The organism is Nesterenkonia sp. CL21 (genome assembly GCF_031705515.1).
Classification (GTDB): domain Bacteria; phylum Actinomycetota; class Actinomycetes; order Actinomycetales; family Micrococcaceae; genus Nesterenkonia; species Nesterenkonia aethiopica.
This window is the reverse complement of sequence record NZ_JAUTWR010000005.1, coordinates 57332-172674: the sequence shown is the minus strand read 5'-3', so window position 1 is coordinate 172674 and position 115343 is coordinate 57332. Positions and strand designations below refer to the sequence as shown.

At 69.8% G+C, this 115343-nt stretch carries 96 protein-coding genes and 1 riboswitch (2 of these 97 running past the window's edge); of the genes, 27 read left to right on the top strand and 69 right to left on the bottom strand.

The genetic code is table 11. From position 1 onward, the window contains the following. Positions 1-19: the 5' portion of a TetR family transcriptional regulator C-terminal domain-containing protein gene (locus tag Q7C18_RS09885; protein ID WP_311025255.1), read on the bottom strand. 920 nt of this gene lie to the left of the window's left edge; only the first 19 of its 939 coding nucleotides appear in the window; the start codon lies at positions 17-19; its stop codon lies beyond the left edge, outside the window. Between the two features lie 299 nt (positions 20-318). On the opposite strand from Q7C18_RS09885, the gene trmB reads away from it, so the two are divergent. The 4 genes from trmB to Q7C18_RS09865 all read left to right on the top strand — a co-directional run bounded on the left by trmB (position 319) and on the right by Q7C18_RS09865 (position 6471). After that, entirely contained in the window at positions 319-1140 is an 822-nt protein-coding gene (trmB, locus tag Q7C18_RS09880; RefSeq protein WP_396954357.1) for a tRNA (guanosine(46)-N7)-methyltransferase TrmB, read from the top strand. An 85-nt stretch (positions 1141-1225) separates the two neighbouring features. Beyond that, entirely contained in the window at positions 1226-3385 is a 2160-nt protein-coding gene (locus Q7C18_RS09875) for a BCCT family transporter (protein ID WP_311025253.1), read from the top strand. 151 nt (positions 3386-3536) lie between these two features. Continuing rightward, a complete protein-coding gene (locus tag Q7C18_RS09870) occupies positions 3537-5180 on the top strand; it encodes an AbgT family transporter (RefSeq protein WP_311025252.1) in 1644 nt (547 codons plus the stop codon). 49 nt (positions 5181-5229) lie between these two features. After that, the gene (locus tag Q7C18_RS09865; protein WP_311025251.1) at positions 5230-6471 is read left to right on the top strand and encodes a M20/M25/M40 family metallo-hydrolase; all 1242 of its coding nucleotides are present in this window, start codon (positions 5230-5232) and stop codon (positions 6469-6471) included. Positions 6472-6552: 81 nt separating this feature from the next. Here the strand turns inward: Q7C18_RS09865 and Q7C18_RS09860 are convergent, their stop codons facing one another. From Q7C18_RS09860 to Q7C18_RS09840, 5 genes are all read right to left on the bottom strand, one after another. Then, positions 6553-6981, bottom strand: coding sequence for a heat shock protein transcriptional repressor HspR (locus Q7C18_RS09860; protein WP_311025303.1), 429 nt, complete (start codon positions 6979-6981; stop codon positions 6553-6555). A 129-nt stretch (positions 6982-7110) separates the two neighbouring features. After that, on the bottom strand, positions 7111-8076 hold the full coding sequence (locus Q7C18_RS09855) for a DnaJ C-terminal domain-containing protein (protein ID WP_311025250.1): 966 nt from the start codon (positions 8074-8076) through the stop codon (positions 7111-7113). Positions 8077-8243: 167 nt separating this feature from the next. Beyond that, complete coding sequence (locus Q7C18_RS09850; protein WP_311025249.1) at positions 8244-9038, bottom strand: nucleotide exchange factor GrpE; 795 nt, start codon at positions 9036-9038, stop codon at positions 8244-8246. Positions 9039-9051: 13 nt separating this feature from the next. Further along, a complete protein-coding gene (dnaK, locus tag Q7C18_RS09845) occupies positions 9052-10911 on the bottom strand; it encodes a molecular chaperone DnaK (protein WP_311025248.1) in 1860 nt (619 codons plus the stop codon). Between the two features lie 339 nt (positions 10912-11250). Next, a complete protein-coding gene (locus Q7C18_RS09840) occupies positions 11251-12741 on the bottom strand; it encodes an NAD-dependent succinate-semialdehyde dehydrogenase (protein WP_311025247.1) in 1491 nt (496 codons plus the stop codon). A 216-nt stretch (positions 12742-12957) separates the two neighbouring features. Between Q7C18_RS09840 and Q7C18_RS09835 the strand changes: the two genes are divergently transcribed. Together Q7C18_RS09835 and Q7C18_RS09830 are read left to right on the top strand one after the other, a co-directional pair. Beyond that, positions 12958-14220 (top strand): aminotransferase class III-fold pyridoxal phosphate-dependent enzyme, encoded by a 1263-nt coding sequence (locus Q7C18_RS09835; protein WP_311025246.1) that lies wholly within the window; start codon positions 12958-12960, stop codon positions 14218-14220. Between the two features lie 213 nt (positions 14221-14433). Continuing rightward, entirely contained in the window at positions 14434-15906 is a 1473-nt protein-coding gene (locus tag Q7C18_RS09830) for a peptide MFS transporter (protein WP_311025245.1), read from the top strand. A gap of 105 nt (positions 15907-16011) precedes the next feature. On the opposite strand, the gene Q7C18_RS09825 is transcribed toward Q7C18_RS09830, so the two are convergent. The 13 genes from Q7C18_RS09825 to otnK form a co-directional block, all read right to left on the bottom strand. Then, positions 16012-16773 (bottom strand): ABC transporter permease, encoded by a 762-nt coding sequence (locus Q7C18_RS09825; RefSeq protein ID WP_311025244.1) that lies wholly within the window; start codon positions 16771-16773, stop codon positions 16012-16014. Continuing rightward, complete coding sequence (locus Q7C18_RS09820) at positions 16770-17594, bottom strand: ATP-binding cassette domain-containing protein (RefSeq protein WP_311025243.1); 825 nt, start codon at positions 17592-17594, stop codon at positions 16770-16772. Before Q7C18_RS09820 ends, Q7C18_RS09825 begins: the two co-directional genes overlap by 4 nt. Continuing rightward, complete coding sequence (locus Q7C18_RS09815) at positions 17591-17977, bottom strand: DUF1048 domain-containing protein (protein ID WP_311025242.1); 387 nt, start codon at positions 17975-17977, stop codon at positions 17591-17593. Before Q7C18_RS09815 ends, Q7C18_RS09820 begins: the two co-directional genes overlap by 4 nt. After that, positions 17977-18309 (bottom strand): PadR family transcriptional regulator, encoded by a 333-nt coding sequence (locus Q7C18_RS09810; protein WP_311025241.1) that lies wholly within the window; start codon positions 18307-18309, stop codon positions 17977-17979. Before Q7C18_RS09810 ends, Q7C18_RS09815 begins: the two co-directional genes overlap by 1 nt. Positions 18310-18470: 161 nt before the next feature. After that, positions 18471-20039, bottom strand: coding sequence for a multicopper oxidase domain-containing protein (locus Q7C18_RS09805; RefSeq protein ID WP_311025240.1), 1569 nt, complete (start codon positions 20037-20039; stop codon positions 18471-18473). After that, positions 20032-20535 carry a hypothetical protein gene (locus tag Q7C18_RS09800; RefSeq protein WP_311025239.1) on the bottom strand — a complete coding sequence of 168 codons (504 nt, stop codon included), beginning with the start codon at positions 20533-20535 and terminating at the stop codon, positions 20032-20034. Before Q7C18_RS09800 ends, Q7C18_RS09805 begins: the two co-directional genes overlap by 8 nt. A gap of 114 nt (positions 20536-20649) precedes the next feature. Continuing rightward, positions 20650-21441: an SGNH/GDSL hydrolase family protein gene (locus Q7C18_RS09795; RefSeq protein WP_311025238.1), complete on the bottom strand. Its 792-nt coding sequence runs from the start codon at positions 21439-21441 to the stop codon at positions 20650-20652. Positions 21442-21592: 151 nt separating this feature from the next. Further along, positions 21593-22210 carry an aldolase gene (locus tag Q7C18_RS09790; protein ID WP_311025237.1) on the bottom strand — a complete coding sequence of 206 codons (618 nt, stop codon included), beginning with the start codon at positions 22208-22210 and terminating at the stop codon, positions 21593-21595. A 34-nt stretch (positions 22211-22244) separates the two neighbouring features. Then, positions 22245-23645, bottom strand: a complete 1401-nt coding sequence (locus tag Q7C18_RS09785) for a GntP family permease (protein ID WP_070159192.1) — start codon at positions 23643-23645, stop codon at positions 22245-22247. A gap of 78 nt (positions 23646-23723) precedes the next feature. Then, positions 23724-24683 carry a D-erythronate dehydrogenase gene (gene denD, locus Q7C18_RS09780; protein ID WP_070159193.1) on the bottom strand — a complete coding sequence of 320 codons (960 nt, stop codon included), beginning with the start codon at positions 24681-24683 and terminating at the stop codon, positions 23724-23726. Positions 24684-24727: 44 nt separating this feature from the next. After that, complete coding sequence (locus Q7C18_RS09775; RefSeq protein WP_070159194.1) at positions 24728-25516, bottom strand: DeoR/GlpR family DNA-binding transcription regulator; 789 nt, start codon at positions 25514-25516, stop codon at positions 24728-24730. Continuing rightward, positions 25513-26304 (bottom strand): 2-oxo-tetronate isomerase, encoded by a 792-nt coding sequence (otnI, locus tag Q7C18_RS09770; RefSeq protein WP_311025235.1) that lies wholly within the window; start codon positions 26302-26304, stop codon positions 25513-25515. Before otnI ends, Q7C18_RS09775 begins: the two co-directional genes overlap by 4 nt. 1 nt (position 26305) lies before the next feature. Further along, a complete protein-coding gene (otnK, locus tag Q7C18_RS09765; protein ID WP_311025234.1) occupies positions 26306-27742 on the bottom strand; it encodes a 3-oxo-tetronate kinase in 1437 nt (478 codons plus the stop codon). Positions 27743-27911: 169 nt separating this feature from the next. Between otnK and Q7C18_RS09760 the strand changes: the two genes are divergently transcribed. After that, complete coding sequence (locus Q7C18_RS09760) at positions 27912-28826, top strand: NAD(P)-dependent oxidoreductase (protein ID WP_311025233.1); 915 nt, start codon at positions 27912-27914, stop codon at positions 28824-28826. An 18-nt stretch (positions 28827-28844) separates the two neighbouring features. On the opposite strand, the gene Q7C18_RS09755 is transcribed toward Q7C18_RS09760, so the two are convergent. Beyond that, positions 28845-30011, bottom strand: coding sequence for a glutathione S-transferase C-terminal domain-containing protein (locus tag Q7C18_RS09755; RefSeq protein WP_311025232.1), 1167 nt, complete (start codon positions 30009-30011; stop codon positions 28845-28847). Between the two features lie 96 nt (positions 30012-30107). On the opposite strand from Q7C18_RS09755, the gene Q7C18_RS09750 reads away from it, so the two are divergent. Together Q7C18_RS09750 and Q7C18_RS09745 are read left to right on the top strand one after the other, a co-directional pair. Next, positions 30108-31004, top strand: a complete 897-nt coding sequence (locus Q7C18_RS09750; RefSeq protein WP_311025231.1) for an MBL fold metallo-hydrolase — start codon at positions 30108-30110, stop codon at positions 31002-31004. Between the two features lie 54 nt (positions 31005-31058). Further along, positions 31059-32351: a cation:proton antiporter gene (locus Q7C18_RS09745; RefSeq protein ID WP_311025230.1), complete on the top strand. Its 1293-nt coding sequence runs from the start codon at positions 31059-31061 to the stop codon at positions 32349-32351. Here Q7C18_RS09745 and Q7C18_RS09740 read toward each other — a convergent pair. After that, positions 32330-32737 carry a hypothetical protein gene (locus Q7C18_RS09740; protein WP_311025228.1) on the bottom strand — a complete coding sequence of 136 codons (408 nt, stop codon included), beginning with the start codon at positions 32735-32737 and terminating at the stop codon, positions 32330-32332. The two genes, Q7C18_RS09745 and Q7C18_RS09740, sit on opposite strands and share 22 nt — an antisense overlap. A 182-nt stretch (positions 32738-32919) precedes the next feature. Here Q7C18_RS09740 and Q7C18_RS09735 point away from each other — a divergent pair, with 182 nt between their 5' ends. Beyond that, entirely contained in the window at positions 32920-34074 is a 1155-nt protein-coding gene (locus Q7C18_RS09735; RefSeq protein ID WP_311025227.1) for an SDR family oxidoreductase, read from the top strand. Between the two features lie 29 nt (positions 34075-34103). On the opposite strand, the gene Q7C18_RS09730 is transcribed toward Q7C18_RS09735, so the two are convergent. Together Q7C18_RS09730 and Q7C18_RS09725 are read right to left on the bottom strand one after the other, a co-directional pair. Then, positions 34104-34895, bottom strand: a complete 792-nt coding sequence (locus tag Q7C18_RS09730) for a hypothetical protein (protein WP_311025226.1) — start codon at positions 34893-34895, stop codon at positions 34104-34106. Positions 34896-35070: 175 nt separating this feature from the next. Next, positions 35071-36711, bottom strand: coding sequence for a mechanosensitive ion channel family protein (locus tag Q7C18_RS09725; protein ID WP_311025225.1), 1641 nt, complete (start codon positions 36709-36711; stop codon positions 35071-35073). A 213-nt stretch (positions 36712-36924) separates the two neighbouring features. Here Q7C18_RS09725 and hisD point away from each other — a divergent pair, with 213 nt between their 5' ends. Together hisD and Q7C18_RS09715 are read left to right on the top strand one after the other, a co-directional pair. After that, positions 36925-38232, top strand: coding sequence for a histidinol dehydrogenase (hisD, locus tag Q7C18_RS09720; RefSeq protein ID WP_311025224.1), 1308 nt, complete (start codon positions 36925-36927; stop codon positions 38230-38232). A 119-nt stretch (positions 38233-38351) separates the two neighbouring features. Then, entirely contained in the window at positions 38352-39104 is a 753-nt protein-coding gene (locus Q7C18_RS09715; protein ID WP_311025223.1) for a phosphotransferase, read from the top strand. 114 nt (positions 39105-39218) lie between these two features. Here the strand turns inward: Q7C18_RS09715 and Q7C18_RS09710 are convergent, their stop codons facing one another. The 5 genes from Q7C18_RS09710 to Q7C18_RS09690 form a co-directional block, all read right to left on the bottom strand. Further along, positions 39219-39554: a MazG nucleotide pyrophosphohydrolase domain-containing protein gene (locus Q7C18_RS09710; RefSeq protein WP_311025222.1), complete on the bottom strand. Its 336-nt coding sequence runs from the start codon at positions 39552-39554 to the stop codon at positions 39219-39221. 145 nt (positions 39555-39699) lie between these two features. Then, positions 39700-41226, bottom strand: a complete 1527-nt coding sequence (locus tag Q7C18_RS09705; protein WP_311025221.1) for a tripartite tricarboxylate transporter permease — start codon at positions 41224-41226, stop codon at positions 39700-39702. A 34-nt stretch (positions 41227-41260) separates the two neighbouring features. Next, positions 41261-41728, bottom strand: a complete 468-nt coding sequence (locus Q7C18_RS09700) for a tripartite tricarboxylate transporter TctB family protein (protein ID WP_311025220.1) — start codon at positions 41726-41728, stop codon at positions 41261-41263. 38 nt (positions 41729-41766) lie between these two features. Continuing rightward, positions 41767-42744 carry a tripartite tricarboxylate transporter substrate binding protein gene (locus Q7C18_RS09695; protein ID WP_311025219.1) on the bottom strand — a complete coding sequence of 326 codons (978 nt, stop codon included), beginning with the start codon at positions 42742-42744 and terminating at the stop codon, positions 41767-41769. A 36-nt stretch (positions 42745-42780) separates the two neighbouring features. Further along, positions 42781-44124: an NAD(P)-binding domain-containing protein gene (locus Q7C18_RS09690; RefSeq protein ID WP_311025218.1), complete on the bottom strand. Its 1344-nt coding sequence runs from the start codon at positions 44122-44124 to the stop codon at positions 42781-42783. Positions 44125-44271: 147 nt separating this feature from the next. Between Q7C18_RS09690 and Q7C18_RS09685 the strand changes: the two genes are divergently transcribed. Next, positions 44272-45021: an IclR family transcriptional regulator gene (locus tag Q7C18_RS09685; protein WP_311025217.1), complete on the top strand. Its 750-nt coding sequence runs from the start codon at positions 44272-44274 to the stop codon at positions 45019-45021. Positions 45022-45113: 92 nt separating this feature from the next. Here Q7C18_RS09685 and Q7C18_RS09680 read toward each other — a convergent pair whose 3' ends face one another. Genes Q7C18_RS09680 through Q7C18_RS09665 form a run of 4 tightly spaced genes read right to left on the bottom strand, consistent with a single transcriptional unit; the run spans position 45114 to position 50308 of the window. Next, a complete protein-coding gene (locus Q7C18_RS09680; RefSeq protein WP_311025216.1) occupies positions 45114-47072 on the bottom strand; it encodes a glycogen debranching N-terminal domain-containing protein in 1959 nt (652 codons plus the stop codon). After that, a complete protein-coding gene (locus Q7C18_RS09675; protein WP_311025215.1) occupies positions 47069-47923 on the bottom strand; it encodes a carbohydrate ABC transporter permease in 855 nt (284 codons plus the stop codon). Before Q7C18_RS09675 ends, Q7C18_RS09680 begins: the two co-directional genes overlap by 4 nt. Then, positions 47920-49017: a sugar ABC transporter permease gene (locus tag Q7C18_RS09670; RefSeq protein WP_311025214.1), complete on the bottom strand. Its 1098-nt coding sequence runs from the start codon at positions 49015-49017 to the stop codon at positions 47920-47922. Before Q7C18_RS09670 ends, Q7C18_RS09675 begins: the two co-directional genes overlap by 4 nt. Before the next feature lie 7 nt (positions 49018-49024). Next, entirely contained in the window at positions 49025-50308 is a 1284-nt protein-coding gene (locus tag Q7C18_RS09665; protein WP_311025213.1) for an extracellular solute-binding protein, read from the bottom strand. Positions 50309-50499: 191 nt separating this feature from the next. Here Q7C18_RS09665 and Q7C18_RS09660 point away from each other — a divergent pair, with 191 nt between their 5' ends. Continuing rightward, a complete protein-coding gene (locus tag Q7C18_RS09660) occupies positions 50500-51525 on the top strand; it encodes a LacI family DNA-binding transcriptional regulator (protein ID WP_311025212.1) in 1026 nt (341 codons plus the stop codon). Between the two features lie 208 nt (positions 51526-51733). Here the strand turns inward: Q7C18_RS09660 and Q7C18_RS09655 are convergent, their stop codons facing one another. Then, on the bottom strand, positions 51734-54592 hold the full coding sequence (locus tag Q7C18_RS09655; protein ID WP_311025211.1) for an SH3 domain-containing protein: 2859 nt from the start codon (positions 54590-54592) through the stop codon (positions 51734-51736). Between the two features lie 960 nt (positions 54593-55552). Between Q7C18_RS09655 and Q7C18_RS09650 the strand changes: the two genes are divergently transcribed. Then, positions 55553-55930 (top strand): RNA-binding S4 domain-containing protein, encoded by a 378-nt coding sequence (locus tag Q7C18_RS09650; protein ID WP_070158606.1) that lies wholly within the window; start codon positions 55553-55555, stop codon positions 55928-55930. A 164-nt stretch (positions 55931-56094) separates the two neighbouring features. Continuing rightward, positions 56095-56475 carry a bifunctional 3-phenylpropionate/cinnamic acid dioxygenase ferredoxin subunit gene (locus tag Q7C18_RS09645; protein WP_083277238.1) on the top strand — a complete coding sequence of 127 codons (381 nt, stop codon included), beginning with the start codon at positions 56095-56097 and terminating at the stop codon, positions 56473-56475. A 328-nt stretch (positions 56476-56803) separates the two neighbouring features. Here the strand turns inward: Q7C18_RS09645 and Q7C18_RS09640 are convergent, their stop codons facing one another. Genes Q7C18_RS09640 through Q7C18_RS09630 form a run of 3 tightly spaced genes read right to left on the bottom strand, consistent with a single transcriptional unit; the run spans position 56804 to position 58929 of the window. Further along, the gene (locus Q7C18_RS09640) at positions 56804-57661 is read right to left on the bottom strand and encodes a hypothetical protein (RefSeq protein WP_311025210.1); all 858 of its coding nucleotides are present in this window, start codon (positions 57659-57661) and stop codon (positions 56804-56806) included. Then, positions 57658-58545: an ABC transporter ATP-binding protein gene (locus Q7C18_RS09635; protein WP_311025209.1), complete on the bottom strand. Its 888-nt coding sequence runs from the start codon at positions 58543-58545 to the stop codon at positions 57658-57660. The genes Q7C18_RS09640 and Q7C18_RS09635 overlap by 4 nt, the downstream gene beginning before the upstream one ends. 27 nt (positions 58546-58572) lie before the next feature. Then, a complete protein-coding gene (locus tag Q7C18_RS09630; protein ID WP_311025208.1) occupies positions 58573-58929 on the bottom strand; it encodes a GntR family transcriptional regulator in 357 nt (118 codons plus the stop codon). 206 nt (positions 58930-59135) lie between these two features. On the opposite strand from Q7C18_RS09630, the gene Q7C18_RS09625 reads away from it, so the two are divergent. Beyond that, on the top strand, positions 59136-59966 hold the full coding sequence (locus Q7C18_RS09625; RefSeq protein WP_070158603.1) for an HAD-IIA family hydrolase: 831 nt from the start codon (positions 59136-59138) through the stop codon (positions 59964-59966). A gap of 116 nt (positions 59967-60082) precedes the next feature. Here the strand turns inward: Q7C18_RS09625 and Q7C18_RS09620 are convergent, their stop codons facing one another. Together Q7C18_RS09620 and Q7C18_RS09615 are read right to left on the bottom strand one after the other, a co-directional pair. Continuing rightward, on the bottom strand, positions 60083-62707 hold the full coding sequence (locus tag Q7C18_RS09620) for an MMPL family transporter (protein ID WP_070158602.1): 2625 nt from the start codon (positions 62705-62707) through the stop codon (positions 60083-60085). A 185-nt stretch (positions 62708-62892) separates the two neighbouring features. Continuing rightward, the gene (locus Q7C18_RS09615; RefSeq protein ID WP_311025206.1) at positions 62893-63504 is read right to left on the bottom strand and encodes a TetR/AcrR family transcriptional regulator; all 612 of its coding nucleotides are present in this window, start codon (positions 63502-63504) and stop codon (positions 62893-62895) included. Positions 63505-63542: 38 nt separating this feature from the next. Between Q7C18_RS09615 and Q7C18_RS09610 the strand changes: the two genes are divergently transcribed. Beyond that, complete coding sequence (locus tag Q7C18_RS09610) at positions 63543-63788, top strand: hypothetical protein (RefSeq protein ID WP_311025204.1); 246 nt, start codon at positions 63543-63545, stop codon at positions 63786-63788. Positions 63789-63797: 9 nt separating this feature from the next. Further along, positions 63798-65417: an anthranilate synthase component I family protein gene (locus Q7C18_RS09605; protein WP_311025203.1), complete on the top strand. Its 1620-nt coding sequence runs from the start codon at positions 63798-63800 to the stop codon at positions 65415-65417. A 106-nt stretch (positions 65418-65523) separates the two neighbouring features. Here Q7C18_RS09605 and Q7C18_RS09600 read toward each other — a convergent pair whose 3' ends face one another. After that, complete coding sequence (locus Q7C18_RS09600) at positions 65524-66369, bottom strand: hypothetical protein (RefSeq protein ID WP_311025202.1); 846 nt, start codon at positions 66367-66369, stop codon at positions 65524-65526. Between the two features lie 132 nt (positions 66370-66501). Next, on the bottom strand, positions 66502-67995 hold the full coding sequence (cls, locus tag Q7C18_RS09595) for a cardiolipin synthase (RefSeq protein WP_311025201.1): 1494 nt from the start codon (positions 67993-67995) through the stop codon (positions 66502-66504). A gap of 115 nt (positions 67996-68110) precedes the next feature. Here cls and Q7C18_RS09590 point away from each other — a divergent pair, with 115 nt between their 5' ends. Further along, positions 68111-69064: an aminodeoxychorismate lyase gene (locus tag Q7C18_RS09590; RefSeq protein WP_311025200.1), complete on the top strand. Its 954-nt coding sequence runs from the start codon at positions 68111-68113 to the stop codon at positions 69062-69064. Here Q7C18_RS09590 and Q7C18_RS09585 read toward each other — a convergent pair. Together Q7C18_RS09585 and Q7C18_RS09580 are read right to left on the bottom strand one after the other, a co-directional pair. Further along, positions 69045-70400, bottom strand: coding sequence for an LLM class flavin-dependent oxidoreductase (locus tag Q7C18_RS09585; protein WP_311025199.1), 1356 nt, complete (start codon positions 70398-70400; stop codon positions 69045-69047). The two genes, Q7C18_RS09590 and Q7C18_RS09585, sit on opposite strands and share 20 nt — an antisense overlap. Before the next feature lie 2 nt (positions 70401-70402). Next, on the bottom strand, positions 70403-71251 hold the full coding sequence (locus tag Q7C18_RS09580) for a 3-oxoacyl-ACP reductase (RefSeq protein ID WP_311025198.1): 849 nt from the start codon (positions 71249-71251) through the stop codon (positions 70403-70405). 92 nt (positions 71252-71343) lie between these two features. Continuing rightward, positions 71344-71439: riboswitch (TPP riboswitch) on the bottom strand. 92 nt (positions 71440-71531) lie between these two features. On the opposite strand from Q7C18_RS09580, the gene Q7C18_RS09575 reads away from it, so the two are divergent. After that, positions 71532-72056, top strand: a complete 525-nt coding sequence (locus Q7C18_RS09575; RefSeq protein WP_311025197.1) for a hypothetical protein — start codon at positions 71532-71534, stop codon at positions 72054-72056. Positions 72057-72192: 136 nt separating this feature from the next. On the opposite strand, the gene Q7C18_RS09570 is transcribed toward Q7C18_RS09575, so the two are convergent. The 8 genes from Q7C18_RS09570 to Q7C18_RS09535 all read right to left on the bottom strand — a co-directional run bounded on the left by Q7C18_RS09570 (position 72193) and on the right by Q7C18_RS09535 (position 83871). After that, positions 72193-73014 carry a carbon-nitrogen hydrolase family protein gene (locus tag Q7C18_RS09570; protein WP_311025196.1) on the bottom strand — a complete coding sequence of 274 codons (822 nt, stop codon included), beginning with the start codon at positions 73012-73014 and terminating at the stop codon, positions 72193-72195. Positions 73015-73052: 38 nt separating this feature from the next. Beyond that, a complete protein-coding gene (locus Q7C18_RS09565; protein ID WP_311025194.1) occupies positions 73053-73637 on the bottom strand; it encodes a DinB family protein in 585 nt (194 codons plus the stop codon). A 210-nt stretch (positions 73638-73847) separates the two neighbouring features. Then, on the bottom strand, positions 73848-75728 hold the full coding sequence (locus tag Q7C18_RS09560) for an ABC transporter family substrate-binding protein (RefSeq protein ID WP_311025192.1): 1881 nt from the start codon (positions 75726-75728) through the stop codon (positions 73848-73850). 136 nt (positions 75729-75864) lie between these two features. Continuing rightward, positions 75865-78057 (bottom strand): dipeptide ABC transporter ATP-binding protein, encoded by a 2193-nt coding sequence (locus Q7C18_RS09555; protein ID WP_311025191.1) that lies wholly within the window; start codon positions 78055-78057, stop codon positions 75865-75867. Further along, positions 78054-78998 carry an ABC transporter permease gene (locus tag Q7C18_RS09550; protein WP_070160229.1) on the bottom strand — a complete coding sequence of 315 codons (945 nt, stop codon included), beginning with the start codon at positions 78996-78998 and terminating at the stop codon, positions 78054-78056. Before Q7C18_RS09550 ends, Q7C18_RS09555 begins: the two co-directional genes overlap by 4 nt. Positions 78999-79001: 3 nt before the next feature. After that, the gene (locus Q7C18_RS09545) at positions 79002-79997 is read right to left on the bottom strand and encodes an ABC transporter permease (RefSeq protein ID WP_311025190.1); all 996 of its coding nucleotides are present in this window, start codon (positions 79995-79997) and stop codon (positions 79002-79004) included. 753 nt (positions 79998-80750) lie between these two features. Beyond that, positions 80751-83189, bottom strand: a complete 2439-nt coding sequence (locus Q7C18_RS09540; protein ID WP_311025189.1) for an ATP-binding cassette domain-containing protein — start codon at positions 83187-83189, stop codon at positions 80751-80753. 4 nt (positions 83190-83193) lie between these two features. Continuing rightward, entirely contained in the window at positions 83194-83871 is a 678-nt protein-coding gene (locus Q7C18_RS09535; RefSeq protein ID WP_083277504.1) for an ECF transporter S component, read from the bottom strand. Positions 83872-84351: 480 nt separating this feature from the next. Between Q7C18_RS09535 and Q7C18_RS09530 the strand changes: the two genes are divergently transcribed. Continuing rightward, on the top strand, positions 84352-84624 hold the full coding sequence (locus tag Q7C18_RS09530; RefSeq protein ID WP_083277505.1) for a DUF4235 domain-containing protein: 273 nt from the start codon (positions 84352-84354) through the stop codon (positions 84622-84624). 194 nt (positions 84625-84818) lie between these two features. On the opposite strand, the gene mnhG is transcribed toward Q7C18_RS09530, so the two are convergent. The 6 genes from mnhG to Q7C18_RS09500 are packed head-to-tail and all read right to left on the bottom strand — an operon-like array spanning position 84819 to position 91822. After that, positions 84819-85232 carry a monovalent cation/H(+) antiporter subunit G gene (gene mnhG / locus Q7C18_RS09525; protein ID WP_311025188.1) on the bottom strand — a complete coding sequence of 138 codons (414 nt, stop codon included), beginning with the start codon at positions 85230-85232 and terminating at the stop codon, positions 84819-84821. Further along, positions 85229-85819, bottom strand: coding sequence for a monovalent cation/H+ antiporter complex subunit F (locus tag Q7C18_RS09520; RefSeq protein WP_311025187.1), 591 nt, complete (start codon positions 85817-85819; stop codon positions 85229-85231). Before Q7C18_RS09520 ends, mnhG begins: the two co-directional genes overlap by 4 nt. Further along, complete coding sequence (locus tag Q7C18_RS09515; RefSeq protein ID WP_311025185.1) at positions 85819-86472, bottom strand: Na+/H+ antiporter subunit E; 654 nt, start codon at positions 86470-86472, stop codon at positions 85819-85821. The genes Q7C18_RS09520 and Q7C18_RS09515 overlap by 1 nt, the downstream gene beginning before the upstream one ends. Then, complete coding sequence (locus Q7C18_RS09510; protein WP_311025184.1) at positions 86469-88244, bottom strand: Na+/H+ antiporter subunit D; 1776 nt, start codon at positions 88242-88244, stop codon at positions 86469-86471. Before Q7C18_RS09510 ends, Q7C18_RS09515 begins: the two co-directional genes overlap by 4 nt. Positions 88245-88247: 3 nt before the next feature. Then, complete coding sequence (locus Q7C18_RS09505; RefSeq protein ID WP_311025183.1) at positions 88248-88787, bottom strand: Na(+)/H(+) antiporter subunit C; 540 nt, start codon at positions 88785-88787, stop codon at positions 88248-88250. Beyond that, on the bottom strand, positions 88784-91822 hold the full coding sequence (locus tag Q7C18_RS09500; RefSeq protein ID WP_311025182.1) for a Na+/H+ antiporter subunit A: 3039 nt from the start codon (positions 91820-91822) through the stop codon (positions 88784-88786). The genes Q7C18_RS09505 and Q7C18_RS09500 overlap by 4 nt, the downstream gene beginning before the upstream one ends. 224 nt (positions 91823-92046) lie before the next feature. Between Q7C18_RS09500 and Q7C18_RS09495 the strand changes: the two genes are divergently transcribed. Next, positions 92047-93438, top strand: coding sequence for an MFS transporter (locus tag Q7C18_RS09495; protein ID WP_311025181.1), 1392 nt, complete (start codon positions 92047-92049; stop codon positions 93436-93438). A gap of 39 nt (positions 93439-93477) precedes the next feature. Here Q7C18_RS09495 and dcd read toward each other — a convergent pair whose 3' ends face one another. After that, complete coding sequence (dcd, locus tag Q7C18_RS09490) at positions 93478-94056, bottom strand: dCTP deaminase (RefSeq protein WP_311025180.1); 579 nt, start codon at positions 94054-94056, stop codon at positions 93478-93480. A 130-nt stretch (positions 94057-94186) separates the two neighbouring features. Here dcd and Q7C18_RS09485 point away from each other — a divergent pair, with 130 nt between their 5' ends. From Q7C18_RS09485 to Q7C18_RS09475, 3 genes are all read left to right on the top strand, one after another. Further along, positions 94187-94633 carry an SseB family protein gene (locus Q7C18_RS09485; RefSeq protein ID WP_311025179.1) on the top strand — a complete coding sequence of 149 codons (447 nt, stop codon included), beginning with the start codon at positions 94187-94189 and terminating at the stop codon, positions 94631-94633. Positions 94634-94812: 179 nt separating this feature from the next. Next, the gene (locus tag Q7C18_RS09480; protein WP_085437756.1) at positions 94813-95772 is read left to right on the top strand and encodes an AEC family transporter; all 960 of its coding nucleotides are present in this window, start codon (positions 94813-94815) and stop codon (positions 95770-95772) included. Positions 95773-96733: 961 nt separating this feature from the next. Next, positions 96734-97894 (top strand): hypothetical protein, encoded by a 1161-nt coding sequence (locus Q7C18_RS09475; RefSeq protein WP_311025178.1) that lies wholly within the window; start codon positions 96734-96736, stop codon positions 97892-97894. 55 nt (positions 97895-97949) lie between these two features. On the opposite strand, the gene Q7C18_RS09470 is transcribed toward Q7C18_RS09475, so the two are convergent. The 8 genes from Q7C18_RS09470 to Q7C18_RS09435 all read right to left on the bottom strand — a co-directional run bounded on the left by Q7C18_RS09470 (position 97950) and on the right by Q7C18_RS09435 (position 108339). Beyond that, on the bottom strand, positions 97950-100538 hold the full coding sequence (locus Q7C18_RS09470) for an HAD-IC family P-type ATPase (protein WP_311025177.1): 2589 nt from the start codon (positions 100536-100538) through the stop codon (positions 97950-97952). A gap of 132 nt (positions 100539-100670) precedes the next feature. Beyond that, on the bottom strand, positions 100671-101144 hold the full coding sequence (locus tag Q7C18_RS09465) for an Lrp/AsnC family transcriptional regulator (protein WP_070160681.1): 474 nt from the start codon (positions 101142-101144) through the stop codon (positions 100671-100673). A 13-nt stretch (positions 101145-101157) separates the two neighbouring features. Then, positions 101158-102000 (bottom strand): ABC transporter permease, encoded by an 843-nt coding sequence (locus Q7C18_RS09460; RefSeq protein ID WP_070160692.1) that lies wholly within the window; start codon positions 101998-102000, stop codon positions 101158-101160. Between the two features lie 11 nt (positions 102001-102011). Beyond that, positions 102012-102980, bottom strand: a complete 969-nt coding sequence (locus tag Q7C18_RS09455) for an ABC transporter permease (protein WP_311025176.1) — start codon at positions 102978-102980, stop codon at positions 102012-102014. Beyond that, positions 102980-104110 (bottom strand): ABC transporter ATP-binding protein, encoded by a 1131-nt coding sequence (locus tag Q7C18_RS09450; protein WP_070160679.1) that lies wholly within the window; start codon positions 104108-104110, stop codon positions 102980-102982. The genes Q7C18_RS09455 and Q7C18_RS09450 overlap by 1 nt, the downstream gene beginning before the upstream one ends. Continuing rightward, complete coding sequence (locus tag Q7C18_RS09445; RefSeq protein ID WP_311025174.1) at positions 104110-105336, bottom strand: spermidine/putrescine ABC transporter substrate-binding protein; 1227 nt, start codon at positions 105334-105336, stop codon at positions 104110-104112. Before Q7C18_RS09445 ends, Q7C18_RS09450 begins: the two co-directional genes overlap by 1 nt. Positions 105337-105469: 133 nt before the next feature. Further along, on the bottom strand, positions 105470-106891 hold the full coding sequence (locus Q7C18_RS09440; protein WP_311025172.1) for an FAD-dependent oxidoreductase: 1422 nt from the start codon (positions 106889-106891) through the stop codon (positions 105470-105472). Between the two features lie 11 nt (positions 106892-106902). After that, the gene (locus Q7C18_RS09435) at positions 106903-108339 is read right to left on the bottom strand and encodes a gamma-aminobutyraldehyde dehydrogenase (protein ID WP_070160676.1); all 1437 of its coding nucleotides are present in this window, start codon (positions 108337-108339) and stop codon (positions 106903-106905) included. Positions 108340-108533: 194 nt separating this feature from the next. Between Q7C18_RS09435 and Q7C18_RS09430 the strand changes: the two genes are divergently transcribed. After that, positions 108534-109949, top strand: coding sequence for an aspartate aminotransferase family protein (locus Q7C18_RS09430; protein ID WP_311025170.1), 1416 nt, complete (start codon positions 108534-108536; stop codon positions 109947-109949). A 138-nt stretch (positions 109950-110087) separates the two neighbouring features. Here Q7C18_RS09430 and Q7C18_RS09425 read toward each other — a convergent pair whose 3' ends face one another. The 4 genes from Q7C18_RS09425 to Q7C18_RS09410 all read right to left on the bottom strand — a co-directional run. Further along, positions 110088-111734: an amidohydrolase gene (locus Q7C18_RS09425; RefSeq protein WP_311025169.1), complete on the bottom strand. Its 1647-nt coding sequence runs from the start codon at positions 111732-111734 to the stop codon at positions 110088-110090. Positions 111735-111811: 77 nt separating this feature from the next. Continuing rightward, complete coding sequence (locus Q7C18_RS09420; protein ID WP_311025168.1) at positions 111812-113326, bottom strand: amidase; 1515 nt, start codon at positions 113324-113326, stop codon at positions 111812-111814. After that, positions 113323-114660 carry a M20 family metallo-hydrolase gene (locus tag Q7C18_RS09415; protein ID WP_311025167.1) on the bottom strand — a complete coding sequence of 446 codons (1338 nt, stop codon included), beginning with the start codon at positions 114658-114660 and terminating at the stop codon, positions 113323-113325. Before Q7C18_RS09415 ends, Q7C18_RS09420 begins: the two co-directional genes overlap by 4 nt. A gap of 32 nt (positions 114661-114692) precedes the next feature. After that, positions 114693-115343: the 3' end of a sodium:solute symporter family protein gene (locus Q7C18_RS09410; protein WP_311025166.1), read on the bottom strand. The gene runs 951 nt beyond the window's last position; 651 of the gene's 1602 nt are visible here — the last part of the coding sequence; its start codon lies off the right edge, out of view; the stop codon is at positions 114693-114695.

The following is a 115343-nucleotide window of genomic DNA, read 5'->3' as shown; positions in this document are numbered from 1 at the left end:
CCGTCGTCGTGGAGGACATGCGGCTCAGCGTACTGAGCCCCCTCCCAGAATCGCAAGCACCCTGACTTTCAGTCAGATTTTGCGATATGCTCAGCGTAGGCGCCTCGTGGCGACCACTGCCTCGACCACGGACCGCGGCCCGCTGACCCCTGAGTCGGCGGGGACCGGTCCGTTACGATGGCGTGTCGTCGTCATGCCGCGGAACGCCGGGAGTGCCAGCACTCCGGCTGCCCGCGGCAGCACCTGCACCCGAAGAGAGAGCCAGAGACCGTGTCCCCTGAGAGCCAGCAGCCTGAGCAGACCGTCGCTCGGAGCCACATGCGCCACCCGCTGTCCTTCGTGCGCCGCAGCAACCGCCTGACCCCGCGCCGCCAGCGCGCCTGGGACGCCGCCCTGGGCCAGGAGCTGCTCGACATCCCGCACGGCGAGCGGGACACCGCCGTCGCCGATGACTTCCGCATCGACTGGAAGGCCGAGTTCGGCCGTGACGCAGAGCTCATCGTGGAGATCGGCACCGGATCAGGAGAGGCCGTCGCCCACGCCGCGGCCCAGGCCCCGGAGAAGAACTTCCTGGCCGTGGAGGTCTACCGCCCCGGGGTCGCCCAGCTGGTCAGCCGACTGCGCCGCGAGGGCCTGCGCAATGTGCGGGTCGCCAACGTGGACGCCACCGAAGTGCTGGACAAGCTCCTCCCCGAGGACTCGGTGTCCGAGGTGTGGGTGTTCTTCCCGGACCCGTGGCACAAGAAGAAGCACACCAAGCGCCGCCTCGTCCAGGACTCCTTCGTGGAGAAGATCGCCCGCGTGCTGCCCGACGGCGGCCTGTGGCGCCTGGCCACCGACTGGTCCGGCTACGCAGTGCAGATGCGCGACACCATCTCCGCCTCCCCCGCGTTCACCAACGTCCACGCGGGTCAGCGCGCCGGTGAGGAGTCCCCGCTGACCGCCGTCCGCCTGGAGGACCTCGACGCCCGCAGCATGGGCAAGACCCCCGAACCGCTCCCCCTGGAGGAGGCGATCGACGACGTCGGCGGCTGGGCGCCGCGCTTCGAGGGCCGCATCCAGACCGATTTCGAGACCAAGGCGCTGAAGGTCGGACGGAGGATCTTCGACCTGACCTTCGTCCGTACGCCGAGGAGCTGAGCACCCCACGCCCATGCTCCGCCCCCAGATGCAGCGCCCTGCCTGACGAGACAACCGACCCCGACCCACACAAGGTGTGATCAGCATGGCTGACTCTCAGCCACCCCACTCCCGCCGAGACGGCGGATCCCAGCCCGACGACGACACCCGCCGCTCGCCGGCGCCCAAGGCGACCGCCGAGAAGACGGCCGCGGCCGCCGGAGCGGCGACGCGGAGGGCCGGGGCCGCGCTGCACCGGCTGAACGTGTACTCCCAGGGCGAGTATCCGCACAACATCCACCCGGCGCTGGTGCCCGGCATCGGCATCGACGAGCAGCGGCGCCGGTACTCGGTGGACCGAGTGGTGTTCCTGATCGCCGGCCTGCTGACGGTGGCCTTCGTGATCTGGGGCGTGAGCAGCCCGTCCCATGTGGCCGAGGTCGCCGGGTCCACCTTCGGCTGGACCATGGAGAACCTGGGCTGGCTGTTCAACGTGGTCGCCATCGTGGTGCTGATCTTCCTGCTGTGCCTGGCGTTCTCCAAGTACGGGCGGATCCCGCTGGGCAAGGACGGGGAGAAGCCCGAGTTCTCCACGTTCTCCTGGACCGCGATGCTCTTCGCGGCCGGCATCGGCATCGGGGTGCTGTTCTTCGGCCCCTCGGAGCCGCTGACCTACTTCCACTCCCCCGCCCCGCTGACACACGCGGCGGAGACCACCGAGGCTCTGCACGCCGCGATGGCGCAGACCTACTTCCACTGGGGAGTCCACGCCTGGGCCATGTACGCCCTGGTGGGCGGCGCCGTCGCCTATGCCGCCTACCGCCGGGGCCGCGTACCCCTGATGTCCTCGATCTTCCGCAACCTCTTCGGGCAGAGCCAGACCGAGGGTCTGGCCGGGAAGCTGATCGACATCTTCGCGATCATCGCCACCCTGTTCGGCACCGCCGCTTCGCTGGGCATCGCGGCCATGCAGATCGGTCAGGGCTGGACCATCGTCTCCGGCGCCGAGGTCACCAATACGCTGCTGATCATCATCATCGCGCTGCTGACGGTGGGCTTCGTGCTCTCCGCGGTCTCCGGCGTCGCCCGAGGTATCCGCTACCTGTCCAACATCAACATCGTGCTGACCATCGGCATCATCTCGCTGGTGTTCTTCCTCGGGCCCACGCTGTTCCTGCTGAACCTGGTCCCGTCCTCCTTCGTGGAGTACTTCGGCTCCCTGTTCGAGATGATGGGCCGCTCGGCCTCCTGGGGTCAGGAGACCATGGACTTCCAGTCCGCCTGGACGGTGTTCTACTGGGCCTGGTGGATCTCCTGGTCGCCCTTCGTCGGGGTCTTCATCGCCCGCATCTCCCGGGGTCGCACCATCCGCCAGTTCATCCTGGGCGTCATCCTGATCCCCAGCTCCCTGCTGTTCGTGGCCTACGGGATCATGGGCGGAACCTCCATCTGGATGTACCGGGAGGGCCTGGAGGGCTTCAACGACGAGATGCCCGCCGCCGAGGTGCTGTTCACGATCATCGACCACCTGCCGTATGTGGAGTGGCTGCCGGCGGTCATCATGGTGGTGCTGGCGATCTTCTTCATCACCTCCGCCGACTCCGCCTCCGTGGTGATGGGCATCTTCTCCACCCGCGGCGACCTGAACCCGCGGAAGTCCGTGGTGGTCTTCTGGGGACTGGTGATGACCGGCGTCGCCGTCGTCATGCTGCTCACCGGCGGGGACACCGCCCTGCAGGGGCTGCAGTCCCTGGTGACGGTCACGGCGGTGCCCTTCGCCGTGATCATGCTGCTGATCATGATCGCGTGGCTGCGCGACGTGCGCACCGACCCGCGGGCCCTGCGCACCAAGTACGCGGAGAAGGCGCTGCGGGATGCGGTGATCGACGGCGTCGACCGCTACGGCGACGACTTCACCCTGCAAGTGGCACCCACCGAGCCGGGGCTGGGCGCCGGCGCCGGGGTGGACTCGGAGGACGACATGTACACCGAGTGGTACCAGCGCACCGACGAGAACGGCGACCCGATCGGCTACGACTTCACCACCGGGACGTGGGAGGACGGCTGGACGCCGGAGGAGGACGAGGACTGGCACGGGGACATGGAGAACTACTCCCCGGCGACGTCGTTGGCGACCTCCTCGATCCCGGTGGTCTCAGCCGAGGCAGCGAGCGAAGGTCAGGGCCCGGACGGCTCCGAGGGCGACGGCGGGCCGGCCGGCTCCGAGGCCGTCGAGCCCGAGGAGGACCCGGCGCCGCAGCGCTGAGCTCGCGGGGCTCGCTGAGCTCAGGGACTCCTGGCATCCGCAGGGGATAGTTCGTTTACCGAATCACCACCTTCTGACTAGACTGGCGCGATCTGCAAGGTCGTCACGCCGGAAGGCCCCTGGACCCCGGGGCCGGCGGAAGGGAATCGCCATGTCAGAGCCCAGCACCGTCACCCCGACCCGCCGCTCCCGCAGATCGCGCAGCGCCGGCGATCGCCCCGGATTCCTGGTCCGGGCGCTGCGGGTCGTGGAACGCATCGGCAACCTGCTGCCTCACCCGTTCTGGCTGTTCATCATCCTCGCGGTGGTCGTGGTGGTCCTCTCCGCCGTCCTGGAGGCCCTGGGAGTGGGTGCGGAGAACCCGGCCGACGGCGAGCAGATCGCCGTGCAGAGCCTGCTCACACCGGAGGGCTTCCAGCGCATGGTCACCGATGCGGTGGAGAACTTCGTGACGTTCCCGCCGCTGGGTCTGATCATCACCGTGATGCTGGGCGTCGCGGTGGCTGAGGGATCGGGTCTGATCAGCGCGGCCATCCGGGTGGTGGTCTCCCGGGTCTCGCGCCGTTGGTTGACCTTCACGGTCGCCCTCGCCGGAGTGACCGGATCCGTGGCCTCAGACGCCATCTACGTCATCCTGATCCCGTTGGCGGCCGCGGCGTTCAAGGCCAGCGGCCGCTCCGCGGTACTGGGCGCCGTCGTCGCCTTCGGCTCGGCCTCCGCGGGGTACAACGCGTCCCTGCTGATCACCGCCAGCGATCCCCTGCTGGCCGGGATCTCCACCTCGGCGGCCCAGCTGATCGACCCGGACCATGTGGTCTCCCCGGTGGCCAACTACTTCTTCTCCGCGGCCTCCGCCGTGGTGCTCGCCCTGGTGGTCACGCTGGTCACCGAGCTGCTGCTGGTCCGGATGACCGAGCGCATGAAGCACGAGGAGGACGCCACCGGCGGAGCGGCCACCGCCGTGCTGGCGGCCGGCAGGGACCTTGACGAGGGCGGCCGCGGCGAGGCGATCACCGATGAAGTCTCCCTGCTGACCTACACCCGCCGAGAGGTCGCGGCGCTGCGCGCGTCCCTGCTGACGCTGGCAGGATTCCTGGCGGTGTACTTCTCCCTGCTCCTGCTGCCCGGCTCGCCGTTCCAGGCCGAGAGCGGGGACGTGCTCGACTCCCCGCTGCTGACCGACATCGCCGTGCCGATCGCGTTGGCCTTCCTGGCGGTGGGCGTCACCTACGGGGTCGCCGCTGGCACCATCACCCGCCCGCGGGACATCCCGGAGCTGATGGGACGCTCCATCAAGGAGCTCTCCGGCGTGGTGGTGCTGTTCTTCGCGGCCGCCCAGTTCATCGCCTACTTCAGCTGGTCGAACATCGGGATGGTGCTGGCCATCGAGGGCGCTCACCTGCTGGAGCGGCTGGACCTGCCCGTGGTGGTGATGTTCGCCGGCGTCGTGCTGCTGGTCGCGCTGTTCAACCTGACCATCACCTCGGGGTCCGCGCAGTACACCCTCATGGCCCCGGTGCTGGTGCCCATGCTCATGCTGGTGGGCACCTCCCCGGAGGTCACCCAGATGCTGTTCCGCATCGGGGACTCCCCCACCAACATCATCTCCCCGATGAGCCCCTACTTCGCCCTGGTGCTGGGGTATCTGCAGCGGTACTACCCGAAGGCCGGCATCGGCACCCTGGTGTCCCTGACGCTGCCGGTCTCCGTGGCGCTGCTGTGCGCCTGGTTCCTGTTCTTCGTGCTGTGGTGGGCCCTCGGGATCCCGCTCGGGCCCGGGGTGCCGGTGCGCTGAGGAGACGACCATGACCAGGAGAGACAGGACCCCGATGGAAAGGACCCCGATGGAGAGCACCCCGACGACGTCTGCCCGACCCGACGCCTTGGCCAGCATCCCGATGCCGGCGCTGCGGAACCACGCCGCCGCCCACCAGGAGCAGCTCCTGGAGGACCTGCGGCGCATCGTGCACGCGGAGACGCCCAGCCATGACAAGGCGCTGCTCGACGCCGGGCTGGAGGAGATCCGCACCCTGGCGGTGGAACGACTCGGCGAGCCGCTGGCCGAGGCCCGCACCGACGGCGGCGTCCACGGCGACGTGCTGGATCTGCGGTGGCCGGGACGCGACGTCGACGGCGGCGAGATCACGGAGCTGGAGAGCTCCGTGCTCTCGGTGTGCCACTACGACACAGTCTGGCCAGCCGGCACGATCACCGGCTGGCCCCTGACCGCCGAGGGCGACCGCCTCACCGGCCCGGGCGTGCTGGACATGAAGTTCGGCATCGTCCAGACCCTCTGGGCGGTGCGTGCGCTGCGCGAGCTCGGAGTGCCGCATGCCCCGCTGCGGCTGCTGCTCACCGGCGATGAGGAGATCGGTTCGACCGCGGGGCGCCCGGCGATCGAGGCCGCCGCGGCGCAGTCCGCGCTGACACTGGTGCCGGAGCCCAGTGCGGCCGGTCAGCCCAAGGACCGCCGCAAGGGCATGGTCTTCGCGGACCTGACCGTGCACGGCGTGCAGGCCCATGCCGGGTTGGAGCCGGAGAAGGGGGCCAGTGCGGTGCACGCGCTGGCCGCCGTCGTGCCCGACATCGTCGCCCTGGCTTCCCCGGATCACGGCACCACCGTCACCGTGGGCACCTTCCACGGGGGCACCAGCCGCAATGTGGTGGCCGGTCAGGCCACCTGCCAGGTGGATGTGCGCGTGACCGAAGCGGCCGAGCAGGACCGGGTGGCCGAGGGTCTGCGCGCCCTGCGGCTGCCGGAGCCCCATGCCGCCGACCCTCGGCTGCGACTGGAGATCGCGGTGGATGCCAATCGGCCCCCGATGAATCCGACCCCGGCCTCCCGGGCCGCCATGGCCCGGGTGGAGCGCCTGGCCGCAGGTCTGGGGCGGAGGATCACCCCGGCCGCGGTGGGCGGAGCCTCCGACGCGAACTTCGTCTCCGCCCTGGGGCTGCCGGTCCTCGACGGCCTCGGTGCCGTCGGCGAAGGGCCGCATGCGGTCCATGAGCACATCCTGGTCTCGGAGATCGCGCCGCAGACGGCGCTGCTGGCGGGGATGATCGCCGACGTCGCCGCCCGCCCCTGACCCCTCCTGACGCACAGATCACCGCTCGACGGGGTGTGCGGGACAGGGTGTGCGGGGCGGGTACTCGGGCAACACACCCGGTCAGCGGCGGCGCGGGTCCCAGAGCACCAGCGCCTGGGTGCTGGTGCGGGCCCGGCGGCCTCGGGCCACCGTGACCACGTCGCCGTGCGGGCCGACGGCGAAGACCCGTGGCTTGGTGGAGTGCCGTTCAGCCTCGCGGAGTTCGTAGCGCAGCTCCTCCACGGTCTCCTCGAGCTCCTCCACCCGGTTCTGCAGCTCGATGATCCGCCGGATGCCCTCCAGGGAGACACCCTCCTGGGAGAGCTGCTGGATCTGCCGGAGCTGTTCGATGTCATAGGGCGAGTACCGACGGTGCCGGCCGCCCTGGCGCCGCGGGGTGACCAGGCCGATGCGGTCGTACTGGCGCAGCGTCTGCGGGTGCATGTCCGCCAGCTCGGCGGCCACGGAGATGACGAACAGCGGAGCATGCCGGTGCTCCGCCTCGATCAGCCGCGGGTCCTCCCCGCCGATCTCGGAGCGACGTCTCCTGGCCACTGCTGCTCACCTCTTCCGTTCCCGCCCGGCCGCGCCGGGGCGGGTCGGTCTCGTCTCTCCATCATCCCGCAGCGGCGGGCCCGGTCACAGGGCGGCCCGGGCCTCCAGGTCGCCGCGGGGGTCGACGTCGCGAGTCGCCTCCGCGTAGGCCTTCACGGCCTCCACCGCCTCCTCGGAGAGGTCCTGGGGCACCTGCACGTCCACGACGACGAGCATGTCCCCCTGGTGGGACTTCCGGCGGACCCCGTGGCCCTTCAGCCGCAGGGTGCGGCCCGAGGTGGTGCCGGCGGGGACCTTGATCCGCACCTTCTCGCCGTGCACGGTGGGCACTTGGACGGTGGTGCCCAGCACGGCCTCGTCGAAGGAGACGGGAAGGTGGATGCGGATGTCGTCACCGTCGCGCTCGTAGAACCGGTGCGGGGTGATCGCCACCTCCACCAGCAGGTCGCCGGCGCCGCCGGGTCCCTGCTGGCCCTTGCCCTTGACGCGGACCTTCTGGCCCTCCTTCACCCCGGCGGGGATCCGGACGTCGATGACGTTGCCGTCCGGTTCGCGCAGCCCCACCGTGGTGCCGCGGACGGCCCCGGCGAAGGAGATGGTGGTCTTCGCGGTGCGGTCGGCGCCCTTGGCCGGCGCGCCCCCGCCGAAACCGCCGCCGAACCGGCCGCCCATGCCACCGAAGATGTCGGAGAAGTCGGGGCCGCCTCGACCCCCGCGGCCGAAGCCGCCGGCGTCGCCGAAGAGCCCGCCGAAGATGTCCTCGAATCCGGAGGCGCCGCCGGCGCCGCCCGGGGCTCCGGAGAAGCGGGCGCCCGAGCCCATGGCCCGGATGGCGTCGTACTGCTCCCTCTGCTGCTTGTCGGAGAGCACGGTGTGGGCCTCGGAGACGTCCTTGAACTTCTGCTCAGCGGCCTCGTCCCCCGGGTTCTTGTCCGGGTGGTACGTCCGGGCGAGCTTCCGGTAGGCCTTCTTGATCTCGTCTTCGGACGCGTCCTTGGAGACGCCCAGGATGGCGTAGAAGTCCTTGTTGATCCAATCCTGCGAGGCCACGGCGCCTCCCTCCCTGCTTCTCTTCTGCGACCCCGTCGGGCGGGGCCTGCGCGTGGTGCGCTGTCTGTGTGCCGACGTCGTGGGCTGCGACGCTCCGCGACGATGGCGTCGGCCGATCCGTGCCGACGGCCCGGTGCGGGCCGTCGGCACGGAGAGTCAGGCTCGGCTCACTCGGCCGGGCCGGTGGAGACCATCACCTGTGCCGCGCGCAGCACACGGTCGCCGTGGCGGTAGCCCGCCCGCAGCACCGCGGCCACGTGGTCGGCGGGGATCTCCGGGTGCGGCTGCTGCATGAGCGCCTCGTGGACCGACGGGTCGAAGAGCACGCCTTCTTCGTCGATGCGCTCGAGGCCCTGGTGCTGCAGCAGCGACTCCAACTTCGCGGCGATGGCCGCGAAGGGCCCGTCGTCCAGGTCGCCGGCCTGCCGGGCGGCGTGGATGTCGTCCAGCACCGGCATCAGGCCGGTGATGACGTGACCGACGGTGCGGTCCCGCTCCACGGCCCGGTCCCGCTCCACGCGGCGCCGGTAGTTGACGTACTCCGCCTGGAGCCGCTGCAGGTCGGCCTGCAGCTCGGCCTCGCGGTCACCGGCGCTCGACTGGTCCGCGGGGACCTCCTCGAGCTCCGGCTCCTCAGCCACCAGGGGATCCGCTCCGGGGTCCGGACTTCCGGCGGCGTCGGCGACGCTCACCGGATCCCCGGCCTCGGAGTCCTCGGCATCCTCGGCCGGCAGGTCGCGCAGGATCTGCTCGGCCTGGGCCAGCGGGTCCTGCACCGGGTCTGCCGGTTCTGTGCCGGAGCCCGCAGCGGCTTCCTTCTCCTCGGCGCCGGTCTCTCCCTCCACGTGGCGCGGCCGGCCCGTCTCCGGGTCGATCCGGCGCTTGTCGGTGAAGCGGATCGGCTCCTCGGACTCAGGACGGTCCGCGCCGTCCCGCTCCGGGTTCTGGTCCTGCTCTGCCATCAGGGACGACCTCTCACTTCTTCTCGTCGGCGTCCTCGTCGACCACCTCGGCGTCGACGATGTCCTCGTCCTCGCCGGAGGCGTCGCCGGCGGGCGCGCCGTCGGTGGCGGCGTCAGCACCGGCCTGCGAGTACAGCGCCTCGCCCAGCTTGGTCTGGGAGGCCTGCAGCTTCTCGAAGGCGGACTTGATCTCGTCGTCGTTGTCCTCGCCCTCAAGCGCCTTCTTCAGGGCGTCGACGTCGGCCTGGACCTCGTCCTTGACCTCGGCGGGGAGCTTGTCCTCGTTGTCCTTGATCAGCTTGTCCACCGAGTACGCGGTGGTCTCGGCGGCGTTGCGCTGCTCGGCGGCCTCGCGACGCTTCTTGTCCTCCTCAGCGTGGGCCTCGGCGTCGGCCACCATGCGGTCGATGTCCTCCTTGTCCAGGGAGGTGCCGCCCGTGATGGTCATGGACTGCTCGGTGCCGGTGCCCTTGTCCTTGGCGGAGACATGGACGATGCCGTTGGCGTCGATGTCGAAGGTGACCTCGATCTGCGGCACGCCGCGCGGAGCCGGGGCGATGCCGGTCAGCTCGAAGGTGCCCAGGGCCTTGTTGTCCCGGGTGAACTCGCGCTCGCCCTGGAAGACCTGGACGGCCACCGAGGGCTGGTTGTCCTCGGCGGTGGAGAACACCTCGGAGCGCTTGGTCGGGATCGCGGTGTTGCGCTCGATGAGCTTGGTCATCACACCGCCCTTGGTCTCGATGCCCAGGGACAGCGGGGTGACGTCGATGAGCAGGACGTCCTTGCGCTCACCGGCGAGCACACCGGCCTGCAGGGCCGCACCCACGGCGACGACCTCGTCCGGGTTGACGCCCTTGTTGGCGTCCTTGCCGGAGAGCTCCTTGACCAGGTCCGCCACGGCGGGCATACGGGTGGAGCCGCCGACCAGGATGACGTGGTCGATCTCGGAGACCTTCACGCCGGCCTCGGTGATGACGTCCTGGAACGGCTTCTTGGTCCGGTCCAGCAGGTCCGAGGTCATGTCCTGGAACTTCGCGCGGGACAGCGTCTCGTTGACGTGCACCGGGCCGTTCTCGGTCATGGCGGCGTACTGCAGGTTGATGTCGGTGGAGGTGGCCGAGGACAGTTCCTTCTTCGCCTGCTCGGCGGCGTCCTTCAGACGCGGCACGGCGATCTTGTCCTTGGAGAGGTCCACGCCCTCCTTGCTCTTGACCTGCTGGACCAGCCAGTCGATGATCCGCTGGTCCCAGTCGTCGCCGCCCAGGCGGTTGTCACCGGCGGTGGCGCGCACCTGGATGGTGGAGAAGTCGTCCTCATCCTTGCCGACCTCGAGCAGCGAGACGTCGAAGGTTCCGCCTCCGAGGTCGAAGACGAGGATGAGCTCGTCCTCCTTGCCCTTGTCCAGACCGTACGCCAGCGCCGCGGCGGTGGGCTCGTTGACGATGCGGGAGACCTTCAGGCCCGCGATCTCGCCGGCCTCCTTGGTGGCCTGGCGCTCGGCGTCGTTGAAGTAGGCGGGCACGGTGATGACGGCTTCGCTGACGTCCTCGCCCAGGTAGGACTCGGCGTCGTGCTTGAGCTTCATCAGCGTGCGGGCGGAGATCTCCTGCGGAGTGTAGGTCTTCTCTCCGACCTCCTTCTTCCAGTCGGTGCCCATGTGGCGCTTGACGGAAGCGATGGTGCGGTCCGGGTTGTTGACGGCCTGGCGGCGAGCGATCTCGCCGACGAGGACCTCGTCGTCCTTGGAGAAGGCGACGACGGACGGGGTGGTGCGTGCGCCCTCGGCGTTGGCGATGACGGTGGGCTCGCCACCTTCGAGGACGGCGACGACGGAGTTGGTGGTTCCGAGGTCGATGCCGACTGCACGGGACATGAGGGGACTCCCTTCGATGGACGGTCTCGCTCCGGTGCGGAGCGCAGGTCTGCTTGAGTGAACCGGACTCAAGTCTCCACCTCGGTGCAGGCGGTGTCAAACTGACTTGAGTCGACCCGACTCAACTTTTCGTGTCCTGTCCAACGGAGGAAGCACGGCGTTCATTCCCGACGACGGCGAGCCCCTCTCGACGCGGCTCCACACCCTCGGCCCCGCTCCACACCCCGGCCCCGCTCCACACCCCCGTCACACGTCGAGTGGCGGATCCCCTGCTGCTGGATCGCCGATCGCGCCCGACAGCCGCAGTGAATCCGCCACTCGAGGCGGTGATGAGTCCGATCAGTCCATCGCGATGCCGATGAGCTTGGTCTCCAGGAACTCATCGATGCCGGTGGGCCCGCCCTCGCGGCCCAGCCCGGACTCCTTGACCCCGCCGAAGGGTGCCGCCGGGTTGGACACCACGCCCTGGTTGAGCCCGACCATGCCGGACTCCACCGACTCCGCCACGCGCAGCCCGCGCCGCAGGGACTCGGTGTAGACGTAGTTGACCAGGCCGTACTCGGTGGAGTTGACCGCGGCGACGACCTCCTCCTCGCTGTCGAAGGGAGTCAGCGCCGCCACGGGCCCGAAGATCTCCTCGTCGCGCATCCGGGCGGACTCCGGGACGTCGGTGAGCACAGTGGGCCGGTAGAAGAATCCGCCGCCGTCGAGCGCCTCGGCACCGGTGAGCACACGTGCGCCGCCGGAGATCGCGTCCTGGACCAGCTCGTCGACCTTGTCCCGCTGGTTCGCATCGATCATCGGACCGACCTTCACACCGTCGTCGACGCCGCGGCCGACCGTCAGCTCGGACATCCGGTCGGTGAGCCGGCGACCGAACTCCTCGATCACGCTGCGGTGGACGAAGATCCGGTTGGCCGCCGTGCAGGCCTCCCCTGAGTTCCGCATCTTGGCCAGCATGGCGCCATCGACGGCCTTATCCAGGTCCGCGTCCTCGAAGACCACGAACGCGGCGTTTCCGCCGAGCTCCATGGAGGTCCGCAGGACCCGGCCCGCGCACTGCTCCAGCAGCTTCCGCCCCACCGAGGTGGAGCCCGTGAAGGAGAGCTTGCGGGCGATCCCGGAGCGGATCAGCGGCTCCATGACCTTCCCGGAGGTGGAGGTGACCACGATGTTCACCGACCCTGCCGGCGCGCCGGCCTCGGAGAGGATCTCCCCCAGCGCCAGCATGGACAGCGGCGTCTGGGCGGCGGGCTTGGTCACTGACGTGCAGCCGGCCGCGATCGCGGGCCCGATCTTCCGTGCACCCATCGCCAGAGGGAAGTTCCACGGGGTAATGAGGATCGAGGGCCCCACCGGCTGGCGGGTCACCAGGAAGCGAGAGCCTCCGGCGGGGGCGGTCTGGTAGCCGCCGTCGATGCGGGTGGCCTCCTCGGCGAAGTGCCGGAAGAACTCGGCGGCGTAGGCGACCTCCCCCTTGGCCTCGGCCAGCGGCTTGCCCATCTCCAGGGTCATCAGCAGGGCCAGGTCGTCGATGCGCTCATGCATCAGCTCGAAGGCGCGCATGAGGATGTCGGCCCTCTTGCGCGGGGGCAGCGCGGCCAGCTCGGCCTGCGCCCGCTCGGCGGCCTTCAGCGCGTCCCAGCCGTCCTCCTCACTGGCGTCCGCGACGGCGCACAGCACCTCCCCGGTGGAGGGGTCGACGACGTCGAGCGTGCGCCCTCCCCGGGCGTCGACCCACTGGCCGTCGATGAACAGCTGCTTCGGCGCCTGGGCGACCACGTCGGCCTCCCGGTGCGGCGTCACGGTCTCAGCGGTGGTGCCTGTCATCTGGACTCCTTCTCACGCTAGATCTGCAGCCAGGCCTCTCGCCTGGCCTCACACGCGGTCTCTCGACGTGGTGCTCACGATACGCCCGCCCCGCGGGGCCGGTCACGGGTGCGACGACGCCGACCATGGCCATCCCGGCCACGGGCTGACATCCGCACCCCCACCGAGTAGCCTAGGCCACGGACGGATTGTCAACAATCAGAATGAGGTGCACCGGTGACGGCTCTCTCCCCCCTCCTGAAGCAGGCGACCCCCGTGGTGGCGACCCACGGCGAAGGCGTGAACCTCTACGACGCCGAGGGCAGGCGCCATCTGGACTTCACCGCCGGCATCGGGGTGACCAGCACGGGCCACTGCCACCCGAAGGTGGTGGAGGCCGCGCAGGCCCAGGTCGGGAAGCTCATCCACGGCCAGTACACAACGATCATGCACGAGCCGCTGCAGCGTCTCACCGAACGCCTCGGCGAGGTGCTGCCGGCGGGGCTGAACTCCCTGTTCTTCGCCAACTCCGGCTCCGAGGCCGCGGAGGCGGCTCTGCGCCTGGCCCGCCAGGCCACGGGACGGCCGAACATGGTGGTGTTCCAGGGCGGCTTCCACGGGCGCACCGTCGCCGCGGCCTCGCTGACCACCTCCGGCACCAAGTTCAAGGCCGGCTTCTCGCCGCTGATGCCCGGCGTGGTGGTCTCCCCCTTCCCCAACCCGACGCACTACCGCGCCTACGGCTTCGACGAGGAGCAGGCCACGGACTTCGCGCTGCGGGAGCTGGACCTGGTGCTGCAGACCCAGTCGGCACCGGCGGACACCGCGGCATTCCTGGTGGAGCCGGTGCTCGGCGAGGGCGGCTACGTCCCGGGGAACCGCCGGTTCTTCGAGGGCCTGCGCCAGCGGGCCGACGAACACGGCATCCTGCTGATCCTCGACGAGGTGCAGACCGGCTTCGGCCGCACCGGCGAATTCTGGGGGCAGGACCACTTCGGCGTCTCCCCGGACATCATGATGTTCGCCAAGGGCATCGCCTCCGGCTTCCCGATCTCCGGCATCGCCGCCTCCGAAGAGCTCATGGCCAAGGCCCGCCCGGGCTCCCAGGGCGGAACCTACGGGGCGAACGCGGTCGCCTGCGCCGCGGCCGCCGCCACCCTGGAGGTCATCCAGGAGGAGGGGCTGGTGGACAACGCCGCCGCCCGCGGCGCCCAGCTGCGCGCCGGACTGGAGCGGATCGGTGAGCAGCACCCCCAGGTGGCCGGAGTGACGGGACTCGGCCTGATGCTGGCCGTGGAGTTCGTCGACGCCGACGGCGAGCCGGACGGGGCGACGTCGGCCGCGGTCCAGCAGGAGGCCGCCCGGCGCGGCCTGCTGCTGCTGAACAACGGCATGTACGGGCAGAACGTGCGCCTCATCCCCGCGCTGGTGGTCACCGAGGCCGAGGTGGACGAGGCCCTGGGCCTCTGGGAGGAGACCCTGGCCGCCGTGCTCGGCTGAGCGCATCCCCCCTGCCTCTCCCCCACGCAGCAGCTGTGGCCGGCCTCGGGTGACGAGGCCGGCCACAGCTGTCTCGCACGTCACGCCGTCGCGCCGTCCACCCCCTCCTGATCGCCTCTGACCTGCGATCGTGCCGACATCACCCCTGGCGAGCGAGCATCCAGGAAACGTCCGGATTAGCGCTTTAGCTCAGCATGCGATTCCATGGGAAAAATGACCACCATTCATCAGAACCCGTCGCCGGTCCCTGCGGCGGATGAGGGGAAGTCGTTCTTCGGGCATCCGCGGATGCTGTTCAACCTGTTCTCGGTCGAGCTGTGGGAGCGCTTCTCCTTCTACGGGATGCAGGGCATCCTCGCCTATTACATGTACTTCTCGGTCGCCGACGGCGGCCTGGGGATCGACCAGGGCCTGGCCCTGAGTCTCGTGGGCGCCTACGGCGGCTCCGTCTACCTCTCCACCATCCTCACCGCGTGGATCGCGGATCGACTGATCGGTGCCGAGCGCACACTGTTCCATTCGGCGGTGCTGGTGATGATCGGCCACATCGCCCTGGCCGTGCTGCCCGGCGCTGCCGGGCTCGCCGTCGGACTCGTCTGCGTCGCCGTGGGCTCGGGCGGGGTGAAGGCCGCCGCCGGCTCCCTGGTGGGCACCCTCTACACCCGCGAGGACCCGCGCCGCGACGCCGGGTTCTCGATCTTCTACATGGGGGTGAACATCGGCGGGCTCATCGGCCCGCTGCTCTCCGGGCTGCTGCAGGACCGCATCGGCTTCCACTGGGGCTTCGGCGCCGCCGCGGTCGGCATGGTCATCGGTCTGGTGGTCTACACGCGGGGCCGCCGCCGGCTCCCGGACTCCGCCCATGCGGTGGTCAATCCGCTGCCCGCCGGGCTGCGCCGCCGGTACGGCTTCGGCGCGCTGGCCGCCGTCGTGCTGATCGCCGGGCTCTTCGCCACCGGCGTGCTCACCGCGGCCAACCTGGCCACGGTGATCGCCGGGGTGGTGATCGTGGCCGCGGTGGTCTATTTCGTGGTGCTGCTGACCTCTCCGAAGGTCGACCGCGACGAGCGCAGCCGCGTGGTCGCCTTCATCCCGCTGTTCATCGCCTCCACCGCATTCTTCGCCCTGTTCCAGCAGCAGTTCACGTTCATCGCCGTGTACTCGGAGCAGCGCCTGGACCGCAGCATCTTCGGCTGGGAGATGCCCGCCAGCTGGGTGCAGTCCATCAACCCGCTGTTCATCATCCTCTTCGCCGCCGTCTTCGCCGCCCTATGGACGACGATGGGCGACCGGCAGCCCTCCACGCCGCTGAAGTTCGGCGGCGCGCTGGTGGTGATCGGCATCGCCTACCTGCTGTTCATCCCGCTGGAGTCCCTGGAACGGACCCCGCTGCTGGCACTGGTCGGCATCCTGCTGCTGGTCACCTGGGCGGAGCTGCTGCTCAGCCCCATCGGCCTCTCCGTGGCCACCAAGCTGGCTCCGGTGGCGTTCACCACCCAGATGCTGGCGCTGTTCTACCTGTCCATCGCCCTGGGCACCACGCTGGCGGGCATCCTGGCCGGCTTCTACACCGCAGGCCAGGAGGTCGCCTACTTCATCACCCTGGGCGGGGTGTGCGTCGCGCTGGGCGTCGCTCTGGCCGTGGCCTCGCCGAAGCTGGTGCGACTCATGCGCGGGGTACGCTGACCACTCCCCTGACACCCGCGGCACACGCACGACGACGGCGCCACCTGACCTCCACAGAGGTCGGCCGGCGCCGTCGTCGTCCCTGCCTGCGGGGCGCCTCTGATCTCAGGTGACCCGTCGGCGGTAGATGCTCACGGCGACGACATAGCCGAGGAGCAGCAGACCCACACACCAGGCGAGCGCGATCCACACCTCGCTGCCCACCGGCTGCCCGCCCAGCAGGTTCCGGAGCGTGTCCACGATGGAGGTCACCGGCTGATGCTCGGCGAAGATCCGCACCGGGGTGGGCATCGAGTCCGTGGGGACGAAGGCGGAGCTGAGGAACGGCAGGAAGATCAGCGGGTAGGAGAATGCGCTGGCGCCGTCCACCGTGCTCGCCGACAGACCGGCGATGACGGCCAACCAGGTCAGCGCCAGGGTGATGAGCATCAGGATCCCCGCCGCGGCCAGCCAGTCCAGCGGGGATGCACTGGAGCGGAAGCCCATGATCAGCGCGACCGCCACCACGATGATCAGCGAGACCGCCGTGGAGACCGCAGAGGTCAGCACGTGGGCCCACAGCACCGCGGATCGGGAGATCGGCAGGGAGGAGAACCGTTCGACGATGCCTCCCTGGAGGTCCAGGAACAGCCGATAAGCGGTGTAGGCGATGCCGGAGGCGATCGTGATCAGCAGGATCCCCGGCAGCAGGTAGTTCACATAGTTGTCCGTACCGGCGTCGATCGCCCCGCCGAAGACGTAGACGAAGAGCAGCAGAAATGCGATGGGCATGATCGCGGTGGTGATGATCGTGTCCGGGCTGCGCGTGATGTGTCGCAGGGAGCGGCCCAGCAGCGTGCGGGTCTCCTCCAGGGCCTGGACGCTCATGATGCCTCCTTCTCGACACGCTGGGTGCTCTGGTCGCTCCCGGTGCTCCCGGTGCTCCCGGTGCTCCCGGTGAGAGCCAGGAAGATGTCCTCCAGGCTGGGCTGGACCTCCACGTGCTTCACCTCGGCCGGCGGCATCAGCGCCTTGAGCTCGGCGAGCGTGCCGTCGGCGATGATCCGACCCCCATGCAGGACCGCGATACGGTCGGCGAGCTGCTCGGCCTCCTCCAGGTACTGGGTGGTGAGCAGAATCGTGGTGCCGCCCCGGGCCAGGGCGCGGATGGAGTCCCAGACCTCGAGCCGCGCCTGAGGATCGAGACCCGTGGTGGGCTCGTCGAGGAAGATCACCGCGGGCTCGCCGATCAGACTCATGGCGATGTCCAGACGCCGCCGCATGCCGCCCGAGTAGGTCGAGGCCCGGCGATTCCCCGCCTCCGTCAGGGAGAACCGGGCCAGCAGCTCGTCGGCGACGCCTCCCGGGTCCGCCAGGTACCGCAGGCGAGCGATCAGCATGAGGTTCTCCCGCCCGGTGAGGATCTCGTCGACGGCGGCGAACTGTCCGGTCAGGCTGATCAGCTCCCGCACACCGCCGGGGTCCTCCGCGACGTCGACCCCGAGCACACGCACCGTGCCGCCGTCGCCCGTCAGCAGGGTGGACAGGATCCGCACGGCGGTCGTCTTGCCGGCGCCGTTGGACCCCAGAAGGGCGAAGATGCTGCCCGGAGCCACGGCCATGTCCATCCCGGTGAGCACCTCGGTGTCGCCGAAAGACTTCACCAGGCCGGTGACCTCGATGGCCGGGGCGGTCAGCGTGGCGCTCATGACTCCGCCCCCTCCGCCTGCGATGTCGTCGCCTCGGCGACGGCCTTGCGCAGCCTGTCCTGCTCCTTGGTGATCCATTGGCTGTCCGTGTAGTTGGCCAGGAACTCCTCGGCGAACTCGGCCGGGTCCTCACCGATCACCTCGGCGATGGCCGTGCCGTCGGCGGCCGCCCCTTCGATCAGGTCGGCCAGATCGGTCATCATGCGGAGCAGCTCCTGGCCGCTGCCGTGCCCGCCCCGGTACAGCAGGTACCGTTCCAGGGCCTTCTGGGTCTCGCGGTAGCCCGCCGGGAGCTGCTTGACGCGCTCCTGGTGCTCCCGGTACTGCTTCTTCTCCTCGAGCGAACCGGTGACCCACTCGAACCACTTCTTCTTCTCCGTCATCACTGCGTCCTCTCCTCGCGCAGCGTCTCGATCCGCTCTGCCAGGAACGTCCAGTTCCTCCAGAACTCGTCGAGCTGCCGCCGTCCCTGATCGTTGAGCGTGTAGACCTTGCGGGGCGGGCCCTTCTCCGAGGGCACCTTCTCCACATCCACCAGCTGGCGCTTCTCGAGCCGGACCAGCAGCGCGTAGATGGTGCCTTCGGCGATGTCGGTGAAGCCCTGCTCGCGCAGCCAGGCGGTGATCTCGTACCCGTAGGCGGGTCGACCCGCCAGGATCGCGAGCACCAGCCCTTCCAAGGTGCCCTTGAGCATCTCCGTGACCTGCTTGCCCATCACACCTCCTCACTACTCTGTATCACTGATTACCAGTACATAGTAACACCGAGTACCGAGAGGGCAAGAGGGTGGACGAACCGGTCTCCGCGATCACTCCGAGGGCCCCACAGGCCCCGAATTCGCCCCGGGACAAACCCGAGCCGGACGCCGGTGAGGGGTCAGTGGCCGTGCCCGCCCGGCTCCGGCGGCCCAGCATCAGGACCGCCCCGCGGCGCGACGTCGACGTCGTCCTCGCCCCCGGGGTCCACCACCACGAACTGGCCCATCATGCCCTGGTCCTCATGCCAGAGGAGATGGCAGTGGTACATGTACGGGACCTCGGTGCTGGTGTGCTCACCGAAACGCATGATCAGCCGCACCGGCTCGTGCGGCGGCAGGTAGACCGTGTCCTTCCAGCCGGCCAGCTCGGGCGGCGGGGCCTGCCCGCCCACGGTGAGCACCTGGAACTGGACGTCGTGGACGTGGAAGTTGTGCGGCTGGCCGTGGCTGTTCCACACCTCCCAGATCTCGATGGTCCCGGCCGTGACGACCTCGTCGATCCGGTCCATGTCCATCAGCCGCCCGTTGATCCGATTGGTGCGCAGCTCGAAGCCGCGCACGGTGCCCGCCTCGCGCTCCTCCAACGACTCCAGCGGGACCAGACGCTCCGGCATCGGCGGTGCCGGGCGCAGCGTCGTCGCGGCGCGCAGCAGGAGCAGGTCCAGCTCATCCCGGGACCCCGTGGTGTCGGCCATGCCCCGGGTGATGCCCAGCTCCTGCGGGAAGGAGCGCAGCACCGCCTCCTCCCCGGGCTCCATGTCCACCAGGATCTCCGCGCGCTCCCCCGGAGTGAGGATGATCTTCTCCAGCTCCACCGGAGCCGGAAGCAGGCCGCCGTCGGAGGCGATCATCGTCATGGGCCTTCCGTCGGCGAACCCGACGGCGTAGCTGCGCGCCCCCGAGCCGTTGAGGACCCGCAGCCGGGTGCGTGCAGCCGTGACGTCCAGGACGGGCTCCGCCGTCCCGTTGACCAGCACGGTGTCTCCGAGCATGCCGTTGTTCCGGCGCCCGCTCTCCACCAGTCGGCCCCGGGAGTCGAAGCTGCGGTCCTGGAGGATCAGCGGCACGTCATCGACCCCGTACTCCCGCGGCAGGTCCAGCGCCTGCTCCTCGTCGTCGTCGAGGATGAACATCCCGGCGATCCCCCGGTGCACGTGAGCCTCCGTCTGCCCATGCGGATGCGGGTGGTACCAGAGGGTGGCCGCCGGCTGGTCGATGCGCCAGGACGGCTCCCAGGTCTGACCGGGCTCCACCATCTGGTGTGGGCCGCCGTCGGCCTCTGCCGGCAGGCGCATACCGTGCCAGTGCAGACTGGTGGCCTCCGGCAGCGCGTTGGCGAACCGGATCTCCACGGTGTCGCCGCGGCTCGCCCGCAGGGTCGGACCCAGGTGGTCGCCGTCGATCCCCCATGTCTCGGTGGGCCCGGCATCCACGATCTGCGAGCTTCCGGTCTGCGCGGTGAGCTCGAAGATCCGGTGAGCGCCGTCGTCGCTCTGCTCATCGATCACAGGCTCCGCCAACGGTGGGATGTGCAGCGGGTTCCGGAAGTCCACCTGGCCGGCGGTGCTGCGCGGGGTGCGGATCTCCGCGAACCCGCAGCCGGAGAGGCTCGCGACGACGGCCAGCGCCACGGTGCCCCCGCCGGCGGCTCCCCACCGCAGCAGGTGGCGACGGTCCATCTCAACCATGGGGACCTCCCGTCGGGACCGGGCGGGCCAGGGGGTGGCTCACCGGGTCGACGTCGCGCCGAGCGGGAAGGGTGGTCCGGGTGCGCCGGGAGTGGGGACGCGGCCTCCGCAGCGCCACCAGGCACAGCCCAGCGGCCAGCAGCGTGATGACCACGCCCAACGGCACGTGGATGCTCAGCAGGTGCAGGTGCCCGAGCGCGACCTGTGCGATCTCCAGGGTCACCAGCCCCAGGGCCATCACGGGCGCCCAGGCGCTGCCTCCGCCCGGCATCCAGGCCAGGACGCCCAGCACCACCAGCACCATGGAGACCAGGATCAGGGTGCCGCCGACGGCGGCGTGGGCCAGCAGCGGCACGGCGTGGCCGTCCAGGGATCCGCCGGCCAGGAACGGCTGGGCCAGCACCATCAGCGCGTGCAGGATCACGACGGCGGAGAACAGCCACCGCAGGGTCAGGGCGAGGCCGCCGCGCGGCCCGCCCGAGTCATGTCTTTCCATACCTCCGACGCTAGGCGCCGGCGCAGGCGGGAGGACATCGCCTCCGGGCGACAGGGAACCCGGAGACGACCCTGAGGAGACCCGGACACGATGCCCGGACTCCTCGGCAGGGGGTCACCACACGCGGGACGTCAGCTCCGGGTACTTCGGGGACATGTCATCGCCGGAGGAGCGGCCGGTCACCCGACGCTTCACCCACGGGAGCAGGTGCTCCCGGCCCCAGCTGACGTGGTCCACCGTCCGCTCCACCAGCGTCTGGGGCGGCAGCTCGTCGATCTCGGGGTCCTCGATCTCATCGGTCTCGCCGAGGACCTCCAGGACCTGCTTGGCCATCTCCGTGTGCCCGGCGATGCCCAGGTGCATGCGGTCCACGTCCCAGTAGCGCCAGTCCTGGAACTGCTTCATGTGCCAGAAGTCCACCAGGTCGGTGCCGAGGTCGTCGGCGATCTTGCGGACGTGCTCGTTGTAGATGGCCGTGCGCCCGCGCGTCATGTTGAACAGGGGCGCCTTGGCGGAGTCGAATCCGGTGAACAGCACCACCCGGGCCCCGGTGTCGACCAGCTTCTGCGCCGCGAGGCGGTACCTGGCCATGAGCCCGTCGATGTTGACCGCGGGCCGCAGGATGTCGTTCCCCCCGGCGTAGAGGGTCACCAGGGTCGGCTCCATGACCAGGGCTGCCTCGAGCTGCTCCTCGATGACCTGCGTGAGCTTCTTGCCACGGATCGCCAGGTTGGCGTACCCCCAGGAGGAGTCGTTGGCGATCAGCTGGGCGGCGACCCGGTCAGCCCATCCCCGGCAGTCATTGGGGCTGGAGGGGTCGATGTCCCCGACACCCTCGGTGAACGAATCGCCCAGGGCCACGAACCGCTTCTCGAACGGGCCGTCGAGTTCATCTGACGCTGACATGCACGAGCTCCTCGGAAGACGATGGGACACCACCCATCACACTATCGCGCGCCGCGCTCTGCAGCATCCATCGGGGGATTCCTCGTGGTCCCAGGGCTGGTCCGGGCCTGGGACCACGAGGAATCCCCCGATCGATGAGCCGCAGCCGAGCTCAGTCCAGCAGCTCTCGGATCTGCTCCTCGGTCAGCGGCCGGACCTGCCGGTCCTTGACCAGGAAGGCCAGCTGGGCGGAGACCTCCAGCTCCTCGGCCGCGTTCGACGCCGACTCCAGCGTCTCCCCCGCCACGATGGACCCGTGGTTGGCCAGGATCACGGCGGGCCCCTGGGACGCCGCGGCGCGCAGCTCCGCGTCCACCTCGGCCGATCCGGGACGGTAGTACGGCACCATGGGCACCTCGCGCCCGACCCGCATCACGAAGTACGGCGTCAGTGCCGGGATCGCCGGGCCGTCCTCGGCCAGGCAGCTGACCGCCGTCACATAGGTGGAGTGCAGATGCACCACGGCCTGCGCCTCGGGGCGGGTCTCATAGATCGCCCGGTGCATGACCACCTCCTTGGAGGGCCGCGGCCCTCCCACATGCCGCCACTGGTGGTCCAGCTCCGCCAGCTCATCCACGCTCAGCCGCCCCAGGGAGGAGTTGGTGGGCGTCATGAGGAACCCATCGGCCGTGCGCACGCTCAGATTCCCCGCGCTGCCCACGGAGAACCCCCTGTCGAACAGGCTGGCTCCGATCTCCACCAGCTGTCGACGCAGCTCAGAGTCACTCACGCACTGGTCCTTCCTTCTCGATGCGGTTCAGTCATCATGCGAAGACGCTCACCGTCAGCAGGGTGACCAGGCTGACGCCCCAGGCGATCGTCGTCGGGACCGACCAGGTGAGCATCTGGTGCTTGGCATTCGTGACGCCGAGCATACGGTTGACCACCCAGAACATGCTGTCATTGAAGTAGCTGAAGAACATGGACCCCAGGCAGGCGGCCTGCGCGGCCAGCACCATGTTCACATCCATGGGGGCCATGATCGGCGCCGAGATGGAGGCGGCGGTGATGATCGCGACCGTCCCGGATCCCTGGATGGCGCGCACCAGCGTGGCGATGACGAAGGGGATCAGCACCGCCGGCAGCGCCAGCCCGGCCGCCCACTGGCCGATCGCGTCGCCCGTCCCGGACTCGCGCAGCACCGCCCCGAGGGCACCACCGGCACCGGTGACCAGCAGGATGATGCCGGCCGACTCCACGCCCTTCTCCAGGTCCGCGATGGTGCCCTGTCGGTCCTGGCCGCGGGTCAGACCATAGATGGCGATGAGCACACCGATCAGCAGCGCGATCACCGGGTTGCCGAAGAAGGCCGCCGTCTGCACGAACCAGTCCGGCAGCGAGATGACCTCGGCCTCGGTGAGGTTGGTGGAGAACGTGTTGAGGAAGATCAGGATGATCGGCGCGAAGATCGGCATCACCGAGATGGCCAGCGAGGGCAGCTCCTTCTCCCGCTCGGCGGCACGCTCCTCGAACTCCGCGAACGCCTCCTTCGGGGAGAGCCTGTCCCCCGTGTCGGCCTCGATCATCGCCTCGATGCGCGGACCCATGACCTTCGCGTAGATCACCACGCACAGCAGCGAGGGGATGGTCAGGATCGCACCCCAGAGGATCATCTCCCCGACGCCGACGCCGAAGATCCCGGCCGCGCCCAGGGGCCCCGGCGTGGGCGGCACCGCGTGGTGGGTGACGGTCAGGCCGCCGGCGAGCGCGATGCCCAGGGTCAGCAGAGACCGCCCGGACGTGCGGCTCAACGACTTCACCAGCGGGGTGAGGATCACGAAGGCGCTGTCCACGAAGATCGGGATCGAGATGATGAACCCGGCCCCGGCGAGCGCCCATTCCTCTCGCTTGCGCCCCAGCCAGCGGATCAGCGTCACGGCGAGCTTCTCGGCCGCGCCGGAGGCCTCCAGCACCCGGCCCATCATCACGCCCAGTCCGATCACCAGACCGATGGTCGACAGGGTCGCACCGAATCCGGTGGTGATCGCCTCCACGACGGCGGCCGGGGCCATCCCCGCGGCCAGCCCGGCGATCGAGGCCGCGATGACCAGGGCCAGCACCGCGTGCACCTTGGTCCGCAGCACCAGGAAGATCAGCAGCGCGACGGCGGCGGCGAGGCCGACGACGGCGGTGATCTCCGTGAGACCTGCAGCTTCTTCTGTCATGGTGTCCTCCTTGACACACGACCGTCCCGGGACCGGGACGGAGTCCTGTTCTCAGCCGATGGACTCGGCTGCCTCGATCTAGTCGACGAACTCGGCGTGATACTGCCGCACGGCGTCCTCGAAGCTGGCGTCGGGGCGGAAGCCCAGCGCCAGGACCCGGTCCACGTCGAAGGCTCCGGGCCAGGAGCGCACGATGCGGCTGATCCGCTCGTCGTGCTCATGGGAGACCCGGGCCAGGGCCTCGGCCCCGCCGACCGCTTCGAGGGCGTCCAGCATCTCGGCGACCGTGACGGTCACCCCGGGCAGGTTCAGCACCCGCCAGGCAGGTAGGTGCTCGGGGTTCAGCCGGGCGGCGTGCACCAGGTTCGCCACCACCGTGTCCGGGGAGGACAGCCACAGCCGGGTGTCCCGCGGCACCGGGCACACCGCCTCCTCTCCCTGGAGCGGCTCGCGGATGATGCCGCTGGCGAAGGAGGAGACGGCGGTGTTCGGCCGACCGGGTCGCACCGAGATGGTGGGCAGACGGCAGATGCGGGCATCCACGAAGCCGCGGCGGGAGTACTCGTTGACCAGCAGCTCCCCGATCCCCTTGGTGGCCCCGTAGGTGGACTCGGGCTGCACCCCCTGAGTCTCGGGGACGACGTCGGGCATCTCCCCGCCGAAGACGGCGATGGAGCTGGTGAACACGAACCGCGGGGCGGTGCCGACAGCGCGGGCGGCCTCCAGCAGGTTCCGGGTGGCGTCGACGTTGACCTCCAGGGCGAGGTCGACGTCGTCCTCCGAGCCGCCGGAGAGCACTGCGGCCAGGTGGTAGATCACCGAGGTCTCGGCGTCGACCAGCTGGGCCAAGGTCTCGGGATCCCCGACGTCGCCCACCACGGAGCGCACGCGGGGATCGTCGACGGGGCATTCGGCGAGGTCCAGGGAGACGACCTCGTCCACCTCGACGGCGAGGTGGCCGGCGTCGTGAGCTTCCAGCAGGGCGGTGATGACACGGCTTCCGAGGAAGCCGGCCCCTCCGGTGACGAGGGCTTTCATGGGTAGTCCTTTCAAAGGCGGGTCGATCAGTGGGGGCGGGTCGGTCAGTGGGGCGGGTCGGTCAGCAGCAGGTCCACGCCGAGATCGCGGGCACGCTCCCGGGCGGCCTCGGGAAGCTCAGGGTCGGAGACGAGGCCGTCGAAGGCGCCGAGGGGCACGGCTTTGAAGGCGGCGACCCGGCCGTACTTGCTGCTGTCGGTGACCAGGTAGCTGTGGGCGGCGTTCTCCACCAGCGCGCGCTTGACCACGGTCTTCGCATCCGAGGGGACCGAGAGTCCCCGCAGGTCGAAGGAGGAGGCGGAGACGAAGGCGATGTCGATGTTGTAGTCGTCGATCTCCGCGGCCGTCACAGGGCCCTGCGTGGAGAGGTTGGCGCTGTCGAGCTGGCCGCCCAGCACATGGACCCGGGCCTGCGGGTGCTCCCCCGCGGCGGCGGCCACGGCCAGGTCATTGGTGATGATGTCGCCCGGACCGGCGGCGCCGTCGGCGGCCATCCGGACCAGTCGGCGCGCCAGGGCGAGCATGGTGGTCCCGGCATCGAGGTAGACGACGTCGCCAGCGCCGACCAAGGCGGCGGCTCGCGCCGCGATGGCCTCCTTCTCCGCGGGCCGGAGTCCGAGCTTGGTCTGGTGGGTCGCGTCCAGGGCGATGCGCGAGGGCAGGGCGACCCCGCCGTCCACGGAGACGAGCCGCCCGGCCTCCTCCAGGCGCCGGATGTCCCGGCGGACCGTCATATGGGAGACCCCGAGCGTCTGGGTCAGCGCGGCGATGCTGGCCGAGCCCTCCTCCTCGACCAGGTGCAGGAGGCGACGGCGGCGTTCGTCGGGAATCATCGGGCCTCCCCCTGGAACCGGTGGAGCCAGCCGAGCCCGGCTGTGGTCTCTCCGGCGGGCCGGTACTCCGCTCCGATCCACCCGGTATAGCCGACCTCGTCCAGCACGCCCAGCAGGTGCTGCAGGTCCAGCTCCCCTCCGTCGGGCTCGTGGCGGTCCGGCACCGAGGCGATCTGCACGTGCGCGGTGATGTCCGCCGTGGCCCGGATGAGCTCGGACAGGTCACCCTGGATGATCTGCGCGTGGTAGAGATCCAGCTGGAGGGCCACCGCGGGGTGGTCGATCTCGGCGATCATCTCCCGGGCCAGCTCCACCGAATCCAGGTGATAGCCGGGCATGTCACGGGTGTTGATGGGCTCGACGAGCACGGTGACCCCGTGGGCGGCGGCCTGCTCCGCGGCGTACCGCAGACGGGCCACGTACCGCTCACGGATCTGCTGTGCAGACCCCGCATCCGTTCCGGGAACCCCGGCCATGACGTGCAGCCGGCCGCAGCCGAGGGCCTGTGCGTACTGCAGGGCGGTCTCCACGCCGGCGCGGAACTCCTCCTCCCGTCCGGGCAGGGTCGCCAGGCCGCGCTCTCCGGCGGACCAGTCGCCCGGAGGCATGTTGAACAGCACCTGCTCCACGCCCGCGGCGCGGCGGGCCGCGGCGACGACGGCGGCGTCGTGGTCGTAGGGGAACAAGTACTCCACGCCGGTGAAGCCGGCGTCGGCGGCCGCCTGGAAACGGTCCAGGAAGGGCAGCTCGGTGAACAGCATGCTCAGATTGGCGGCGAAGCGGGTCATGTCATCTCCCGGAGGCAGTGTCAGGGGTGGGGTCAGCGGCGGTCGCGGGAACCATCCGCTGAGCTGCGGCGAAGAAGTCCTCGTCCCCGAAGTTTCCGGATTTCAGCGCGAGGTCGAGACGGTCCGGGCCGTCCGCGAGCGTCCGTGTCCAGGGCACGCCCGGGGCGATCTGCGGGCCGACCTCGAAGCCGTCCACGCCCAGCGCCTGGGTGACGGCCCCCGAGGTCTCCCCACCGGCGGCGATGAACCGGGTGGTGCCGGCCTCGCGCGCGGCGGCGGCGACACGGCCGAAGAACTCTTCGACGGCGGCGGAGACCCGGGCGGCTCCGTGGCGGTCCTGCCAGGCGCGCACCTCCTCCGGAGGGGCGGTGGCGTAGACCAGCGGGGCAGTCTCGGCGTCGTGCTGGGTCTGCTGCACCCAGGCGGCGGTCTCCGCGGCGTAGGCCGCGCCGCGGGCGATGACCTGGTCGACGTCGACGCCTCGACTCGGCGCCTGCGCGCGGTAGGCCTCGACCTGCCGGTTGGTCATCTCCGAGCAGGACCCGGAGAGCACCACGGCGGCGCCGCCGGTGAAGCCCCAGGCCTCCATGCCACCGGAGCCGGCACCAGGCACTCCGGACGCCGCGCCAGTGAGGCTGCGGGCCACGCCTGAGCCGATCCCGGACCCGCCGGTCACGAATCGGAGATCCTGGACGGCCGCCCCGATGATGTCCAGCTGGTCCATGTCGATCGTGTCGATCACCGCGTACCGGGCCCCGTCGACCCGGGCCTCCTGCAGCGCCTCACGGACCGCCTCGGGGCCGCGGGCGACGACGGCATGCGGCACCTTCACCGCACGCCCGGCGCTCTGCGCCTCCATCAGCCGCAGGAGGTCAGAGTCCCGCATCGGCGTCACGGGGTGGTCACGCATGCCGGACTCGTGCAGCGGCTGGTGGTGGACGAAGAGATTCCCCTGGTAGACGGTGCGTCCGTTGACGGGCAGGGCCGGCACCACCACGGTGAGGTCCTCCCCCAGGTGATCGAGCAGCGCGTCCGTGACCGGACCGATGTTGCCCTCCGCGGTGGAGTCGAAGGTGGAACAGTACTTGAACTGGATCCGCTCTGCTCCCAGAGCCTCCAGCAGACGGCACGCGTCCAGGCTCTGCGCGACGGCCTCGGACGCCGGGATGGACCGCGACTTCAGACTGATGACCACCGCATCGACGTCGGCCGGCAGCCCGAGAGCGGCGGCGAGATCCGCCGCCGAGCCGTGCGCGTCCTGCGGGGTCTGGGCCCGGGGCGACCCGTCGGGCTGGACGGGACTGTTGTGCTGCAGAGGTTCGTTGAGCTGCAGAGGCCCATTCAGCTGAACGGTGCGCAGCCCAGCGGCCACGAGGAAACCGGCGATGTCGGTCGCGCCGGTGAAGTCATCGGCGATGACGCCGAGTCGAAGCGGCATCCTGCGCCCCTCTCTGGTGAACTCTGCTCTCTGGTGGGCCCTGTGGCGCCGCGACGGCGGACACCGGATGTTGCGATCTGTGAACCTCGCACGCTGGGTTCACATACGCTAACATCATAGGCGCCGTCCTGTGAAGCGGATCACGCCCACCATCTGTCAGGAGCGACCCATGAGCGCCACACCCACCACCTCTCCCCAGCCCGCCCTACGCGTCACCTTCGTCGGTGTCGGCGCGATCGGCCTGCCCATGGCCGAACAGATCGCTCGCGCCGGCCATCAGGTGACCGGAGTGGACCCCTCCCCCGCCCGCCGCACGCTGGCCGCTGAGCTCGGCCTGGCCACGGAGGAGGCTCCCGACTCCGCACAGGACGCCGACGCCGTCGTCGTCATGGTGGCCACCCCGGAGCAGCTGGACGCGGCCGTTCTGGGCGACGACGAGGCGTCACCCGGCCTTCTGGCGCGCATGCGCCCGGGAGCCAGCCTGATCGTGATGAGCACGGTGGGCCCCGAGGCGGTGCGGGCCCTCGCGGACCCGGCTGCCGCGCGGCAGGTCCGGCTGCTGGACGTCCCGGTTACCGGCGGTGTGGCCGGGGCACAGAAGGGCGCGCTGCGGCTCTTCGCCTCCGGCGCACCCGGCGACGTCGCCGCGAACCAGGACCTGCTGGACACGATGGGCACCGTGGTCGACTGCGGCGAGCAGGTCGGACGCGGGCAGGCGTTCAAGGCCGTGAACCAGCTGCTGTGCTCGGTGCACATCGTCGCCGCCGCCGAAGCCCTGGCCCTCGCGGAGACGCTCGGCCTGGAGGCGGAGACCGTCCTCGACGCGGTCTCCTCCGGGGCGGCGGCGTCCTGGATGCTCGCTGACCGCGGCCCGCGCATGCTCGAAGGCCTCGCCGGCGTCGAGCCGGAGGTGCGCAGCGCGGTGGGGATCTTCGTCAAGGACTCCGGGCTGGTGGCGGAGATCGCCGCCGCCCACGACCTCGACACCCCACTGCTGCGTGCCGCCCAGGCGAAGTACGCCGAGGCCGCCGCAGCCGGGCTCATCGGCCAGGACGACTCCCAGGTGATCCGCACCTACCGCTGAGGCGCGCTCCTCAGCCGGTCAGCCGTGCAGCGGATTCGCCCCGGGCGGGACCTCCTCGGCGGCCAGCGGGCCGGGCGCCGTCGCGCCCTCGGGGAAGGGAGACCCTCCCATCCGCTCCCGCCCGTGGGCGGAGAGCCAGCTCCCCAGCTCCGGTCCCTCCGGGACGATCTGCGTGGGGTTCACGTCCTCGTGGACCACGTAGTAGTGGCGCTTGATCTGGTCGAAGTCAACCGTGTCGCCGAAGCCGGGGGTCTGGAAGAGGTCCCGCGCGTAGGCCCACAGATTCGGCATCTCGGTGAGCTTGGTGCGGTTGCATTTGAAGTGCCCGTGGTAGACGGGGTCGAAGCGCACCAGCGTGGTGAACAGCCGGACATCGGCCTCGGTGATGTGCTCGCCCATGAGGTACCGGCGGTCGGCCAGCCGATCCTCCAACCAGTCCAGGGCGGTGAACAGGCGGTCGTAGGCCTCCGAGTAGGCACGTTGGGAGCCGGCGAATCCGCACCGGTAGACCCCATTGTTGACCTCGGTGAAGATCCGCTTGATCACCGGCAGCATGTCCTCGATCAGGCCTGAGGGGATCAGATCGGGCGCACCCTCGCGGTGGTGTGCTCGCCACTGGGTGGAGAGGTCGAACGTCAGCTGCGGGTAGTTGTTGGTGACCACGCCGCCGGACGGGATGTCCACCAGGGCGGGCACAGTGATGCCCCGCGGGTAGTCGGGGAACCGAGCGAAGTAGTTCTCCTGCAGGCGTTCGGTACCCAGGACGGGGTCGCGGCCGTCCTCGGTGAGGTCGAAGGTCCAGGAGCGGACGTCATGCACCGGCCCCGGCGTGGCCAGGGAGATGACGTCCTCCAGCCCCAGCAGCCGGCGCACGATGATGGACCGGTGCGCCCACGGGCAGGCCCGCGCCGCCACCAGCCGGTACCGACCGGCTTCCACCGGCCAGGCCTCGGCCCCCTCGGTGAGCCCGGCGATCCGCGGGTCCCCGATGGTCGAGCTCTCCTCCTTGGCAGCGGCCCGGACGGCGTCGACGTCGGCCACCACGCGGTCTTCGATGTAGTTCGTGTCCCGGGTGAACTCCTCACCGGTCACATACGCCCCGGAGGTGGAATGCTCCGTGCCGGCGGTGGGCTGGGGGTCAGCGGTGTCAGCGCTCTCCGTGGTGCGCTCCTGTGCGGGTGCCATGGGGCCAGCCTACGACGCGGCCCCAGCCGGTGGAACAGGCCACAGAGTCACCGTCACCTGGCGTACCGGACGTCCTTGCCGTCCTACAGTGGTGCCATGACCTCGACGACGACGTCCCGACCTGCCGCTGCGCCGCTGGCCGTGCAGCGGCTCCTCTGTGAGAACCCCTCCCCCATGACCCTGGAGGGGACCACCACCTACGTGCTCGCCGGCCGGGACGCCGTCGCCGTCGTCGACCCGGGGCCGGCGGACCACCCGGAGCACGTCGAGGCGATCCTGACCGCCGTCGCCGGGCGTCCCGTGGCGCAGATCCTGGTGACCCACCGCCACCGGGACCACACCGGAGCCGCACCGGCCCTGGCGGAGCGGACCGGCGCCCCGGTCCGCGGATTCGACCCCGAGCAATGCCTCCCCGGCGCCGACGGCCTCTTCCCGCACCCGCTGAGCGACCACGAGCGGATCGACCTGGGCGGGGCGGCGGTGGAGCCGGTGCACACCCCCGGCCACACCTCAGACTCCGTGAGCCTGTTCCTGCCGCAGGCGCAGCTCGTCGCCGAGTCCGGGGACGAACGTCTCGGCCCGGGGCCCGCCGGACCGGCCGCGATGATGCTCACCGGCGACACCCTCCTGGGCCGCGGCACCACTATGCTCGACCACCCGGACGGCACGCTCACCGACTACCTGGCCAGCCTGGAGTGCCTCATCGGCTACGGCGATGCGCTCCTGCTGCCCGCCCACGGCCCCGCCCAGCCGTCGCTGGCGAAGACCGCCCGCCGGTACCTGGCGCACCGCCACGAACGGCTGGATCAGGTCCGGGCGCTCATCGCGGAGGCCCGGCAGGGCAAGACGACGGCCTCCTCACCCGCTGCGCCCGAGGACCCGGAGCAGCTGGGCCGGATGCTGTACGGCGAGGACAGCCCGGTCCCGCAGCGGGTCACCACACGGATCGCCGCCGCCCAGCTGGACCACCTGCGCAGGCTCGGCGAGATCTGACCTCCGCGGCGCCGACGCAGGCCCACGGACGCATACGCGCGTAGGCTCTGCTGCATGGGTGAACACATGCTCGTGGAGAATCTGCTCTCCACCTGGTGGATCGTCGTGGCCGCGTTCCTCGCCCCGCTGCTGGCGCTGGCCACGCGCCGCAAGATCCCCGACGTCGTCTGGCTGCTGCTGCTCGGGATGCTCATCGGCCCCTTCGGGCTGCAGCTGGCGGAGCAGACTGAGGCGGTGGGCTTCCTCCGCGAACTGGGCATGGGGTTCCTGTTCCTGCTGGCGGGACTGGAGATCAACACCGGCCAGATGCGCGGACGGCAGGGGCGCGCCGCCGCCCTGACCTGGGTGATCTGCCTGGCCTTGGGCATCGGGGCAGGCCTGCTGGTCACCCAGGGGCAGATCCATGTGGCGATCGTGTTCGCCATCGCCTCCACCTCCACCGCGCTGGGCACCCTCCTGCCGATCCTCAAGGACTCGGGCGCCGCTGGCTCACCCCTGGGCGGGGCGACCATGCTGCACGGGGCGCTGGGCGAGCTGGGACCCATCGTGGCCATGTCGTTGTTGCTCTCCACCCGGGGCACGCTCGGTGCGGCGATGGTGCTGGTCGGGTTCGCGGTGGCCGCCGTCGTCGTGGTGCTGGTGCCCCACCGGCTGTTCACCCGCATCCCCCTGCTGGGGCGGGCCATGGCGGTGGGGGCGAACACCACTATGCAGACCACGCTGCGCTTCACCGTGCTGGTCCTGCTGACGCTGATGCTGCTGACTGCGGTGCTCGAGCTCGACGTCGCGCTCGGTGCCTTCGCCGCCGGGATGCTGCTGAGCGCCGTGCTCTCCGGCAAGGCCCCCGAGCACGGGCACACGCTGGTGCACAAGGTGGAGGTCATCGGGTTCAGCTTCCTGATCCCGGTGTTCTTCGTGACCAGCGGCATGGGGATCGACCTGGGGTCGGTGGTCTCCCAGTGGCCCATGCTGCTGGGCTTTGTGGCCGCCATCCTCGCGGTGCGCGGACTGCCGGTGTTCCTGCGCGAACAGCTCACCGAGACGCACTCCGGACTGCGCACCGTCCGCGAGCGCCTCGCCCTGGCGCTCTATGCCTCCACGGGTCTGCCGATCATCGTGGCCGTCACGCAGATCGCCGTCTCCTCCGGGCTGATCGACGAGGCGGTCGCCTCCGTGATGGTCACCGGCGGGGCGATCACCGTGCTGGTCTGCCCGATGCTGGCGCAGATGGTGGAGCAGGGCCGGCCGACGGCCCCTCCTACGACGGCGCCTGAGCGGCAGGGGCTGAGGGGTTCAGAGGCACGGGGGCACGGGGGCACGGGCGCTCAGAATGCGCGCTTCCGATAGGGGTGCTCGGACCAGCGGATCTCGGAGACGACGATGCCGTCCGCCTGCAGGTGGTCCACTAACGAGCCGGCCGCGGAGCCGAGCCGGTCGAACGCGTGCGGCTGGGCCACCCCCACGCGGCCCGAGGCGTAGAAGGTCACCTGCAGCACCCGTCGCCCCCGGCGGTTCTCGGTGTATTCCTGAGTGACGCTGAGCTGCCCGTCGGTGACCCCCACCATGGGATGGCCGTCCACGTCTTCCCGGAACGCGTCCATGAATCCGGTGAGCTCTTCGACGGCGTATTCCACGGCCTCGAGGTCGTCGGCGTCGATCTGCGCCTCGAGCACGGCCCATTCGTCGTCTCCGAGCGACCTCGGCCCCCACTCGGTCCTCTGTCGCCAGCGCACGGTGAACCCCTCCTTCGCAGCACGGTGCTGCGGTAACAATGTCCCGATCTCGTGTCATGTTGTCCGGGTCGTGAGCGGCCTGGCCGCCGCTGACGGCCATCACAGGCTCCCGGCCGGTGGAGCTGAACACCGGCTGAACGTGTGGGTCCGACCCGTGGAGCCTGTCGATCTAGGATACTGACATGAGTTCCCACACCGCTCTGATCACCGGCTCCACCGCCGGGCTGGGTGCGGCCTTCGCCCGCCAGCTCGCCGCCCAGGGCTATGACCTCGTGCTCGTGGCCCGCGACGCCGACCGCCTGCGAGCCCAGGCCGAATCGATGGCCTCCCAGTACGGGGTGCGCGCCACCGTCCTGGTGGCCGACCTGGTCACCGACGACGGCGTCGGCGCCGTCCAGGAGCGCCTGGCGGACGCGCGGAACCCGGTGCACCTGCTGGTGAACAACGCCGGGCACGGCCTCCCCACAGATTTCCTCGAGTCCGACCTCGACGAGGAGCGGGACCTGCTGCGCCTGCACGTGCAGACCACGATGGAGCTCACCCACACCGCCGCACGGGCCATGGTCCGGCGTCGCGGGGGCCGCATCATCAACGTGGCCTCGGTGGCAGGCTTCACCCCCACCGGCACCTACTCGGCGGCCAAGGCGTGGGTCATCAACTTCAGCAAGGCCGTGCACCAGCAGATGCGCGGCCGCGGGATCACCGTCACCGCCCTGTGCCCGGGCCTGGTGCGCACCGAGTTCCACGAACGCTCCGGCATCAAGGTCAAGGGCGCGAAGCGGTGGATGTGGCTCGACGCCGATGACGTCGTCCGGGAGGCGCTGGCAGCCAACGCCCAGGGCGCGTCCACGTGCGTGCCCTCGCGCAGCTACCAGATGCTCACCGCCTCGTTGAAGTTCGTCCCGGACTCGATGGTCCGCTGGGCCATGGAGCGGCGGGTGGGCGCGCCCACCGAAGGTGAGGCGATCGCCCAACTGGAGCGCGGCCCGCGGCGCGACCACGACGGCACCGCCGAGCCGACCACCGAGGCCATCCGGACCGTGGACGCCTACAAGGCCGCCAAGGCCCAGGACAGCCGCGGTCGCGGCGAGGAGAGCGCTGAAGGGTCCGACGGTGCCGTGGAGGTGGCCGACTCGGAGACTCCGACCTCCGAGGTGCCGAGGACTCCGCTGCCCGACGCCGGCGGGCGGAGCTCCAGCGGGCAGGGCTCCAGCGGGCAGGGCTCCAGCGGGCAGGGCTCCGGCGGGCAGGGCTCCGACGGGCAGGGCTCCGACGGGCAGACGTCGGCGCCGTCGGGAAGCATGCAGCTCAACGGACGGAATCCGCTGAAGAAGTGACCTGGGCCGGCGCTGGTCCGGCGCCGTTGTCAGTGCAGGATGTCGATGACCAGGCGTGAGCCGTCTTCGATGGCGAACACGTCGTAGTCGCGCACCTGGTCCAGGGAGATGTAGTAGCTGGCGGCGCCTTCGAAGACGATCGTCGTCGCGGTGCCCTCCACGAGCGTGTCCAGGTGCGCCCAGTCGGTCTCCATCACCAGGTGGCCCTGGTCTTCTCCCGCGTTGCCGGGCCACAGCCCGGTGACGTGGACCGCCAGGTAGGCGTCCCCGTCCATCTCGATGAGGTGCCCGCTGCCCGGCTGGGTGGGCTCGTCCACATACTCGGTCCGCCACCCCGGGAAGCCGGTGCCGGCGTGGTCGAAGACCACACGGTCGTAGCCGTCATGCGCGCCCAGTCTGACCTCACAGAGCAGCAGGTCCTCATCCTCCGGCGGCGGGACCAGTGCGTCAGGGAATCCGGCGCTCTCCCGCGGCTCGGTGTCGAAGCGGTCCTCGCTGAGCCCCTCCCGGTGCTCGCGGAACTCCGCCTCAGGGGCCTCTGCATCAGGGCTCTCGGCTGCGTCAGGCGCCTCGACCTCCTCCGGCTCGGGCACGTCGTCAGCGGTGTCATCAGGATCGGGATCGTCAGGATCGGCGTCGTCATCTGTCGGGGCTTCGTCCGGGTCCGTCTCCTCCTCCACCACGGAGTCGGGGTCCTCATCCGGAGTCTCGTCGCCGGGGCCGCAGGCTGCGAGGCTCAGTGCCACCAGGCCCGCTCCCAGCAGAGCGGCGGGGCGGTCGTGCCATGGCGTGCGGCGCGCGTCCGGTCCTCGGGGAACCATCGTGATCACTCAGCTCCAGGTCGGGGGCACAGGTCCGGCCACCGTACCGGGATGTCGCGACGCGCGGGAACCGCCCAGCGCCCGCCGTCATCGGCTTGATGCCATGTCGACACCACCACGTGACCTGGGGCGACACCCGAGGCCTCGCCGCAGCCGGACGGCCGTCCGCGGCGGCTCAGTCGCCGTCGTCGGGCCGGGCTCTGTGCTTCTCGCGCGGCTCCGTGCCGTCCTCCTCCAGGGCGCCGTCCTCCTGACGCTCCCGGCGCTCCCGGTACGCCTCCTCACCGGGGCCGGAGAATTCGCGGTTGCGTTCGACGGCGGTGATGGAGCCGGTGAACACGGAGGCACCCTCGCCGGCCTGCGTCAGCGGGGTCTCCTCCGTATGCTCCGACTCCGCGGCGTGCGAGGCATCCGCCCTTCCGGACGTCGCCCCGGTCGTCTCCCGGGTCGTCTCCCGAGTCGTCTCCTGTGCCGTCTCCTCAGCCTGGTGGCCGGCGGAGCCGTACCGGCGCAGGAGCTCCTGCTCCTCCGGGCTGAGCCGCCAGGCGCCGGCGTGATCCTCGGGGCGCCGCTCGGGGGCGCCGGGCACCACGGGCTGTTCGCGGGTGTCGCCGCGGCGGGCGCCGTCGTCGTCCCCCACCTGGTTGAACTGGCCCGTGCGCACATGGTGGGGCGCACCGTCGAGGGCCTCCTCGTGGGAGAGCAGCATGCGCTGGGTGGGCACCGAGTAGGGATGCTCGGCGCGCAGGTAGTTGACCAGGTCCTCCCGCACCAGGCAGCGCAGATCCCACAGCTCGCCGGAGTTGCGGGCCGAGACCACCACACGGGCCTTGACCATGCCGCCGGTGGCCTCGGTGACCTGCACCGAGTAGTCCTTGCCGTCCCACAGGTCGGTGGACTCCAGCAGGCGCTTCAGCCGGGCACGCAGCTGGTCCATCGGCACGCGCCAGTCGACGTCGAGCTCCACGGTGCCGAACAGCTCAGTGCCCACTCGGGTCCAGTTCTCGAACGGGGTGGCCACGAAGTAGCTGGAGGGGTAGATCACCCGGCGCTCGTCCCAGACCTTCAGCACCACCACCGACAGCGTGATGTCCTCAACGGTGGCGAAGGTGTCCTCCATGACGATGACGTCACCGACGCGGATCGAGTCGGTGAAGGCCAGCTGGATTCCGGCGAAGACGTTGCTCAGCGTGGACTGCATCGCCAGGCCGGCCACCACGGAGACCACACCTGCCGAGGCCAGCAGCCCGGCTCCGAGCGCCCGGACCTCCGGGATCATCAGCAGCACGGCGGTCACCGCGAGGGTGATGATCACCGCGGTGAGGATGCGGCGGATCAGTGAGACCTGCGTGCGCAGGCGGCGTCCCCGGCGGTCCTCCATCTCGCCGTCGCCGGCGTAACGGGCCAGGACCAGTGCCTCGACGATGCGCACCACACGCATGGCCCACCAGGCGATGCCTGCCACGATGAGGATGAACAGCACGAACGACACCGCCGGCTGCCAGGACTCCTCCGTGGCCGCTATCCGCACCGCTACCCGGGCGCCGAAGACCGTCAGCGTGAGGAACAGCGGCAGCCGGGTGCGGTTGATGGCCCGCGTGGCCTCCGGCGTGCGGCGGAAGATCTGCTTCATCACCACCGAGGAGGCCACGGTGATCGCCAGGGCCACCACCAGGGTGACGGCGACGCCGATGAAGATCCCCAGGATGGGTCCGGCGTCGGCCATCAGCGACTGGACCCCGTCCGGGACGTTGTCCTCGACGATGGTGTTCAGATCCTCGTCCGGTGTCGGCTCGAGCGTCTCTTCCGCAGTCACGGCACTCCTCGGGGCGTCGGATGGTGGGCGGTCGGCGACTGCCGGGCCGCGATCATCCAGCATGGTGTCACCGACACCTGGAGTGCAACCGGACGTGAGCCGGTGTGACTGCCTGCACGCCGTCGTCGTCCGCCGTCATCGTCATGAGATTCTGCGTCCTGCGCCTCCCCGGGGGAGAATGGGCGGAGAATCCGACCGGTCCCAAGGAGGAACATGCTCACCCTCAAGGATCTCCGTGGCAGCGCCGCGGACGTCAGCACCGTGCTGCCCCGCGCCGAGCAGGACATCTCGGCCACGGTCGAGACCGTGGCGCCGATCCTTGAGAAGGTCCGGCACGGGGGCGTCGAGGCGCTGACCGAGCTCTCCGAACGCTTCGACGGCGTCCGCCCGCCGGCGCTGCGGGTGCCGCAGTGGAAGCTCGAGGAGTCCCTCGACCACCTGGACGGCACCGTCCGCGCCGCCTTGGAGACGCTGATCTCCCGAGCCCGCGAGGTGCACTCCGCCCAGCTGCCGGCCGCCTCCATGGTCTCCCCCGGACCGGATGCTCGCGTCACCAACCGGTGGGTGCCGATCGAGCGGGTGGGCCTCTATGTGCCAGGCGGCCAGGCGGTGTACCCGTCGTCGGTGGTGATGAACGTGGTGCCCGCCCAGGTCGCCGGCGTCCGCTCCCTGGCCATCGCCTCCCCGCCGCAGAAGGACTTCGGCGGCTACCCGCACCCGACCATCCTGGCCGCCGCCCACCTGCTGGGCGTCGAGGAGGTCTACGCCGTCGGCGGGGCCCAGGCCGTGGCAATGTTCGCCTACGGCGCGCGCGACGCCGCCGGGCACGTCGTGTGCCCGCCGGTGAAACTGATCACCGGTCCGGGGAACATCTTCGTCGCCACCGCCAAGCGAGCCGTGCAGGGCGTGGTCGGCATCGACGCCGAGGCCGGTCCCACCGAGATCATGGTGCTCGCCGATGAGTCCGCCGACCCCTCTCTGGTGGCCGCGGACCTGATCTCCCAGGCGGAGCATGACGAGCTCGCCGCCGCGGTGCTGGTCACCGACTCGATGACGTTCGCCGAGCGGGTGATGACCGCCGTCGAGGAGCAGGCCGCCCGCACGCCGCACGCTGACCGGGTGAAGCAGTCGCTGACTGGTTCCCAGTCGGCGGTGCTGGTGGTCGACTCCCTGGACGTGGCGGTGGACGTCGCCAACGCCTACGGAGCCGAGCACTTGGAGATCATGACCGGCGACGACGCCGCGCTGGCTGACCGGATCCACAACGCCGGTGCCGTGTTCCTGGGCGCCTACACTCCGGTGTCGCTGGGCGACTACTGCGCCGGATCCAACCACGTGCTGCCCACCGGCGGCGCCTCGGCCTACAGCTCGGGGCTCAATGTGACCAGCTTCCTGCGCTCCCAACAGGTCATCCACTACGGCAGGGACGGACTGGACCAGGTGGCAGGCCACGTCACCGCGCTGGCCGCGGCTGAGGGTCTGCCCGCCCACGGCGAGGCCGTGGAGGTCCGCTTCCGCTGACACCTCCGCATCGAGTGGTCACGAATCCCGGCTTCTCGGGCTCCTGACCGGCATGTCATCGCGCAGACGCCGGGATTCGTGGCCACTGGATGGGCGGGACGACGCGCTAACCTGGAGCCGTGGAGCACGAACAGCCGCTGACCGGCGGCAACGTCAGCGACGGCGTCGTCCGGATCGGTGACACGGTCCGCAAGCCGTGGAGCTCCGCGACGCCGAGCGTCCACGCCTTCCTGACGCATCTGCGGGACCGTGGCGTCGACGTGCCCCGGGTGTTGGGTCGGGACAGCCGAGGCCGCCAGATCCTGGAGTTCATCCCTGGCCTCACGGCCGAGGGTCGTCGACTCACCTGTGACGAGCTGCACCGGGCGGGCGCGTTGGTGCGGCGCATCCACGACGGCGCCGCGCAGCACCGTCCCGCCGAGGGCGCGCCCTGGGAGAACGTCCTCCCCGCCCTGGAGAGCGAGATGATCTGCCACAACGACCTCACCCCATGGAACCTGGTGGTCGGCGAGCGCTTCGTATTCATCGACTGGGACGGCGCGGGACCCAGCAGTCGGCTCTGGGACTTGGCATACTCGGCACAGGCCTTCACCGCTAATGACTCTGCAGAGGATCCGGAGGCGGCGGCTGCCCGACTCGCCGCGTTCGTCGACGGGTACGGCGCGGACCACGCGCTCCGAGCCGCACTCCCCCGGGCGATGGGCGACCGCACCGCGGCCATGCACCGGCTGCTGCGCGAATCCCACATGAGCGGCCGCGAGCCGTGGGGAAGCATGTACCTCGCGGGCCACGGAGAGCATTGGGCTGCGGCGACCGCGTATGTGCGCGCGCACGAGCAGCACTGGCGTGCGGCGCTGCTGCCGCACCCCTGAGGAAGTGCCCGCACCGGATCGAGTGGCCACGAATGACGACATCTCGGGCTCCTGACCGGCGTGTCATCGGGCAGATGCCGGGATTCATGGCCACTGGATGGGTGAGCTGGCACGTCAGACGTCGGCAGAGTCGTCCAACCACCGCAGCCACTTGTCGTCCACTGCGCGGTCGGCGTCGATCCCTGCATGTCGGGCCAGCAACAGGACATGAGCGAGCACATCAGCCAGTTCCTCTTCGAAAGCCTGGCGATCGGCGGCGTCGTCGCGTCCACGAGGCCGAGCACGGCCGGTGAGCGCGACGTAGCTGGAGGTCAGCTCTCCCAGCTCCTCCTGGAGCTTGAGCATGAACCAGTCCCCGTCTCGATGCAGCCCGAATTTCGCCGCGTAGCCGGCCGAGACCTGCTCGAGCTGATCGGCCAGCGACTCCAGCGGTCGTATCTCCTGCGGCATGCGGCCCCTTTCCGACGGATCGCCTGCAGTCTACGACCGCAATAGGGATCCAGTGGTCACAAATGACGACATCTCGCGCCCCTGACCGGCGTGTCATCGGGCAGATGCCGGGATTCGTGACCACTGGATCCAGGTGAGGGAGACGTCAGGCCTTGGACTCCTGCTCGTCGGTACCCTGCACTTCGGCGAGGATCTTCTCGCGCCGGGTGCCTCTGACCTTGCCCCAGATTCCCAGGCTCACGAGGCCGACGATGATCAGGACCAGGACGAGAGAGAAGGGCCTGGTCACGAAGATCGTGAGGTCCCCGCCCGAGACCAGCAGGGCACGGCGGAAGTTCTCTTCGATGATCCCGCTGAGCACGAACGCCAGGACGAAGGCAGGGAGGGAGAAACCGAGGTTCCTCATGAAGTAGGCGATCACACCGACGGTGAGTGCGACCCACAGCTCGAAGCTCGAGGTGTTCGCCGCATAGACGCCGACGATCGAGATGAGCAGCACAGCAGGGATCAGCATCTCGCTGGGGATCTTCAGCACCCGCGAGAAGATAGGCGTCACCAGCTTCCCGGAGAAGAACATCGCCACTGAGGTGAGCAGGAAGCCGAAGAGGATTCCGTAGGTGAGGGTGGGTTCCTCAGCGAAGATGTTGGGACCGGGCACGATGCCGTGCATGAGGAAGGCACCCATCACGATCGCGATAGCCGGCGACCCAGGGACCCCGAGGGTCAGCAGCGGCAGGAGTGAGCCGCCCACTGAGGAGTTGTTGGCTGACTCAGCACCGGCGATGCCCTCAGGACTCCCCTTGCCGAACCTGTCCGGGTTCCTGGAGAGCTTCTTCGCCAAGCTGTAGCCGAACCAGGATGCGGTCCCGGAGCCGGTGCCGGGGAAGATGCCGATCAGCGAGCCGATGACGCTTCCGCCCGTGGTCGCCTTGGCCGTGGTCCTCAGCTCCGCGAACGGCACCTTCGTCTTCACCGTCAGAGTGTCGGGGGCCGGCCGGCTCCCCTTGTCCCTGATCATGGTGATGACCTCGGAGAAGGCGAACATCCCGAGGATGATCGCCACGAGTGTGAATCCGCTATAGAGCTCCATCTGGCCCCCGGTGAACCGCGGGTCCCCGGTGATGAGGTCCATACCCACGGTGCCGACCATGAGCCCCAGAATGGCCGAGATGATGCTGCGGATCAGGTCGTGGGAACTGATCACTGCCACGGCGAGAATGCCCAACATGCCGAGGAGGAAGTACTCCGGATAGCTGAGGGTCATCGCGAAGGCCGCGATCGGCACTGCGAGGAACAGCAGCGCGAGACCACCGACGAGTCCGCCGATCGTGCTCGCCCACAGCGAGTATCCCAAGGCTTTGCCCGGCATTCCGCTCTGTGCCATCGGATGCCCGTCGAGGATCGTCGCCACGTTCGACGGCGAACCGGGGATCCCCAGGATGATGCTGGAGATCGACCCGCCGTACTCGCTCGACTGATACACGGCCAGCAGCAGGAGCACCGCAGGCAGTGGCGGCAGGAGGAACGAGATGGGCAGGAAGAGGACCAGCACCACCATCGCTCCGACACCCGGGATGGCACCGAAGAACATGCCTGCCAGGGAACCGACCAGGATGGCGACGATGTTGAGCGGATCGAAGAGGACCGAGACGTCGAATTCCGTCAAGCCCATGTGTACACGTCCTTTCGGGGCGGCGAGGCGGCCGTCATGTCAGGGAGATCCCGAACGTGACGTCGAAGATGAGGTAGACCAGTCCGGTGAGCAGGACGGCGACCAGCCCGAGCCTGGCGATCGCCGGCAGCAGCGGGGTTCCTCTCTTCAGGGTCAGCACCAGGGAGACCGCCAGGAAGAACAGGACGGTGAACAGGTAGAACAGCGGCTCGATCATGCTCCAGAGCAGGAGGTAGGCGGCCGTCAGCCCGATGACCAGGATCACCCGGCGGGTGTTCCTTGCCGGAAACGCCTCCCTGTTGGACGTCCTGAACAGCGTCTGGACCAGACTCACCGTGATGAACAGCAGCAGTGCGCACCCCAGGATCGTGGGGAAGAAGCCGGGGTTCAGGTAGTAGTCCGGCTCCCCGGCCTCCAGGAAGCTCGTTGCGCTGACGAGGTACCAGACTCCCGCGGCTGCGAGACCGAGCAGCACGATCAGCTCAACCGATCTGACCTTCATGGATCACCGTCCTTGGTCGAGGAGAGGCAGGATGGGGGTCAGTCCTCATATGCCGAGTAGGTCTCGTAGGTGGCGTCGATCAGCTCCTGGAACTCCTCCGGTCCGGCATAGTCGATGGAGAGGTTCAGGTTCTGTGCGGCCTCCTCGTAGCCCGGCGTCTCCAGAGCCTCCTGGAAGACGTCGTGCAGAGCCTCGATGATCTCCGGATCGGTGCCCTCGGGCGCCGCCACTCCCCGCCAGGAGCTGTGCATGGTGTCCAGCCCCTCCTCGCTCGCCGTGGGGACGTCCGGGAGGCCTTCCAGCCGCTCGTCGTCGAACACCAGGATCGGCTTGAGACTGCCCTCGTCGATGGCGGACTGGGCCTCCGTGAGGCCTCCTGCGACGGCACCGTCGATGTGCCCGCCCTGGGCCTGCAGCAGGGCGTCGGCCGTGCCGTCGTGCGGCACGGTGGTGGTCTCGATCCCTGCGGCGGTCGCAAGGTCGCGACTGGTGAAGGCTGTCGTGGTCTCGGCCCCGGAGACGCCGATGCTGACCCGTCCGGGGTTCTCGTCGGCGTGCTCGACGAAGGAGGCGAAGTCGTCGAAGGGAGCGTCAGCGTTGACGAGCAGCACGTGGGGCTCACTGTTGATCAGGATGACCGGCTCGAAGGACTCGTGGGTGTAGGGCACGTTGTTGAACATCGGATTGGTGATGATCGACGGCGTGACCAGCAGCAGGGTGTGCCCATCCGGGTCCGCCTGGGCCCCCTCGGCCTGACCCACGGAGCCCGAGCCGCCGTCGATGTTCTCGATGACGAAGTCGTAGTCCTCGGCCACAGTCTCTGTGTGTTCGGCCAGCATGCGGGCCAGCGAGTCGTTCGCCCCTCCGGCGGCGAAGGCTGTGATGAAGGTGATGGTCTCGTCGGGGAAGCTCTCGGCGTCCCCTCCGTCAGCCTGTCCGCCGCAGGCGGTCAGGGCCAGGGCCGGCAGGGCCAGCAGTCCGGTGATGAGTGTGGTGCGGCTGTGGGTCTTCTTCATGGTTCCTCCCAAGTGGTGGAATGACGTCATCGTGGTCTAGGCGGTGCTTCGGATGGATTCGCGCCGCGCGGATTCCTCGGCCAGGACTGCTTCGGCGGCCTCTGCTGCGGCGGTGGCCTCCTCCGGGGGCAGGAAGAGGATGCCCTCGGCATCGGCGACCACGATGTCACCGGGGTTGCATACAGCATGACCCACGGCGACAGGACGCCCGAGCCGGGCGGGTCCTGATTTGTAGGGACCGGCAGCAGAGACGCCGGCCGCCCAAACAGGCAGGCCCACCTCGGCGATGCCGGCGGCATCACGGACTGGGGCGTCGAGGATCATCCCTGCCACCCCGGCCTTCTTCGCCCGCTCAGCGATCAGATCTCCGATCAGGGCACGTTCGCGGCCCCGCTCCCCGGAGACCACGAGGATCTGCCCGGGCTTCACCCGGGCCAGGGCCTGATGGATGGCGAAGTTGTCGCCGGCCTGGGTCTGGACCGTCAGCGCCGGGCCCGCGATCTGCGGGCAGTCCCACACCGGACGCAGGTCAGCGCCGACGAACCCCAGACGGTCGCTGCCGTCCCCGAGGGCCGCGGTGGGCGTACGCCGCAGGACCTCGAGAGCCGGTGAGACGTCCTCGGCCCGTCGGGCCAGCAGCAGGTGCCGTTCCCGTGCGCCCCAGGTCATCGGCCAGGTGCCCTCCAGGTCCTGGATGAGCTCGAGGCTGTCGGCCAGCTCCTGGCTGCGCCGACGAGCATGGATCCGGATGCCGCTGTCCAGACGGTCCACTGTGGACTCGCCGCCGACCAGCGCCTCGGCCATCTGCTGGCGCACCCACTGCTCGTCACCGGCGCCGGCCGCGGCCTCCAGGGACTCCTGGACCAGCGCGCTGAGCCCTTTCATGAAGATGCTGCGCAGCAGCTTCCGCCGGGAGGCATCTCCCACCTGGGCGCCGAGGATCTCGGTGCGGGTGCCGACCCTGCTGAGCTGCTGTTCGACCTCACCGCTGGCAGCTCCCGAGAGGAGGACCTGCACGGTGGCGCCGAAGGCACGCACCGAGCCGATGACTGCGCCGTCGACGACCTGCGCGGCACCTTCGAGGACCGTCTCGACGGACTTCTTCACCTCCGGCGAGGAGGCGTTGAGATCCAGGTACAGCACACCGGGAGACAGAGCGGCCCGACACTGCTCCGCCGCCGCGACGGCGAAGCGCGCGGTGGTCAGCGACAGCACCATCTCCGCCTCCGCCACGGCCTCGGCCGCTGTGTCAGCACGGACGACGCCGTCGGGAGTCCTGGCCGGGCCAGGGTCGAATCCCACGACGTGGTCTCCCGCCTGAGCGAAGGCCCGGGCGAAGACCTGACCCGCCTCACCGAGCCCGAGAACTGCTACAGTCATCAATGCCTCTCACTGAGTGATAGTTACTCTCATCTTATGAGTGTGCTTACCATCACATGGCATCGAGTGTGTTGTCAACCACCCCTCCATCAGGAGGCACACTCGTGGAGAATGAAGGGGCGCATCGGTCAAGACGACAGGAGAGACATGAACGCGTCGGGTAACAAGGGACGCACGCTCGAGCGTGCGTTCGACGTGCTGCGGACTCTGGAGAATGCGCGGTCACCGATCCGGCTCAGCGAGGTCTCCCGCGAGACGGGCCTGCACATCGCGACCGCTCAGCGGATCATGGCCACATTGGTGGGGAGCGGCTACGCCCAGACCTCGGAGAACGGCTACACGCTCGGCCCCGTGGCGCTGGCTCAGGCTCACGCCTTCGTGCTGCAGGACCCCCTGGTCAAGGCCGCACGCCCCGTCCTGACCGAGCTCTCGGACTCGACCGGCCTGACGGCATCGATCTTCGTGCGCTCCGGCTTCGACCGGATCCTGACGGCACGCGTGGAGGCGCCGGAGCCGATGCGCTACCAGTTCCCGATCGGCCGGCGCCTCCCCCTGGACGTCGGGGCTGGCAAGCCGCTGCTCGCGCACCTCACAGATGAGGAACTCCAGGAGTACCTCGAGGACTACCCCGGAGTGCGGCTCGCCTCAGGGGAGCACCAGACGTCCGAGAGCCTGCGCGCGGAGCTGAGCGAGATCCGGGAGTCCGGGTACCACCTGGGCGTCTCCGAACGCGTGCTCGGCACGGTGAGCGTCGCCGCCGTGGTGCGCAGTGCTCGCGGCGAGGCAGCAGGCGTCCTGAACATCGTCGCCCACGACGACACTGTCAGCGTGGACACGTTGCGCCGCAGGGTCCCCGAGGTGCTGCGAGCGGCCGAGCTCATCGGACAGCAGATCTGACGCCAGTGGCCACGAATCCCGGCTTCTCCCTCATGACACGCGGTCGATGAGGGCGAGAAGCCGGGATTCGTGGCCACTGGATGAAGGGAGGGTCAGGCCTCCTCGGCGCCTGCAAGCGCCTGAGCACAGACGACGGCGGCGGCCGCGGACCAGGCCTGCGGCCGGCACGCCGCGGGGTAGGGCACCGGCGCGCCGACGTCGGCCACCGGGTCGCCGCTCTGGAGCTCCGGCACCCGGTAGGCGAAGCCCTCAGCGGCGTCGAGCATCTGCTCGGCGATCCGCGCGGCAGGCCCGGTCAACCCGGCCCGGAGCATACCGTGGACGATGATCGCCGTGTCATGCATCCACACGCTGCCTCCGTGATAGGAGAGCGGCCAGTAGCCGGCCGCCTCGGTGGACATGGTGCGCACGCCGTACCCACTGGACATCGACTCCCCGAGCAGCAGCTCGGCGATCTGCGCTTCCTGCTCAGAATCCAGGATCCCGGTGCCGATGAGATGCCCGATGTTCGAGGTCAGGGTGTCCACAGGGCGCTTATGCCGGTCCAGGGCGATCGCCGGATACCGACCCTCCTCGGTCTCCACCCAGAAGTGCCGGTGGAAGCGCTCACGGAGCTCGGCCGCCCATCGGCGCAGGGACTCCAGCGAGAGGTCGACGTCGTCATCTCCTTCCCTGACATCGCTGCCGTTCGGGGCCTCCTCGCCGAGGACCTCCAGGATCTCCGCCCCGGCCAACACCGCCTCGTAGGCGTACCCCTGGACCTCGCAGAGCGCGATCGGCCCCTCGGCGAGTCTGCCGTCGCGCCACTGGATGGAGTCCCCGGAGTCCTTCCATCCCTGATTGGCCAGACCATGTCCCGTCCGGTCGATGTAGTCGAGGAAGCCGTCGCCGTCGCCGTCGCCGTCGCCGTGCACCAGGATCCAGCGCAGGGCCTCACGCAGGGCCGGACGCAGTCCGCGGAGCTCCTCGAGGGTCAGGTGCTCCCGGGCTTCGGCCAGAAGACAGATCCACAGCGGGGTGGAGTCCACGCTGCCGTAGTACAGCGGGGGCAGCTCAATAGCCTCCCCGGGGATGCTCAACGTGCCGGAGCGCAGCTCATGGAGGATCTTCCCGGGCTCCCGAGCAGCCTCGGCGTCGTCGTCCGTGGACTGAAGACGCGCCAGCGTGCGCAGCGTGGGCGCCGCCGATCCCGGAACCACCGGAAGCGCGAGCCGAGAGGCCCATAGTGAGTCCCGCCCGAAGAGGGTGAAGAACCACGGGGCTCCCGCGGCGTAGAAGCCGTCCTGCGGGCTCTCCGGCAGCGCCAGGCGCAGCGCGTCCAGGTCAGCCACCGCACGATGCAGCCACCGGCCGGCGCGCGGGTCGGCCGGCAGAGGCAGCTGGGCCACGGAGGTGGGCACGCCATCGGACGGGGCGATGACCACCAGACCGGGGTCCTCCATGCTGATCCGCAGCGTGGACTCCCAGCGCCCCCGCGGCGCCAGCGTGACCGTCCAGGAGCAGTGGACGGACCCGTCGACGACGAACAGCACGGCACCGTCGGCCTCCAGACGCAGACGGCGTGCACCGCTGGTGACGACGATCCCCCCGTCCTGCTGCTCGATGCTCAACGCCTCGTCGGCGGCGACACCGGCTTTGACGTCATGCATGCTGGCGAACTCGGGCACCAGCATGGCGCCCAAGCGCACCGTGACTTCCTCGGACACTGCAGAGCTCAGCCGCCAGGTCTCCGTCATCACCCCAGGGCTGACCTGCCGGTCACGACGGAGCCTCACCTTGGGGTCTGGAGTGGGATCATCCACCTCCCGCAGCAGCGCCTGGAAGGTCAGCTCATCCGGGCCTTCCACGGACCGTGAGATGGTCTCCACCTGGCTGTCCGGGCAGAGCAGACTCATCCGGCGCACATGCCGAACGTCCCCATGGAAGATGCCCTCGACGGCAGAGCCGCCGATGTCGCCGTCGGCCCCGGACCACACCTGGGTCGGAGCGCGGAAGGCGACGAGCGCATCGCTGAGCAACGGCTGCAGCGGGGCATTGGGTGTTTCAGTCATTCTTTGACGGCTCCTTCGGTGGAGTTCATGATGCGGCGCTGGAAGATGAAGAACATGACGGCCACCGGAATGGTCATGATCACCGCGGCGGCCAACTTGATGGGGTACTCGCTGCCTTGGCTCAGCTGTCCGCTGGCCAGGGACGCCACTCCCTTGGTGAGCGTGGTCAGCTCCGGAGACTGCGTGGCCACGATGAAATGGCTCAGTTCGTTCCAGGAGCCCTGGAACGACAGGATCACGATGGTGATCAGCGCCGGCCGCGCCATGGGCAGCACCACCGACCAGAAGGTACGGAAGATGCCGGCACCGTCGATCCGCGCCTGCTCTTCCACAGACCGGGGGATGGACTCGAAGAAGTTCTTCATGATGAAGACCCCGGCGGCGTCCACCAGCAGAGGCAGCACCATGCCCGCGTATGAGTCGTAGATGCCCAGTGAGTTGATCACCAGGAACTTCGGGATCAGCAGCACCACGGCAGGCACGGACATCACCGCCACCAGGGCCGCGAAGATGACGGCCCGGCCTCGGAATCGCAGCCTGGCCAGGGCATACCCGGCCAGGGAGCAGAAGAAGACCCGGCCCAGGGTGACCAGCAGGGTCACCACGGCGGAGTTCATGAACCACACCGGGAAGTCCGAGTGCAGGAACAGCCGCTCATAGGCCTGCCAGGTGAACGCCTGCGGCACCAGGGAGACCGGCTGTGCGGCGGCGTCCGGGTCGGTCTTGAACGAGGTCGACAGCTGCACCAGAAAGGGATAGATGTAGACCAGAGCCAGGACACACAGGACCCCGTAGAGTCCGATCTGTCCCCAGGCAGGCCTCCCTCGGTGACGGAGCGCGACGGCGGTCATCCGCGTCCTCCCTTCGGCTGCGCGGACAGCGAGTCCTGGTCTGCGGGCAGCATCCGGCGTCGGCCGGAGATGGGCCGGTCCCGCAGGATCCAGCGCTGCAGCAGGGTCATCGCCACGATGATGAGGAAGAGGATGAACGCAATGGCCGCACCCTGCCCCCATTCCTGCGAGATGAAGGCCGATTGGTAGCTCAGGTAGGCCGGGGTGAGGGTGGTCTTGCCGGGGCCTCCCTGGGTTCCTGTGTAGATCTGGTCGAACACCTGCCAGCATCCGATGAGACCAAGGGTCAGCACCGTGAACAGCACGGGCTTCAGCTGAGGCAGCGTGACATGCCAGAACCGCTGCCAGATTCCGGCACCGTCCATGACGGCGGCTTCGTCCACGTCCTGGCCGAGGTTCTGCAGTCCGGCCAGGAACAGCAGCATGAAGGTGCCGCTGGTGGTGAAGATCGCCATCAGGATGAAGGCGCTCATCGCGAAGGACGGTCCGGCCAGCCACTCCCACCAGGAGACGCTGAGGAAGCTGTTCTCTGTGAGCACCTCGGGCCCGCGGTCGACCCCTATCCCCCGCAGCGCCGCGTGCACTACGCCGGTCGGGTCATTGAACCAGTTGGGGCCCGCGACGCCGATCCAGGACAGGATGCGGTTCACTGCGCCCGAGGAGGAGAACAGAAACAGCCACAGCACGGTGATCGCCACCGAGCTGGTCACCGAAGGGAAGTAGAACGCGGTGCGGAAGAAGCCGCGGCCGCGGAGCACCGCGCGGTTGACCAGCACCGCCAGGAACAGCGAGAGCGCGGTCTGCAATGGGATGACCAGCACGGCATACCAGGCGTTGTTGCGCATGGCGAGCCCGAAGTCCCGCTCCGCCAGACCGCCTCCGGTGGTGACGGCCTCGTAGTTCTCGGCCCCGACCAGTCCCACGTCGGCCGAGAAGGGCGAGCCTCGGCCGGTCCAGTCGGAGAACGAGACCCAGAGCGCCATGACCACCGGAAGCAGCAGGAACAGCCCCAGGATGATGATCACCGGCAGGGTGAACAGCCACCCCGCGGCCGCCTCTCCACGGCCGACTCCGGCCCGCGTGACAGTGCTCATCTGGTCCTCACTCGGTGATCGGCTCAAGGTTCGCCTGCACCGAGTCCAGCAGTGACTCGGCATCGGCGGAGTCGAGGTCTTCCAGCTGGGAGTTGAGGTCGGCGATCACGTCGGCCGCGCCGGCCTGGTGCGGTGGGAACTGGGCGTACTCGGCACCGTCGAGGAACGCGGTCAGCTCGGGATTCTCCTCCGACCACTGAGCCGCGGCCGACTCCACCGAGGGCATCGGGCCGAAGCGCTCGGAGAACTCGAGCTGCTGCTCGGTGCTGGTCAGATGCTCCACCAGGTCAAGGGCAGCCTCCTGGTTGAGGCTGTCAGCGGCCATGCCCCAGCAGTTGGTGAACTGCAGGGTCCCCGGCCCCGCGGGACCGCCAGGAAGCTCCGCCACGGTGTAGTCGAGGTCCGGGAAGTCATTGGCCAGCGCCCCGGTGATCCAGTTCCCCTCGATCACCATCGCAGCGTCCTCCGTGCCGAAGGCCTCGCCGCCCCACCCGGCACCGATGTCCGATGAGAAGGCGAAGGAGCCCGCATCGAGCTGTTCCTGGACGTACTCCAGCGCTTCGACGTTCTCAGCACTGTCGGCGACGGCAGCGCCGTCTTCGACCAGGGCGCCGCCGGCCTGGGCCATGAAGACCCCCAGCCGCTGGTACTCGGGGCTGAAGGTCAGGCCGACCTGGTCCTCGGTGGTGAGCTGCTCGGCGACGCCGGCGAGCTCCTCCCAGGTCGCCGGGACGTCGTCGTCGGTCAGGCCGGCGTCGGACCACAGGGTGTCGTTGATGATCAGCGCCAGGGTGGAGAAGTCCTTGGGCGCGCAATGGAACTGATCCTCCACGGTGAAATTCTCGACCAGGCTCGGGTAGAAGTCGTCCCGATTCTCCAGGTGGTCGCCGTAGGGCTGCAGGCTGCCGTTGGCGGCATAGCCGGCGATCGCATCGGTGGAGAGGTAGAACAGGTCCGCCGGATCCCCCGAGGCGAATCCCTGGGACAGCTGCTGGGTGAGGTCGTTGGCGATCTGCACGGACGCCTCCAGTCCGGACTCCTCGGACCACGCGGCGACGGCGTCCTCGACGGCGGCGGTCTCGGAGTCCCCGGAGGATCCGATCAGCACGGTCAGAGGGTCTGCCCCGGACGTGAAGTCGCCGGCGTCGTCCCCAGCAGCGGGACCGTCGTCGAATCCACTGCCGCAGGCGGTGAGCGCGAGGGCCGTGGCGCCGAGGATGACGCCGCCGCGCAGGGCGCAGCGGGTGCGACGGGCCGTAGGGAAGCGGGGTGCAGTCTGAGGCTGCCTCATGGGGATCGTCTCCTTCAGGCGCATGCGGTACGGTGACCATGCGCCATTTTTTTGAACGTTCAAAGGCTGGCGTGACGTAGATTACTCAGCACGTCTGGCGGAAGTCAAGACGTCTTCCGCATGCTGTGTAGGATGACGCGCATCACCGGCATGCCACCCCGAACGCACGGGCAGCGATCAAAGGAGGACCCATGGCGCGCACCCCCACGGTGGAGGACGTCGCCCGCGCCGCGGGCGTATCCCGGCAGACGGTGTCGAACGTCCTGAACAACCCCGGGATCGTCCGGCGGAGCACCCAGGAGAAGGTCCTCAACGCCGTCAAGGAGCTGGGCTACCGTCCGCACACCGCTGCCCGACAACTGCGCACCCGCCGCTCCTCCGCCATCGGCGTGCATCTCGACCCCTACCGCGGTGGGATCTCCGGGGTCATGCTAGACCGTTTCGTCCATGCGCTCACCGAACGTGCCACCGCCCGGGCCATGCGAGTGCTGGTCTACACCGCCCGGGACGTAGACGAGGAGATCCGCCGGATCGAGGACCTCGTCGACGGAGGAGAGATCGACGCCGTCGTCCTCTCCGGAACGCGGCATCAGGACCCCCGCACCACCTGGCTGCATGCCCATGGCATCCCCTTCGCGAGCTTCGGCCGCCCCTGGGGTGCGACCCGCGACGCCGCCGGCATGGACGCCCATCCGTGGGTGGATGTGGACTCCGCGGTCGGTACCGAGCTGGCCACCCGTCACGCCCTGGAGAACGGCGCTCGACGTATCACGTTCCTCGGATGGCCCGCCGGTTCCGGCACCGGCGACGATCGGGAACGGGGCTGGCTGCGCGCACTGGAGGAAGCCGGCGGCGTGGCCCCTGGAGAGCGGCTCGCCGTGGACGACGACGTCACCGCTGCCCGCCTGGCGGTGGCGGCAGTCCTGGCCGGGGACGGCACCGACGCCGTCGTCTGCGCCTCCGACGTGCTGGCTATCGGCGCGCACCTTGCCGGACTGGATGCGGGACGGCCAGAGCTTCTCATCTATGGCTTCGACAACACACCGACGGCCGACGCGCTGGGGATCAGCAGCGTGGAGCAGCAGCCCGAGCGTGTGGCCTCCGCCGTCCTGGATCAGCTCATGGGCCCGGACGGCACCTCAGTGCGCCCGCAGGCCGAGCTGTCCGAAGGGCGACACGTCCTGGTCGTTCCGGAGCTGGTGGTGCGCTCACCCTGACACGACGACGGCGCCGGCACGGCTCTTCCCGCGAACTGAAGAGCTGTGCCGGCGCCGTACGCCGTCATGCAGGACTGTGGTCAGCGACGCACAGGATTCCCTGCTCCGGCTGCGGCACGCGAAGTGCCGCAGCCGGAGCAGGGGATGCCGCGGAGGGCAGACGATGTCGCTGAGAACTCAGCGGTCCCAGCGTACACCGTCAGCACTCTCAGGCGTGAGAGAGGTAGCCGGTGTTCACCCAGCCGGTGAGCGCCTCACCGTCGTCGGTGAACCGCACGTGGATCCAGTCCCCGTCGGTGCCGAGCTGTTCGACGTCGGCGCCGCGCGGGATCTGAGCCAGTTTCTCGCTGGAAGAGTCGGCCTCCTCGCGCAGTGGGACGCTGAAGCTGGCGTTCCAGATGTTCGCGGAGCTGGAGGCGGTGCGGGCGTTGCTGCCCATCTCGTAGTTCTCGACGCCGCCCGGGTCGCCGGAGAGCCCCAGTTTGGCCTTGCAGCCGGGCCAGGCGTCCCAGCCCTGGATCTTCCAGAGCTCGTAGCCGCGGGCGATCTGCTCATACTTGGAGGCCTGGTGCGGGGACCCGGTGCCGCCCACCCATTCCCAGGACTGCTGGGAGAACTGGATGCCGCCCAGGTAGCCGTTGCCGGTGTTGATGCTCCAGTCACCGGAGGATTCGCACATCGCCAAGCGGTCCCAGACCGAGTTGTACGAGGGCGACCCCGACGGCTGGGGCTCAGGCTCCGGCTCCGGCTCCGGCTCGGGCTCAGGCTCGGGCTCAGGCTCCGGCTCTGGTTCCGGCTCGGGCTCAGGCTCCGGCTCTGGTTCCGGCTCGGGCTCGGGCTCGGGCTCCGGCTCTGGTTCCGGCGTCAGCTCGTCGACGCGAGCCTGCAGGGCGGCGTGGTCGAGCACACCGGATGAGTCGGTGAAGGAGTCGTCCCCGATCAACGTCTGGAAGAGGCTCTGCAGGTCCTCCCCCTCAAGTTCCGCCAGCTGCTCGACGAGGCCGCGAGTTCCGGGCTGGTAGTCGTCCAGGGTGTGGCCGGCCACCACAGACTCAGGCTCGTCTTCGGGCTCAGGCTCAGGCTCAGGCTCAGGCTCAGGCTCCGGCTCAGGCTCCGGCTCAGGCTCCGGCTCCGGCTCCGGCTCCGGCTCCGGCTCCGGCTCCGGCTCCGGGGTCAGCTCATCCACACGCTGCTGGATCGCGTCATGGTCCAGCAGACCATCCTCATCCAGGAACGCATCATCGGCCATCAGCTCATCGAAGAGCCGCTGCGCCTCAGTGTCCTCCAGCTGTGCGAGCTGCTCCACCAGATCACGAGTCCCCGGCAGATACTGATCCAAGCTGTGCGCCGACCCGGCCGCCTCGGCCTCATCATCGACCTCATCATCGACCTCGCCGTCGTCAGCCTCGTCGTCATCCTCGGCCTCATCCTCGGCCTCAGGCTCCGGCTCCGGCTCCGGCTCCGGCTCAGGCTCCGGCTCAGGCTCCGGCTCAGGCTCCGGCTCAGGCTCAGGCTCCGGGGTCAGCTCATCCACACGCTGCTGGATCGCGTCATGGTCCAGCAGACCATCCTCATCCAGGAACGCATCATCAGCCATCAACTCATCGAAGAGCCGCTGCGCCTCAGTGTCCTCCAGCTGTGCGAGCTGCTCCACCAGATCACGAGTCCCCGGCAGATACTGATCCAAGCTGTGCGCCGACCCGGCCGCCTCGGCCTCATCATCGACCTCGTCAGCCTCAGCCTCGTCAGCCTCGTCGGCAGCGTCGGCCTCATCCTCGGCCTCAGGCTCCGGCTCCGGCTCCGGCTCCGGGGTCAGCTCATCCACACGCTGCTGGATCGCGTCATGGTCCAGCAGACCATCCTCATCCAGGAACGCATCATCGGCCATCAGCTCATCGAAGAGCCGCTGAGCCTCAGTGTCCTCCAGCTGTGCGAGCTGCTCCACCAGGCCTCGCGTGCCGGGAAGATAGTCATCCAGGGAACCCTGCGAGCCCTCCTCCTCAGCGTCCGGGGCCTCAGCCTCATCCTCGGCGGCCGGCTCGGCGGCCGGCTCGGCTTCAGGCATCTCTGCCGGCTTGTCGGCGACGTCCGCCTGCTCCGGGGCGGGCTCCTCCGCCGGACCAGGGTCGGGTTCGCCCGCCGGCTCGGCCTCGGGCAGACGGGCCTGCAGCGCCGCGTGGTCCAGCACGCCGTCGTCGTCGAGGACATCAGGGTCGGCCAGGAGCTGCTGGAAGAGAGCCTCCGGGCTCAGTCCTTCCTGGGCGGCCAGCTGTTCCACCAGCCCGCGGGTCCCGGGCAGGTAGTCGTCCAGGCTGTGGGAGGACGTCTCGGCATCTCCACCAGACTCTGCCGCCTCCTCGGATGCGGGGGCCTCGGCAGGCGCCTCGGCGTCGGCGCCACCCACGCTCTGGGCGGAGCCGGCCCCGAAGAAGAGGTACTCGCCGTAGGCCCAGCCGGTCTGGCCCGCCACGGTGAGCTCGTACCAGCCGTCCTCGGGTCCGGAGAGGACCTGCATCGGGAAGCCGGGGTCCAGCACGCGGAGGACCTCGTGGCTCATGCCGGGCCCGCCACGCAGGTTCAGCCAAGTCGTGGCCTCGGCCGTGGCCGGCTTCAGGTAGCTCGGCCCCACGTAGAGCGTCTCACCGTCGTGGTCGATCGCGGCCCAGCCCTGCTCCTCGCCGGTGACCTGCACGAGCTCATCGGGCTCGAGCACGAAGGCCACCTCGGCATCCATGGAGGGACCCGTGCGGGCGTTGAGGAAGGTCGTCGGCTGGTGGAGGCCCGGCTCTGGCGCCGAGGCGACCTCGCCGTCGTCGGTTGTCGGGGCATTCGACGCCGGCACGGCAGCCGTCGTCACAGGGGCCGGGGTCGCAGCGTCGGCGGAGACGTCGACACCGTCGAGCAGCTCGGCCAGGCTCATGGTCGAGGCCAGCGAGCCATGACCGGGGGCCCCCGGCACGGTCGGCGGGGCGGGCGACGTCGCGGCATGGGCGACGCCTGTCTGCAGCGGCAGGGTCAGGCCGACGGCGAGCGAGCCGGCGACGGCCGTCGAGATCTTCTTCGGCACAGCGGATTCCTCACTAGACGTTCACAGGGAACGGTCCCCTCAAGACGATGCGCACACAGCGTGGTCAGCCGATCTCGGGTCTTGTCCGGTGATGGGAGCACCGGACCCGAGCGGGCCTCTCAGCGCCGTGCGGGGATGCTGGTCACAGTCGTCCGTCAGGCTGGCAGGCGACCTGGCCGTCAATGCGGGTTCGGTCCGTTCACGATGGGAAGCGTCCGGGACCGGTCCTGCGCCAGGTCGGCACCACTGTAACCTCAGCCGAACAGGCGAGAGCAAGGAGTTCTTGTGCAAGCTTCGACCTCAGGTTCAACCCTGGCGGCGCGCCTGTGAGGTTTCTTCCGGGGGTGAGCGAGGCCCCGAAACCGCAGTCCTCCGAGGTCAGCTCGGTGAGGCACGCCGCCGTTCCGAGCGGCCGGTCTGCGGAGTCGCGATCCGGCTCGACGCTGTTCCCGGCTCCGGGAGGGATGCGCCGGGAGCGAGGATGGAGGGCAGTGCGGGAGTCGAATGCCACTACCGCAGGACAATCGTCGAAGTCGCCGCACTGCCCTCGGCTCCCTACTATTCCACTCCGGCCCTGCTCGACGGGAGCCTGACCGGGGACTGAAGCGACATCGTAATCAGAACGTGACACACCGTGGACGACCCTGACACGCCCCGCCGGCAGGTTCCCGACGGCGCCCCTGAGCCCACCCGCCCACCCAGCACAGGCCCCCGGACAGAAAATCCCAGGAGACTCCCAGGAAGTGTCCATTGACCTTTCAAGGTCGCTCCTTAGTGTGGAGGCACCTCTTCAAGGTGCGAGTGATTCAGCAGACCCCGTGTCAGGCAGCAGCGTCCCCCCTCTGCGCTTCTGACACGGGGTCTGCGTCTGTCTGCTCCCGGGCGAACACACCAGGCCACGCACCACCCGCCCTGCCGCAGGGCCAGCTGCACCCCAGGGCCACCCCGTAGACTGGTCCTATGGCTGACAATGCCCCGACAGCACCGGTCCGTGTGGACGCCTGGCTGTGGTCGGTGCGGATCTTCAAGACGCGCTCGGCGGCCACCACCGCCTGCCGCGCCGGACACGTGAAGATCGACGGCGACCCGGTGAAGGCCTCCGTGAAGGTCACACCCGGCACGGTGGTGCGAGTGCGCCGCCCCGGACACGAGCTGGTCCTGGAGGTCGTGCACACCCCCGCCAAGCGCGTGGGTGCCCCCGTGGCCCAGAAGGCCTACCGAGACCACTCGGAGGAGCGGATCCGGCCCCGCGACGTCGGACTGCCCGTCCGCGAACGGGGCACCGGGCGTCCCACCAAACGTGAGCGCCGCCAGCTGGAGCGCCTGCGCGGCCACTGACGGCCCCTCCTCCTCCGTCGGCTCGCTGCGCACCGGCCCGCATGGCGATCACCGATGCCCCACCCTGAGACAATGGCCCCGCACAACACCTCACACATCCCCGCACGACACCCCAGCCCGCCGGCTGCCCGCCGGCGCCCCCGATCCCGTGGAAAGGCCCCCTGATGCCCCAGTCCCCCGACGCCGACGTCGTCCGCACCCCTCTCGACCTGGGTCCTATGGACTCCCTGGAGGAGGGCGAGGTCATGCGTGTCGACGCCGAAGATTCAGGATATGAGGCAGACATCGCGGTGGTGCACGCCGAGGACGGAGGCTTCTATGCCCTGGACGACGAGTGCAGCCACGAGTCGGTCTCACTCTCCGACGGATTCGTGGAGGACTGCACGCTGGAGTGCCCCATGCACGCCTCCGCATTCTGCCTGCGCACCGGTACCCCCGAGACCCCTCCGGCGATGACCCCGGTCCGGACCCACTTGGTGACCATCGAGGGCGGCCACATCATGCTTCACCCCGGCACTCCTCGCCCGGAAGCCGCAGAGGGCTGAGTCCCTGGTGTGCGGAAGATCACCGCGCCCGACAGCGCCCCAGCTTCACGCCCCTGACCTGGTGCGATGCACTGTGACGCAGCCTGTCCCAGCGAAGTTCACCCACCGGTCACCTACTCCCAGGAAACTCCCAGGGATTATCGGGGGAACCATCAAGGTGGCTTCCTAGAGTAGGAATCACCTCATCAAGGTGCGAGTGATTCGAGAACCCCGAGCTGACCGCTCATATGCGTCCCCCCTCACGCTGGTCAGCTCGGGGTTCTCTCTTGCTCGCAGGGCTTCAGCGGCGCCGCGCTGCCCCACTCCACACGGCACACCGCCGTCGGCCTCAGGGCGTGGCGCGACGGATCAGCCAATAGTCCACCAAGGCCAGCGCCACCACCGGCGTCACCAGCCATCCGGCGATGCGCCAGGGAGTCTGCTCGGTCATCCACTGCCACACGGTCGGCCAGGCGTCGGCTTGCCAGAGCAGCATCGCCGCGACGGCCAGCACCGCCACGAGACCGATGATGACCGTCCATGTCACGGTCACGGAGAACCGCTTATAGAGCATCGCCGCGCCGAAGCCGGCCAGCATCACGAGCATGCTCGCCGTGGTCGCCATCGCCCCCAGGGCGATGAACCCGTCCGTCAGCAGATACGGCAGCGCGAACACGTAGACATGGGCGCCGAACCCGTCCGTGGCCTCTTCCAGGGCGGCCCCGCCGGCTGCGGCGACCCCATAGCCCAGGGAGACGGCGAGGAACGCCAGGAGCGCCCCGATCAGGTACACGCGGCGGCTGTAGCTCAGCGCCAGGGCGAACGGGAACGTATGAGTGCCCGAATAGGCCGCCATGAACACCAGGCACCACAGCACGGCCTGCGCGGCGCCGGTATAGATGGGCTCCTCGACCGGCACCCGGTCCTCCACCAGTGCGGAGATCCACAGTCCGATGCCCACGGCCAGGCCCCAGGAAGCCGCCAGCACGATGGCCGGCACCCAGATCAGCTGCGGCACCACGAACTGCAGCCGGAAGGCCGGGAGGATTCGGGCGTAGCTGGAGTGCCCGGACTTCTGATGCTCATGCGCGTCAGCGTCGCGCCGACCGGCCTGCTGCGCCGTCGTCGTCGTCGTCGGGGCCATGCTGCGCTCCTTCGCTCCGTCCATGGTCTCTGGTTCGGTGGTCTGCTGCATCGTCGACCTCATCGGGCCCCCTCCTTCTGCTCGCGGGCCGTCAGTCGGACCACCAGCTGCTGCAGGGGCACCGGCACGATGTCGATGTCCAGCTCCTCCACCCGGCGACGCTCTCCGTCATCGAGCGCTCCCAGGACGGTGGCCCGGGCCATGCGGCCCATCGTCTCCTCGTGGAGGACCTCTCGTCCGGCGGCGATCTCCGCGACGGCGTCGGCGCGCCCCACCAGCGTCACCGCCCGGTCCCGAAGCTGCTCGACGGGCTCGTCGAGGATGATGCGGCCGCGGTCGATGAGCACCACGTTCTCGATGAGATGGGCGATTTCGTCGATCAGATGCGAGGACAGCACGATCGTGCGGGGATGCTGAGCGTAGTCCTCGAGCAGGCGGTCATAGAAGAGCTGGCGCGCCACGGCGTCGAGCCCCATGTAGGGCTCGTCGAAGAACGTGACCTCCGCCCTGCTGGCGATCCCGATGATGACCCCCACGGCGGAACGCTGCCCGCGGGACATCTTCTTGATCCGGGTCTTCTCCGGCACCCGAAATTCCTCGGCCAGTCGGTCGCAGAGCTCCTGGTCCCAGTTCGGGAACGCCATCGCGGCCGCCCGGAAGGCGTGGTGGGCCTTGGCGTCGTCGAAGTACTGCTGCTCCTCCCGGACGAAGCAGATGTTCGGCAGCACCTGCTCGTTCTCCTGCGGCCGGTGGCCGAGCACGCGGATCTCGCCCTCGCTGGGCCAGTCCTGCGCGGTGATGACGGACATCAGCGAGGTCTTGCCGGCCCCGTTGCGGCCCAGCAGCCCGTGGATCATGTCCTTCTCGAAGCTGACGGACACCTGATCCAGTGCCGTCGTGCTCCGATAGCGCCGCGTGACTCCGCGGACGTCGATGGCGGTGCCCATGGGGCGCCTCCTCTCCTGTGGTGACCGTCAGCGAGATCCGCGGCTGCGGATCATCTCCAGGACGGTCTCGGTGGTCAGCCCGATCGCCCGGGCCTCGATGAGCAGGGGTTCGAGGTAGTTCTCGGCGAACTGCTGCCGACGTTCCGCCCGGAGGACCTCGCGGGCCCCCTCGGCGACGAACATGCCCAGACCCCGTCGCTTGACGAGGATTCCGCGGTCCACCAGGAGGTTGATCCCCTTGGCGGCGGTGGCGGGGTTGATGCGGTGGAACGTCGCGAGCTCATTGGTCGACGGCGCCCGCTCCCCTTCGGAGAGCGTGCCGTCCAGCACAGACGCCTCGATCTGCTCGGCGATCTGCACGAAGAGTGCGCGACCTTCTTCCACTGCCTCACCTTCCTTCAGGAGCCCGCCCAGCATAGTCCAGTCCACTACCTCTGTGGTTCATTACTGCACTAATGAACCACAGAGGCTCGAGTCCCGTCAAGGGCACGAGGACCGGCGCGGGCGCGGGCGACGAGAGGGACGGGCTCGCAGACGGGTACGTGACCTGCGTCCTGGGCAGGGGCAGGCAGACTGCATAGGATGAGGCCATGAACGGTGACTCTGTGGAATGCTGGCTGACCGATATGGACGGCGTGCTCGTCCGTGAGCACGAGGCCCTTCCGGGGGCGGCTGAGCTGCTGGAGCAGTGGCGCCGCCAGGACCTCCCCTACCTTGTGCTGACCAACAACTCGATCTTCACTGCGCGGGACCTCAGCGCCCGGCTGCGGCATTCGGGGCTGGTCGTCCCGGAGGACCGGATCTGGACCTCCGCCCTGGCCACCGCGACCTTCCTGGCCAACCAGATCTCGCCGGAGTCGAACGCCCAGGGCAGCTGCTACGTGGTCGGCGAAGCCGGACTCACCACGGCCCTGCACGAGGCCGGCTTCATCATGACCGAGACCAGCCCGGACTACGTGGTGGTGGGCGAGACCCGCAACTACAGCTTCGAGGCGATCACCAAGGCCGTGCGGCTCATCAACGACGGCGCCCGGTTCATCGTCACCAACCCGGACGCCACCGGCCCCAGCTCCGAGGGAGTCCTCCCGGCCACGGGCGCGATCGCCTCACTGATCACCAAGGCCACCGGGCGCGACCCCTACGTGGTGGGCAAGCCCAACCCGATGATGTTCCGCTCCGCCCTGAACCACCTGGGTGCCCACTCCATGCAGACGGCCATGATCGGCGACCGCATGGACACCGACATCGTCGCCGGCATGGAGGCCGGCATGCACACGATCCTGGTGCTCTCCGGCCTCTCCAGCCGGGCCGACATCGCCGACTTCCCGTTCCGGCCGAACCGGATCATCGACGGCGTGTTCGAGCTGCTGGAGGAGCCGCTCACCGGGGACGACGACGTCGACCCTCGCGGCTCCGCCTGAGCCGCCCCCTCCCCCGAGATCGAGTGGCCGAGAATCCCGGCATCTGACCCCGCGACACGGCGTGTCACCGGGTAGATGCCGGGATTCTCGGCCACTCGATGCGTGGGGGCGGGACGTCAGCGCCCGGCGTCGGCGGTCTCCGGCACCCGCGAGGAGTCCTGCTCCGCAGCGTCGGCGGAACCGCCGGCGCCGCTCCACTCGTCCACCTCCAGGACCTGACGCTCCAGCGCAGAGCCCTCGACGTCGACATCGGGCAGGATCCGATCCAGCCACCTCGGCAGCCACCAGGCGGCGGGGCCGGCCAGGTGCAGCAGGGCCGGCACCAGCACCAGCCGGACCACGAAGGCGTCCAGCAGCACACCGAGCGCCAGGGCGAGGCCGATCGAGGTGACCATAGGCTCGTCGGTGAAGATGAACCCGGCGAACACCGAGCCCATGATGAGCGCGGCGGCGGTGACCACGGAGCGGCCGGCATGGAGCCCCTTGCGCACCGCCAGCCGGGCGGAGTCCCCGTGGGCGTAGGCCTCTCGCATCCCTGAGCCGGTGAACAGCTGATAGTCCATAGCCAGCCCGAACAGGATCCCGACCATGATGATCGGCAGGAAGGTCAGGATCGGCCCGGGCTCGGTGATGCCGAACAGGTCCCCCAGCCAACCCCATTGGAAGACGGCGACGACGCCGCCCAGCCCGGCCGCGAAGGACCCGACGAAGCCCAGCGTGGCCACCACCGGCAGCAGGATGGACCGGAAGACCATGATCATCAGCAGCAGGGAGAGTCCGACGACGACCACCAGGTACAGGGGCAGGGCGTCGGCGATGACCTCGGAGATGTCGATGTTCGCCGCCGTCATGCCGGCCACGGAGAGTTCGACGCCGTCGACGGCCTCACCGGTCAGGGCCTCGGGGCCACGCAGGTCGTGGACCAGCTGCTCCACGGACTCGGAGGCCGGCCCCTCGTCGGGGATGAGCTGGAGGACGGCGACGTCGTGGTCCTCGTTCAGCGCGGCGGGCACCACGGCGGCGACGTCGTCACGGGCGTCGAGCTCCTGGGCGACGCTGACCTGCAGGTCCTGGGCCTCCGATTCGCTGAGCCCCTCGGGGAGGTCCGCCACCAGCAGCAGCGGTCCGTTCTGCCCTGCGCCGAAGGCCTCCTCAGTGGCCTGGTAAGCCTGGTATGACGTGGAGTCCGCCGGGTCCGAGCTGGCGTCGGGCAGACCCAGGCGCAGCGAGAAGGTGGGGATGGCCAGCACGCAGAGCCCGATGATCGCCAGTGCGGCGAGCCCCAGGGCACGCGGAGTCTTCATCGGCTCGGTGATGCGACGGCCCTTCCGCAGGCCGATGTAGCGGCGTTCCCGGCGGGCGAGGATGCGGCGCCCGGCCAGCGACAGGGTCGCCGGGGTCATGGTCACGGCCATCAGGACGGCGATGAACACGCAGGCGGCGGCGATGGAGCCCATCAGCCCGAGGAATCCGATGCCGGTGACATTGAGCGCCAGCAGGGCGATGATCACCGTGGCCCCGGCGAAGACGACGGCGTTGCCCGCAGTGCCGTTGGCCAGCGCGATGGAGTCGCGCAGCTCCATGCCGTCCTTCATCTGGGTGCGGTGACGGTGCAGGATGAACAGGGCGTAGTCGATGCCGACGGCGAGACCGAGCATGAGCCCGAGGATGGGGGTCACGCTCATCATGTCCACGAAGCCGGACAGGGACATGGCTCCGGCCACTCCGATCCCCACCCCGACCAGGGCGTTGAGCAGTGGCAGCCCGGCACCGATGAGGGTGCCGAGCATGACCAGCAGCACGGCGGCGGCGATCATCAGTCCGATCGCCTCGGCGGTGCTGAACAGGTGAGGCATCTCGAAGTTCAGCTCGCTGGAGGGCAGGATCTCGACACCGTCGATGTGCGCTTCGGCGAGCGTGTCCGAGACCAGGGTGAGGCTGTCGGTGCCGACGGCCTGCAGCTCCTCCGGGAATGTGACGGTCAGGATGGCGACGTCGTCGTCGGATGAGACGGTCTGCACCGCCTCAGTCAGCTCGAGCATCTGCTCGCCGCGCTCCAGCTCGGCCTCCCCGTCGGCGAGCTCGGCCTCTCCGGAGGCGATCTCCTCGCGGGCGTCGTCCAGCTCGGCGCGAGTGTCGTCGAGCTGGGTCTGCTGGGCGTCCAGCTGGGCCTGCTGGGCGTCGAGCTCCTCCTGGGCGGCCTCGTAGTAGCCGCCGGCCTGGGCCTCGGCGACGGCGGCGTCCAGCTGCTCCTGGGCATCGTCGAGCTGATCCTGACCGGCGTCGAGCTGCTCCTCTCCCGACTCCAGCTCCTCCGTGCCGGAGTCGAGCTCCTCACGACCGGCGTCGAGCTCCTCCCGGGCGTCCCGGAGCTCCGCCTCACCGTCGGCGCGCTCAGCGGCGGCCACGAAGGGATCGGTGACGCCGTCCACCGGCTCGAGCGCCTCGAGCTCCTCGCTGAGTGCGGCGACCTCCTCGATCTGCTCGTCGGTGAACGGCGCGCCGTCCTCGGTCTGGAGCACGGCGATCGCGCTGCCGCCGCCGACGTCGGGGATCTCCTCGGCGAGCCGGTCGGCCACCCTGGTGGTCTCGAGGTCGGGGAGGGTGATCTGGTCGGTCAGCTGGCCGCCGAAGGACAGGAAGGAGGTCACGGCGATCGCCAGCACCGCGAACCAGGCGGCGATGACCGTCTTGGCGCGTCGGGCGGCGAAGAGACCGAGCCGGTGGAGGAGTCTTGCCATGGGTGGGTTCCGTCTCCGTCGAGGGATGGGCGAAGGGGACGACGCGGGTGACACGCGTCAGCCCCTCCAGAATAAACGGAACGAGTCGTCTCATAAATGCCCAGAGGGCACAGAGAGGCCATCCGTGAGGAGAATCACAGCATGAGGGCGCAGACGACGGCTCCCGCCGATCCGCCGCACGCGGCTCAGTGGGCCCAGGCCCCGTCGAGGACGATGTCGACCAGCGAATGGGCCCACGAGTCCTGCGGGCGGCCGCTGGTGATGAGGCGCAGCACCAGCGGGCTCGCCAGTGCCGCGGCCGCCGCACTGGGCTCCAGATCAGCCCGCAGGCGCCCCGCGTCGCGCTCGGCCCGCAGGCGGTCCGCCACCGGGGACTCCTCCCAGATCTGCGACGCGGCCAGGAGGCTGTCCGTCTCCGCCCCTCCGGTGACCAGGGCTGAGATGAGGCTGCGCGCCATCGAGCGGTGTCCCTCGGTGAAGGTCTCGTCCAGGGTCTCGCTCACCCAGGCCAGCAGGTCGGCGCGCAGATCTCCGGTCTCGGGGACCGGAGAGAAGTCCAGACGCAGGTGCCCGGTCAGCACGGCTTCCAGCACGACGCCGGCTTTGTTGGTCCACCACCGATAGATGGTCTGCTTGCCCACGCCGGCCTCGGCGGCGATGCGCTCCACGGTGACATCGTCGTATTCGTACTCCCCGCAGGTCAGCAGCCGGGCCGTGGCGGTGAGCACCGCCTGGTGGGACGCGGCGCTGCGGGGCCGGCCGCGGCGAGTCTCGGCGGAAACGGGGTCCTCTGTCACGCCCGTCATCGTATCGGGTGGCCAGTAGACTGGTGACCATGCCCGCCGACCCCTCGCGCCGCCGTTCCGGCCAGCCGCCAGAGCGGACCGTCCAGACCAGCCGCCTGTCCTGGTTCACCGTGATCGCGGGCTTCTGCATCGCGGCCACCGGCGCCTATTTCCTGTGGATCGGACACAGCGCCACGTGGCTGTCCGTGGTGCAGATCGCCATCGGCATCTGGATGCTCTACGACGGCGGCCACCACCTGCTGCGGCGTCGTCGGCTCCTCGGCAGGGACGACTGACACGCTCCCATGGTCCAGTCCCACCCCGCCGAGGTCGTCGTCCCGCCGGCGGTGCACCGGCACCGGCTTCCCGCTCCTCCGCCCGGACAGCAGCCGCCCGAGGATGCGGCGATCCTGCTCTTCGCCCTCCTCGCCGCCGCCCGGCCCGATGCGCCGGCGGCCCTGCTCGACTCCAGCGACCACGCCCGCACCGCCGCGCCGGCGCGCAGCCGACGCAGCATCCTCGCGTTCTCCTGCGGCGAGCACGCCCTGGAGGTGCGGCATCGCGACGGCGTCACCGTGGAGCACCGGCCCGGTTCCGCCCTGGCGCCCTGGCGACGGCACGACGGCGGATTCTTCCGGTGGCTGCGCCAGGCCTGGCCGCACACGGGCGCGGCGACACACCCCGAGGACCTCGCAGAGGACCACCCTGACGACCCCCCGGAGCCGTTCCAGCTCGGCTGGGTCGGCTGGTTGGGCTACGAACTGCGCCGAGAGGTCGGCTCCCCGGACCTGCAGCAGCAGGCTCCCCGCGCGGCGCGGCCCGCCGCCGACGACGCCCACCTCTTCCGCGCCACGCATGCGGTGGTGCTGGATCACGCCGCGGGCCAGGTGGAGGTGCAGTCCCTGGGCGAGGACCCGGCCTGGCTGCGCGAAGCGGCGCTGGCCTGGGACGAGGTGTTGGCCGCCGGGCCCGACTCCCCCGCATCGCAGCCGACGGCGCCGGAGGCTGAGCCCCCACAGATCCAGGAGCTGCGCGTCCGGGACGGCCGCGAGGACTACCTGGCGATGATCGCGCGGGCGCAGCGGGAGATCTACGAGGGCAACACCTACGAGGTGTGCCTGACCACGGCGGTGACCGCACGTGCCCCTGCGGATCAGCTGGACGCACTCTCCCTGTTCCGGCGGCTGCGGGCCGCCAACCGGGCGCCGTTCACCCAGCTGCTGCAGCTCGGCGGTGCGGGCGGTGCGGGCGGTGCGGGCGGTGCGGGCGCGGTGGATGTCCTGTCCACCTCTCCGGAGCGCTACCTGAGCATCGACGTCGCCGGCACGGTGCGCTCGGAGCCCATCAAGGGCACCCGAGCCCGCAGCGCGGATCCCCAAGCCGACGAGCGGCTGCGCCAGGAGCTGGCCGCGCATCCGAAGGACCGGGCGGAGAACGTCATGATCACCGACCTGGTGCGCAACGATCTCTCCATCCACGCGGTGCCGGGGACGCTGCGCACGGAGCGTCTCTGTGCCGTGGAGTCCTATCCGACCGTCCATCAGATGGTCTCCACCGTCAGCGCGCGCATCAGCCCGGAGGTGCCGCGTGCCGACGTCGTCGCCGCGGCCTTCCCACCCGGATCCATGACCGGCGCCCCGAAGATCTCCACCATGGACATCCTGCAGCGCCTGGAGACCGGGCCGCGGGGCCCCTACTCCGGTGTAGCGGGCTACTTCAGCACCACCGGGGCCGCGGACCTCTCGGTGCTGATCCGCACGCTGGTCATCGCCCCGGGGCGCCCGGAGGAGGATGAGGCGCTCCTGCACCTGGGGCTGGGAGGCGCGATCGTCGCGGACTCCGACCCGGCCGACGAGTGGGACGAGGTCGTCACGAAGTCTGCCGGAGTGCTGGGCGCCCTCGGAGTCGAGTTCCCCTCGCGGTGAGGGGCACGCGCGCCGCTCCCGCCCCCCCCCCCCGCAGATTCCTGCGCCCCGTGAAGATGGCAGGGGCTCAGGAATCTGGACGGGGCGAGCCCAACTGGAGGCGGGCTCAGCGGCCGAGCCGGGCGTCGATCTTGGCGGCCTGAGCCGTCAGGACGTCCTCGAAGGTGGCGGCGTCCACGTTGACCGCGCTGATCATCAGCAGGTTGCGGCCCATGTCGCGGGTGGCGGAGTACCCGTCCATCTCGACGACGTCGGAGCCGTTCTCCACGCCCATCTCCATGGTGAGCCCGCGGAATCCTGCGGCGGCGAACGCGGAGAAGTCGATGGTGTCGGCCCCGTCCTCCAGACGACGGCCCTCGCAGGCGTCGAGCACGTCATCCCAGAGGGGCTCGGTGTCCACGGCCTCCGCGTAGCTGAGCATCCACAGGTAGAGGCGCTCCTCCCCGGTCTCCGTCGCGCGGGAGGCCTGCCGGATCAGTCCGTCCTGGGGGTCCTGGCCCACCAGGCGCTCGTTGATCCCGTCCATCTGCCGGGTGCACTCCTCATCGCCGAAGCCGGTGACGTAGGTGTCCCCGGTGACGCCGATGTGCTGGTGGAAGTACTCTGCCCCGGACTCCTCCACGTAGGTGTCGGGCTCGAAGGGAAGCTCGTCCTCCTCCAGCAGCAGCTCGCGGAACTCATCCTCGCTGAGGGCATCCAGCCGGGCCGCGGCCTCGTCGTCGACGTCGCTCTCGCTCATCCCCGCGGAGGCGTCCTCTGCCGTATCCTCACCGTCGTCGTGCTCGGCATCCTCGGCGGAGGAGACGGCGGCATAGGTGTCCCGTGCTTCGGAACCCTCCCCGTCCGAGCCGCAGCCGCTGAGCCCGAGCACGGCCGCCAGGAGAGCCGAGGGCATGGCGATGCGCCGTGCACCGGCCGCCGACGTCGTCGGTGGCGTGCGATCTCGGATCATCGCCCCTCCATTGGTGGCCTCACCTGGATGAATGTCTGGTGTGCGAGCGCTTTCCAGCTTAGAGCATCTGCTCAGCTGAGCACGGACAGCCTCTGAGGGTACCTCATGTGTCCAGGCGCCCGTGAGGACACGTCACTGCAGGGCCGCGGTGAGGCGGAAGACATTGTCCAAGTAGCGCACGTGCCAGGGCCGCTGCCTCCAGTCCTCGAGGTGCAGCTCGCTGGAGATCGCCATGTAGGAGGCGAAGACCTCCTCCACCTCACGGACCTTCTGCTCGTCGACCACCATGAGGGTCACCTCCAGGTTCAGCGAGAAGGACCGCATGTCCATGTTGGAGGAGCCGATGACCATCACGTCGTCGTCGATGATCATGAACTTGGCGTGCAGCACATCCGGGTCCGGGTAGCGGAAGATCCGCACCCCGGCGTTGAGCAGCGCCTCATAGTAGGACTGCTGGGCGTGCTGGACGGTGAACTGGTCGGCCTTCTTGGAGACCAGCAGAATGACCTCGACGTCACGGTGGGCGGCGTTGGTGACCGCGTAGAGCAGGGAGTCGTCCGGCACCAGGTACGGGGTGCAGATCACCAGCCGTTCGGTGGCCTGGTAGATGAGGTCGTTGAACAGCCGCAGGTTGTTCTCGTCGGGGAACCCCGGGCCGGAGGGCACCACCTGGGCCAGAGAACCTCCGACGGCGGCCTCGTCGGCCTCTGGGTCCACCAGCAGGTGCTCGCCGAGGTTCTCTCCGGTCTCGGCATACCAGTCGGAGGCGAAGACGATGTCCAGCCCCGTCACGGCGGGGCCGGTCATCACCGCGTTGAGCTCCACCCACTCCCGACCCATCCGTGCGGCAGACGGGCGCTGGTAATGGGGCTCGATGAGGTTGGTGGAGCCGGTGAGGGCGTGCCTGCCGTCGACGACGACGATCTTGCGGTGGTTCCGCAGGTCCAGTCGGGAGAACCGGCGGCGCAGCGGGCGGATGGGCAGCACCCGGTGCCACTCGATGCTGGACCGCTTCAGTCGGCGCTTCAGCCGCCGATATCCCTTCACCCGCAGGGTGCCCAGATGGTCATAGAGGAAGCGAACCTGCACGCCGCGGGCGGAGGCGCGTTCGAGGGCGTCCAGGACGGGGCCGGCGTACTCGGGATCGTCACCGACGATGTAGAACAGCACGTGCACATAGTCCTCGGCCTCGTCGATGGCCTGGACCATCCAGTCGAAGGAGGCCTTGTAGTCCGAGATCAGCTCGATCCGGTTGCCCTCCTGCAGCGGGAAGGCGCCGAGCTTCCTGTTCAGGGCCGCCGTGGCGCCGAGCTGCTCGTCCTTGTCCCGCAGCTGGTCGGAGAGGTCCATATGACTGGTGGCCTCCAGCAGGGCCGCGTTGATGCTGCGCTGGCGCTCCTGTCGGCGCGCCGAGAGCTTGTTGCGGCCGATCATCAGGAACAGGGGCAGGGCCACGACGGGGATGAAGAAGATCGCCAGCAGCCACGCCATGGCGGTGTTGGGGCGCCTGTTGTCCGGGATGATGCCGAGCACGGCCAGGCGCACACCGACCTCGAAGATGAGGATGATGAGCACGATCCATTGCGGCAGCCCCTCGATCCCCAGGCCGCTCAGTGGCCACAGCATCGCTCGTCCCGCCCTGTCTGTTGCGTCCCTCCGCCCTGATCAGGGCGCCGTCCAGCTCACCATCCTACGGTGTCAGATGTTCTCCTCCACCCGCCAGACCCCTATGCTGAGGGGCATGGCTGAGCACTTCCACGAGGACTCCGTCGCCGCCGTCGCCGTGCGGATCGACGTCGAGCACCCTGAAGGTCTGGTCTTCGACCCGCACCAGCCCCAGCTGCGGGTCACGGACCTGGGCGCCGTGCGCGGCGACGGCGTCTTCGAGACCATGTATGCGGAGGCCGGACGGATCCGCAAGCTGGAGGCGCATCTGGAGCGCCTGGCCCGGTCGGCCGACATCCTGGACATCGGCCTCCCGCCGGCGGCCAGCTGGCGAGCCGCCGTCGAGCTGGGCCTCGAGGAGTACCGCACCCGCGGCGCCCTGCCCGAGGAGCTGACCATCAAGCTGGTGGCCACCCGTGGCGTGGAGGGCGAACCCGCCTCTGACGATCCCGCCTTCGCCGGCACCTACTGGGCGCTGCTGACCCCGGTGACCGACGCGATGCGCGCCACCCGCGGGAAGCCGGTGGCGGTGACGCTGCTGGACCGCGGCTACGACTCGACGGCGGCGGAGCGCGCCCCCTGGCTGCTGCTGGGAGCCAAGTCCCTCAGCTACGCGGTGAACATGGCCTCCCTGCGCTGGGCGAAGGACCACGGCTTCGACGACGTCATCTACACCACCTCCGACGGCCAGGTCCTGGAAGGCCCGACCTCCACGGTGCTGATCGTCACCCGCGGCGCGGACGGAGCCCGCCGCCTCATCACCCCGGTGCTGGAGACCGGGATCCTCCCCGGCACCACCCAGGGCGCGATCTTCGCCGCCGCCGAGAAGGCCGGTTGGGATCTCGGCTATGGGCCGCTGACGCCGCAGGACCTGCTCGACGCCGACCACGTCTTCCTGGCCTCCTCCGTGCGGCTGGTCTCGCCGATCGCTCGTCTCGACGACGCCGAGCTGGCCGTCGACGACGAGCTGACCGCGGAGCTGATCGACCTGCTGGCCGAGGACCTGCCGGTCAGCCACCCGCTGGACTGAACGCCGCAGCCGGTACGGCTGTGCTCCGTTCGGGCACGGCCAGCCCCAGGTGGTCTCGCAGCGTAGTACCGATGTAGTCGGTGCGGAACCGTCCGCGACGCTGCAGCTCCGGGACCACATGGTCCACGAAGTCCTCGAGGCTCCCCGGCAGGGCCGGCGGCATGAGGTTGAAGCCGTCGGCGGCGCCCGAGTCCACCCAGTGTTCGATCTCATCGGCGATCGACTCCGGCGTGCCCACCATGGTGCAGTGCCCTCCCCCGGCGGCCAGCCGGCCCAGCAGCTGCCGGACAGTGGGCCGCTCGGTGGCGATGATCCGCAGGATCGTCGCGTAGCGGCCCTGCGGCCCGGTGAACTCCTCCAACGGGGGCAGCTCCGGCACGGGCGCGTGGAGCTCCCAGTCCGAGGTGTCCTGGCCGACGAACACGCTGAGCTGGCGCAGTGAGGCCTCGGTGGGCAGCAGTGCATCCAATGCGGCCTGCTGGGCGCGGGCCTCCGCCATGGTGGAGCCCACATAGGTGACCAGTCCGGGCATGATCGCCGTGCCCTGGGGGTCGCGGCCTGCGGCGGCGAGCCGGCGTCGGATGTCAGTGCTGTACTCACGCGCGGCCTCGGCGTCATAGGCGACCGCGTAGATCGCCTCCGCATGGCGGGAGGCCAGGTCTCGACCCTGGTCCGAAGCCCCGGCCTGGAAGAGCACCGGCCGGCCCTGCGGCGGCCGCGGGACGTTGAGCGGCCCGGCCACCTGAAAGTGCTCTCCCTGATGATCGATGGGAGTGATCAGGCCGCCGTCGGCGTATCGCCCGTCTCGATCGTGGAGCAGGGACTCCTGCGGCCAGGAGTCCCAGAGCCGAGTGACGGCGTCGATGAACTCCTCAGCCCGTCCGTAGCGTTCGGCATGAGCGGGCATGGACGGATAGGAGTGGTTCTGCGCCTCGGCGTCGAACATGGAGGTCACCACGTTCCAGCCGATGCGCCCGCCGCTGATGTGGTCCAGGCTGGCCAGCAGCCGGGCGGCGTGGAACGGGGTCCAGAAGGTCGAAGACACGGTGCTGACCAGCCCGATCCGCTCGGTGTGCTGACTCATCGCCGACAGCAGCGTCAGCGGCTCCAGGAACCAGGTGGGCCCGTCCTCGACGGCGCCGATGCCCAGCGAGTGGCCGTCGGCGAAGAACACGGCGTCGAGCTTTCCGCGCTCGGCGAGGCGTGCCAGCTCGATGTAGTGCTCGACGTCGCCGAGCCGCTCCACCGCAGAGTCCGGTGCGCGCCAGGCGGCCTTGTGGTGCCCGACGCCGAAGAGGAACAGGTTCAGCTTGACCTCCGGTGCGACCGCTCCCATGCTCAGCCCTTCACCAGCCCGCCGTCGACGATCAGATTCTGCCCCGTCACCCCGCGCGACCACGGGGAGGCGAAGAACAGGGCGGCGTCAGCCAGCTGCTCCGGGATGGTGACCTTGCGCAGCGGGGTGCCCGCGGCGATGGCGTCGAAGACCTCCTCCGGGGTGGCGGCGGAGGCGTCGGTGGTGCGCAGCAGCCCACCGGAGACCATGTTGACGGTGATGCCGTCGGGGCCGAGGTCGTCGGCGAAGGTGCGGGTCAGCGAGAGCAGCGCAGCCTTGGCCGCGGTGTAGTCGTGGTACGGCACCACCGGGTGCTGGAAGAGGTTGGTGCCGATGGTGATGACCCTGCCCTGGCCGACCTCGCGCATCCCGGGCAGGGCCGCCTGGATGAGGTTCAGCGGGCCGGTCACCGAACCGGCGAACTGCGCCTCGAACTCCTCGGCGGTGATCTCGTGGGCCTTGGAGCGGGCATCGCCGGTGAAGGCGAAGTCCACCAGAGCGTTGTTCACCACCGTGGTCACCGGTCGTCCGAAGTGCTCGCGCGCGGTGCTGATCAAGCTGCGGACCTGCTCCGCGTCGCGGACGTCGGCCTGCACCGCGAGCGCCTGCTCGGGGTGGGCGGCGGCGATCTCGTCGGCGGCGGACTGCGAGGAGTGGTAGTTGACCACCACGCGGGCGCCTTCGCGCAGGAACGCGGCGGTCAGGGCCGCGCCCAGGCCGCGGGCGCCGCCGGTGACGACGACGACCTGCTCGCTCAGGGGCAGGGCGCCGTCGTGGGGGCCGGCGGCGGATTCGGTGGTGGACGCGGTGCTGGTGGGTGCGGCGTCGTTGAGTGCCGTGTCGGTGCTCATGGTTGCCTCTCGTCTCGAGGCGAAGGCGGCCCGCGGGCGATGCGCACTGGACACCGATGGAGGTCACCGGGTCTGGCGCCGTGCGGATCAGCGCCGCACATGCCGGACAATCCCTTCGCCAGTGCTAACTGGATCAGGTTCGACGGGTGTCATCTCAGCCGCAGTGCGCGGCACCCCGTGTCACAGCCTTCATCTCATCACATGGCGGGCGTCACAGCCAGTCGGTGTGCGGCTGACCCGCCTGAGGTACGGTGAGAGAGATCTGACCTGGAGTTTTGCCATGCCCACGCCACACACCGCTCTCCAGCTCGCCTGGCGGAGCGCCGCCTACCCCGCCGCCCTCGTCAGTGCGATCGGAGCTTTGTGGGTGCTCGCGAGCGTCCTGACGGACCTCGACGCCACCGGGGCGGGCTTCGCGGGAGCGATCGGCTGGGTGCCGGTGCTCATCACCGCGCCGACGGTCGTCGCGGCGGTCGCGGGCATGGTCCTGACGCTGCTGCTGTTCCCGGCGCTGCGCCGGGCCGCCCCTGGCCGCGCCGCGGGGACGGCCGGTGTCGCCTCCGCGGCGGCGGCCGGGCTGGCCCGCGCCGTCGTCGTCTCCTTGAAGGTCACGATCGCGCTCGCCGGGCTGGCCGCCGTCGTCGGGCTCCTGGCTGGGCCCGCACTGGAGATGACGCGACTTCAGGGCGCCTGGATGGTGCCCTGGCTGGTGACCAGCCTGTCCTTCCCGTTGGTGACGTTCGTGGCCTGGGCACGCCTTCTGCTCCAGAGCAGGGGCAGGACTTCGGCTCCTCCACGGCCCTGACCCCTCGCACTGTCCCCCCCCTTTCAGGGACGCATCGCCTTCGTGAAGCGGGGCGCGCCAGCTGACGCCCTCACCCCTGGAGGGGGGACAGGGATGCCGCGAGCCGGCTCAGGGCAGGAGCACAGGGCAGGAACCCTCAGCCCTGCGGGATCTCCCGGGCGTTGGCCAGCACCGGCAGCTTCTCCCGGGCGGCGGCCACGACGTCGGCGTCGAGGTCGGCGACCAGCAGCTCCGGGGCCTCGCCGGCCTCGGCGAGCACCTCCCCGGTGGGCGAGACGATCATGGAGCGCCCCACCCCGGTGGGCGCCCCCTCCACCGCCTCGACCCCGGCCGCTGCGGGCAGGCCCTGACCGCACGCGATCACGTACTGGGTGGAGTCCAGCGCCCGGGCGCGGGCCAGCAGCCGCCACTGGTCCACCTTCCCGGGTCCGGCACCCCAGGACGCCGGCAGGATGGTGGCCAGCGCTCCGGCCCGGGCGTGGGCGGTGAACAGGCTCGGGAATCGGATGTCGTAACAGGTCGCCAGGCCGAGGAGCTCACCGTCGAGAGTGAACCGCGCCGGCTCCTCACCGGGGGCCACGGTCTTGGACTCCTGGAAGCCGAAGGCGTCATAGAGATGGATCTTGTCGTAGGTGGCCAGCACGCCCTCGCCGTCCACCGCCAGCAGCGTATTGGTCACCCGCGCGCGGCCCTGCTCCCCCGGCTCTGCCGGGGTGAACATGCCGGCGACGATCGCTGTCCCGTGATGCCGTGCGATGTCACGCAGCCGAGCGCCCCAGGGGCCGTCCACGGGCTCGGCGACGGAGGTCAGCGTGTGCCCGAAGGCCCGCTGGACGGCTTCGGGGAAGACCACCAGCTCGGCGCCGGCCTCCGAGGCCCGGCCCGCCCACTCGTCGACGAGCTCCAGGTTCTGCCGCGGGTCCTCACCGGTGACGATCTGTGCTGCTGCGATACGCATGACACCAGCCTACGCGTCGATCCGGAGCCGACTCCGCCTCAGAGGAACTCATCGGCGAGACGCTGCAGGTCCTCCACATGCGTGTGCCAGTCGGAGAGCTCCGCCTCCGGCATGTTGTCGTTCCCAGGCCGCATGCCCACCGCCCCGTCGAGGAGCTCACGCAGGATGTCTGCATGGCCGGCGTGCCGGGCGGTCTCCACGATGAGATGGACCACCAGCCGCCCGAGGGTCGTGCGGCCGTTCTCACCCCACCAGGGCACCTGGGCAGGCGCGTCCAGGCCCAGGTCGGCGACGGCGTCGTCGGTGGTCCGCCACGCCGTCCGGTAGAAGTCCAGCACCCAGTCCCGGCTCTCCTCCTCCATGGCGAAGAGGTCCGCGTTGAACGCGGCGCCGTCCTCCAGCCACGGCATCGGCACCGGGCTGGGGCGCCCCAGTGGGGCCGTGAAGTACCCCATCTCCATGCTGGCTACATGTTTGACCAGGCCCAGCAGGTTCGTCCCGGTGGGGGTCAGGGGGCGGCGGGCATCATGCTCCGTCACGCCGTCGAGCTTCCAGATCATCGCCTCGCGCAGCCCGTGCAGGTACCGCAGGAGCATCTCCGCCTCAGCGTCCACATCACTCATGGCGGCACTGTAGGAGATGACGGGCCCGGGGAACAGGCTCCCCGGCCGCCGACCCAGACATCTCTGACCCGCCCCTCGCCGAGCCGAAGATCACCGACCCGTCGACACAAGATCGCGGACGGCCGGGATGGATCACTCGCACCTGTCCACCCCGACCGCCCGCGACCGGTCTTCATGCCGACGACGGCCCGTCACCCGGGCCGTGCGGGATCACTCCTCGTCGGAGTCCTCCGCGTCAGTGTCCTCCGCGTCAGTGTCCTCCGCCTCGGTGTCCTCCTCGTCGGTGTCCTCGAGCTCCTCGGCGTCCACACCGGTGTCAGTGCCGTCGTGGCCGGCGTCGGACTCCCAGCCGACCAGCGTCCAGTCGCGGGTCTCGAACAGGCTCGGCCCGTAGTTCGCCAGACCCTCACGGAAGGCCGTGATCACGGGCCCGTTCGAGTACGCCAGGTAGTGGAAGTAGGTGCTCAGCGCCTCCTGCTCGATGGCATGGGCCTCGGCGAACCGCTCGTCGTCGTCCTCGATGCCGAAGAGCTCGCTGATCCGCTCGTCCAGCTCCTCGTCTCCCAGGCCGGTCAGGTTGCCGTCCCCAGTGGAGTAGAACTGGTTCGGGGCGCTGGTCGGGTCAGCCCCGGCCTTGCCGTAGCACATGTTGACCAGCCCGAAGTCGCGGTTGCCCACGACCTCGCCGAACTGCCCGGAGCCCTGGTTGTTGATGTCCAGGTTGATGCCGACCCCGGCCGCCATGGACTGGGCGGCCTGGGTCATCGCCTGGTTGATCGGGTCATCGCCGAAGGTGTTGAACACCACCCGCAGCTCCTCGCCGTCCCGGCTGCGGTACTCGTCCCCCTCATCCTCGAAGACCCAGCCGGCCTCCTCCAGGACGTCGGCCGCACCCTCCGGGTCGTCGTCCTCCACGGGGTAGCCGTCCTCATACCGGTCATCGAACGGCATCATCAACCAAGATCCAGGGGTGTCCTCCTCCCAGTTGATGCCCTCGAACTGGATCGCCGCCAGCTGCTCCCGGTCCAGGACCCGGAAGATCGCCTCACGCACGGCGACGTCGTCGAGGGTGGTGGCATCCCCGTTCAGCACGAACCCACAGGTCGCCATGCGCTGACCTCGGCGGATGTCATACCCCTCGTCCGACCACTCCGTCAGCTCCTCATAGCGAGGACGGGTGGCGATTCCGACGGCGTCGATCTCCCCGTTCTGGAACGCGGGGATGGTCGCGCTGGTCTCATAGGCGGCGAAGTTCAGCCGCTCCAGCACCGGCTCCTCGCCCCACCAGTTCTCGTTGGGGACCAGGGAGATCACATTCGCGGCCACGTCCATGACATCCACGGTGAAGGGACCGGCCCGGTACTCGGGCCGCACATCGTTGACGAAGCCGTCGTTGAACTCCTCCGGGGTGTCCACGTCAGGGTGGATGATGGGGCTGTCACCGGTGCTCCCCGCGTTGAAGATGCTCTGCCAGGGCTGGTACATCTCCGCCATGGTGATGGTGAAGTGCCATTCGTCCTCGCCCTGCTCGATGCTCTCGATCTGGTCGTAGGCCGTCGTGGACACCAGGTCATAGCCCTCTTCGGCTCCCGAGCGGATCGCCACGGTGTGCTCGTAGGTCTCGAAGTCGATGGGCGTGCCGTCGTTCCAGACGGCCTCCGGGTTCAGCTCATAGTGCAGGAGCTGGGTGCCGTCGTCGGTGATCTCCTGCTCTGCCGAGAGGAAGTAGTCCTCGTTGAGGACGTAGTCGCCCTCCGGGTCCAGCCTCCAGGCGCTGGCGGTGTGCACCGCGCTGAGGATCTGCCGGGTGTCCTGCGCGTTGCCCGCATTGGTCAGGCCGTTGAAGTTGGGCCCGAGGTGGCCGATGGGCAGAGTCAGCTGACCGCCGTCCTGCAGGTCCGCCGGGTCCTGGGCGTTGATGTCGTAGACCTCCGCGAGGTCCCCGCTCAGACCGGCCTGCTCGGGTCCCCCACCCCCGCTCCCGCCGCCGTCGCCGTTGCCGCAGGCCGACAGGGCCAGCGCTCCGGCCGCCAGGACGGCCATCGGCAGCGCGGCTCGGCGCCGCGGGATCCTCGTCTTCCGGTGCTGCATAGGTGCTCTCCTCCTGTGCGATGATGCGGATGCCCACCTCCGCTGGTGGGTGCCCGCCGACGCCGCTGCGCCGGGTCGGGCACCATGACCGGCCAGGCGGGCTTCTCCTGGGCCGGATGCTCTGATGCGGACGCGCTCAGTTCACGGCCGCCTCCCGGGTGCTCAGCAGGTCCGCAGGATGATGGCAGGCGACGCGCTGATCGACGTCGTCCTCCCCGGCCAGCGGCTCCAGCACCGGCTCCACCTCCTGGCAGGACCTCCGCTTCTCCTCCGGCAGGAGGCGATACAGCGGACAGCGGGGCCGGAAGCTGCACCCGTCGGGCACATTCGTCGGCGAGGGGAGGTCCCCCTCCAGCACCAGGTGCGTCCGGGTGGACTCCACCTCCGGGTCCGGCACGGGGATGGCCGAGAGCAGCGCCTGGGTGTACGGGTGCCGCGGGCGCTCATAGATCTGCTCCACGTCACCGACCTCCACGAAGCGGCCCAGGTACATGACCGCCACCCGGTCCGAGATATGCCGGACCACCGAGAGATCGTGGGCGACCATCACATAGGAGAGTCCCAGCTCCGACTTCAGCCGCTGCAGCAGGTTCACCACCCCCGCCTGGATGGAGACGTCCAGGGCGGAGACGGGCTCGTCGAGCACGATCACCTTCGGGTCCAGCGCCAGGGCGCGCGCGATGCCGATGCGCTGCCGCTGCCCTCCGGAGAACGCGTTGGGGAACCGGTCCAGGTGGTCCGGCTGCAGCCCGACGATGCCGATGAGCTCCATGACCCGCCGGGAGATGCGATCGGCCTCCCAGCCCTGCGCCTGCATGGGCTCCGCCAGCAGCTCGAAGACCGTCTGCCGCGGCGAGAGCGCCCCGGTGGGGTCCTGGAACACCATCTGGATGCCCGCCCGCAGCTCCTTCGGCGCCCGGTGCCGCTTCTTCGAGCCGGCCACCGTGGTGCCGTTGACGTGCAGCGTCGAACCCTCCGGCGGGTCCAGCTCCATGATCTCTAGCAACGTGGTGCTCTTGCCGGACCCGGACTCGCCCACGATGGAGAAGCACTCCGCCTCACGGACGTCGAAGCTGACGTCATCGACCGCCTGCACCACGCCCAGGCGGCGCTTCAGCAGCCGGGAGCGCAGCTCGAACCGGCGGCTCAGATGCTCGACCTGCAGCACGGTCTCCCGACTCTCGCGCGGGGTCAGCTCGATCGCGGAGGGCTGAACACGTTCGACGCCGTAGACCTCCCGCGGGTCCGAGCGCAGCGCCTCCTCCAGCCGCAGGCAGGCCGCGCTGTGCGGCGCCACCTGAGGCAGCGCCGCCCCGTCACCTGACGAGGAGTCGTCACGGGCCGAGGCTCCTGGTACGGGGCGCAGCACCGGCTCCTCCTGGCGGCACTGTTCGGCCGCCATCGGACAGCGCGGAGCGAACGGGCAGCCGAGCGGCGGCTGCGTCAGATTCGGCGGCTGGCCTGGGATCGTGGCCAGCGCGTGCTCCGGGGAGACGTCCAGCCGAGGCACCGCCGCGATGAGGCCCATCGTGTATGGCATGGATGGTTGGGCGAAGACCTCCCGGGTGGTGCCACGCTCCACCGGCCGACCGGCGTACATGACCACCAGGTGGTCGGCGAGGCCGGCGACCACGCCGAGATCGTGGGTGATCATGACGATCGCCGCCCCGGTCTCCCGCTGGGCCACCTTCAGCAGCTCCAGGACCTGCGCCTGCACGGTGACGTCCAGGGCGGTGGTCGGCTCGTCGCAGATGATGACCTTCGGGTCGTTGGCCATCGCCATGGCGATCATGACGCGTTGACGCATGCCGCCGGAGAACTCATGGGGGAAGTTCTTCAGCCGTTCCTCAGGCGAGGGGATGCCCACCTTGGTCAGCAGCTCGGCGGCGCGGTCCTCCTTCTGCTGCCGAGTCATCTCCGGATGGTGGTTGCCGATGGCGTCGGTGATCTGCTGGCCGATGGACAGCACGGGGGTCAGCGAGCTCAGCGGGTCCTGGAACACCATGGAGATGGTGTTCCCCCGGTGCCGGCTCATCTGCTTGTCGCTGAGCCCGAGCACGGACTCTCCGGCGAGCACGACCTCTCCGTCCACACGGGCGGACTCGGGCAGCAGACCCATGATGGCCATCGAGGTCACGGACTTCCCCGAACCGGACTCCCCCACGATGCCCAGGACCTCCCCGGCACGCAGGTCGAAGTCCACGCCCCGGACCGCATGCACGGTGCCGGACTCCGAAGGGAAGCGCACGTTGAGGTCCCGCACGGAGAGGACCACCTCCGGGCCCCCGGCGGTCTGCCGCCGGTCTGTCACTGCTGGCGTGGTGCTCATACTCGGGCTCGACCTCCTGCTCGCGACTCCGGATCGAGGGCGTCCCGCAGTCCGTCGTTGATCAGCATCAGCGCCACGACGATCAGCCCGAAGGCGATGACCGGCGCCCAGAACATCCACGGCTGCTGGCCGAAGACATAGCTGCGGGCCTGGTAGATGAGCAGACCCAGCGAGGTCTCCGGCACGCTGACCCCGATGCCCAGGAAGGACAGGGAGATCTCCGCGAGGATCGCACCCCAGATGCTGGTGGTCGCGTTGATGATCGCCAGGGAGGCCAGGTTCGGGGTCAGGTGCCGCCACACGATGCGCAACGGGTGCACCCCCATGAAACGTGCCGCCTTCACGAACTCACGGTCCACGAAGGACAGGGACATCCCCCGGATGAGACGCGCTGAGGCCATCCAGCCGAAGAAGACCATGATGAACGCCAACGTCACGGGCCCGCCGTCGCGCCCGGTCATGATGATGCCGATCAGGATGATCTGCGGAAACATGATCAGCGCCTCGATGAACCACATCAGGGTGCGGTCCACCCACTTGCCGAAGTACGCCATCGCACAGCCGGCCAGCAGGGACATCAGCGGCGTCAGGATGCCGACGACCAGCCCGATCATCAGGGAGGTGCGGGTGCCCTGCGCCAGCAGCGCCACCATGTCGATGCCGGCCGAGTTCGTCCCCAGCCAGTGCTCGGCGCTCGGCCCCGTCCCCAGGTTCAGGAAGTCCTGCTCCGTGTAGTGCCACGGGGTGAGCAGATGCCCGAAGAGCGCAAACGCACCCAGCAGAGCCAGCAGCGCCACGCCGACGAGGGCCAGCCGGTTGCGCACGAACCGCCGGGCGATGAGCCGCTTCTTGCCCATCGGCTTGAACTCCACCGGCTGCTCCGGCAGCTCGTCCGCGGCGGCGCGCGAGTTCTCCACGGCGCTGATCGGGGTGATGGACATGGGTCACAGCCTCACTCTCGGGTCGACCAGGGAGGTGAAGAAGTCGGCCAGCATCGCGCCGATGGCGAAGATGATGCACCCGTAGAAGACGATCGCCACCGAGGCGTTGACGTCATGGGCGTGCAGGGCCCGCAGTCCCCAGGAGCCCAGCCCGTCCCAGTTGAAGACCATCTCGGCCATCACGGTTCCGGTGAACAGCGCGGGAATGGTGAAGGCGATGGACTGCGCCGTCGGGACGAAGGACACGCGCAGCGCATGCTTCCGGATCGCCTGACTGCGGGTCAGCCCCGTGGCGCGAGCCGTGCGGACGAAGTCTGCGTTGACGAAGTCCAGCAGGTACTGGCGCTGGGAGATCTGCATGGAGGCCCAGCCGAAGAGCGTCATCGCCACGGTGGGCACCGTGTAGTGGGCCGCCATGTCCACGAACTGGTTCCAGGCCCCCTCGACGCCGATGCTGCGGAACCCGGTGACGTAGAAGATCTGCTGGCCGGCGGCCTCGTTGACCCAGATCGCCCCCCGCTGGACCAGCAGGTAGGCCACCGGCACCGGCACGATCATCGTGAAGTAGGAGTACCAGGTGCTGGCCCGGTCCCCGAACCGGTACTGCCGGGCCGCCGCGTAGACGCCGAGCAGGATTCCGATGACCATGGTCAGCACCGTGGCGACCAACGTCAGCTGGGTGGAGATCCACACCCGGATGGCGAACTCGTCGTTGACGTAGCCGCCGTTGGGAGTCCGGCCCCAGTCCCACTGGGTGAGGATTCCGGTCAGCCACACCCAGTACCGCTGGAGCGCGTTCTGGTCCGGATCAAGATCCAGCCGCCGCAGCGAGTCCTGGACGTTCGCCCGGCTGACCTCAGGATCCACCCCGCCGCCCATGATGTCCGCGAGCTGGGCCTCGGGATTGAAGAAGCTGACGGCCATGAGATAGGCCAGCGAGGTCACCGCGAAGGTCATCACGGCGTAGCGGACGGCCCGCAGAGCCAGGAACTTCAGCATCCCGCCTCCTCGACGCCTCGCGGACGGCTCCCCTGACGCGACCGCACCTCGGGAGTCGGACGCGCCGTGGTCCGCTGGACGACGCTGATCGGGATTCTCACGGACGGTTTCCTCACGTGGCTCGGCACGGCCCCGGCGGGGCGTGACGCCGTCCGCGCAGTCCGCTCCATCTGGAGGCCGTCCGGCACGATGCGGCCTCGGGCGAAGGCGTCTCTGGCCTCGGCGGAGAGGCCCCTTCCGGGGCTGAAGCCGCGTTCGGCCCGTCAGGTGACTGGCCGATCAGTCCGGTGGCGCCTTCCTCAATCATGGTGCGAGCAGCTCGAGCGGCGCAGCTGGTGTCTGTTGCAGGTGGCAACACTCTACGTCGAGAATCGAGCCCGCTGAAGAGGGTGGATGAAACTGATGCGCATGAGCATCTGGTCATCTTCAGGTCACACGGGACTCCGCCGGCGAGTCACCTCGCCAACCCCTGACGCAGGGCCCATCTGCCCTGCCTCCTGACAGCGAGAGGAGGATCTGCAACACATCTTTCGCAATTCCGCGCGAATCCGGGGATGCCTCCTGCCGAAGACCTCGCGCCGAACCGCTCCCCGACGATGAGGTGAGCCCGGCCACATCGCCGTCGACGAGTTGGTGGCCCTGAGCCGCCAGAACGCCCCCACACGGCCCCCACTCGCCGCCCACACCCTCAGCCGCTGTGAAATGTTTCACAATGTGACAGCGTGCGCGGCGACGTCGGAGCGGATCCCGCCGTCACCACACGGGGTTCCATTCCCCGCTCAGGATCGCCGCCGTCAGCGCGACCCCCGCCAGCAGGGCACCGCCGAGGACCACTGGGACGTCCACGACGCCGAAGCGCGCCGGCCGTGCCCACGTACGAGGTCCCGCACCGAACCCGCGGGACTCCATGGTCACCGCCAGCCGGACGGCGACCCGGATGGCCTGCACCAGCAGCCCGAACGCCTGCGAGCACGTAGCGCGCACCTTCCCGGCGAATCCGCCCTGCGTGCCGATCCCCCGGGCCCGACGTGCGAGCCCGATGGTCACCCAGTGCTGGGCCAACAGGCCGAGCAGCCGCATCGCTGCCAGCGCACCCAGCACGAAGCGCGCCGGGAGCCGCAGCTGCTGGGCCAGCGCATCGGCCAGGTCCGTCGGGTCCGTGGTGGAGAAGACGATCACCGAAGGCAGCACCACCGCGAGCGCTCGGGCCCCCATGGCGATCCCCAGCTCCACGGATCCTTCGCTGACGGTGGTGACGCCGAAGTCCAGCAGCACCGCCCCAGACTCCTCAGCCGCGATGGCGGTCCCCCAGACGGCCACCACCGCTCCCACCGCGAACGGCCAGATGCGTCTCAGGAACTGCCCCAGTCGCAGCCCGGCCAACGGCAGCATCAGGAAGCTGGCGACGATCACCACCGCCGAGCTGACCCAGTCCATCGTGGACACCAGAGCGGCGGTCACGAGCAGCACGGCGAACAGTTTGGCCAGCGCATTCGAGCCGCCGAGCCAGGACGTCGATCGCACCCCGGTCAGCATCGGGGCGGCCGCTCCCGCGCTGCGGGTCCCCGCGGAGGAGGAGACGGCGCCCGCACCCGGCTCCCCGAGGCGCAGCTCCTCGGCCTCCAGCGCCCGCAGGAACGCCTCGTCATGGGTCACCGCCACCACGGTGCCGCCGTCGCGCAGATGCTCACGCAGCAGCCCGATCAAGGCGGCGAACGTGTGGGCGTCCTGGCCGAAGGTCGGCTCGTCCAGCATGAGCACCTCCGGACCTGCAGCGAGCACCGTGCCCACCGAGAGCCTGCGCTTCTCCCCGCCCGAGAGCGTGAAAGGGTTCGCCTCAGCCAGCGCGGTCAGTCGCAGCCGCTCGAGCAGCCGATCCACCCGCTGCTCGACCTCATGCTCGCTGAACAGCGGCTGGTCGCCGCCGGGCCGTCGGGCTTGGCGGGCACCGAGGGCGAGCTCCTCACGCACCGTGGGCCGGACGAACTGATGCTCAGGCTCCTGGAAGACCAGGCCGATGCGGGCCACGAGGTCAGCAGAGCGCCACCGATGCGGATCATCCGGGAGCTCACCGCCGTCGGCCCCCTTGAGCCGGTCCGCGGCGACGAGCCGGCCACCATGGACCGGGATCAGCCCCGCCAGGCTCAGCAGCAGCGTGGACTTGCCCGCGCCGTTGCGGCCGGTGATGCCCAGCGCACGTCCGGCCGGGAGCGCGACGTCCACCCCGTGGAGCACCGGGACCGGAGCCGGACGGTTCGACCTCCGCCGGGGCGGCCTCTCCCGGGAGACGGCGAGCTCCTCGCCGGTGAGCAGCGGCGCAGGCGACGCGGCCCCGGCGGGATGGAGCCCGGTCCCCCAGGTGGCCTCCGGCACCGGGTCGTGGCCGGGCACCCACAGGCCCAGCTGCACGAGGTCGGCACGCAGGTCGGCGTCGTCGTGGATCCGGGCGGCCGGAAGCCGGTGCCGCACCCCGCCGGCGGCGTCGAGGACGATCAGCGTGTCCACGTGATCCACCCAGGTGGCCAGCCGATGCTCGACCACCAGCAGGGTGGAGCCGTGCCGGCGGCAGGCCTCGACGACGGCGTCGCGCACCCGGTCGGTGCCTTCCGGGTCGAGGTTGGCGGTGGGCTCGTCGAGCAGCAGCAGGCCCGGTCGCATCGCCAGGATGCCGGCCAGTGCGAGACGCTGCTTCTGCCCGCCGGAGAGCCGAGCGGTGGGGTGGTCGAGCAGGTCGCGGGTCTCCTCGGAGGTTCCGGCCAGGCCCGTCTCCTGCAGCACCTGGTGCACACGGTCCCAGATCTCGGCCCGCGCCACCGCCAGGTTCTCCGGGGCGAAGGCGACGTCGTCCCCCATGCGGGAGAGCACCACCTGGGCCTCCGGGTCCTGCTGCATCAGCCCCACCGCGCCGCGGGCCTGGTACGGGGTGAGCCCGTCGACCAGCAGCTCGCCGGAGGTGACGGCCTCGTCGTCGTGCAGCACTCCGGCCAGGCCGTGCAGCACGGTGGACTTCCCAGCCCCCGAGGCGCCCACCAGCAGGGCCTTCTCCCCGGGCTCCAGGCGCAGATCCAGCCCGTCCACCGCCGGGGCGGGGCGATCCGCATGCTGGTAGCTCCAGCCGCGGACGTCGACGCCGGCGCCCGCAGCAGGGCTCTGGACAGGGGCGTCGGGGGCGGGAGCGGGGTCCGGCCTCATCGCCTCAGCCCTCACGACGACGGCGCAGCACCGGCTCCTGATGCGCCCGGCGCGAGGCCAGCGGCCCCAGCACCGAGGTGGCCGCGAGCCCGCGGGTGGCCAGCCAGGACAGCAGGCCGGCGATGATCGCCCCGGAGAGCGTGAAGCATCCGATGTGGATGAAGGTCTCCAGCGGCGCGTAGGCGTACATGGGGATGATCCAGTGGTAGGTCGCTCCGCCGAAGAACCCGGACAGGGCCCCGGCGAGCATCGCAACCTCCAGGGTGTAGCGCCGGTAGAGGAACGCCAGGAAGATCAGCTCCGCGCCCAGGCCCTGCACGAAGCCGGAGGACAGCACGGTCAGACCCCACTGGGAGCCCAGCAGGGCCGAGACGACCGCGGCGACCATCTCGCAGTAGATGGCGGCGCCGGGCTTGCGGATGATCAGCATCCCCAGCACCGCGGGGAAGAGCCACATGCCGTGCACCAGGGTGGCGGCCGGCGGGTAGGCGGCGAAGAGTCCCCCGACGACGTGATAGCTCAGGTTCCATCCCCAGAAGATGACGCCGGAGGCCACTGCCAGGGTGGAGGCGACGACGATCTCCGAGACCGTCCAGCGGAAGGTCCTGGGGGCCCCGGATGCGGACTGGCCGGCCGCCGGGCCGTGCGTTCCGCGCGAGGCGGTCTGTTCAGTGCTGCTCATGATGCTCCCTCGTGTGACGAGCGTGGACCACGAGCACGCAGGGAGGGAGCCGGTCCTGCCCACCGCGGGCCCATGCGGCCCGATGCCGCGGTCTCCGCCGTCGGCGGTGCGACGGACGGCCCGCCGGGCAGCGGGGCGCCGTCGTCGCGATGCGGCACGCGAGGAGCAGATCCGGCATCCGAGGACAGCTCGACTTCCTGCGCAGGCGTTGTCCCGGCGTCGTGCCGGTGTTGTCCTGATCAGGTTCGAGGGTCTGGGCCGTGTGCCCACTCTCAGCGCCGTGCCGTGCCCGCGTCCGCAGGCCCGGGAAGCGCTCCCCTGTCGTGTCTCGAATGACGTCCACCACAGTAGCGCATCCGGGCCGCCTGCCGGTTAGGCTGGTGACGGTGCAGGGCGTCCTCGGGCGCCCTTGCCGCAGCAGGGTCCACCGGACCTGCGCCGACGTGCTGCCGAGCCCGCATCCCACCACCAGGAGTGCTGATGGACAAGATCATGGACAAGCTGCTGACCACCGGGATCTCCCTGGCCGGAGGTTTCGTCGCCACGAAGGCCTTCGAGTTCGCCTGGAGGCAGGCCACCGGCGAGGACTCCCCCCGTGGTTCCGATGACGAGGACATCTCGCTGCAGAAGGCCCTGGTCTTCGCGGTCTCCTCGGCAGCCATCTCCGCCGGGGTGCAGGTGCTCTCCCAGCGCGGCGCCAAGGCATCCATGAAGAAGATCAAGGCGGCCTACGCGGACAAGGCCGAGGTCTGAGCCGACCGCACGCCCTCCTCGGGCTCCCCCATCGAGGAGTCACATTCCGGCATGTCCTGCGCTGCTGACGCGCTTCATCGCCCCTCGGATCTGCCGGAAGATGACTCCTCGATGTGTCAGGTCGACGTCTCAACGTCGACGTGTGTCATGGGGCGGTGAGGCACGTGGCGACCACGCCGCACCCGCTGGGCGGGTCAGTCCGACTCGTCGCGGACCTCGCGCCGGGCCCCATGGCCCCGGGAGATCCGGTCCACCGCCCGGGCCAGCTCGTCCTGAGCAAGCTGCCCCGCCTTGAAGTGTTTGGTCCGATACCCGGCCCGACCCACCACATGGGCGCTGGCCGGTGCGGTGAGGAGCTGCAGCCCCCACGCCAGCAGCACCAGGACCACCCCGGTCCAGCTGCGCCAGGTGATCGCCGCGGCCATCAGCAGGCTCAGCAGGCCCAGCACCTGGGGCTTCGTGGCCGCGTGCATGCGCGAATGGAGATCCGGGAACCGGACCATGCCGATCCCTGCCGCCAAGGACATCAGCCCGCCGACCACCAGGAACACCGAGGCGACGCCGTCGAGGACCTGGTCCAGCAGCTCGGGATCCAGAACTCCCATCATCGTTCTCCCCCGTCCTCGGGTCGGCTCCGCTGATCGGACGGCCCTTCCTCGTCCCTGCGGGAGCGGGCGCGCGGGGTGAAGCCCGACCGCTTCAGCTCCCGGAACCACGAGGTCGACGGGTCCTCATCCTCCCCGGGGCCGCCGGGGGCGAAGGATCCGCCGTGCGGGTCCGGACCCTCCGAGCCGCTGATCCGTGACGGGCTCGCCGCCGACGGGGCCGGTCGCGCGGTCGTCGCGACACCCGCCGACCCGCCGGACTCGCTGCCGGGGTCCTCGGGGACGCGGGGCAGCAGACCAGTCAGCTCGGTGACGCCGGCGGCACCCTCCGGCCGTCGCACCGCCACGTAGCGGGCGATCGCCACCGCCCCGAGGAAACCGATGACCGCGGTGGCGATCACGAACAGGATGAAGTCCTGATGGTTCCGGGCCACCATGTCCGTGATCAGCATCGACGAGACGATGATCAGGATGACGTCCACACTGATCACCCGGTCCAGCACCGACGGCCCGCGGAACACCCGGTAGACGGCGCAGAACACCGCCGCCGCCAGCAGAGTCTGGGTGATCCAGTAGGCGTGCTCGAGCATCAGCGGGCCTCCTCACCCGGTGTGGACGGCATACCGGTCGTCGGCGGGGCGGCGCTGTGCGCCGGGATCGGCCGGTCACGCTCCGTCTTGGAGAATCCGCTGACCCGCCCGAGCCGCCGCTCCGCCTTCACCACGGCCAGGTCCGATCGGTTGCCGCAGCTGCGGATCACCAGCGCCTCCGTGCGCAGCGCGTCCTGCCGGATCCGCTCGGCATCATGATCGTCGGTGACGTTGAGGCAGTGCAGGTACAGGGTCGCCGTGGTGCGGTCCACATCGATCACCAGGGAGCCGGGCACCAGTGCCAGGGCGTGCCCGGTGACGGTCACGATGAAGTCCTCATGGCTGCGCAGCTGCACCGAGATGATCGAGTTGCGCACCTTCGGCCCCCGGACGACGGCGATCCAGGCCACCTGGAAGGACGCCGCCGTCATCTTCACCAGGAACCGCAGGCAGAAGACCAGCACCCACCACAGATTGATCCGGCCCGACCCCCGCAGCGGGGGCAGGTAGAAGACGCGCACGATGATGGTGCCCAGGACGGCGCCGATGATCAGCGAGCCCAGGCTGAAGTCCTGCCACAGGCCCATCCACAGGAAGCTGAGGAACCCGATCAGCGGCAGCTCGAGCACCAGCGGAGTCCGGGGTCGTCTCATCGGTCCTCACGCTCCTCATCCGGCGTGGTGTCGCCGGTGGTGTCGCCGGGGGTGTCGCCGACGGTCCGGCCGTCGTCGGCCTCCTGGACGCCTTCGTCGTCGGGCTCCAGGGAGGTGCGCACCGGCGCGAACTCATCGGCCCCGCCGTCGCCGGTGTCGAGGTCCGGGATCCGAGAGGCGAACTCCGCCAGCTCCTCCCGGACGCCGTCCACGCGTTCCTCCCCCAGCACCGCCTCCACATACGGAGTGCGCTCGTACATGTCCTGGGCGGCGGCCCGGGAGAAGGACATCAGCGGACCGGCGAACACCGTGAACGCCAGAGACAGACCCACCAGCATCGCCGTCGGAGCGACCACCGACATCGGCAGCAGCCGCTTGTTCGCCGCCCGGGCATGGGCCAGCGTCTTCGACATCAGCAGCCGGTCCGGGTCCTCGGCGTCCTCCGCGCGGCGCCAGAAGGCGCGCGCCCAGATGCGCGCCACCGCCATCAGCGTCAGCAGGGAGGTCACCACGGAACCGACCACCAGCAGCCAGGTGATCCACGTGTTCTCCGCAATCCCGCCCTGAATCATCCCCAGTTTGCCGATGAACCCGGAGAACGGAGGGATCCCCGCCAGGTTCATCGCCGGAATGAAGAACAGCACCGCCAGCACCGGGGAGATCTTCGCCAGCCCACCCAGCCGGTCCACGGTGGACGTGCCTCCCCGACGCTCGATCAGCCCGGTGACCAGGAACAACGTGGTCTGGATGGTGATGTGGTGCGCCACGTAGTAGATGGTGGCGGACATCCCCACGATCGAGACCAGCGAGAGCCCGAACACCAGATACCCGATGTGGCTGATCAGGGTGAAGGAGAGCATACGTTTGATGTCCCCCTGGGCGAGCGCGCCCAGGATGCCCACGATCATGGTCAGCAGCGCCACGATCATCAGCACGGTGTTGATCCGCTCCCCCGGGAACAGCAGCGTCTCCGTGCGGATCATCGCGTAGATGCCGACCTTGGTGAGCAGGCCCGCGAAGACCGCCGTCACCGGCGCCGGGGCGGTGGGGTACGAGTCCGGCAGCCAGAACGCCAGCGGGAACACCGCCGCCTTGATCCCGAAGGCCACCAGCAGCATCACGTGCAGCAGCAGCTGCATGTCACCGTCCAGCTCTCCCAGCTTCAGGGCCAGATCCGCCAGATTCACCGTCCCGGTAGCCGCATAGACTACGCCGATGGTGATCAGGAACAGCATCGAGGAGATGATCGAGACCACCACATAGGTGACCCCTGCACGGATGCGGGACTCCCCGCCGCCCAAGGTCAGCAGCACATACGACGCCGTCAGGAATATCTCGAAGCCCACGTAGAGGTTGAACAGGTCCCCGGCGAGGAACGCATTGGAGACTCCGGCCACCAGGATCAGGTACGTGGGGTAGAAGATCGAGACCGGCCCGGCGTCGTCACCCTCCTCGGCGGCGCCCTGGCCGACCGCGTAGAGCAGCACCGCCAGGGTGATGATCGAGGAGACCACCAGCATCAGAGCGGAGAACCGGTCGATCACCATGGAGATGCCGAACGGCGCCGGCCAGCCGGCCAGGTGGACCGCATGCGCCCCGCCGTCCCAGGTCTCGGCCAACAGGGTGATCTCCAGGACCACGGTGAGCACCAGGGCCCCGAGGGTGATGGCGCGCTGGGTGGTCTTCTGACGGAAGAATGCGAAGGCCAGGCCCGCCCCGAAGAACGGGATGAGCACTGCCAGCGGCAGCAGTTCGACAAAGTTCGTCTGCACGGCTCAGCGCCCCCTCTCGGGGTCTGAACTCACCGCGGCATCCTCGCCTGCCACGGCAGCGGGCGGGTCCGGCAGGTCCTCGTCCCGGCCGGACCGGGGGTTGAGCAGCTCCTCTGCCTGCTGGTCCTCGGTGCCGAACTCCGAGGTCTCGGTGGGCACCTCGGAGTCCTCCTCGGGATCATAGACGGGCTGGGAGGCCACGCGCCGGTCCTCCTCGTCATCGGAGACCTCGTCCTGGCGGGCCAGCACCCAGGAGCGGTAGATCAGTGCCAGCATCAGGCTGACCAGAGCGAAGGCGATGACGATCGCGGTCAGCAGCAGCGCCTGGGGCAGCGGGTCGAAGAAGTCGGCGCCGACGTCGCCCTCGACCACCAGCGGGGAGTCCCCCGCCCGGCCGCCGCTCTGCAGCAGCAGCAGGTTCACCGCGTTGGAGATCAGGATGATGCCCAGCAGCACGCGGGTCAGCGAACGCTCCAGCAGCAGGTAGATCCCGACGGCGAACAGGGCACCCATCAGCACCAGCAGAGTCAGGTTCACGGTCATCGGGCCACCCCCATGGTGGTCTCGGCGTGGATCCCGTGGCCCTGCGGACCCTGCAGGGTCTCTCCGCTCTCGGCCGCGCGGTTCTCCATCTCGGAGCGGACGTCGATCTCCGAGCCCAGGCTGCGCAGGATGTCCAGGATGAGACCCACCACCACCAGGTAGACGCCGATGTCGAACATGATCGCCGAGGCGAGATGGTGCTCGCCCAGGAGGGGAAGGTCCAGGTCCAGCACCGCCGACTGGAATATGTGCCCGCCGGCCAGCAGGGAGACCAGGCCGGTGAAGCAGGCCAGCGCCAGGCCCCAGCCCATCAGGGCGGAGGCGCTGAACGGCACGGCGGCCTCCAGCTCATACCGTCCGCCGGCCAGGTAGCGCAGGGTCAGCGCCAGCCCGGCCAGCAGCCCTCCGGCGAATCCGCCGCCGGGCAGGTTGTGGCCGGCCACCAGCAGGTACACCGACAGCAGGACGATCGCGTGGAACATCAGCCGGGTGACCACCTCGAAGATGATCGAGCGGTGCTCCGGAGCGACCGTGCGCCCGGCCACCAGCCAGGCCTCCCGGGCCACAGTGGAGAAGCTGCGGGCCACCCGGATCTCCCGGGCCTGGCGCGGGGTGAGGTTGTCCTCGTTGAGCACCCGACCCACGGACCCGGTGGGCACCTCGTGGAGGCTGCGCCGTCGCACGTCCCGGCGTTTGACGAAGATCAGCGAGGCCACTCCGGTGGCGGCGGCGGCCAGCACGGTGATCTCCCCGAAGGTGTCCCACACACGGATGTCCACCAGCGTGACGTTGACGATGTTGGCGCCGTGGCCGACCTCGTAGGCCATCCACGGGAACTCCGCGGAGATCGGCTCCGCCACCCGGGAGTCCAGCCCGACGGCAACCGCACCCATCATTGCGGCTCCGAACGCAATGCCCAGCACCACGCGCCCGATCCTGAACCGGGCCGGGTTCTGCGTCCAGATGCCGGCCGGCAGCGAGCGCAGTGCGAGCACGAACACCACCAGCACGATCGACTCCACCAGCAGCACGGTCAGCGCCAGGTCGGGGGCGCCCTGCAGGGCGAAGAGCCCGGCGATCCCATAGCCGCACAGGGAGACCATGAGCACCGCCATGAAACGCTTGGGCGCCCAGACCGCACCGATCGCGCCGCCGATCACCACCGCGCCCAGGACCATCTGCAGGGGCCCTTCGGCGACGATCCAGCTCTCCGGCACCTCATGGCTGGTGAACAGCAGCACCGACCAGACCACGCCGGTGGCGACCGCCAGGATGATAAACAGGTACCAGGCCAGGGAGCCGCGCTGCGTCACCGAGGTCAGCCACACCGCGACGACGTCCACCAGCTTCACCGAGGCGCGGTAGCCGCGTTCGGCGTCGAAGACTGCGGGCACCCCCTCCTGCAGACGCGCGACGGGGCGGCGTGCGGCGAACAGCCCCAGCCCGAGGACCCAGGCCAGCACGGACAGCCCCAGCACCGGAGTCAGCCCGTGCCACAGAGCCAGATAGGTGCCATGGGCCTCAGCGGAGACCGGCTCGAACAGGGTGACGAACGGGTCGATGAGCCGTTCTGCGGGCGCGGGCCACAGCGCCAGCACCACGGTGGCGGCGGCCAGCACCGCCGGGGCGGCGAGGAACACGGGACCGGCCGGCGCGTGGAAGCGCGTGGGCGCCGTCGCGGTGCCCTCCGGTGAGCGTTTGGTGGCGAAGGCGCCCCACAGGAAGCGTGCCGAGTAGGCCACGGTCAGCGCGGAGGCGACGACGACGCCGATCAGCACCGTCCAGCCCCAGCCGGCGGTGACCTCGGCGTAGCCGTAGAACGACTCGAAGACGACCTCCTTGGCCACGAAGCCGAACAGCGGCGGCAGCCCCGCCATGGACGCGGTGGAGACCACGGAGATCCAGAACAGGGGGCGTTGGGTCCGGGCCAGCCCGGAGAGTCTGGTGAGATCGCGGGTGCCGGTCTCATGGTCGATGATGCCGACCACCATGAACAGTGCGGCCTTGAACAGGCCGTGGGCCAGCAGCATCGCCAGCCCGGCCAGGGCGGCGTCCTCGGTGCCCAGGCCGTTGACCATGACCAGGAAGCCCAGCTGGGAGACAGTGCCGTAGGCGAGCACCAATTTGATGTCGGTCTGCCGCAGCGCCCGCCAGGCGCCCACCAGCATGGTGGCCAGCCCGACTCCGAGCACCGTGGGAATCCAGAAGGCGGTGTCATGGAACCCCGGGGCCAGGCGGGCGACCAGGTACACCCCGGCCTTCACCATCGCGGCGGCGTGCAGGTAGGCGGAGACCGGCGTGGGGGCGGCCATGGCGGCCGGCAGCCAGAAGTGGAACGGCACCAGGGCGGATTTGGAGAGCGCCCCGATGAGGATCAGCAGCACCGCGAGGTCCACCGCCGTGCCGTGCAGCCGGTCCGCCTGGGCGAGGATCTCCGAGAGCCGGTAGGTGCCGGCCAGCTCACCGAGCCACAGCAGGCCCACCAGCATGGCCAGGCCGCCGAACGTGGTGACGATCAGCGCCTGGATGGCCGACCGGCGGGCGAGGATGCGATGCGCCGAATAGCCGATCAGCAGGAACGAGAGGATGGTGGTGAGCTCCCAGAAGATGAACAGCATCACCAGGTCATCGCTGATCACCAGGCCCAGCATGGCGGCGGCGAACGCGAAGAGCTGCCCGGCGAACGGCCCCGCCGCCGTCTCCGAGGCGCGGAAGTACCGGGCGCAGTACAGCAGCACCAGCGCACCGATGCCGAGGATCAGCAGGGACATCACCAGCGTCAGGGCATCCACGCGGAAGGCGATCTCCACGCCCAGCTCCGGGATCCACTCGGTGATCTCCGACGGCGGTGCGTTCGGGGACCCCGAGGGCGCACCCTGGTCCGCGCGCAGCACCTGCGGCAGGTGGACCAACACCCAGACCAGCGCCGCCGCGCTGACTCCGGCGAGGACGACGAAGGCGGAGCGTCCGATCCGACGGAACAGCCAGGGCGCCACGAGGCTCACTGCGAACAGCACAGCGAGCATCAGCAGCATGGGCTTCCTTCCGCGTCGAGGACCACACCGTGCGGCGCGGGACGCTCCACGTCAGCCGCACTGAGGAGGAGTCGTCCCATGTTAACAGGCGCAAGGGACGGACCGGGGTGACGCTCGTCGCACGGCCTGGATGCGGCCGTCGGCGGCCGCGCCGGCCGGGGATTTCTCCAGCGGCACCCTGCCAGCCATGCCACGTGACGGTTGCTCGACGATACGATGCGCCCATGACCTCATCCGTGGACGCGGCCCCGAGCTCCGCGAGCCAGCCGCTGCACAAGCGCATCATCGCTGTCTGGAGCCTCTGGAGCTGGGGCAACGCCACCGTCAGTGCGGTGATGGTGACCTTCGTCTTCGGCACCTACATCGCCGACGCCGTCGGGCCCGGCGGGCAGGGCACCCAGTACCTGACCACGGCCAACGCGATCGCCGGCGGCATCATCGCCGTGACAGCGCCGGTCATCGGCCAGCGCGCGGACAAGGCCGGCCGCCGTCGACTGTGGCTGATCATCAACACGCTGATCGTGGTGGCGCTGGTGGCCTCCTGCTTCTTCGTGAAGCCCGACCAGGGATACCTGGTGCTGGGTGTGACCCTGATGGCCACCATGACGCTGTTCGACGAGTTCGCGAACCTGAACTACAACGCGATGATCACCGACATCTCCGACCATGACCGCATGGGCCGCGTCTCGGGCATCGGCTGGGGCGCCGGCTACCTGGGCGGCATCGCGATCCTCTCGCTCGTCTACTTCGGCCTGGTCGCCGGGGATCCGCCCTATTGGTTCGGGCTCGGCGACGAAGAGGCCATCAACATCCGGATGGTCGCCGTCGTCGCGGCGGCCTGGTTCCTGCTGTGGGCGCTGCCGCTGCTGTTCACCAAGGTCAAGACCGCCGACGCCGAGACCATCGAGGAGAAGGTCTCGATCGCCGAGTCCTACCGGCGTCTGATCCGGGTGATCGTCGGGCTCTGGAAGGAGGACCGCAACACCTTGTGGTTCCTGCTGGCCTCCGCCATCTACCGGGACGGGCTCTCCGCGGTGTTCACCTATGGGGCGATCCTGGGGGTCACAGTCTTCGGGTTCACCACCGGAGACATCCTGATCTTCGGCATCGCCGGCAACGTGGTCGCCGCGCTGGGCGCTTTCCTCGGCGGCTGGTTCGACGACCGGCTCGGGCCGCGGGCGGTCATCATGACCTGCGTCATGGCGCTGGTGACCCTGGCGAGCCTGATGTACTTCCTCGACGTGGAGCGGGACTTTGGGGTGCTCGTCCTGGAGCCCACCGCCGCGTTCTGGGTGTTCGGACTGGGCCTGACGTTCTTCGTGGGTCCTGCGCAGGCGTCCTCTCGCGCGTTCTTGGCCCGGCTCGCGCCGCCCGCCCGCGCCGCGGAGCTCTTCGGCCTCTACGCCACCGCCGGGCGCAGCGTCAGCTTCCTCACCCCGGCGCTGATCTCCCTGATGCTGCTGATCTCCTCGGCCGAGGACACCGATGTGCAGGGCGGAGACAAGGCGATCATCCTCGGGATCGTGGTGATCCTGGTGCTGGGGCTGGCCGCGATGCTGCTGGTGCGCAACCCCACCGGGCCGGCGAAGATGCGCGAACACCGCGTGCGGGGATGAGCTGAGCCAGAGACCTGGAGAAGGTCCGGCGTCGGGCCCTCAGCCGATGATGGTGCGGTGGAAGTTCTCGTGGGACCGCGACGCCGTCGGGCCGCGCTGGCCCTGGTACCGCGACTGGTGCTTCTGGCTGCCGTAGCCGTGGCTGGCCGGGGACGTCAGGCGGAAGAAGCACAGCTGCCCGATCTTGGAGCCCGGCCACAGCTTGATGGGCAGCGTGGCCATATTGGACAGCTCCAGGGTGACCTGCCCGGAGAACCCGGGGTCGATGAATCCGGCGGTGGAGTGCGTCAGCAGCCCCAGCCGTCCCAGTGAGGACTTCCCCTCCAGCCGGGCGGCGACGTCCTCCGGCAGGGTGACGGCCTCATAGGTGGCGCCGAGGACGAACTCCCCGGGGTGCAGCACGAAGGGCTCCTCGGGGTCCACCTCCACCAGGCGGGTCAGGTCCGTCTGCTCCACCGAGGGGTCGATGTGGGCGTATTTGTGGTTGTCGAACAGCCGGAACATGCGCTCCAGGCGCACGTCGACGCTGGAGGGCTGGATCATGGACTCGTCCAGCGGGTCCAGCTGGATCCGGCCGGCGTCGAGCTCTGCATGGATGTCACGGTCTGAAAGCAGCACGATGCCCAAGGTACCGCACCCGGGCATGCGCGCCCGCCGCCCACGGCGCACATGTCGGCTCCGAGATGTCAGTCCCCCACGTCACAGGCGCGGCCTTGCATTCCGCGCGCGGACATGATCGCGTGGACGGATGAGCGAGACTCCTCAGACCCCCGGCGCCCAGAACCCCGACGAGACCCCCGACGGCGAGCAGCTGCCCGACCTGCGCGACACGCTGATCGCCGGCAAGGACGGTGAGGCCCAGCCCAGCGAGATCATCCGCGCCTTCCTGACCTCCACCGTCTACTTCCTCAGCAGCGAGGAGGTCACCCCGGAGACCGCCTCGGTGAACCCGCTGACCCTGCAGGACAACGAGGGCAACCCGCTGATCGCCCTGTTCTCGGGGACCGACGTGGTGCCGGCCGAGTACGCCGAGCACGCCCCGCACGCCGTCGACGCCCCGGGCGTGGCGGTCGTGCAGTCCCTCTCCGGCGCCGGCATCATCATCGACGCCGGCCAGGAGCACGGCTTCCAGATCTCCTCCGAAGGTGTGGACCGGATCCGGGAGGACTTCCTGAGCCCCACCGAGGGAGAGTGAGCCCCACCGGCCCTCAGATCTGATGAGCCCGCCGTCGTCGTCCGCCCCGGCAGGACGACGACGGCGGGCTCATGTCATGCTCGCGTCACCCGACGTCCCTGTGCGGCATGGCCTGAGCCCGCAGGAGTAGAGTCATCCTCGGAATCGGACGGTCGGCACGAGGATGATCAGGGGGCGATATGGAGGCAGTCTTCTCCGGCTTCTCCGTCATCTGGCTCATCATCGGTGTGGGCTTCGTCATCGGGAAGCTGGGACTGCTTCCGCCGGAGGCGCGCGTGGTCCTCAGCCGGGTGGCGTTCTTCGTCGCCTCGCCCTGCCTGCTCTTCCTCACCGTCGCCGACGCCTCCCTGCGCGACGTGCTGGGCCCGCAGTTCGCCATCGCCGCCCTCGGCGCCTTCACCACCCTGCTGATCTACCTGCTGCTGGCCAAGCTCCTGCTGAAGCGACGGCCCGGCTCGGAGCGGATGATCGGCGGGATGAGCGGCTCCCTGGTGAACTCGGCGAACCTCGGCTTCCCCATCGCCGCCTACGTGCTGGGCGACGTGGCCTTCGCCGCCCCCATCATCATGTTCCAGCTCGCCCTCTACACCCCGGTCTACGTGACCGCCATGGACTGGCTGACCCGGGACCAGGGCACCACCACCAAGGTCCGGCCCGCCCGACGCACCTCCACGCTGCGCAGCCTCGGCCAGTCGGCGGTGAACCCCATGATCATCGGCGCCGTGCTGGGGCTGATCTTCTCCTGGCAGGACTGGCACCTGCCGGGCCCGATGCATGAATCCGTGGAGCTGATCGCCGGGGCCTCCATCCCGCTGATGCTGCTCTCCTTCGGGCTCTCCCTGGTGGGCAGCCGCCCGCTGGACAAGAAGGCCGGGCGACGCCGCGACGTCCTGCTGGCCTCCAGCCTGAAGCTGCTGCTGCACCCGACGCTGGCCTGGGTCTTCGCCGCCTTCGCGTTCGGGCTGGAGGGGCACCAGCTGCTGGCCGCCGTCGTGATGGCCTCCCTGCCGACCGCTCAGAACGTGCTGGTCAGCGCCATCCGGTACGAGTCCGGCGAGGTGATCGCCCGCGACACCGTGCTGGTCACCACCATCCTGGCGATCCCGGCGATGATCGCCGTCTCGCTGATCCTGATGTGAGATCGCACCGTGACCGTTCGAGGTGCGATCTCACGTTCCGGGTGCAGAACGGCGTGGGGACCGCGGTGCTCGATGCGGGCGCCGGTGGCGCGGGTGACGGCATCGTTGCGGGATCGTGACCGTCACGGGGCCACGGACGGCGTCGGGAGGACGGTCTGCGCTGTGCCCGGTTGCTAGGCTGAATCCGCAGTCGCGGCCGGACCGCACCACCCAGGCGGGCGATCCGACCCAGGAGTGTGGCCGCGGACGGGTCGACGAGCCGAACGATGAGGAACAGCAGCTGATGAATCACCAGGGACACCACGACGGCGCCCACCCCGGCGAGCGCCCCGACGGCCCCGGGCAGCCCGGTCGCCCCGGTCAGCAGGGCGGCGGGGCTTCCGCGTCGTCGCCGACTCCCGCTGGTGGTCCTGGATCGCCGGAGGAGTCCTTCGGCGCCGTCCAGCGCGGCCCCGGCCCCTGGGGCCCCGCGGCTCCCGCCGGGCCCCTCCCCGGCATGAGCACCCGTCCTGGAGACGGGCAGCCCGGCCAGCCTGGGCCTCCCCGGCAGGGTCCGCCGCAGCAGGGCCCGTCTCAGCAGGGCCCCGGCCAGCACGCGCCGGGCCAGCAGGCTCCCCAGCACGCACCCGGTCGGCCGTTCCCGGGTCAGCCCGGCCCAGGTCAGCCCGGCCCAGGTCAGCCCGGCCCAGGTCAGCCCGGCCCAGGTCAGCCCGGCCCAGGTCAGCCCGGCCCGCCCCCGAGGCCCGGCACTCCGCCGTCGGGGGCACCGCAGTCTCAGCCTCCCGGGCATCACCCCGGGCCGTACGGCGTCCACCCGGGTCAGCCGCCTCAGCCTGGGCAGGCGGCGCACCCTCCACACCCCGCTCTCGCCGCTCCTGCCGCGTCCGCCGGTCAGCCCACGCGCAGCAGGCGCAGCGCTGCCGTCTGGGCCGGTTGGGGCGGCGGCCTGGTACTGGCGCTGGTGGCCAGCGGCATCGGCATCTGGCAGGTGGACGAGCACGTCTACGCCACCGACGCCACGGCCGAGAACTACTGGGAGGCCCTGAGCTCGGGGAACGGGTCGGCCGCCGTGGGCATGTTCTCCTCTGTTCCCGAGCTGGGTGCCCTCGGGCCCGCCCAGAACCTGGTGCTCTCCGCCGAGGCGGAGGACGGGGCCCCCGGTGAGGACACCGACGACGAGCCTGAGCAGGACGACGCTGAGCAGGACGACACCCAGCAGGACGACGCCGCCGACCCCGATGATGCCGAGGACGGCGCGACCGAGGACTCGGCAGAGGACTCCGAAGACGCCGCCGAGCCCGAGGACGCACCGGCCCCTCCCGCCGAGGACCGCCTGGAGCTCGGTTCCGTGGACTCCGTTCTGCTGGACGGCGAGGCGCTGAGCCACTCGGCCGAGCAGATCGAGGCCCTGTCCATCACGGAACGCAGCGACGGCGCCGACCTGGCCTTCACGGTGGACGGCGAGCAGCACGAGGCCCACCTGCCCATGACCCGCGAGGGCAGCGTCTGGTTCTTCTTCGACGACTGGAAGCTCGCCCCGGAGGCGATGACCGAGGTGGAGCTCTCCGTCCCGGCCGCGTCACTGGGCGGGATCGGCCAGGTCGAGGTCAACGGGCAGCCGGTGAACCTCCACGAGGACGGCGCCACCCTGGCGGCCTTCGTCCCCACGGTGGTCGACGTCGGCATCGACAGCCAATGGCTGACCGGCTCCGGACACGACGTCGTCACCGCCGAGGGCGATCACCGGATCGACATCGAGCTGGAAGCCTCGGAGACCGCCGCCGAGCTGCTGCATGACGAGGTGGAAGAGTACCTGACCGGCTGCGCCGAGCAGGAGGTCCTGATGCCCAGCGGCTGCCCGATGGGGATCACCACTCCGAACCAGGTGGACGCCGACACGATCTCCTGGGAGATGCCCGACCCCTCCGACATCTCGCTGACCTTCGGCGACGACGGCTGGTCCATCTCCGGGGCGGACAACCTCCGCGCCACGGTCACCTTCGAGTCCCTGGACTACTTCGACGGCGGCGAGCTGGACGAGAGCCACGACGTCAGCTTCGGCCTCGACATCCAGGTCGGAGCCAGCGGCGAGGACCTCGTCATCTCCGTGATCGGCGACTGACCGGACCCGGTCCGGGCCCGCGCGGCACCTGCCCCCGGCTTGACTGCCCCCCGGCTCACCGACGATCCGGCCGCGCGGCGGCCGGGGCGGGCTCCACCGGCTCCACCGGGTCCAGCGGGTCCAGGTCCACCTTCCTGTCATGCCAGCGGTGCCCCAGCTCGATCAGCCCGGAGCCGACCATCGCGGCGACGAAGGCCACCGCCAGCAGCTCCGCGCTGGGCATGGCGAAGAGGTGGTACTGCTGGGAGATCGGCACCAGCAGGGCCGCCGCCAGCAGCAGGTACATGGAGGCCAGCAGGATCATCCGCGGGGTGGTCAGCGGCCGCAGCGCCACATTGAGCACCCACAGGCCCACCAGGGTCAGGCACAGGGTGGAGGCCGTCTGCACCCCGGCTGCGGGCTCCTGGAAGTGCCGCCCTGCGGCGCTGACGGCGATGACCGCCAGACAGATCGCCACCGACGCCGGGATGGAGAACAGCACGGATCGGCGCAGGAACCCCGGTCGGTACCGCCGGGTGTTGGGCATCAGCGCCAGGAAGAACGCCGGGCAGCCGATCATCAGGAAGTCCACGGTGGAGAACTGGCGCGGCAGGAACGGGAACTGCCAGAACATGAGCCCGAAGAACAGTCCCAGGACGATCGCGTAGGCCGTCTTGGTGAGGAACAGGTGCGCCACCCGCTCGGTGTTGGCGATGACCTTCCGACCTTCGGCCAGCACCTTCGGCAGGCGGTCGAACCGCCCGTCCAGCAGCACCATCCGGGACACCGCCTTCGTGGCAGGAGCCCCGTTGCCCATCGCGATGCCCAGATCCGCGCGCTTCAGGGCCAGCGCATCGTTGATGCCGTCGCCGGTCATCGCCACCACGTGACCGTTGGCCTTCAGCGCCTCCACCATGGTGCGCTTCTGCTCCGGGGAGACCCGGCCGAACACGGAATGGGTGGCCAGCGCCGACCGCATCGCCTCGGGATCCTCCGGCAGCCGGGAGGCGTCCACGCCGTCGCCGTCGACCCGCATCCCCACTTCCCGGGCCACCGCCGAGACGGTGCGCGGCGAGTCCCCGGAGATGACCTTCAGAGCCACGTTCTGCGCGCTGAAGTACTCCAGAGTCGACCGGGCGTCGGAGCGGACGTTCTCCTTGAACGTCAGCAGGGTGACCGGCATGAGCCCGTCCGGCAGTCGCTCGCCTCGTCCCAACGGTCCGCTGGCGCCGTCGAGGATGGGGCCCTCCAGCGGCGCGTGGGCGAGGACCATGGTCCGCAGCCCCTGGGCGGCGGTGGCCTCCGTGTGCCCCAGCAGCCGGTCCACCTCGGCCTGCGGCGCCACATGCGGCGACTGCAGGATGTCGGGGGCGCCGAGGATCCAGTGCCCGGCCAGTTCCCCGGCGTCGTCGGCGAAGGTCACTGCGGACCACCGTCGGGCGGAGGAGAACTGCACCTGGTAGGCGGCGTGATGCCGCGGCAGGGCGGTGAAAGGCACCTGCAGGGCCGCCGCCGTCGGGTTGGCGTGCAGGTCCGCACCGAACCAGGCGAGCACCTGCTGCCACGGCTCGGTCCCCTCCAGCGCGGTGGAGGACGGGTCCCGGTGCTGCACTGCCGGAAGCCCGCGAGAGTCCAAGGGCGCCGCCCCGTGGAAGGCGATGGTGCCGTCGGTCAGCGTGCCGGTCTTGTCCAGGCAGACGACGTCCACCCGGGCCAGGATCTCCACCGCCGGCTGCTCCTGAATGAGGACCTTGTCCTGGGCCAGGCGCAGCGCGGCCACCGCGAAGGCGATGGTGGTCATCAGCGCCAGCCCCTGCGGGATCATCGCCGTCACCGAGGACACGGCGGTGACCATCGCCTCCCGCCACTGACCGGAGGCCCACGCGTGGCTCCACCCGCCGAAGGCCTGCATCTGCCCGTTGAAGACGATCGCGGTGATGGGCAGCAGCACCAGGGACAGCCAGAATGCGACCTTCTCGAGGGCGCGGCGCAGCTCCGAGTTGATCTTCTGGTAGCGCTTGGCCTCGGTGGCGAGCTTCACGGCATGGGCGTCGTCGCCCACCGCGGAGACCACGAAACGCCCGGTGCCGGCCAGGACCGCGGTGCCGGAGAGGACGATGTCGTCACGGCGCTTCGGCACCGGATCCGACTCGCCGGTGAGCATGGACTCGTCCACGTCCAGTCCGGAGGAGGAGATCACGACGCCGTCGGCGGGCACCTGGTCGCCACGGCGCAGCTCCACGACGTCGTCGAGGACGATCTGCTCCCGGTGGATCTCCACCAGCATCCCGTCACGCAGCACCGTGATGCTGTCCTGGTGCAGCAGCGCGATCGCGTCCAGCTTCCGCTTGGCCGAGTATTCCTGGATGAGCCCGATGACCACGTTGGCGACGGCGGCCACGGCGAACAGCAGGTCCAGCCAGCGGCCCAGGATCACGATGACCAGCGCGCAGACCCCGATGATCAGGTTGAACAGCGTCATCAGGTGGGTGCGCAGGATCTCCGCGATGGAACGGGAGGTGGTGTGCGGCTGGACGTTGGCCAGCTGCAGCCGCTGGCGCTCGGCCACCTGGATGGAGTTCAGCCCCTGGGCCTCCAGCACGGCAGGGTCGACGGCGGACCGGAGCTCCGCAGGCGTGCGGACGTCCGTCTTCTGAGCAGCCACGTGCTCCGTCCTTGTCGGGGGCGAGCGGGGACACCGGGCGCAGGCACGCCCGGCCCCATTCTAGAGGCGCCGCCCCGTTCCGCCCTCAGCCCTGAGGAGGAGACTCTGCCCACAGCTGGCTCCGAGCCCGGCTCAGCGCACACCCCACGTGTAGGTCTGCTTGCGCAGGCTCAGATACATGAACGTCTCCGTGCCGACCACCCCGGGAAGGGTCCGGATGCGCTGCGAGATGATCTCCAACAGGTGGTCGTCGTCCTCGCAGACCACCTCCACCAGCAGGTCGAAGGCCCCGGCGGTGATCACTACGTAGTCGACCTCGTCATAGGCCTCGAGCTCAGCGGCCACCGGTTCCAGCGCACCCTCGACCTTGATGCCGATCATCGCCTGCCGCGGGAACCCCAGCTCCAGCGGGTTGGTGACCGCCACGATCTGGATGACCCCCAGCTCCTGAAGCCGGTGCACGCGGTGCCGGACGGCGGCCTCGGAGAGGCCCACCTCTTTGCCGATGGAGGCGAAGGAGCGGCGGCCGTCCTGCTGCAGCAGCTCGATGATCGCCTTGTTGACGTCGTCGATCTCGGCCGCCCGGTGGTTCCTGTTCTTCACCATGTCCCCCAGCCTTTCACAGCGCCGCCAGCTTCCTGCCCCGCCAGTACCGCCACACCTGGACGCCGACGACCAGCGCGATCGCGCCCAGGAACATGGCCGATCCCAGCACGTTGACCTCGGCCGGGATGCCTCGCCGCGCGGCCACATAGGCGTACTGCGGGAAGGTGGTGTAGGCCCCGGAGTTGAAGTTCGCCACGATGAAGTCGTCGAAGCTGATCGCGAAGCTCAGCAGGGCCGCGGCCGCGATGCCGGGGATCAGCAGCGGGAAGGTCACCTTCCAGAACGCGGTGCGCCCCGAGGCATAGAGGTCCGCGGCCGCCTCTTCCAGGGCCGGGTCCAGGGTGGCGATGCGTGCCCGGATGGCCACCACCACGAAGGAGATGCAGAACATGATGTGTGAGAGCACCGTGGTGCCCATCCCCAGCTGGACCCCCAGGTTGAGGAACTGGGACAGCAGCGAGGCGCCCAGCACGACCTCCGGGGTGGCCAGCGGCAGGAAGATCAGCATGTTGGCCGAGCCGGCGAAGCGGAACCGGTAGCGCTCGAGCCCGAAGGCGATCATGGTGCCCAGCACGGTGGCCACCGTGGTGGCGATGACCGCCACCATCAGCGAGTTCCCGAACGCTTCGCACAGCTGGGAGGGGCGGCACGGGTCCTGCCAGTTGGCCAGGGTGAAGCCGCGCCAGGTCAGGTTGGTCCGGCCGGCGTCGTTGAACGAGAACACGAAGATGTAGGCGATCGGGACCAGCAGGTAGAGGAACGCCAGCCCACCGACGACCGGTACGAACCACCGGCCGGCGTCGAACCGGCGTCGGGGCGTGGGCGCGGCGTGACGGGTGGCCGGATCCGTGCTCATGGTCTCTCCCCTCATACGATCTCCTTCGTCCCGAAGCGGCGCACGTAGAGCGTGACGAGGATCAGGATGATGGCCATCAGCACCGCGGACAGGGCGGCGGCCGAAGGATAGTCGGTCGCGTGGAAGAACCGGGAGTCGATGATCTGACCCACAGTGGTGGTGTCCACGTTGTTGCCCAGCATGACCGCGTTGACGTAGTCGCCGGAGGCCGGGATGAACGTCAGGATGGTCCCCGCCATCACCCCGGGTGTGGACAACGGCAGCGTGACCCGCAGGAACGTCTGGAGCCCTCCCGCGTAGAGGTCCCCGCCGGCCTCGATGAGCCGGGTGTCCAGCCGCTCCAGGTTGGCGTAGATGGGCAGCGTCATCAGCGGCAGGTACAGGTAGGTCATGCCGGCGACGACGGCGAGCGCGGTCGCGGTGAGCCGCCCGTCCTGGGGCAGCACGGAGATCGCCTTGAGGAACCCGACCACCCAGCTCTCGTCGGAGAGGATGAACCGCCAGGACTGCACGCGCAGGATGAAGCTGGAGAAGAACGGGGCGATGATGACCACCAGCAGCAGCCCCTGCAGCAGGTGCCGGCCGCGCAGCCGCACCGCCACCAGGTAGGCCATGGGGTAGCCGATGCACAGGGCTGCCACGGTGGCGACGGTGGCGAACAGGAACGACCGCACGAAGGTGTTCCCGTAGGTGGTCATCACGTGCGCATAGGTGGCGATGTTGAACCCGGGCACGAACTCTCCCGGCACGGCGCCCTCGGGACGCACGTAGAGGGACATCGCCAGCATGGAGAACACCGGTACCACGAAGAACAGCGTGATGAAGGCGAACCCGGGGATGACCAGGAGCATGCCGAGCCGCCCGCGGGCGCGCCAGGTGCGGCGCTCCTCGGCGGACTGTTCGGGCGGGATGGGCGGCTCCACATGCTCCTGCGGGGTGGTGAGCTCCTCGGCGGCGCCGGGGGTGGTGTTCACGGCCATCACAGCTCCTCGACGCCGGCCTCGGTGTCGGAGCCGCCGGCCAGTCCGAACAGGTTGGCGTCCTCCCACCACAGGTCGACCTCGGTGCCGGGGCCGATGACCTCGGTGCGCAGATTCTGGGAGAACACGGTCAGGCTCCCCGCCCCGGGGACCTCCACCTCGTATTCGGTGGAGACCCCGGTGTAGGCGACGTCGCGCACGCGTCCTCCGGTGACGCGGGTCCAGTCGGCCTGGGCGTCGGCGGGCCGGCGTCCGGCGCGGGTGAGGACGATCTTCTCCGGGCGGATGCCGACGACGATCCGGCCCTGCTGCTGCACGGCCCTCTCGGCGGCGAGCCGACAGGTGGTCTCGCCGAACTGCACGGTGAGTCCCTGGGGCCCCGCGGCGTCGACCACCTCGGCCTCGAAGAGATTGGACTTGCCCAGGAAGTTCGCCACGAAGGCGGTGCGCGGCAGGTCGTAGAGCTCTCCGGGTGGACCGATCTGTTCGATGCGGCCGGCGTTCATCACGGCCACGGTGTCGGCCATGGTCAGGGCCTCCTCCTGGTCGTGGGTGACGTGGATGAAGGTGATGCCGACCTCCTGCTGGATCTGCTTCAGCTCGGCCTGCATCTGGCGGCGCAGCTTCATGTCCAGCGCGCCGAGCGGCTCGTCCAGCAGCAGCACGTGGGGCTCATTGACCACGGCGCGGGCCAGGGCGACCCGCTGCTGCTGGCCGCCGGAGAGCTGGGCGGGGCGCCGCTGGGCCAGATGCCCCAGCTCCACGAGGTCCAGCACCTTCGAGGCGCGGCCGAGCGCGTCGGGCACCTTGCGGCGTCGGAGACCGAAGGCCACGTTCTCCAGGACGCTGAGATGGGGGAACAGCGCGTAGCTCTGGAAGACGGTGTTGACCTCCCGCTGGTGGGCCTTGGTGCCGGTGACGTCGTCGTCGCCGATGAGGATCCGTCCCCGGGTGGGGTGCTCCAGGCCGGCGACCATCCGCAGCGTGGTGGACTTGCCGCAGCCGCTGGGTCCCAGCAGCGCGAAGAAGCTGCCCGCCGGGACGTGGAGGTCGAGGTCGTCGACGGCGGTGAATCCGCTGAACAGCTTGGTGATGCCTCGCAGGGCGAGGTCCTTGCCGGTGGCAGACATCAGTTCCCGATCACCGCCTGGAACCGGTCGGTGAACTCGGCTTCCTCCTCGGCGTCCATGCTGCGAATGGTGTGCAGGTCCGCCTGCATCTCCTCGGTGGGGAAGATCATCGGGTCCTCGGCGAGATCCGGGTCGATCTCCTCCATGGCCTCCTGGGCTCCCTGGACGGGGCACACGTAGTTGACGTAGGCGGCGACCTCGGCCGCGACGTCGGGCTGCAGGTAGAAGTCCATGAGCCGTTCGGCGTTCGTCTGGTGCTCCGCGCCGTGGGGGATCAGCAGATTGTCGGACCACAGGGCCCCGCCGGCCTCGGGGAGGGCGAACTCCCAACGGTCCCCCTCTTCGAGGTTCAGCTGGGTGATGTCGCCGGACCAGGCCATCACGGCCAGGGCGTCCCCGGAGACGAGGTCCTCCATGTAGGCGTTGCCCCGGACCTGCCGGATCTGCCCATTGGAGATGCTCTCCTCCAGCAGCTCCAGAGCGGACTCGAAGTCGTCGCTGTCGAAGGAGGTGACGTCCGCACCCTGGTCGAGCATGATCAGGGCCAGGGTGTCCCGCCATTCGTCCAGGACCACCACCCGGCCGCGCAGGTCGGGGTCGGTGAACAGCTGGGTGACCGAGTGGACGCCGTCGGGCACGGACTCCTTGTTCCAGGCCAGCCCGGTCATGCCGGACTGCCAGGTCACCGAATGGCGACGGTCCGGGTCGAAGCCGACATCGCGCAGGCCGGGCAGCAGGTTGTCCAGGTGGGGGATGTTCTCATGGTTCAGCTCGCGGACCTGGCCGGCGGCGATGAGGCGAGCCGCCATCCAGTCGGTGAAGGTGACGATGTCCTGGCCGAAGCCCTGCCCCTGGCGGAGCTGGTTCTGCACGGTGCCGTAATAGCTCTCGTTGCCGTCGATGTCCTCCGCGTAGGTGACGCTGATCCCGGTCTCCTCCTGGAACCGTTCCAGGGTCGGGTAGGTGCCGGCGCCGCTGTCATAGTCCAGGTAGAGGCTCCAGTTGGCCCAGAACAGCGCCATCGACTCGTCGGAGAGGTCCTCGGCCGGACCCTCCTCCGCGCCGGGGGTTCCCCCGGTGCCGCAGGCGCTGAGTGCCCCGAGCAGTCCTGCCGCGCCGGCGCCCATCATCAGTCGGCGGCGGGAGACGCGGCGACCCGCCAGCTGGGAGCGGACCAGCGAGCGGATCATGGGGTCCTGGGGAAGGGAGTCGGGGGTGCGGGTCATGGGGTCCTCCTCGGTGCCGGTGAAGCGGTGTTGGCGGTGGTGCGGTGTTGGCGGTGGTGCGGGTGCTGGACGGGTAAGTACGTGCTGCGAGTGGTCGGTGGGCTGCGGGTGGTGGCTGCGGATCTGCTCCCCCTCAGGAGTCGAATCCGAGTCCGAGCCGGTCCAGGGTGCGGAGCCAGAGGTTGCGCCGCCCGGTCGCGTCCTCCCGGGCACGGGCCCAGGTGGTGATCATGATCCCCAGCCAGGCGAAGGGTTCCGGTGGGAAGGGCGGAGGGCGCTTCCGGACCATCTCCAGCCGGGTGCGTGCGGTGTCCAGGCCCTGCAGCCGGTCCAGCATGACGTCGGCGGCGAAGCGGGAGGCTCCCACCCCGAGGCCCGTGAACCCGGTCGCGTAGACGGTGCGACCCCCGTGGGCCTGGCCGAACAGGGCGCAGAACTGAGTGGAGGTGTCGATGACCCCGGCCCATCGGTGGGTGAATCGGATGCCCTCCAGCTGGGGGAAGGTCGCCGCGAAGTGGTCGGCGAGCCGCTGGAAGGTCTGCGGCCTGTCCAGGTGGTCCTCCCGGATGGACCGGCCGAAGTGGTAGACGACGTCGTAGCCTCCCCACAGGATCCGCCGGTCCGGGGTGATCCGGTAGTAGTGGAACTGGTTGCCGGCATCGGCCACGCCGACGGCGGGGTCCCACCTCAGGGCGGCCAGCTGCTCGGCGGTGAGCGGCTCGGTGGCGAGGACGTAGTCGTAGACGGGCACGGTCTCCCAGCGGGTGCGCAGATGCCGCCACGAGCGGCCCAGCGGGTTCGGGAAGGCGTTGGTGGCCAGCACCACCTGCCTGGCGCTGACGCCCGCGGAGCCGTGCGGGGTCTGGAGCCGGACCGTGACGCCGTCGCCGCCGGGGAGCTGCCGCAGCTGCGTGACGCGGCTGCGCTCGGCGATCCGCACCCCCAGACGTTCGGCGGTCTCGGCCAGGCCCCAGGCGAGGCGGGCGGGATCGACGACGGCGGTGCCGCGCGCGTCGTGCCGTCCCGCCAGGTAGGTGGGCGAGTCCAGGTGGGTGCGCACCGCCTCGGCGTCGAGGAACCCGGGGTCCTCCGGAGCGAGGGAGGCGACCTCATGGGGGCGGGTGGCCACGGTGAGCGACCCGCCACGTGCGAAGCCGCAGTCGATGCCGTACCGGGCGATCGTCTCCTCGATCTCGTCGAGGTTGCGCAGCCCCAGGCGTTCGAGGGCTTCGTACTCCTGCGGCCAGCGGCTGCGGCCGTTCTCCTCCCCATGGGTCAGGCTGGCCTCGCAGAAACCGCCGTTGCGTCCGGTGGCCTGCTCGGCGAGCCTGTCGGCCTCCACCAGCAGCACCCGGGTGCCCGGTGAACGTTCGACGGCGCGCAGGGCAGTCCACAGTCCGGTGAACCCGCCGCCGACCACCAGCAGGTCCGCCTGCTCCCCGTCCTTGACGGGAGGCCGTGCGGCGGGGCGGTCCGGGGTGTCCAGCCACAGCGGGACCGGGCGCGCGCCCTGGAGCGCGCGCCGCCCCCAGCCAGTGGTCGTCGTGGTCTCCATGACGCTCCGTCCTACTCGCCGTCTCCGATGAAGCTCATGACGTGCTTGATGCGGGTGTAGTCCTCGAGGCCGTACAGGGAGAGGTCCTTGCCGTAGCCGGAGTGCTTGAAGCCGCCGTGCGGCATCTCCGAGAGGTAGGGGATGTGGGTGTTGATCCACACGCAGCCGAAGTCCAGCTCCTTGGCGGCCCGCATCGCCCGGCCGTGATCGGTGGTCCACACGCTGGAGGCCAGCCCGTACTTCACGTCGTTCGCCATCGTGAGGGCCTCGGCCTCGGAGGAGAAGGTCTGCACGGTGATGACGGGGCCGAAGATCTCCTCCTGGATGAGCTCGTCGTCCTGGGCGAGCCCGTCCAGGATCGTGGGGGCGTAGAAGTAGCCGCTCTCCCCCACCCGGTGCCCGCCGGTGATCAGCTGCACGTGCTCCGGCCGCGCGTCGACCTTCGCGGTGACCGTGGCCAGCTGGTCCGCGTTGTTCAGCGGGCAGACGTCGGCCTCATCGTCGGGGCCGCCCAGCGTGGTGCTCTCGGCCTGTGCCTTCAGCGCGGCGAGGAACTCGTCGTGGACGGACTCGTGGACGAGCACACGGGTCGCCGCCGTGCAGTCCTGGCCGGCGTTGAAGTACCCGGCCGCCGCGATGCCCTCGGCGGCGGAGGCGAGGTCGGCGTCGTCATGGACGATCACCGGGGCCTTGCCGCCGAGCTCCAGATGCACCTTCTTCAGGTCCTGGGAGGCCGCCTGCGCCACCTGCATGCCCGCGCGCACCGACCCGGTGATGGCGACCATCTCGGGCACCGGGTGCGCGACCAAGGCGCGGCCGGTGTCGCGGTCCCCGCAGATCACATTGAACACTCCCGGCGGGAGGATCTGTGCGCAGAGCTCGGCGAACAGCGTGGAGGTGGCCGGCGTGGTGTCGCTGGGCTTGAGCACGATCGTGTTGCCGGCGGCCAGGGCGGGGGCGACCTTCCAGATCAGCATGGGCAGCGGGTAGTTCCACGGGGTGACCTGGCCGACGACGCCGATCGGCTCCCGGCGCACGAAGGAGGTGTGGTCCTCCATGTACTCGGCCGCCGCCTTGCCCTCCAGCAGGCGGCCGGCGCCGGCGAAGAAGCGGAAGTGGTCGATGTTGACCGGCATCTCCTCGGAAGCGGTGAGGTGACGGGGCTTGCCGGTGTCCTGGCATTCGGCGTCGACGAACTCGTCGAAGCGCGCCTCCAACGCGTCGGCGATCTTCAGCAGCGCCTCGCCACGTTCCTTCGGAGTCGTCCGCTTCCAGCTCTCGAAGGCCCGGGCCGCCGCGGCGAAGGCCGCGTCGACGTCGTCGGCTCCGGAGAGCGGCGCCCGGGCGTAGACCTCGCCCGTGTGGGGGGCGATGACGTCATAGGTCGCCCCGGTGACCGCAGGCACCGTCTGGCCGTCGATCACGTTGAAGAACTCCGTCAGTGCCATCCGTGGCCTCCTATCTCCTGCTCGGCTCCGTGCGAGCCGCGCGTCTGATGTGATCCAGGTCACTTCGACCTACGCTACAGGGGATGTACGGATCAAGCCAAGCATCGGCTTGTGAACAACTGATTTCGTCGCTGATACAGATAAAGTTCGCTGATTCTCTTGAATCCGAGGGTGCCCCGGGGCACCATGGGTCCATGACTGAACGAGCCCTCCCCCCGGAGGAGGCCTCCCGCCTCCAGTCCGCGGCCACCCAGCACCTGTGGATGCACTTCACCCGGCACGGCGACCTTCCCGAGACCGGCGTGCCGATCATGACGCGCGGAGAGGGCGTCCACCTGTGGGATGCCGACGGGAAGCGCTACATCGACGGGCTCGCCGGCCTCTTCACCTCCCAGCTGGGCCACGGCCGGCGGGATCTCGCCGAGGCGGCCGCGCAGCAGATGGGGACCTTGGAGTTCATGCCGCTGTGGTCCTATGCGCATCCGCCCGCCATCGAGCTGGCCGAACGGCTCGCCGGTCTCACACCCGGGGACCTGGACCGCGTGTTCTTCACCAACAGCGGCAGCGAGGCCGTGGAGACCGCCTGGAAGCTGGCCAAGAACTACTTCCGGCTGACGGGACGCCCCGGCAAGCACAAGGTCATCAGCCGGACCACCGCCTATCACGGCACCACCCACGGAGCACTGTCCATCACAGGGCTCGCCGGACTGAAGCAGCCGTTCGAGCCCCTGGTTCCCAGCACGGTGCACGTCAGCAACACCAACGCCTACCGGGCCTCCGAGCTGACCGCCGGAGCCCTGGAGGTCACCGATGAGCAGAGCCTGGAGCGCTTCGGCCGATGGGCGGCCGACCAGATCGGCCTGGCCATCGAGGCGGAGGGTGAGGACTCGGTGGCCGCCGTGTTCCTGGAGCCCGTGCAGAACGCCGGCGGCTGCTTCCCACCCCCACCCGGATACTTCCAGCAGGTCCGCGAGATCTGCGACGAGCACGACGTGCTGCTGGTCTCCGACGAGGTCATCTGCGCCTTCGGCCGGCTGGGCCACATGTTCGGCGCCGAGCACTTCGACTACCAGCCGGACATGATCACGACCGCCAAGGGCATCACCTCCGGCTACGCGCCCCTGGGAGCCGTGCTCGCCTCAGAGCGACTCATGGAGCCCTTCCTGCAGTCCGGGGCCATGTTCGGCCACGGCTACACCTTCGGCGGCCACCCGGCCTCCACCGCCGTCGGGGTGAAGAACCTGGAGATCTTCGAGTCCGAGGGCGTCCTCGAGCATGTGCAGCAGCACGCCGGCACCTTCCGCAGCACCCTGGAGCGGCTGCTCGACCTGCCGATCGTCGGCGATGTCCGCGGCGAGGGCTACTTCTACGGGATCGAGCTGGTCAAGGACAAGACCAGCCGGGCCAGCTTCAGCGCCGAGGAGTCCGAGCGGATCCTCTTCGGGTTCATCTCCAAGAAGCTCTACGAGGAAGGCCTCTACTGCCGAGCGGACGACCGCGGCGACCCCGTCATCCAGCTCAGCCCGCCGCTGATCGCCGGCCCGGAGGACTTCGAGGAGATCGAGCAGATCCTGCGTCACGTGCTCAGCGAGGCCTGGACGCTGCTCTGACCAGCGGGCCGTGCCGCGCCGCCGTCGCCGTCGCCGTCGTGTGCTGCCCCCGGCCCCCGCGCGTCTGCACCATCAGATCACGTCTGCACACCCATATCTGGTGGGGCAGACGTGATCTGGTGGTGCAGAACCTGACGCTCAGCCGACGGTGACCTGCCCGCCGAGCAGCGTGCACCGCACCGGGAGCTCCGGAAGGTGGTCCGGGTCCGCGGTGATCGGGTCCTCCTCCCAGAGAGCCAGGTCGGCGACCGCACCCGGTGCGACGACGCCGAGGTCCTCCCGGCCGAGCGCCTCGGCCGCCCAGCGGGTGTACCCCAGCAGCGCCTCGGCCGCGCTGAGCCGCTGCTCCGGCTCGAACACCGGCGCCGTCGGGTCACCGGGGGTCCGTCGCAGCTGCGCCCACGCCATGCCGAGCCGGGCGTCCAGCTGAGCCACCGGCCAGTCGGACCCGAGCGCAAGGCGGCCACCGGCGTCGAGGACGTCCCGAGTCCGGTAGGCGTGCCCGGCACGCTCCGGGCCCAGCCGGGCCGCGAAGGAGTCGGAATGGTCCGCCTCGCGCCACTGCATATGCAGCGGCTGCATGGAGGCGACCACTCCCGAGGCGGCCAGCGCCGCGACGTCGTCATCGGTCAGGGTCTCCAGATGCTCGATGCGGTGCGGTGCCCCGTGAAGGGAGTGCGCTGGGCCGGACGCCCCCTCCAGGGTGCGGTACACCTGCAGCGCGTGCGCGACGCCGGCGTCGCCGCAGGAATGGGTGGCCAGCTGGAATCCCGCCTCATGGTAGGCCCGGCACACCTGGTCGTAGCGCCGCACCGAATGCCAGAACGGGCGGGTCGAGTCGCCTGCGGCGTCGGGTTCGTGGAGCCAGGCGGTGCCGGCGTCGATGACGCCGTCGAGGAACATCTTGATCAGGGAGACCTGGAACCGGGGTCCCCCGGGATGCTCGGCCCCAGCGTCGCCGAGGCGCAGGGTCCGGTCCGCGACGGCGGCATCGTCGTCTCCCGGCTGGTGCCACAGCGCGATGTGGAGACGCACGGGCAGACCCCCGGGCAGCGTCTCCACCTCCTCCAGCGTGCTCAGCGTGGAATCGCGGCCGTCCATGACCACCGCACTGGTCACCCCGGAGGCCGCACTCTGAGCCAGGATCCGCCGCACCCGGACCGCGACCTCCTCGCCGCCGCCCGGGGGTGCGGCGTCCAGCACCGCCATGAAGGCGGGGATCTCCCGCAGCTCTCCGGTGGGGCGCCCGTCCGGACCGCGGACGATCTCGCTGGCGTCGGAGAAGACGTGGTCGACGTCGAGCCCCGCCGCGTCCAGAGCCGGCTGGTTGGCCAGGCCCGTGTGGAGGTCGTAGAAGATCAGGGCCAATGGGTGCCCGGCGGCGGCCTCATCGAGGAGGTCGCCGCGGATCCCATGCCCGTCGAAGGCCTTGTAGTCCAGGTTCCAGCCGCGGATCCAGCCTCCGGGCGACAACTCGGCGGCCGCGGCGGCGACGGCCTGGCGGACCTGCGCCAGCTCGGTCAGCCCGTCGAGATCCAGTCCGACCGCCAGCTCTGCACCCCAGACCGGGTGCATATGGGAGTCGATCAGCCCGGGAGTGAGCACGGCCCCGGCGGCGTCGATGATCTCCGTGCCCGGGCCGGCCAGTGCACGGATCTCCTCATCGGTGCCGAGATGCGTGATCCGGCCGTCGGCGACGGCGAGCGCGGTCTCGGCCGCTTCGGCCGCACCATGCTGGGACGTCATGGGCCGGATACGGGCTCCGGTGATGATGGTGTCCACCATGGTGGGGCCTCCTGTCAGGTGGGTGCTCCGGTGCGGGTCAGCAGGTCGGGTCAGCAGGGTCGGTCAGGCGGTATGAGTCAGACGTCGTCGGGTGCGGGCGGCCGCCGGTGCCGCCAGGGCCGGATCTGCTCGAACCGCGCGGCGACGTCGAACACCGTGCTCTCGTCGTAGGGATGCCCGACGATCTGCAGACCGACCGGCACTCCCCGAGCCACGCCCGCCGGGACCGACAGCACCGGGCACCTGTTTGCCACGTTGAACGGGACGGTCATATGGGCCTCCCAGTAATGCTCCACATGCCGGTCTCCCCCGGAGGCCACATCGGGAACGGTCAACCCGTCCAGACACCGGGCCTCCGCGGGGAGCGCCAGCACGGCGGAGGTCGGAGTGACGAGCACATCGGCTCCTTCCATGACCGTGGCCAGCTGGGCCTGCATGGCGGCTTCCCGTTCGAGCGTCTCGAACAGCGAGAGCCGGCGGGCGTGGGCCCGAGCATCGGCGATGAACCGCAGCGTGTAGTCCTCCGCCGTCTCCTCGCGGCCGGCGAGCAGTCGACTCATACCCTCGGCGAGGATGTGTCCGAAGTGCGCCATCGTGGTCTCACGGATCTCCGACGTCGTCCACGGCGGCGACACCTCGACGATCTCCGCCCCGGCCTGCTCCATGGCGAGGACCGCCGCGTCGACCTGCTCACGGACCGAGCGCTGCACGGGGTAGTCGCCCAACGCCGCGCTGTAGGCGATGCGACGTCCCCGCAGATCCTCCGGCGCCCGGTCAGCGTCGGCTGACGGCACGGCCTGCGTGGGCACGGTGGCGTGGTCGGCGGGATGGACCCCGCGGATGACTTCGGTGAGCAGGGCGACGTCCCCCACGGTCCGTCCCATGGCCCCGTCACCGCGGTACCAGTCGGCGGCGAAGGGTCCGACGCCCGGCACAGAGCCATAGGGCCCCTTATAGCCGACCACTCCGGTGAACGACGCCGGCAGCCGGGTAGACCCGGCGATGTCCGAGGCGGTGGCCAGCGGGGTCAGGCCCGCAGCGAGGGCGGCCGCGGCCCCGCCGGAGGATCCTCCGGGGCTCAGCGACCTGTCCCAGGGGTTGCGGGTCACACCCCACAGCCGCGTGTGGGTGAAGGTCGCACAGGAGAACTCCGGGGAGGTGGTCCTCGCGTGGATGACCCCGCCGTGACGGCGCAGCCGCTGCACCACGGGATGGTCCTCGCCCGCGATCTCGTCGGCGTAGGCGGCCATGCCCTGGCTCAGGGTCCGTCCGGCGAGCGCATGCTTCTCCTTGGTCGCCACGGGCAGGCCCACGAGCCGTCTCCCGTCCCCTTCGGCTGTCCCGCTCCCCGCGGCATAGTGGTCATCCGCCGCCCTGGCCTCACGGCGCGCCTGATCCCGCAGGACCTCGGTGAACGCGTTCACCGGCGGCTCGGCCTCCGCGTCGGCATCGATGCGTTCCAGCAGCTGCTCCAGATACTCGGAGGGGGCGAGGTCCCGTCGGGCGAAACGGCGGAGCACCTCCCGCGCGGACAGATGGGCCAGGCAGTCGCTGCGACCGTCGGCCTGCGAGGCCATGGCTTCCGCCGTCATGCCTCCTCCGCCTCCTGGAGCCGGCCTCCTGGCGCGACGCCGTCCAGTTCCCCCGTCACCAGACGCGTCACCAGCGCGGTGAGCACCTCCAGGCCGGTGACCAGATCCGCGTCGGAGGTGAACTCACGCTCGCAGTGTGAGACGCCGTCCGCCGACGGGACGAAGAGCATCACGGCAGGCACGATGCGGTTCATCGGTATGGAGTCGTGGCCTGCCAAGGTCGTGAGCCTCAGGGACTCCACCCCGACGTCGCGGCAGGCCTTGGCGGCCAGATCGAGCCCCGCCTCGGGGAACGTCTGGACGGGCCGGACGTCGAAGTCCTCCGCGCTGATCTCCACGCGACTGCGCGCGGCGATGTCCGCGAACTCGTTCAGCAGCAGTTCGCGCGCCCGCTCCACGTCCTGGCGGCGGTCCGCGCGCAGGTCTACGACGAGGTCCACCTGGCGGGGCACCACGATCGGTGAGTTCGGCTCGACGTCGAACTTTCCCACCGAGGTGACGATGGACTCCGGCTCGAAGTGCCGGACCACGTCCTCCACGGCGATCACCGCCCGCGACGCCGCCACCAGGGCGTCACGGCGGTCGGCCATCAGCGTGGCGCCGGTGTGGGACTGCTCCCCGACCACGCTGACGAGGAGCTTCTGCGTGTGCCAGCTCCGCTCGACGATCCCGATGGGCACCTCGGCCCGTTCCAGCCGGCGGCCCTGCTCGATGTGGATCTCCGCGTAGGCGGCGGCCTGCGGCCCCGGCCCGTCCCCTCGGCGACCGATGGACTGCAACGCCTCCTCCACCGTGACGCCCTGCGGATCCCGGGTCTGGCGCGTGCGGTCGGCGTCCAGCAGACCCGCATACACGGAGCTGCCCATGATCGACGGCGGGAAGCGGGCACCCTCCTCGTTGAACCAGTCCACCACCGCCACGTTGAACCTGGGCACCAGAGTTCCGGCGGAGACGGCGGCGTCCAGCGCGGCCGCCGCATGGAGCGCGGCGACGACCCCGTAGGTGCCGTCGAAGCGGCCGCCGAGGGGCTGGCTGTCCAGGTGGGAGCCGACCACCACGCACGGGGCGTCGTCCAGCCACCGGCTCACGGCGAAGATGTTGCCGATCTCATCGGTGGTCACCGTGAAGCCGAGCTCCTCGGCGCGGCTCTCGAACCAGTCCCGCACCTGCCCGTGCTCCGGCGTGCCGGCCTGGCGATCGATGCCTCCGGCCTCGGTGGCGCCGAATCCCGTGGTGTGGTGGAAGTCCCGCAGGAACATCTCGCGGTCCGGGCCCCATGCGTCGCCGTCCGCGCGGTGCGGCGCGGACCCGGAGCTCGTGCTCTGCTCGGTCATGCTGATTCTCCTCGTCTGTGATGCTCGTGCCCTCAGCGCCGGTCCGCCTGTGCCTGACCGGTCTGCTCCTGGCCCGTCTGCTCCCGGCCCGTCTGCTCCTGGCCCGTCTGCTCCTGGCCCGTCTGCTCCTGGCCCGTCTGCTCCTGGTCCTCCGAGTCCCAGAGCTCCTTCCGGAAGTCCCGGGTCCGCGCCCGGAACGTCGCCATGATCCCCGGCTCCCGCGGGCGGGTCACCAGACTCACCCCGACGAACACGACGATGTTCAGCAGCAGCGCCAGCAGTCCCCCGCCGCCGGCGGCGAAGGGTCCTGGCAGCACCTCCGGCACCGCCGTGAACAGGACGACGCCGCCGACGCCGACCACCAGCCCCGCCGTCGCGCCGGCCACGCTGGCCCGCGACCAGAACAGGGCTCCCAGGGTGGGGACGATGACCTGGGCCAGGCCGGCGAAGGCGACCAGGCCGATCGTGACCAGCAGACCCGGGATGTACAGCGTCATCACGTAGGCGACGGCAGAGAACACCAGGATCGCCCAGCGACCGACCCACACCCGCTTGTTCTCCGTGAGGTTCTTCTGCACGTACTTCTCATGGAAGTCCACGGTGTAGCTGGCGGCCATGGCGTGGACCTGGGAGTTCGCCGTCGACATCGCCGCAGCGGCACCGCAGGCGATCAGCACCAGCGC

Bases quoted from the DNA above. Each gene is read 5' to 3' on its own strand.
- Q7C18_RS09590 (WP_311025200.1), top strand. From the start codon at position 68,111: ATGGCTGAGCACTTCCACGAGGACTCCGTCGCCGCCGTCGCCGTGCGG.
- Q7C18_RS09460 (WP_070160692.1), bottom strand. From the start codon at position 102,000: ATGAGCACGGATCCGGCCACCCGTCACGCCGCGCCCACGCCCCGACGC.
- Q7C18_RS09810 (WP_311025241.1), bottom strand. From the start codon at position 18,309: ATGGGCAAGCAGGTCACGGAGATGCTCAAGGGCACCTTGGAAGGGCTG.
- Q7C18_RS09635 (WP_311025209.1), bottom strand. From the start codon at position 58,545: ATGGGCACCGCCATCGACGTCCGCGGAGTCACGCGGCGCTATCGGAGC.
- Q7C18_RS09440 (WP_311025172.1), bottom strand. From the start codon at position 106,891: ATGGAGACCACGACGACCACTGGCTGGGGGCGGCGCGCGCTCCAGGGC.
- Q7C18_RS09700 (WP_311025220.1), bottom strand. From the start codon at position 41,728: ATGAAGGTCAGATCGGTTGAGCTGATCGTGCTGCTCGGTCTCGCAGCC.
- Q7C18_RS09755 (WP_311025232.1), bottom strand. From the start codon at position 30,011: ATGGCACCCGCACAGGAGCGCACCACGGAGAGCGCTGACACCGCTGAC.
- Q7C18_RS09605 (WP_311025203.1), top strand. From the start codon at position 63,798: ATGGTCCAGTCCCACCCCGCCGAGGTCGTCGTCCCGCCGGCGGTGCAC.
- Q7C18_RS09760 (WP_311025233.1), top strand. From the start codon at position 27,912: ATGAGCGCCACACCCACCACCTCTCCCCAGCCCGCCCTACGCGTCACC.
- Q7C18_RS09650 (WP_070158606.1), top strand. From the start codon at position 55,553: ATGGCTGACAATGCCCCGACAGCACCGGTCCGTGTGGACGCCTGGCTG.
- Q7C18_RS09610 (WP_311025204.1), top strand. From the start codon at position 63,543: ATGCCCGCCGACCCCTCGCGCCGCCGTTCCGGCCAGCCGCCAGAGCGG.
- Q7C18_RS09805 (WP_311025240.1), bottom strand. From the start codon at position 20,039: ATGGTTGAGATGGACCGTCGCCACCTGCTGCGGTGGGGAGCCGCCGGC.
- Q7C18_RS09830 (WP_311025245.1), top strand. From the start codon at position 14,434: ATGACCACCATTCATCAGAACCCGTCGCCGGTCCCTGCGGCGGATGAG.
- Q7C18_RS09585 (WP_311025199.1), bottom strand. From the start codon at position 70,400: ATGGGAGCGGTCGCACCGGAGGTCAAGCTGAACCTGTTCCTCTTCGGC.
- Q7C18_RS09815 (WP_311025242.1), bottom strand. From the start codon at position 17,977: ATGACGGAGAAGAAGAAGTGGTTCGAGTGGGTCACCGGTTCGCTCGAG.
- mnhG (WP_311025188.1), bottom strand. From the start codon at position 85,232: ATGATGGGAGTTCTGGATCCCGAGCTGCTGGACCAGGTCCTCGACGGC.
- Q7C18_RS09495 (WP_311025181.1), top strand. From the start codon at position 92,047: ATGACCTCATCCGTGGACGCGGCCCCGAGCTCCGCGAGCCAGCCGCTG.
- trmB (WP_396954357.1), top strand. From the start codon at position 319: ATGCGCCACCCGCTGTCCTTCGTGCGCCGCAGCAACCGCCTGACCCCG.
- Q7C18_RS09840 (WP_311025247.1), bottom strand. From the start codon at position 12,741: ATGACAGGCACCACCGCTGAGACCGTGACGCCGCACCGGGAGGCCGAC.
- Q7C18_RS09820 (WP_311025243.1), bottom strand. From the start codon at position 17,594: ATGAGCGCCACGCTGACCGCCCCGGCCATCGAGGTCACCGGCCTGGTG.
- Q7C18_RS09705 (WP_311025221.1), bottom strand. From the start codon at position 41,226: ATGGGCTTGACGGAATTCGACGTCTCGGTCCTCTTCGATCCGCTCAAC.
- Q7C18_RS09515 (WP_311025185.1), bottom strand. From the start codon at position 86,472: ATGAGACGACCCCGGACTCCGCTGGTGCTCGAGCTGCCGCTGATCGGG.
- Q7C18_RS09670 (WP_311025214.1), bottom strand. From the start codon at position 49,017: ATGAGCACTGTCACGCGGGCCGGAGTCGGCCGTGGAGAGGCGGCCGCG.
- Q7C18_RS09690 (WP_311025218.1), bottom strand. From the start codon at position 44,124: ATGACTGTAGCAGTTCTCGGGCTCGGTGAGGCGGGTCAGGTCTTCGCC.
- Q7C18_RS09665 (WP_311025213.1), bottom strand. From the start codon at position 50,308: ATGAGGCAGCCTCAGACTGCACCCCGCTTCCCTACGGCCCGTCGCACC.
- Q7C18_RS09520 (WP_311025187.1), bottom strand. From the start codon at position 85,819: ATGCTCGAGCACGCCTACTGGATCACCCAGACTCTGCTGGCGGCGGCG.
- Q7C18_RS09865 (WP_311025251.1), top strand. From the start codon at position 5,230: ATGGAGAGCACCCCGACGACGTCTGCCCGACCCGACGCCTTGGCCAGC.
- denD (WP_070159193.1), bottom strand. From the start codon at position 24,683: ATGAAAGCCCTCGTCACCGGAGGGGCCGGCTTCCTCGGAAGCCGTGTC.
- Q7C18_RS09745 (WP_311025230.1), top strand. From the start codon at position 31,059: ATGGGTGAACACATGCTCGTGGAGAATCTGCTCTCCACCTGGTGGATC.
- Q7C18_RS09850 (WP_311025249.1), bottom strand. From the start codon at position 9,038: ATGGCAGAGCAGGACCAGAACCCGGAGCGGGACGGCGCGGACCGTCCT.
- Q7C18_RS09640 (WP_311025210.1), bottom strand. From the start codon at position 57,661: ATGAGGTCGACGATGCAGCAGACCACCGAACCAGAGACCATGGACGGA.
- Q7C18_RS09660 (WP_311025212.1), top strand. From the start codon at position 50,500: ATGGCGCGCACCCCCACGGTGGAGGACGTCGCCCGCGCCGCGGGCGTA.
- Q7C18_RS09420 (WP_311025168.1), bottom strand. From the start codon at position 113,326: ATGACGGCGGAAGCCATGGCCTCGCAGGCCGACGGTCGCAGCGACTGC.
- Q7C18_RS09485 (WP_311025179.1), top strand. From the start codon at position 94,187: ATGAGCGAGACTCCTCAGACCCCCGGCGCCCAGAACCCCGACGAGACC.
- Q7C18_RS09535 (WP_083277504.1), bottom strand. From the start codon at position 83,871: ATGAGCAGCACTGAACAGACCGCCTCGCGCGGAACGCACGGCCCGGCG.
- Q7C18_RS09430 (WP_311025170.1), top strand. From the start codon at position 108,534: ATGACTGAACGAGCCCTCCCCCCGGAGGAGGCCTCCCGCCTCCAGTCC.
- Q7C18_RS09695 (WP_311025219.1), bottom strand. From the start codon at position 42,744: ATGAAGAAGACCCACAGCCGCACCACACTCATCACCGGACTGCTGGCC.
- Q7C18_RS09565 (WP_311025194.1), bottom strand. From the start codon at position 73,637: ATGAGTGATGTGGACGCTGAGGCGGAGATGCTCCTGCGGTACCTGCAC.
- Q7C18_RS09435 (WP_070160676.1), bottom strand. From the start codon at position 108,339: ATGGCACTGACGGAGTTCTTCAACGTGATCGACGGCCAGACGGTGCCT.
- Q7C18_RS09555 (WP_311025191.1), bottom strand. From the start codon at position 78,057: ATGAGCACCACGCCAGCAGTGACAGACCGGCGGCAGACCGCCGGGGGC.
- Q7C18_RS09575 (WP_311025197.1), top strand. From the start codon at position 71,532: ATGCCCACGCCACACACCGCTCTCCAGCTCGCCTGGCGGAGCGCCGCC.
- otnK (WP_311025234.1), bottom strand. From the start codon at position 27,742: ATGCCGCTTCGACTCGGCGTCATCGCCGATGACTTCACCGGCGCGACC.
- Q7C18_RS09795 (WP_311025238.1), bottom strand. From the start codon at position 21,441: ATGTCAGCGTCAGATGAACTCGACGGCCCGTTCGAGAAGCGGTTCGTG.
- Q7C18_RS09620 (WP_070158602.1), bottom strand. From the start codon at position 62,707: ATGGCAAGACTCCTCCACCGGCTCGGTCTCTTCGCCGCCCGACGCGCC.
- Q7C18_RS09730 (WP_311025226.1), bottom strand. From the start codon at position 34,895: ATGGTTCCCCGAGGACCGGACGCGCGCCGCACGCCATGGCACGACCGC.
- Q7C18_RS09415 (WP_311025167.1), bottom strand. From the start codon at position 114,660: ATGACCGAGCAGAGCACGAGCTCCGGGTCCGCGCCGCACCGCGCGGAC.
- Q7C18_RS09680 (WP_311025216.1), bottom strand. From the start codon at position 47,072: ATGACTGAAACACCCAATGCCCCGCTGCAGCCGTTGCTCAGCGATGCG.
- Q7C18_RS09785 (WP_070159192.1), bottom strand. From the start codon at position 23,645: ATGACAGAAGAAGCTGCAGGTCTCACGGAGATCACCGCCGTCGTCGGC.
- Q7C18_RS09625 (WP_070158603.1), top strand. From the start codon at position 59,136: ATGAACGGTGACTCTGTGGAATGCTGGCTGACCGATATGGACGGCGTG.
- Q7C18_RS09710 (WP_311025222.1), bottom strand. From the start codon at position 39,554: ATGCCGCAGGAGATACGACCGCTGGAGTCGCTGGCCGATCAGCTCGAG.
- Q7C18_RS09450 (WP_070160679.1), bottom strand. From the start codon at position 104,110: ATGTCTGCCACCGGCAAGGACCTCGCCCTGCGAGGCATCACCAAGCTG.
- cls (WP_311025201.1), bottom strand. From the start codon at position 67,995: ATGCTGTGGCCACTGAGCGGCCTGGGGATCGAGGGGCTGCCGCAATGG.
- Q7C18_RS09530 (WP_083277505.1), top strand. From the start codon at position 84,352: ATGGACAAGATCATGGACAAGCTGCTGACCACCGGGATCTCCCTGGCC.
- Q7C18_RS09825 (WP_311025244.1), bottom strand. From the start codon at position 16,773: ATGAGCGTCCAGGCCCTGGAGGAGACCCGCACGCTGCTGGGCCGCTCC.
- Q7C18_RS09500 (WP_311025182.1), bottom strand. From the start codon at position 91,822: ATGCTGCTGATGCTCGCTGTGCTGTTCGCAGTGAGCCTCGTGGCGCCC.
- dnaK (WP_311025248.1), bottom strand. From the start codon at position 10,911: ATGTCCCGTGCAGTCGGCATCGACCTCGGAACCACCAACTCCGTCGTC.
- Q7C18_RS09685 (WP_311025217.1), top strand. From the start codon at position 44,272: ATGAACGCGTCGGGTAACAAGGGACGCACGCTCGAGCGTGCGTTCGAC.
- Q7C18_RS09645 (WP_083277238.1), top strand. From the start codon at position 56,095: ATGCCCCAGTCCCCCGACGCCGACGTCGTCCGCACCCCTCTCGACCTG.
- Q7C18_RS09455 (WP_311025176.1), bottom strand. From the start codon at position 102,980: ATGGCCGTGAACACCACCCCCGGCGCCGCCGAGGAGCTCACCACCCCG.
- otnI (WP_311025235.1), bottom strand. From the start codon at position 26,304: ATGACCCGCTTCGCCGCCAATCTGAGCATGCTGTTCACCGAGCTGCCC.
- Q7C18_RS09425 (WP_311025169.1), bottom strand. From the start codon at position 111,734: ATGGTGGACACCATCATCACCGGAGCCCGTATCCGGCCCATGACGTCC.
- Q7C18_RS09570 (WP_311025196.1), bottom strand. From the start codon at position 73,014: ATGCGTATCGCAGCAGCACAGATCGTCACCGGTGAGGACCCGCGGCAG.
- hisD (WP_311025224.1), top strand. From the start codon at position 36,925: ATGCTCACCCTCAAGGATCTCCGTGGCAGCGCCGCGGACGTCAGCACC.
- Q7C18_RS09505 (WP_311025183.1), bottom strand. From the start codon at position 88,787: ATGACCGTGAACCTGACTCTGCTGGTGCTGATGGGTGCCCTGTTCGCC.
- Q7C18_RS09545 (WP_311025190.1), bottom strand. From the start codon at position 79,997: ATGCTGAAGTTCCTGGCTCTGCGGGCCGTCCGCTACGCCGTGATGACC.
- Q7C18_RS09540 (WP_311025189.1), bottom strand. From the start codon at position 83,189: ATGAGGCCGGACCCCGCTCCCGCCCCCGACGCCCCTGTCCAGAGCCCT.
- Q7C18_RS09445 (WP_311025174.1), bottom strand. From the start codon at position 105,336: ATGACCCGCACCCCCGACTCCCTTCCCCAGGACCCCATGATCCGCTCG.
- Q7C18_RS09550 (WP_070160229.1), bottom strand. From the start codon at position 78,998: ATGTCCATCACCCCGATCAGCGCCGTGGAGAACTCGCGCGCCGCCGCG.
- Q7C18_RS09735 (WP_311025227.1), top strand. From the start codon at position 32,920: ATGAGTTCCCACACCGCTCTGATCACCGGCTCCACCGCCGGGCTGGGT.
- Q7C18_RS09750 (WP_311025231.1), top strand. From the start codon at position 30,108: ATGACCTCGACGACGACGTCCCGACCTGCCGCTGCGCCGCTGGCCGTG.
- Q7C18_RS09775 (WP_070159194.1), bottom strand. From the start codon at position 25,516: ATGATTCCCGACGAACGCCGCCGTCGCCTCCTGCACCTGGTCGAGGAG.
- Q7C18_RS09675 (WP_311025215.1), bottom strand. From the start codon at position 47,923: ATGACCGCCGTCGCGCTCCGTCACCGAGGGAGGCCTGCCTGGGGACAG.
- Q7C18_RS09480 (WP_085437756.1), top strand. From the start codon at position 94,813: ATGGAGGCAGTCTTCTCCGGCTTCTCCGTCATCTGGCTCATCATCGGT.
- Q7C18_RS09465 (WP_070160681.1), bottom strand. From the start codon at position 101,144: ATGGTGAAGAACAGGAACCACCGGGCGGCCGAGATCGACGACGTCAAC.
- Q7C18_RS09600 (WP_311025202.1), bottom strand. From the start codon at position 66,369: ATGATCCGAGATCGCACGCCACCGACGACGTCGGCGGCCGGTGCACGG.
- Q7C18_RS09580 (WP_311025198.1), bottom strand. From the start codon at position 71,251: ATGAGCACCGACACGGCACTCAACGACGCCGCACCCACCAGCACCGCG.
- Q7C18_RS09870 (WP_311025252.1), top strand. From the start codon at position 3,537: ATGTCAGAGCCCAGCACCGTCACCCCGACCCGCCGCTCCCGCAGATCG.
- Q7C18_RS09875 (WP_311025253.1), top strand. From the start codon at position 1,226: ATGGCTGACTCTCAGCCACCCCACTCCCGCCGAGACGGCGGATCCCAG.
- Q7C18_RS09560 (WP_311025192.1), bottom strand. From the start codon at position 75,728: ATGCAGCACCGGAAGACGAGGATCCCGCGGCGCCGAGCCGCGCTGCCG.
- Q7C18_RS09800 (WP_311025239.1), bottom strand. From the start codon at position 20,535: ATGGAAAGACATGACTCGGGCGGGCCGCGCGGCGGCCTCGCCCTGACC.